The sequence below is a fragment of the Roseateles albus genome (genome assembly GCF_028595345.1).
GTDB classification, from domain to species: Bacteria; Pseudomonadota; Gammaproteobacteria; order Burkholderiales; family Burkholderiaceae_C; genus Paucibacter_A; species Paucibacter_A albus.
The window spans coordinates 171,199-284,346 of the sequence record NZ_JAQQXT010000006.1 but is presented as its reverse complement, the minus strand read 5'-3'; the positions used below and the strand labels follow the sequence as shown (position 1 = coordinate 284,346).

Genomic DNA, 113,148 nt, shown 5'->3' with positions numbered 1-113,148 from the left:
CTCGCTGCAGGAGTCGCTGGCCGAGCTGCACCAGAGCACCCAGGCCGCGATGGGCGAACCCAGCGTCGCCCAGTTGCTGGACCAGCTGGTGCAAAGCCTGCACATGATGCTGGAGACCCTGGCCGAGACCGCCGCACTTGCCAGACCCGAAGCCGAAGACCTGGCGCTTCTGCGCAGCCTCACCCACGACCGCTCGGAGCTGATGGATGGCATACGCCGCCGCTTGCAAGGCAGCGAGCTGGAAGCCGGCCTGCGCCAAGCGGTGTTCAGCGCCACCACGGTGTTTGAGCGCTGCGTCTGGTTGGCGAGGCGCTATGTGCTGCTGCTGGACAGCCCCACCTCCTCGCCATCCTTTTCTCCCTCGACCAAGACTTGAGGCCCCCCACTGTGATGCAAGCCCTCAGCCGCTGGCTGCCCCCGTCCAAGCCGGTGCGCCGGCCCTTTGATCTGATCTACGCGGCCGATGAATGCCCGCCGCGCGGCGCGCTCGGCCTGCTGGCCCTGCAGCATGCGGCCACGGTGCTGGCCCTGATCGCCCATGTGCTGGCCGCCGCCAAGATCGCGGGCCTAAGCCTGCCGCAAACCCACTCCATCGTTGCCATGACCCTGCTGGGCATGGCCATGGGCACCGCCCTGCAGGCCTGGGGCGGGCGCTGGGGCAGCGGCACGCTGCTGGTCTTCCAGCCCGACCCGATGATGATCACCGTGGCTGCTGCTGCCATCGCCAGCTACGGCTTGGGCTCCCTGGTGCAGGTGAGCCTGATCGCTGCCGGCGTCACGCTCTGCGTGGGCCCGCTGATGCGTCATCTACGCGCCCTGTTCCCACCCACCGTGGTGGGCACGGTGGTGTGCATGGGCGGCTTAGGCCTGGTCGAGCCGGCCATGCGCAATGCCTTGGGCATACATGAAACGGCCGGCGCAGCCACCGGCTTGCAAACCCTGCAGATCGACGGCATCAGCGCCCTCATCTCGGGCACCACCCTGGCCAGCATCGTGGTGCTCTCGGTCTGGGGCGGGCGGCGCTTCAAACTGCTGGGCGTCTTGGCCGGTTTGTTGATGGGCCTGCTGATCGCAGCCCTCAGCGACCGGCTGCTGGGCCTGGAGTGGCTGCACAGCGCGCCCTGGCTGGCCCTGCCGCAGCCGATTGCACCCAGCTTCAACCTCGGGCCCGAGATCATCTTCGCCATCGTGCTGATCGCCACGCTCAACCAGCTCGACAACATCGGCTGCCTGATCGTGATGGACAAGACCGACAACGCCGACTGGAAGCGCGCCGACATGCAGATGGTGGGCCGCGGCATCCGCGCCAATGGCGCGAGTGACTTGTTGAGCGGCCTGTTCGGCAGCTTCCCCACCGCACCCAGTTCAGCCAATATCGCTCTGGTGCACGCCACCGGCTCCAGCAGCCGCTACATCGGCCTGGCCTGCGCGGCACTGTTACTGCTGGTGGCGATGAGCCCGCTGCTGACCATGGGGCTCACACTCATCCCGCAAGCCGTGCTGGGCGCCATCTCGCTCTACGCGGCGGCGTACCTGATCGTCTCCGGCATCGAGATGATCGCCACCCGAGCACTCGACAGCCGCGGCATCTTCATGGTGGGCTTGTCGCTGTGCGCCGGCCTGGCCACCATGCTGATGCCGGGCCTGAGCAAAGGCTTGCCCGATGGCCTCGCCATGCTGGCCGGCGATGGTTTTGTGGTCACCGGCGTTTGCGTGATGGGCCTGAACCTGCTGTTCCGCCTGGGGACACGCTTGCGCGCCAGCTGCGAGTTGGACACCCGCCTGGGGCCTATCAGCCACCAGCTCACCGCTTTTGTCGAGCGCCAAGGCGGCGCCTGGGGCGCCCGCATGGACATCGTCCGCCGCGCCGCCCTGGCCGCACTGGAGGCCAGCGAATCCATTCAAGCCGCAGGCGGCGGCCGCCTGCTGGTGATACGCGGCAGCTTTGATGAGTTCAACTTCAACCTGGAGCTGATTCATGAGGGCGAGCCGCTGAGTGTCGGCGCTGCGGCAGGTGACGCCTCAGCAGATACAGGCAGCGCGACAACGGTGCCCTTGGACCTGGATGCGCTGATGAACAGCGATGAGGACGATGTGGACATCAAAAGCCAACTCGACGCCGCCATGGCCCGCGTGTCAGGCGTGCTGATGCGCCACTTGGCCGACAAACTCAGCAGTGCCAGCCTTGGCGAGGGGCAGGCGGTGTTGAGATTGCATTTTGATCATTGAAAGCGCAAGAGCACCTCGTTGGCACTGAGGTCTGCAGGGCAAATGCCTTGGCCAAGTGCCCAGGCTGCCGCTTGCTCAATCCGCCAAGGCAGCCACCAAACAATCGATCCAAACCCGCAGCTTGGGCGCCACAAAGCGGTTCGATGGATAGAGCAACCAAGCCATGCCGGCATAGTCGGTGACATGCTCCCAATCCGCCAGCACAGGCAGCAAGTCCCCGCTCGCCAAGGCCTCACGCGCGACAAACTCGGGCAGGCTGGCGATACCCAAGCCGTGCAGCGCGCCCTCCAGGCGCAGTTCGCTGTGATTGGCGACATAACGCCCTTTGACCTTGACCACGAGCGCCTCGCCGCCTCGCTTGGCAAAACGCCAATGCCGGTCACGCTCGTCCTCCCCCAGATACAGACAGCTATGCCCAGCCAGTTCGCGCGGATGCACGGGTGCGCCGTGCTGGCACAAGTAGGCCGGGCTGGCGCACAGCATATGGCGCAGGCGTAGCAAAGGCCGCCCAGCCAGACCCGGCGGCGGCGCGTCGCCGACACGGATCGCCAGGTCAATCGCCTCTTGGTACAGGTCCACCGTACGGTCGGTGACGATCAGCTGCACATCGACTTGCGGGTACTGCGCCAGGAAGGCCGGCATCAGAGGGTGAATCAAATGCCGCGCGATCGCCTTGGGGCAACTGACGCGCAAGAGTCCGCTTGGCGCTGACGCTTTGTCCGCCAGGCCGCTGTCGCTCAGCGCCATCACCTCGCGCGCCGCCGCCAGCATCTGCTGGCAATGCGCATAGGCGGCCGCTCCCGCTTCGGTCAGGCGCAGTTTGCGGGTTGTGCGCTCCAGCAAGCGCACCCGCAGCAAGGCCTCCAGACGCGCCACTTGGCGACTGGCCGCCGAGGGGCTGACGCCGGCTTGCCGCGCCGCCGCCGAGAAGCTCCCGGCTTCGACCACGCAGGCAAACATGGCCATATCGGGCAGCGCGTCAAAGGAGTAATTGATGCTCACAGCACATAAGTGTTATTCCGATCGAGAGGATTATCACCACACAGGCAAAACCGAATAATGCGATCTCGACTTGCATTCACCCTAGAAAACCATGCCCAGCCTGGCCCTACCCCATCCGAATACACATTTGCTGCGCCTGTCCGACCTGATGCTCTTGCTGGTGGCCATGGTCTGGGGCAGCAGCTATGGCGTGGCCAAGGGGGCACTGGCCTTCTATCCGGTGCTGGGCTTCTTGGCGCTGCGCTTCTCTGTCACCTTTGGCTTGCTGATGCCGGCGCTGCTGCGGGCCGATGCCAAGCAGCGCCGCGACGCGTTGGTCTGCGGCCTGCCCTTGGGCGGCTTGATGCTGGCGATCTTCCTGTGCGAGACCTTTGGCGTCGCGCTGACGCAGGCCAGCAATGCCGCCTTCTTGATCAGCCTGTGCGTGGTGTTCACGCCTTTTGTGGAATGGCTGCTGCTGGGGCGGCGGCCGACGCGGGCGATGTTCGGCTTTGCCGCCGTCTCGCTATTGGGAGCGGGCATGTTGAGTGGCGCTTCTGGCGAAGGTTTGCCGGGCCGGCTGGGCTTGGGCGATGGTCTCATGCTGGCTGCGGCGCTGCTGCGCGCCGTCACCGTCTGCATGACCAGCAAACTGAGCCGTGATCGGCACGCCCCGGCTCTGGCTTTGACGGCGGTGCAGTCCGGCGTGATCGGGCTGGGCAGCCTCGGCCTGGCCCTGCTGTCGCCGGATGGCCTACCTGCCTTGCCCAGTGACGCTGCGTTTTGGTCGGCCAGCATTTATCTGATCTTGGGCTGCACCGTGTTCGCCTTCTTTGCGCAGAACTGGGCGCTCAAGCACAGCCCACCCAGCCGAGTGAGCTTGTTGATGGGCAGCGAGCCGGCCTTCGGTGCGCTGTTCGCGGTGCTGTGGCTGGGCGAGTCGCTGAGTCCGCTGGCATGGGCCGGCGGCACGCTCATCGTGCTGGCGACGCTGTGGACGAGCATGCGGCGCGGCTGAGCTAAGCTAACTGCCATGCCCAGCCCCCTCAAACCCAGCAAAGCAAGGCCCGTCAAGCTGCGCGCTGGCCTGACGCTGGAGCAAGGCTTTGCCTTGATCGCGCGCAACTGCTTGCGCCAAGTTCGGGCCAATGAGGCCGGTCTGCGGCTCAGCGAGGAGCCCGAGTTCGTCCACCAGCTGCGCGTCGGCCTGCGGCGGCTGCGCTCGGCTTTGGCATTGTTCAAACCTTGGATCACACTGCCGCCCGCCTTGGCCGACGAGATAGCCTGGCTGGGCCTGACGCTGGGCGCGGCGCGCGATGCCGAGGTGCTGGCCGGCGCCACCCTGCCCGCCGTGCTGCTGGGCAGCGCCGGTCAGGAAGAGTTAGACGGGCTGCAAAAAGCAGCCGCAACTCTGGCGCAGCGGCGCCGCCGCAAGGCCATCCAAGCCGTGAGCTCCGAGCGCTATCTGAAGCTGATGGCGAACTTGGGAAGCTGGCTCAAGGCAAAGCGCTGGCGTGAAGATTCAGCCTGCCCTGACGGCCTCGCTGCGGCGCTCGACACGGCCGCCAAGCGTATGTTGAAGCAAGGCGACAAAAAGCTGCGTCAGCGGCTGCAGAGCTTGCAAGACCAAACCACGGCCGAGAACCGGCACCGCCTGCGCATTGCCGTCAAGAAATTGCGTTATGCCAACGAGTTCTTCAGCGCCATCGCTGGCGCCAAGGTTGACGCCCGCTTGAATCAGCTGAGCGCATTGCAGGATTTGCTGGGCCAGCTCAATGACGCCGAAGTGGGCCGGCAGCAATTGCTGGAAATGGGCCGGGCTCATCCTGGCCCGGCTGCCTTTGCGCGCGGCGTCTTGTGGGCTCAGTCGCAGCAGCAGATTGAAAGTCTCGCTCCGCTGCTGCAGGCACTGGGCCCCAAGCGGCCCGGCTCTTAGGCCTGCTTGCGGCGACGCGCTTGCACGCCCAGCAAACCCAGGCCCAGGGCCATCAAGCCGTAGGTCGAAGGCTCAGGCACGGGGGCCAAGGCGGATAACACGATCAGCTGCGACTTGACATCAGACGGGGTCCCTTTGCCTTGCAATTGCTCGGCCACCAAATAGATATTGCCCAGTTCATCGACAGTCACACCTTCAATGCCGTTGTTGGGCAAGACATTGCCGAGGTCAAAGCTGCTCAGGATCACCCCCTTGCGGTTCACTTCCAGCAGTTTGCGCGAATCCAAGCTCAGCACCAGCAAGTTGTCAGCGCCAGCGCCCCCGGCCAAGGCATCCACGGAGGACAGGGTCTGCACGTCCGACAGGGATTTCAAACCCAACAAGGCCGGGTCGAACAGTTCGATCAGGTCAGTAGCGTTTCCGCCGCCCGGCGCCGAAACGCCATGTTTCGGCAGTGGAGAAACCGGCTCGCCTGTTGCCGCCGCAAAGGTCAGCTTGGCCGACTTCACGGCCTGCGGGCCGTTCTGTTTGACGGTCACAAAGCTGCCGCCGTTGCGGCTGTCATAGCTGATGCCTTCCATGCCATCGTTGCCGACCACGCTATTGCTGAGGGAGACAAAGCTGTTCTTCAACGTAGCAGTGCCATCTTTGGCATAGCTGAAGCGGTAGGCGTCCTGCAAGCGCTCCTCCCCAAGGACCAGCACGCCATTGCCCAGATAAGTCAGGCCTTCGGCATCGTTGTTGACGCTGCCGGTGCCCTTCCAGTCGAAAGCCATGTAGCCGAGGGTCGAGCCGGTCAGCGAAATCTCGACCACGCCCTTACCTTCGTCGCCGACGTAGAACAAACTCTTGCGGTCGCGTGCGTAAGTGACGGCCGAAGCCTCCAAGCCCATGCCGCCGAGATTGTCGAGTCTGTCGAGGCCATAGGTGCCCTTGACGCTGTAATTGCTCAAATTGAGGGCGGTAGCGGCATTGGCGAAGGCGGGAGCCAGTGAGGCAGCTGCGAGGGCGAGAATCAGACGGTTGAGTTTCATGGTGTGCGAGCAGAAGTGGAGCAGAAGAGGACCAGGAAAAGCCCAGGAGCTGGGCGCTCTGCGCGTCAGATTGGCGCAAAAGCGGCGCTAGTGTGGCGGCCCAATGTGACAGTTCAACGAGGCTTGTCATCAAGCATCGGCCCGGCCTGCTTCAGACCCCCTGAAGCGGGGCACTGCAGCAGTCTCAGCGCAACTCTGACGGATACCCTGAGCTCCCGGCGTCTTGCTGCAGTGCACAATAGCGCCATTGCAATTCAGCCAGGGATAAGCGAATGCGCCGCGTTGTTTTCAATCAAAAAGGGGGTGTTGGCAAGTCCACCATCACCAGCAACCTCGCGGCCATTGCCGCATATCAGGGCCGGCGCACGCTGTTGGTCGATCTGGACCGGCAGGGCAATTCCAGCCGTTATCTGCTCGGTGAGGCTGCCGATGCAGAGCAGCCCGGCGCCGCCGAGTTCTTCGAGACGACGCTGAAATTCAGCGTTCGCAACCCCAAGACCAGCGACTTCATCATCGAAACACCCTGGGAGAACCTGCACCTGATGCCGGCCAGCCCCTTGCTGGACGAGCTGCACAGCAAGCTCGAGAGCCGCTACAAAATCTACAAGCTGCGCGAGGCCCTGGTGGAGCTGGGCGAGGACTACGACGAAATCTGGATCGACACCCCGCCCTCGCTGAACTTCTACACCCGCTCGGCGCTGATCGCGGCCGAGACCTGCCTGATCCCCTTCGACTGCGATGAATTCGCCCGCCGCGCGCTCTATGAGCTGCTCGACAACGTCAAGGAAATCCAGGCCGATCACAACGCCGAGCTGGAAGTCGAGGGCATCATCGTCAACCAGTTCCAGGCCCGCGCCGCACTGCCGCAGCGCACGGTGCAGGCCTTGATAGACGAAGGTCTGCCGGTGCTTCAGCCCTATCTGAGCGCCAGCGTGAAGGTCAAGGAATCACATGAACTGGCCCGGCCGATGATCCATCTGGACCCGCGCCACAAACTGACGCAAGAGTTCGTCGCGCTGTACGAATCTCTGCGCTAGCAAGGCAGGCAGGCACGTCACAGCCTGCTAGGATCAAACGACGCATTCGCAAGCCCGCGATGCGTCACAGGTGCCATGGTGCGGCGCCACATCCGAGAGCAGCTGAACTTGAAGATGCCCAGGGGCCACAAGCGCTTGTTGCTGATGCTGCTGAGCATGGCAGCGGCGCTGCCCTTGCTGGCTTGGGCCTATCTGCACTGGGCTATCCCGCAGGCCGAAGCCAAGGCCTTTGCCAATCTGGAGGCGATTGCCCAACTCAAGACCGAGCAAGTCGAGTCTTGGCTGAGTGAGCGGCTCAGCGACGGCCACGCTTTGATGAGTAATAGCAGCCTGATCGACGAGGTGCTGAGCTTGAAAAGCGCCAGCACCGACGCCAATCAAGAGCATGTAGAACAGCAGTTACGCGCCATTCAGCAAGCCTATGGCTACGCCGCCGTTGCGCTGTTCAGCAGCTCGGCTGAGGCACTGCTGAGCAGCGGCGAGCCCTTGCAAGACAGCCCGCCGGACGCCGCCTTGGTGCGCCAAGCCCTGCAGACCGGCGAGCTGCAGCTCGGCGAGCTTGGGCCCGACAAGCAAGGCCGCATGCGCATGGATCTGCTGGTGCCGCTGATCCATCACCCTGGCGGCGCACATATGGCCGCAGGCGCGGTGCTGCTGCGCATTGATCCGCAGCAGTTCTTGTTTCCCTATATGCAGCGCTGGCCGGTGGTCAGCGACAGCGGCCAAACCCTGCTGCTGCGCCGCGATGGCGAATCGGCGCTGTTCTTGAACAATCCCCAGCACATCTCGCCTGGGGCTGAACCCTTACGGCTGCCCTTAAGTCAAAGCGAGCGGCCTGCCGCGCAGGCGCTGAGTGCCAAGGGTCCGGGCACCACGAAAGGGCTGGACCACAGACAGATCGCCGTGCTGGGCGCCTACCGGCAAGTTCGCGGCAGCTCATGGACCTTGCTCGCCAAGATGAGTCGCGATGAGGTCTTGCAGCCGGTTCGCGAGGCCCTGTTCTGGGGCGGCTTGCTGGGTTTGCTGGCGATGAGCTCGCTGTTGGCGGCCGTTGTTCAGATGCAGCGCGCCCAGCAGCGCGAGCAAGACCTGGCGTTATTGCGCAAGCAGGGCGAAGCCGAGCAGCAGATTCAGCAGTTCTTTGAGCTGCCCTTTATCGGCATGGCCAGCTCAGAGCCCGCATCCAAGACCCTGGGCCACTTCAACGACTATCTGTGCGAGCTGCTGGGCTATTCGCGCTCAGAGCTGGAACGCATGAACTGGGCCGAGGTCACGCACCCGCAAGACCTGGCCGAGGAGCTGCCGCTGTATGAGCGCGTGTTGCGCGGCGAGGCCGAGGGCTACCGCCTACAAAAACGCTTCTTCCGCAAAGATGGCCAGACCGTACACGCCGATGTCAATGTGAAATGCCTGCGCGCCGAGGATGGCAGCGTCAGCCTCTTCCTGGCCACCGTGCAAGACATCAGCGCCAGCATCAGCGCGGCCGACAAGCTGCAACGCCAGGTCGATCTTTACGCGGCGCTGTACGAATCGAATCAGGCGATTCTGCACAGCCATGACGAGCAGCATCTGTTCGAACGCATCTGCCGCAGCGCGGTCACCTTGGGCCGCCTGCGAACCGCCTGGATCGGTTTTGTTGACCCGCTCACTTTGCAGATCAAACCGCAAGCGCGTTTTGGCGCTGCGGCCGACTATATGGAACAGGTGCCGGTCAGCGTGGACCCGCTGATTCCTGGCGGCCAAGGCACTTCCGGGCAGGCCATACGGGAAGACAAGCCCCAATGGGCGCAAGACTTCATCCACGACCCGCGCACCCAGCCCTGGCTGGAATTGGGCCTTGCCAATGGCTGGGGTTCGAGCGCGTCCTTGCCGCTGCACCGCGAAGGCATTGCCTGCGGCGTACTGGTGCTGACCGCCGCCGAGGCCGATGCCTTTGACGCCGAAACGCAAGAGCTGCTGCTGGCCATGGCGAGCGAGGTGGACTATGCCTTGGCCAATTTCGACCGCGAGCGCCAGCGCGCCTTTACCGAGGCCGAGCTGCGCCGCTCCCAACGGCGTTTCGCCACGGCATTTCAGTCCAGCCCGATTGCGGCGGCCATCACGACGCTGCATGAAGGCCGCTTCTTGCAAGTGAACCGCAACTTTGAGCGCGAACTGGGCTGGCCGGCCGAAGACATCTTGGGCCGCACTTCGACCGAGATGGGTTTTTGGTACCAGGAATCGCAGCGCCAGGAATGGATGCAGGTGATCCGTGAGCAAGGCCGCTTGATTGGCTATGAGACGCAGTGGCGCACCAGCAGCGGCGAGCTGCGCACCATCAGCCTGTCGGGCGAAGTGACCGAGTTGGACGAGCAGCCCTGCGTGCTGGCCTTCGTGATCGACGTGACCGAGCAAAAAGCCACCGAGCAGCGCCTGCGCATGCTGTCCTTGGCGATCGAGCAAAGCCCGGAAAGCATCGTCATCACCGATCTGGACACCCATATCGAATATGTGAACCAGGCTTTTGTGGAATCCTCCGGCTACAGCCGCGAGGAGCTGATGGGCCAAAAGCCGTCGGTGCTGAAATCGGGCCGCACGCCCGCCAGCATCTACGCCAGCCTGTGGGCGGCCTTGAATCGGGGCCAGGTTTGGAAGGGCGAGCTGGCCAATCGCCGCAAGGACGGCAGCGAATACGCCGAGTTCGCCATCATCACGCCGATCTACCAGGCCGACGGTAAGTTGACGCATTACGTGGCACTCAAGGAAGACATCACCGAGCGCAAACGCATCGGCGAGGAGCTCAACCAGCATCGCCACCATCTGGAAGAACTGGTGGTCGACCGCACCCATGAGCTGGCGCTGGCGCGCCAAACCGCCGAGGCCGCCAACCAGGCCAAGAGCAGCTTCTTGGCCCATATGAGCCACGAGATTCGCACGCCGATGAACGCCATCATCGGCCTGAGCTATTTGCTGCGCCGCGATGAGCCGCGGCCGGGCCAGTTGGCGCGCCTGAAGAAGATTGACCTTGCGGCCGCCCATCTGCTGGCCACCATCAACGACATCCTTGACGTCAGCAAGATCGAAGCCGGCCGCCTGAGCCTGGAAGAGCGCGACTTCCACATCGATGCGCTGCTCGATCAGGTCTATTCGATGATGGCCGAGCAAGCCCATGCCAAGGGCCTGCAGCTGAGCATGGAGCGAGGTGAGGGCATGCCCGACTGGCTGCGCGGCGACCAGACCCGGCTGCGCCAGGCGCTGCTGAACTACGTCAGCAACGCGCTCAAGTTCACCGAGCAAGGCCGCATCACCGTACGGGTGCAGTTGGCCAGCACCGAGCCGGCTGGGGCTGACGCGGCGCCGCTGTTGCTGCTGCGCTTCGAGGTAGAAGACAGCGGCATAGGCATCTCCGCGCAAGCGCTGAGCACCCTGTTCCATGCCTTTCAGCAGGCCGACAGCTCTATCACCCGCAAATACGGCGGCACCGGCCTCGGGCTGACCATCACCCAGCTGCTGGCTCAGCTGATGGGTGGCGAAGCCGGGGCGCAAAGTGAACCCGGCATGGGCAGCACCTTTTGGTTCACTGCAAGGCTTGCACCGGGTGAACCGCAAGCCGCATCGCCGGCCTTGGGTGCGGCCAACGAGCTGGAGCAGGCCTTGCGCGAGCAGCATGGCGGCGCCCGCGTCTTGCTGGTCGACGATGTAGAGATCAATCTGGAGCTGGGCCGCTTGCTGCTCGAGGGCTGCGGGCTGCAGGTGGATGTGGCGCGCAACGGCCGTGAGGCGCTCGAATGTGTCGCAGCTTCGAGCTACGACTTGGTGCTGATGGACATGCAAATGCCCGAGATGGACGGCCTGAGCGCCAGCCGGGCGATACGGCGCAGCCCCGCGCACGCAAAGCTGCCGATCTTGGCGATGACGGCCAATGTGTTTGAGGAAGACCGGCAAAGCTGCCTGGAAGCTGGCATGAATGACTTTGTGGCCAAACCGGTGGAGCCGCGCGAGCTGTATGCCGCACTGTTGAAGTGGCTGCCCGCTAGGACGCCGAGCACAGCGCCGGGCACAGCGCCGGTGACAGCGCCGGGTGCAACGCCAGGCGCAGCGCCGGCAGCGCTCCCTTTGCCTGCCCTGCCCAAGCCCAAGCCACCGAACCCGGCGCTGCAAGCCTTGGGCGAGCTCGCGGGCCTGGATCATCAACACGGCCTGCAGGTCTGGCGCGACGCCCAGATCTATGGCCGCCACCTGCAGCTGTTTGCGGCCGAGCATCGCGATCTGCTGGCGCGCCTGCAGGCCGAGCCCAGCGAAGCGGCCGCCTTGCTGCACAAGGTCAAGGGCGCGGCCGGCAATTTGGGCTTGATCCAGTTGGCGCGGCTTAGCGCTGATGCAGAGAACCGGCTGCACGCCGATGCCTCGGCCGTGCTCGACGGGGCCGCGCTGCAAGCGGCCCTGGCGCAAGCCACACAGTCGATCGAGCAATTCTGCGCCGCCTTGGACGCGCAAGCCCCGGCGCCTGCGGCCGCGCTGCTGGAGCCGGCCCAAAGCCGGGCGCTGCTGCAGACCGGCCTCAGGGATTTACTCCTCAGCTTAGATGCCGATAACCCGGAGTTGGTGGAGCCACTGCTGGCCCAGTTGGCAGGGCTGCTGCCGCCCGAGCAGTTGCAGCCGATATTGACGGCGGTCGAATCCTTTGACTTCAGGGCGGCAGAACTCGCCACCGAAGAACTCGCTGCCCGCTTGAACCTTGCCTAGAAAGCGCCCATGCCCATGCCGAACTCGCCGCTCTTGATCGTTGATGACGACCCGAGCAACCTCGCGGTGCTGCGCCAGATCCTGTCGCCGTATTACGCCTTGGTGTTCGCCCGCAGCGGGCCCGACGCCATGGCCGCGGTGCGTAAACACGCGCCGGCGCTGGTCTTGCTGGATGTGCAGATGCCCGGCATGGATGGCTATAGCGTGTGCCGCCAACTGAAGGCCGACGCGGCCACGCAGGCTATCCCGGTGATCTTCGTCACATCCCTGTCCGAGGTCGGTGACGAAGCGCGCGGCTTTGCCGCCGGCGCGGTGGACTACATCATCAAGCCGGTCTCGGCGCCCATCGTGCTGGCGCGGGTGAAGACGCATCTGTCCCTGGTGGGCGTGGCGCAGCTGGAGCAGGTCTATCACGACGCCATTTATATGCTGGCCGCCGCCGCCCACCTGAAAGACAAAGACACCGGCGCCCATATCTGGCGCATGGGCGCCTATGCCGGCGCGATCGCCAGCGCCTGCGGCTGGAGCCGCGCCGAGCGCCGCCTGCTGGAGTTGGCCGCGCCTATGCATGACACCGGCAAGATCGGCATCCCCGAAACGCTGCTGTGCAAGCCCGGTGCCCTTGACGCCGCCGAGTTCGCCTTGATGAAAACGCACTCGCAGATCGGCTTTGAAGTGCTGTCCATGAGCCAGGCGCCGGTGTTCAAGCTGGCGGCCGAGATCGCGCTATGCCACCACGAAAAATGGGACGGCAGCGGCTACCCCGGCGGCCTCAAAGGCGCGGCCATCCCGGAGTCGGCGCGCATCACCGCCATCGCCGATGTGTTCGACGCGCTGGGCATGCGCCGGCCCTACAAGCCGGCTTGGCCGATGGAGCGGGTGCTGGCCACCGTGGTGGAAGGCGCAGGCACGCATTTCGAGCCCCGGCTGGTCGAGGCCTTTATGTCCATCCTGCCGCAGATTCAGGCCATCAAGGAAGAATGGGACGAACGCGAGGCCACCGGCCCTATGACCATGCCGGCCGAGTTGTGAAACGGTCCGGTGGCCTCAAGCCTGCGCCGGCGCGACCCGGTTGCGCCCCAGATGCTTGGCTTCGAACAATTTGGCATCCGCCGCATTGATCAAATCCTCCAGGCGCGCGGCCTGAACTCGTTCGGCCACGCCGATGCTGGCCGTTAGCAAGGGCGCCACATTATTGAGTGCGGGTCGGCTGTTCTCGATCGACAGACGCAAGCGTTCGGCCAGCAGGCAGGCTTGCTGCAAGTCGGTCTCGGGCATCAAGAGCACAAACTCCTCCCCGCCCCAACGCGCCAAGATGTCGCCGGCTCGGCAACATTGTTCAAGCAAGCGAGCCACCTTGACCAAGGCCTTGTCGCCGGCAGCATGGCCCATTTCGTCATTGATCTGTTTGAAGTGATCGAGATCGAGCATGATCAAACTCAGTGGCCGGCTGTTGCGCAGCGATGTGCTCCAAGGGGCCGCCGCCTGCTCCAAAAAGGCGCGACGGTTGCGCAACTGGGTCAGCGGGTCCAAACGCGCCATTTGCTCGGCGCGCAAGGCCGCATCTTGCTGTTGCCGCACCCAGAAAGCCAAGGCCAGGGCCAAGAGGCTGGCCTCGAACATCAGCCCGACCTCCAGCGCATGAAAGGTCCAGGTCTTGAAGGGAATAACGCTCCAGGTCGACAAGGTTGTGACCAAGGTACCCACCATGCCGCACAAGGCCGCGATCAAAAAGTAGCGCCCGGCGCGCCGGCGCTGCCGCAAGGTGAGCCAGCCCAGCCCGACCATCGCGAAGGTAAAGATCGTCACAAAAAAGAACGCCAATAGCGTCGCCACAAGATGCCAGTCACCCAACACGGCGGCCAACATCCACAGCAGGCCAAGCCCGCAAAACCACTGCACCGCCCGCAAGGCGCGGGGCGCGTGTTCACGCAAGGCCAAAAAGCGCGCTGCAAAGAGCAGGCCGCTGCAGCCAAACAACACAATCAACACCACGATGATGTAGCGCTGCCAATAGACGGTGCCGGGCCAGAACCAGGCCTGGCCATGGCCGGTGTAGGCCATATTCATCGCAATCAGCGTGGCCAGATAGAGCGCGTAATAGAGGTAGCTGCGTTGGCGCAGGCCGGCGAACAGCAGCAAGTTGTAGACGCACAGCGCAAACAAAAAGCCGTACACCAGACCGTAGAAATAGCCGCTGTGCAGCCGGCGCTGAGCCAATTGCTCCGGTGTCACGAGTTCCAGCGGCAGCAGCATCGGGTCCACCGAGGCGACGCGCAAGAACAGCTCGCTGTCACCTGGCGGCAGCTGCAGCGCAAACACGAAGCCCAGCACCGGGGTCAGGCCTTGCGCGCCCGCTTGCTCGTCACCGGTGTGCACTTGTGTGAGCAGCTTGTCGCCTTGCAGCTGATAGAGCGCCACGCTGTCCAGCCAGGTGGTTCCGGCCAGCAAGCGCATCTCCACGGCCTGCGCGCCGGGATTGTGCAGCGCCAGCCGCAGCCAGACCGGCGGCGCGCCGATGCCGAAGTTCAGCACTTGTTGCTGGCCCGGCTTGAACTTGCCGGCCCGCTGCAAGGCCTGGGCCTGCGCCAGATCCAGCGGCTGTGCCAAAGCTTCACCCGGCGTCTCGATGAAAACCTCGGTCTGCAGGCCGAGCGAACCACCGGGCAAGCCTGTCAAACCTGTCGAACCCTTTACAAGCAAGGGCTCCGCGCCCACCCGCCCTGCCTGCAGCAGCAGCAGCAACAAGATCAGCAGCAGGATCGGCAGCTTCAGCAGCAGCTTCAGCCAAAGGCGCGAGCCCCCGCTCACGGCTTCGGCTCGCCAACGCGACGCCAATGGCCTGAAGATCACAGCGGTGCAATGGCTTGAGCTCACCCACTCAGTCTAAGCCGACACACACCCGCCGCATTGAAGAAAAGCCAGTGTGAGCAGGCGCAATTTGGCCCGGACTCAAGATTGCCAAGCCCGCGCCGATAGCTGAAGATGCGCCTATCGCCCTGCGCCCAACAGGGCTTTGCCCGCCGGCCCGCTCGTCTCGAAGAATCTTTCTCATGGAGTCCCGCATGAAACTGAATCTGGCCCAACGCATCCTGCTGTCCAACGTCATCTTGCTGACGGTTTTCTTGGCGGTCATTGCGGCCATCATGGTGATGATGGGGCGCATGGACAAAGTCAATGACGACATCAACGACAACAATATCCCGCAGCTGACCAGCCTCTCGGCGCTGAACGATTCGGTCAACGGGCGCGGCATCGCCATACGCAATTTGGCCCTGCTGCCCGCCGCCAAGCACGAGGCCGAGATTGCCACCTTATTGAAAATGCGCGAGCAGGGCAATGAGGCGATCAAACACATCCGCGAACAGTTCGTGCCCGGCGACGCCACGGCCGAAGAAATCGCCGAGGCCAAGGACATCATCGCCAAAAACCTGGCCTCGCGCGCGCTGGTGGACGAACTGCTGGCGCTGATCAAGGACGGCAAAAAGGATGAATACGTCGAGCTGCTGTACGGCCGTTACGACGGGCTGGAGGACGAAATTTTGGCCCGGCTCGACAAGCTCAGCACCCAGTTGGAAGAAGCCGCCCGCAAAGACGGTGAAAGCGCTGCGGCCGCCTACGACAACGCCCGCCTGACCGCGATCATTGGCTTGGGGCTCGCCGTCGCCTCGGCGGCCTTGCTGGGCTTCACGCTGCGCCGCTATGTCTTGCAGCGCCTGGGCGCCGACCCCACCGATCTGGCCGAGATCGCCCAGCGCATCGCCGCCGGCGACCTGCGCGCGCTCAAGCACAACGGCGTGACCTTCCAAGGCAGCGTGATCGAGGCCATGGCGACGATGCAGCAATCGCTCTCAAACCTGGTCAAAGCGGTGGGCGATAACGTCAATGCGGTGGTCAGCGCCAGCGAAGAAATCGCCCATGCCAGCCATGACCTGAGCAACCGCACCGAGCAGCAGGCGGCCAATCTGGAGCAAGTCGCCGCCACCGCGCAAGAACTTAACAGCAGCGTGCAGCGCACCTCGGCCTCGGCTCACGAGGCGCATCAACTGTCCAACGCCACCAGCCAAGCGGCCGATGCCGGCGGCGAGGCGGTGGGCCGGGTGGTCAGCACCATGGAGCAGATTCAGGCCTCCTCGCGCCAGATCGGCGAGATCAGCTCGGTCATCGACGGCATCGCTTTCCAGACCAATATCCTGGCCCTGAACGCCGCCGTCGAGGCAGCGCGGGCCGGCGAGCAAGGGCGCGGCTTTGCGGTGGTGGCCAGCGAGGTGCGCAGCCTGGCGCAGCGCAGCGCCGAGGCGTCCAAGCAGATCGGCGCCTTGATCGCCCGCTCGACCGAGACCGTCAATGACGGCGCCAGCCTGGTCGACAAGGCCCGCCACACCATGGAAGAGTTGCGCGGCTCGGTGCAAAAAGTGCAAACCATGATCAGCGAGATATCGAGCGCCACCCAAGACCAAGCGACCAGCTTGGGCGAGGTCTCGCAGGCGATTCGCCAGCTCGATGAGATGACGCAGCAAAACGCCGCCATGTTGGAAGAGACCACCGCCTCTTCGGACAATCTGCGCCGCATGGGCAGTGATCTGAAGCAGCACACCGATCGTTTCCAAGTCTAGTTCGGCCAAGCCAATGCCTCGAAAGGCGATCATGATGAAACAAGATTCGCGCGTAAACGTCAGCGTCTGCCTCAGGCCGGCCGCTTGGGGCTTGTTGGCGCTGGCCTGCGCCGGCCCTGCCTTGGCCGGGCGCCCCTTGTCCAGCGATGACGCCGCCACCGCCGACCCCGGCAGCTGCCAGCTGGAGGGCTGGGGCGAGAAGGTCGGCAGCAGCCGCGCGCTGGTGTTGGCGCCGGCCTGCGGCATCGTTGAAGGCCTGGAAATCGACGTCGACTACACCCATCCGCATCCGCGCGACGAGATCCGCGGCGAAAGCGGCTTCGCGGTCAAATGGGCGCCCAAAAGCTGGGGGCTGTTGACCTCGGCCGGGCAGATCAACTTCGGTCTCAAGGCAGGCGTCGGTTTCGAGCGCCCGAGTGACAGCGGCTGGCGGCGCAATGGCCAGGGCTTGCTGGGCCTGGCGACGCTGGTGGTCAACGAAGATTTTGCCCTGCATGCCAATCTGGGGCCGCATCAAGACCGCGCCAGCGGCCTGACCGGCACGGCGCTGAATCTGGCGCTGGTCTGGGTGCCCAGCCCCATGGGCCTCCTGTTCGCCGAGGTGCAAAGCAATGATCGCCGCAGCGTCTTTGGCGGCACGCAGCGCACCGTGGGCGGCCTTTGGTGGGTGACACCGGACAAGCTGGGCCTGAGCCTGACCGTCGGCCAGCAAGCCGGCAGCAGCCAGACGCAATGGACGCTGGGCTTTGGCTGGTATGGCCTGACGGCTTGGGAAGCGAGCCCTTGATTTCTGCTTCAGCCTCTACCTTAGCGTCTGCTTAAACGCCTGTTTTCGTGATTTTTTGCTCAAACCCGGGCCAACCCACCCCCTCGGGCAAGGGTGGCGCGTCAAGGCCGCTGGCCTTAAGCTGGCAACATAGTTTTCAGGCACCTGGGGTGCCGCTCCACCACAAAGGTTGAATCCCATGAAGCGCAATATCACCGCCATCGTCCTGTCCAGCCTGAGCCTGCTGGCCGGCGTCGCTCAAGCCGCCAGCCCCGCCGCCAACGAATCGGCCGCCGGCAAGGCGCTGCGCGCCGAATGCGCCAACAAATACAGCGCCAACTACACGCAGGCCGATCAAGCGCAAGCTTCGGGCGCCGCAGAGTACACCTTTGTGTATCACAAGGGTCAGTACAAGGGCGAGCATGTGGCCGGCCAAAGCCTAGACTGCACCGAGCAGCAATACGCCTCTTACCTGAACACGGTCGACCTGGACCGCGTGATGAACGCCTACCCGACCGCCGCCGGCCGCCCCAGCATCAAGGCGCCACGCCTGCCGCGCACGCCAAGCGCCGGGAAGTAAAGCTCAGAAAGGGCCGTTACAGCGGCCCTTACAGCGGCCCATCGACGCGCATCGAGTAGTCGACCGCCCGCACATCCTTGGTCAGGCGGCCGATCGAGATGCGGTCGACGCCGGTGGCGGCGATCCAGCGCAGCTGATCGAGTGCCACGCCGCCCGACACCTCCAGCAGCGCACGGCCCGCGCTCAAGGCGACCGCCTCGCGCATCATGGGCTCGCTGAATTCATCCAGCAGCACACTGAGCGCGCCGCCGTCCAGCGCTTCCTGCAACTCGGCCAGCGATTCCACTTCGACCTGGATGCTCACCCCCGCATTCAAAGCCTGGGCGGCCTTCAGCGCCGCGCTGACGCCGCCGGCGGCGGCAATGTGGTTTTCCTTGATCAGAATGCCGTCATACAGCGCCAGCCGCTGATTGGCGCCGCCACCCGTGCGCACCGCATATTTCTGTGCCAAGCGCAGGCCCGGCAGGGTTTTGCGGGTGTCCAGCACCAGGCAGCCGCGCGGGTTCGTGCTGGCGCCGGCAATGGCCTGGACATGCGCGCGGGTCAGCGTCGCGGTGCCCGACAAGAGCTGCAAAAAGTTCAGCGCCGGCCGCTCGGCCGAGAGCAGCAGCCGGCCGTCGGCCTCGATGCGGCAGACCACGGTGTCGGCGTTCATCAAGGCGCCTTCGTCGTACAGCCATTCAATCCGGCTGGAGGCATCAAGTGCCGCGAACACGCCCTCGAACCAATCGCGTCCGCACAGCACGGCCTGCTCGCGCACCCGTACATGGGCCTTGACGCGGCGCCCGGCCGGCACCAGCTGCGCGGTCCAGTCACACAGGCCGATGTCCTCCAACAGGGCATCGCGGATATTGCGCTGGCGCGCCTCGGAAAGGGTTTCGTTGTGGTCAAACATGGATAGGCAGGAATTTAGTCGCGCGCGCTGATGGTCAAGCGGATGTCGGGCAGGCCGGCAATCTGGCCGGTGATCACATCGCCGGGCAAGACCGGCCCGACGCCTTCGGGCGTGCCGGTGTAGATCAAGTCGCCGGGCTGCAGATGGTAGAGCTGAGACAGATTGGCAACGATTTCGGCCACGTTCCAGATCATGTCGGACAAGTCACCACGCTGTTTTTCTACGCCGTTGACGGACAGCGTTATGGCACCGGCGCCCATGGGCCCCGTCTCGCTGGCCCGCACCAGCTCGGTGATGATGGCTGACTGATCAAAGCCCTTGGCGGTGTCCCAGGGCCGACCATTCGCTTTTGCCTCGGCTTGCAGGTCGCGCCGCGTCATGTCCAGGCCGGCGGCATAGCCCCAGACCGCCGCGCGGGCCACCTCGGGCGTCACCTTGAACACCGGCGCGCCCAAGGCCACCACCAGCTCCATCTCGTAGTGGTAATTCTTGGTCGCGGGCGGGTAGGCCACCGCGCTGCCGGACGGCACCAGCGCGCAGGCCGGCTTGCTGAAGTAGAACGGCGGCTCGCGGTCCGGGTCCGAGCCCATCTCGCGGGCATGGGCGGCATAGTTGCGGCCCACGCAGAAGATGCGCGAGACGGCATAACGGGCGCTGCTGCCACGCACGGCCACGCTGGGCTGAACCGGCGGGGTGAAGATGTAGTCGCTCATATTCACTTGCTGAAAAAGAAGGTTCGCGCAGCATACGACTGTTCGCGCTGCTTGGTCGGCACGCCGAAATGGTTTAGGGTAGCGCCCATGTCAAGAATTCTGCGCTTTTGCCAAGACTCGGTTTGCCAAAGTTTGATGCCACTGCTGGTCGCCGCCGCCTTCGGCTTGGGCGGCTGCGCCAGCCGCTCGCCACTCACCCCCGCCTACAGCGACAAAGACGGCCCCGAGGCCATCATCCCGCCCAATCTGCAGCAAGTGCCCAATGCCTTGCCTCAGCTCGAACCCATACGCAAAGGCGGGCCCAACAAGCCTTATGAGGTGTTGGGCCAGCGCTATGAGCCGATCACCGAGGACAAGCCCTTGAGCGAGCGCGGTCTGGCCTCCTGGTACGGCAAGAAGTTCCATGGCCGCTCGACCAGCAGCGGCGAAATTTACAATATGTACGCGATGACGGCGGCGCACCCGACCATGCCGATTCCGAGTTACGCCCGCGTGCGCAACCCTTCCAATGGGCGCGAAGTGCTGGTGCGCATCAATGATCGCGGGCCGTTTCATTCAACCCGCATCATCGACCTGAGCTACACCGCCGCGTTGAAGCTGGACATCTTGCGCGGTGTCACGCCGGTCGAGGTGGAGCGCATCACTTTTGAGGACATTCGCACCGGCGCCTGGCGGCGCGGCAGCGGCGATGAGATCGCCCCACTGGGCGACGCGCCGGTGTTCGCGGCGGCCCAGCCGGTCGGCGCGCCGCAGCCCGACAGCATCAAGACCCTGGCGCCCACGGTCCCGGTGGTCACGTCGCCGCGGCATGCCGCGCCGGGCTTTTGGGTGCAGATGGGTGCTTACGCCAAGCTCGATGGCGCCGAACAGTTCCGCCAAAAGCTGCTTGTGGAGCTGGACTGGATGGCGCCGCTGCTGGCGGTGTTCAAAGACGGCGGCTTGCACCGCCTGCAAGCCGGCCCGTTCAGCTCGCGCGACGATGCGCGCCAAGCGGCCGAGCGCGTCAAGCATGCGCTGAATATGAACGCCCTGGTCGTGGAACGACGCTGACACAGAATCACTGTTGTGAAGACTGCGCTTGTGTCTGCCTCGGCGCTGGGCGATCATGGGGGTCAGATCTTGCGCGCTCTATGCGCGCGCCCGCATGCCCACACCCATGCCCCCATTTGACGCCAACACGCTCTCGCTCGTAACTGCCGTAGTCAACGGCTTCATGGCCCTTGTTTGGCTGGTGATGGTGCGCTCGTTCCGGATCGCGCCGGCGGCCAGCCGGCTCTTGAGCGCCGCCTATTTCTTGTTCATACCCAGCCTGCTGTGCCTGCAATGCCAGAGCTGGTGGCCCAGCGCTTTCGGGATCTGGCCGCAGTCTTTTTGCAGTCTGGCCGGCTTTGCCCTGATGAGTTTGGGCGTGCGTCGTTTGATGCGCTTGCGCCAGCATTGGGGCGATGTGGCCGTCATCACCGGCGCTGCGGCCTTGTTGATGCTGAGCGGCGCAGGGGCCGGGCCCAACTTGCCAGCGCTGGTCTTGGCCACGGCGCTGCTCTCGCTTCTGTGCGCACGCGATATCTGGAGCGGCGGGCGGGCGCTGCAAGCGGCTTGGCTGACCGCCCTGCTGGCGCTGCCTTTCAGCTTGACCGGACTGCTCTTGCTGGCGCGCACCGCCAGCCTTTGGTGGTTGGCGGGGGCCGAGGGCTTCTTCATGCAAGGCAATGCCGACCGCGCCACGCTGGCCTGGCTCTACCTGCTGATGACGCTGATGATTGCCTTAGGCTTGGTAAGCATCGTCGTGATGCGCTTGATTGCGCGCATTCATTACATGACGCTGCGCGACCCCTTGACCGATGCGCTGAACCGGCGCGCCTTCGGCGCCGAGCTGCAGACCTTGCAGGCGCAGGTAGAGCGTGGCCATCAGCACAGCTTGGTGATGCTGGATGTTGACCACTTCAAACGCATCAATGACCGGCTGGGGCATGCGGCCGGCGACGCGGCGCTGCTGCATCTGGTGGCGGTGCTGCAGGTCAATATGCGCGAGCTGGACCGCCTGGGCCGGCTCGGCGGCGAAGAGTTCTGCCTGCTGCTACCGCATACGTCCCAGCAAGATGCCAGCCGCGTGGCGCAGCGGATCTGCGAAGCCTTGCGCCAGCAAGGCTTGCTGTGGCAAGGCGCTTCGGTGCCCTTGACGGCGAGTTTTGGCGTGGTCGCCTGCCAGCCCGGCGACCCTCAGGGCGACAGCACCTTGGCGATGGCCGACTGGCTGGTTTACCGCGCCAAGTCCGCCGGGCGTGACCGCATCTGCGTGGCCGACCCCGACATGATGCTGGGCCGCATGGTGACACCAGCATGAGCGCAGGCCTGGGCACCGATCCCCTGACGCTGCTGGCGGCAACCATGCTGCTGTACTTCGTCGCCTGCGTGGCCTGGCTCTTGTTGGCCATGGCGGCGCGGGTGGCGCCGCGCGTGTCACTCGGCTTGGCGCTGGCCAATGGCTTGTTGACGGCTGCGCTGGCTTGTCTATCGTTGCGGGGCCAGACCTCGGTGTGGCTGGCGTTCTGGGGCGCGGATGTGTTGGCGCTTGCCACCCTGGCGAGCTTGCGCCTGGTGATGCCGGCCTTGAGCGATGGGCGTGATCAGGCTTCGAACCCTGCGCTGGCATGGCCCAGCGCCCTGGGCCTCTTGTTGCCTGCGGCTCTGGCGCTGGCCTGGCTGCCTTACGAGGGCGATATGCGCTGGCAGACCCGCATCGTCTTCGGCAGCGGCCTGGCCCTGACCTTGCTGGCCGCGGTTGATGCCTGGCGGCAGTTGCGGGCTCGCCTGTCACTGCGTTTGGCCAGTCAGCTGGCGGCGCCCTTGTTTGTGATTGCGCTGCTCTTGCTGCTGCCGCTGGTGAATTCGCTGATCCGCCCGACGGTGGCTTTTGATCTGCTGCGGAACAGCGAATTTCAGCTCGCTTGGGGCTGGGCCATGCTGGGCCTGGGCCTGTTGATCAACGCCACCATGGCGCTGCTGGTGTTGGCGCGCGTGGTGCTGGACATCCAGCGCCTGACCCGCTTGGACCCGCTGACCGCCGTATTGAACCGGCGCGCGCTCAGCGAGGCCATTGATGACGAGCACCTGCGCTTGCAGCGCGGCAAGCCCTATGCACTGGTGATGATTGACATGGACCACTTCAAGCAGCTCAACGATAACCTGGGCCACGCCGCGGGCGACGCGGCGCTGCTGCGCGCGGTGCAGGTGCTCAGCCCTTGCGTGCGCGATGTGGACCGGCTCGGTCGCCTCGGCGGCGAGGAATTCTGTGTGCTGCTACCGCTGACCGATCTGGCCGGCGCTGCGCTGGTGGCCGAGCGCATGCGTCACAACATGGAGGCCAGCAGTTTTGAGTGGCAAGGCAAAACCTGGCCCCTGACCGCCAGCTTCGGCGTGGCCGAGGCGCTGCCCGAAGATGTCAGCGCCGACGCGGTGCTGCGGCGCGCCGACAAGGGTATGTATCGCGCCAAGGCGCAGGGGCGCAATTTGGTTCAGGAAGCTTAGGTCAATTGTTTTTAGGCCAGCGCCACCCGGTTGCGGCCCAGGTGTTTGGCCCGATACATCGCGCTTTCGGCCCGACTCAAGAGCAGATCGGTCGCATAGGGCGGTGCGTTGGCCAGGCCTATGCTGAGCGTCACGTCCAGCCCCTCGGCCAGCCGCGCCCAAGGGTGCTGTTCGACCGTTTGGCGCAGGCGCTCGCAGACCTCAAAGGCGCGGTCGGCGCTGGTGTCGGGCAAGACCATCAAGATTTGCTCGGCGTCCAGCCGCAGGAGCAGGTCACTGCCGCGCGTGTTGTCACGCAGCATCTGCGCCAAAACCTGCAGGATGTTTTGAGCCACGCCCTCGCCATGGTGGGCGGTGATGGAGCCGAGTCGGTCGATGTCCACCAAGGCCAGGGTGAGTGCCGCGCCGCGCTGCTCGGCCGCGTGCATCAGGCCCGGCAAGCGCAGCTCCATGCAGCGCCGCGTACCCAGACCGGTCAAGGGGCAGCGCAAACCGGCTTCCTCGTCGAGCGCTGCGCTGTCGGCGCCCGGTCCCTCGCCGGCCAAGGCCCGCTCAGCCTCGATGCGGCTGACCACAAAGCGTGCTTGAGCCGTCAGCTGCGCGACCGTGCGATTGCGCTCGCCAGCCTGATAGAGCTCCAGATGTGCGAGCGCCCGGGCGCTATCGCCCAGCGCCTTGTGCGCCCGGTATGCGGCATGCTGCAGCCGCTGCCAAACGGCCTGCTGGGTCAGCCCCGTCGCCTCAGCCAATAAAACATCCAGGGCCAGCGCGGCTTCGGCCGCGTGCCCGCGCAATAAATCAAGCTCGGCCAAGGAGCAGCGCGCGCGCCGGTCCAAGGCGGTGAAGTGGTGCTCCCTGATCACGGCAAGGGCCGCTTGCAAGACGCGCTGTGCTTCGTCCAGCTCGCCTTGATGCAGCAGCACTTCGCCCGCATTGCTCTCGCTCAGCGCCAGCAAAAACGCATCGCCCAGCACCAGCGCATGAGGGCGCACCAGCGCGGCATGGTGGCGCGCCCGCTGCAGCGCATCGGCAGCCTGGCGCTGATGGTCAGCGTGACTGCTGTGGCGCAGCAGATGGAACATGCCGAGCGCCACGGTGGCCAGATTGTTGTGCGAGATCATCAATTCAAAATCGCTGGCCGCGCTGCCCAGCAGGGACGAAGCTTCATGCATCAGCCGCTCGGCCTGCCAAGGGTCGCCCATGCGCTCAAGACAGGCGCCGACGGCGTTCAGCGCGATCGCGATCAAGGCTTTGTTGTCCAGTTGCCGGGCGCGCGCCAAGCTCTCATTGACATAGCCCAGCGCCGCCTCGAACTCGCCCAAATCGGCCGCAGCGAAGGCCATCCAGCGCAACAGTTCACACAAGGCGGTGCCACTGCCCTGTTCACGAAAACCCGGCAGCAGCGCCTGGCCGGCGCTCAACATTGCCACCATTTCACCGCGCCTGAACAGGAAGAAGGCCCGCAGCATGCCGGCCTCCAAATGCTCTGCGCTATAGCCGCGCTGCCCAGCCGCCATCCAGGCCTGCGTGGCCAGCTTCAAACCCAACTCCAGATTGAGCTGCTTTTGCGCGCGCGCGCTCGCCAGCCACTCAACGATTTGCTCGCCACTGACCTCCTCGGGACGGAGCTCCTGCATACCTGTCTTCCTTCGCACTTGACCAGGGCGCAAGCGTAGCCGATCCGGGCGCAAGTGCTGAGCCCGCGAATGAGGGTGGCTGATTCAGCTCAAAAACTGTTGGACTCTTGCCTTCCCCTAGCTTTAAGGCCGGGCTCTGCATCGCAGCTGCGGTTCAGGCGAAAGATCCGCCCGATCAAGGCCGTCTGACAGTCATCCATCGCATCCAGCTTGGGACTTGGACTGGCCCTGCCTAAGATCGCGCCCTCCATGAGCTCCCGCTCGGCAGCCCTGTCTGCATGTCTTCAAAAGGAATATTCAATGTCACTCGTTCGCTGTGAATCTCTTGGCCTTTTTCGAGCAACTGCGCTCGCCATCGCCTTGGCTGCGGCCGTGCCGGCGTTCGCCCAGGTCCCGGTGACGGCCGAGGCCGATCACGCTCGCCTGCTGGCCAGCAGCGACAAGCAGGCCGCCGCCAACAAGCGCTTGGTTTACGACTTCTGGCGCGAGGTCTTCGAAGGCGGGCATATGGAGCTGGCCGACAAATACCTGGCCGAAGGCTACATCCAGCACAACCCAAAAGTGCCCACCGGCCGCGCCGGCTTTGTCACCCTGTTCTCCAAATTCGTCAAACCCAGCACTATCGAGGCGCGCGTCAAAGCGCCACTGGTGAGCATCGTGGCCGAAGGCGACAAGGTGGTGATGGCCTTTGTGCAGGAACTGCCCGACCCCAAAGAGCCGGGCAAGAAGTACACCAGCACCTGGTTCGATATGTTCCGCATCGAAAATGGCTTGATCGCCGAGCATTGGGACGCGGCGACCAAGTAGGCCGTGAAGTAAAGGCTTAGCTGCTCGTCGGCATCACAAACTCGGCGCCCTTGGCCACGCTGGCGGGCCAGCGCTGCATGATGCTTTTTTGCTTGGTGTAAAAGCGCACGCCTTCTTCGCCATAGGCATGCATATCGCCAAACAAGCTCTTCTTCCAGCCACCAAAACCATGCCAGGCCATGGGCACCGGGATAGGCACATTGATGCCGACCATGCCGACCTGCACGCGCCGTGCGAACTCGCGCGCGACATTGCCGTCGCTGGTGTAGCAGGCCACACCGTTGCCGTACTCATGGTCATTGACCAATTGCACAGCGGCGGCAAAGTCGGCCACGCGCACGCAGGCCAAGACCGGGCCGAAGATCTCTTCCTTGTAGATGCGCATGCTCGGCGTCACATGGTCGAACAGCGAGCCGCCGGTGAAGAAGCCGTTCTCGTAACCCGTCACTTTGTGGCCACGGCCATCGACCAAGAGACTGGCACCCTCTTCCACACCGAGGCCGATATAGCCCTCGATGCGGTCGCGCGCCTCGCGCGTGACGATGGGGCCCATCTCGGCGTCGAGTTCCATGCCGTTCTTGATCTTCAAGGCGCGGGCGCGCTCGGCCAGCTTAGGGATGATCTTGTCCGCCACATCGCCAACCAGCACCGCCACCGAGATCGCCATGCAGCGCTCGCCGGCCGAGCCATAAGCCGCGCCGATCAGCGCGTCGACGGTCTGCTCGATGTCGGCATCCGGCATCACGACCATATGGTTTTTGGCCCCGCCCAGCGCCTGCACGCGCTTGCCATTCGCAGCGCCGGTCGCATAGATGTATTGCGCAATCGGCGTCGAGCCGACAAAGCTCAAAGCCTTCACATCGGGGTGGTTCAAGAGCCCATCAACCGCGACCTTGTCACCCTGCAGCACATTGAAGATGCCGTCCGGCAGACCCGCTTGCTTGAACAATTCGGCGATCAACAAGCTGGGCGAAGGGTCGCGCTCGCTCGGCTTAAGGATGAAGGCATTGCCGGTGATGATGGCCAGCGGCGCCATCCACATCGGCACCATGAAGGGGAAATTGAACGGCGTGATGCCGGCCACGACGCCCAGCGGCTGGCGCAGCGTCCAGTTGTCCATGCCCGTCGAGACCTGCTCGGTGAAGTCACCTTTGAGCAGCTGCGGCGCGCCGCAGGCGAACTCGATGATGTCGATGCCACGCGCCACTTCGCCCAAGGCGTCGGTGAAGACCTTGCCATGCTCAGCGGTCAGCATCGCGGCGAACTGCTCCTTGTGCGCATTGACCAGCTCCAGAAATTTGAACATCACGCGAGCCCGGCGCAGCGGCGGCGCATCGGCCCAGGCTGGGAAGGCAGCCTGCGCAGCCGCCACCACCGCATTGACGTCGTCCTGGCTGGCCAGCTGCACCTGACGCGCCACCGCGCCGGTGGTGGGGTTGTAGACCGCCTGGCTGCGGCCTGAAGTAGCGGCCATCAAGCGGCCGTTGATGAAATGGCTCAGGTCTTGGGTGCTGGTGTAAGGCGTGGTCATTTGCTGCTCCTTGGGATGAAGCAGTCTAGGCAGCATGGGCGAGCTTGCCAATCCGGTTTCGGCGATTTGATTGTTCGATAATCTGAACAATGGAAAAAGCCAAGCCAAATCCCAGCGAGCTGCGCCACGACGTCTTGTGGGGCCAGTTGCACGCCTTGACCGTGATCGCACAGCTCGGCAGCTTCACCAAGGCGGCGCAGCGCCTGGGCCTGTCCAAAGCGGCGGTCAGCCAACGCATCAGCGAGTTGGAGCGCGCAATGGGGCAGAGCCTGGTGTCGCGCACCACCCGCTCGGTGCGCCTGTCGCAAGCCGGCCAGGACCTGGTCGATGCCACCGAGGCCAGTTTTGCCCAAATCACCCGAGCCTTAAGTGCGTCGCGCGACGCCGTCGGCCAAGCACGCGGGCTCTTGCGCGTCACCGCGCCGGTGGCGCTGGGCCGTCAGCATGTGGCGCCTTGCTTGAGCGCCTTCTTCAAGCTTTACCCGCAAATTCGCATTGAGCTGGATTTATCCGACCGGCTGGTGCCGCTGGCGCAAGAGGGTTTTGATCTGGCCATCCGACATTGCAGCGCGCCGCCGGACAGCCATGTCGCCGTCAAGCTCTGCGCCTCGCGGGCCATCTTGGTGGCCAGCCCGGACTATCTGCAGGCGCGAGGCGAGCCCGGCCATCCGGACGACTTGGCCGAGCATGCCTGCCTGCCCTATCTGCGCCCCGGCCCGGCGGTCTGGTTGTTTGAACAAGCCAGCGGCAAAGAGCCGCAGCGCCTGCGCATCCCCGTGCAAGGCCCGCTGCGCGCAAGCAATAGCGAGATCCTGCGCGACGCGGCACTTGATGATCTGGGTCTGGCCCTGCTGCCCGACTTCAGCGCCGCACCGGCGCTGCGCAGCGGCGCTCTGCTCGAAGTGCTGCCGCAATGGCGGCCGGTCGGCTTCTTTGGCGACAGCGTCTATGCCGTCTACCCCTGGAACAATCAAGTCCCCCGGCCGCTCAAGCTCTTGCTCGAGCATTTGCGCGAAGCCTTCGCCAAAGGTTTCTTGCCTAAGGCCTAAAAAAAACGCCCACCGAGCAAAGCCGGGTGGGCGCTAAAGCCCTCAAGCAAGAGGGCGTCGTTGGGACGGTTGCAAGGCATTGGTTACGTGACTCGCTTGGGTTCAATGTAAGGCTTCACGGCCAAGTCCACCATCCCCAAAGAGTGGGATAGCGCTTGAGCCAAGGCTTGATCGGCCTGATCAGCAGCATTGGCCAATTCGGCCGAATCAGCCGAACCAACCGATTCGGCGGGACAATAGCCCCATGAGCAAGCCCACGCCCCCACGTCCACCGGCATCGCGTCCGGCCCATTCACGCAGCGGTAGCAGTAGCGCTGCACCCCGCAACGGCGCTACCAGGCCGTCCTACGCGCCGGCCCGGCCCGGCAACCGGCCTAGCGCTGCTTCCGCCAACAAACCCGCCGCTCAGCCCAGCGCCCCGGCCGCAGTACGCCCCTTGAGCGAAGCCGAGCTGGACCGCCTGCAAGCGCTACTCGACCTTGTCCCCGCGCCGCTGGAGCCGCTGGATGTCGGCATGCTGGATGGTTACTTGGTCGGTGTGCTGCTGCAGCCCAAGGCTGTGCCCGCGTTTCAATGGTCGCGCCATGTGCTGGACAGCGACGAGGGCCGCAGCCCGCCGGCCGGCTTTGACAGCCATGCGCTGATGAGCTTGGTCAAGCGCCGCTACCAGGAGTTGAATCAGGCCATCACGCAACGCCAATGGTTTGACCCTTGGGTGTTTGAGTTGGAGGACGACGAAGCAGAAGAAGAAGAAAGCGCGGCGCAGTTCGAAGCCGAGCACGAAGACGGACACGATGACGATGAGCTTGACGGCGATGTGGACGGCAACCCCTCGGACGCCTTGTTCCCATGGGTGGCCGGCTTTTCGCTCGCCTGCGAGCATTTCCCTGAGCTGATGCGCGAAGACGCCGCCGATCTTTTGGAGCCGCTGGCCGCGATCTTCCGCCACATAGACCCTGAAGACCTGGAAGACGCCGATGACTTGTTGGAAGAAATCGAGTCTCTTGAGCCGGCCAAAGACCTGGAAGAAGCGGTCGAAAGCCTGGTCAGCGCCTGCTTGATGCTGGCCGACGTGTCGCGCCCGCAGGCCAAGCCGATGGCGAGCCAGAAGCCACCGGCCAGACGCGGCCCGCCGCCGCGAGGACGTTACTGAGCCCTTGAACCGGGAGCACCACGTAAACCGATTGCTCCCGCTATCGGACAGCCCAGCACTTGATGATGAGTGCTGAGTTTATAGCTCAGGCTCAAACTCGACGGCGCGTTCCCACGCAAGCAAAGAAGCCTAAACCGGCCAGCAGCAAAGCAAAGGTCTGCGGCTCCGGCACGGCCGAGATATTGCCGCCGAAGTTGGCGCTATGGATTTCGCCGCGCTGGTCCAATTGCTTGACCAACACCGTTCCTTCGATATTTTGGTTGTTGGTCAGCTTGGCCAGTGGGGCCAAGACCACGCCGCCGAACTGATTGCTGATGGTCAGATCGGTGGCTTTGTAGAAATTCCAGATCGCCTTGGTGCCGGCGCTAATGGCGCTGCCGCCGAGGAAATTGCTGGCAAAGGACAAGGTGGTTTCGTCCACATTGAAGATCACCGTGCTGGCGCCATTCCAGTTGAATTCGAACTCGCCTTTTGAAAACACCTGAGTGTCGATGGCGCTCAAATTGAACACCGCCAGGCCCTTGCTATTGGCCACGGCGCTGAAGGTGGCCATGTTGCCATTGAAGCTCACCGAGCTGCCGGTGCTGGCCAATTGGCTCAGCGACGTGGACAAGCCGCCGATCACGTTGCCAAACTGCGTGCTGCTCGCAGCGGCCACGGTGCTTGGCGCTGGACTCAGCAGGCCGCCGTTGTAATTGTTGCCAGACGCCGCGCCAACAATATAGGCAAGGCCATTGAAGTTGTTGCCGCTCGCGCCGGCCAGCACGGCCGTGGTGCCGCCATTGACCGTGCTGAATTTGAGGCTGCCTTCGACCACCAAGCCGTTGCTATTGACCTTGATGTTCTCGGCCGAACCCTTGACGGTCAGGCCGGCGTAGCTGGAGGGCTTGATACCGTTCGGATGGCCAGCAAATTCGCCGCCGACTACGCTGCCGCCGATGAAGCTGCGGCCGTCGACATGAGATGCCGAGGCCACATTGCCCAGAGTGACCAAATTGAACTGAGTCAACACTTCTTGTGCCGTCAACGCTGGGGCGGCACCGGCGTAAGCGGCGACAAGACTCAAGAGGGCGAATGCAGGTTTTTTCATGAGGGAAGTTGGATTGGTTGGCTTCCCTTGCATTCTGCCGAATTTCGGAACGATGTTTCGATTTTCGCCCCCCCTGGGTCAGGGGGCCAAACAACGAGAATCGTGAGCATCACACGCCAAAGCCGGCCGCAGCGCGCGGCGCGGCGCGGCGCGGCTACGCGTTTTGGAATATCCGCGCTGCGTGCAAGCCCAGGCCCGTCGCCACCGACGCAAAGCGGTCACCGCGCGCCAAAGCTGCGGCCGGGTAATCGGCGGCGATGCGCTCGGCCAATAAGCGCAGGCCGGTGGAGCCGCCGGTGAAGTAAAGCGCATCGATCTGGTCAGGAGCCAAGCCCGCCTGCGCGACGGCCTCACGGCCGGCTTGGGCGATGCGCTCGATATCGGGGCCGATGGCGGCCACCGCAGCGGCTTCCGACAACTCGATCTGCAAGCCGTTCTCGACCACGCCCAGGTCAATGACCGTGTCACCGCCATTGGCAACGGCGATCTTGGCCGCTTCGGCGCGGCCGGCGAGTTCATGGCCCAGATGATCCTCGACCACCGTCATCAGGCGCTGGTGATGCTGGACGTTGCCATAGAAGCTGCGCATATTGCGCAGCTCGGCGACGCGGCCTGGGCTGTAGACGGTGTTGATCAGATGCCAGGTGGCGAGGTCGAAATAGACGCCGCTGGGCACCTCGCGTGCCGGCGCGCCGGGGCGCTCGGGGCCATAGGAGCGGTAGCCGAATTCGCGCAGCACGCTGGCGAGCTCGACATGGCGGTCAAAGTCGGTGCCGGCGATGTGCACGCCGTGATTGGCGAGGATGTCATCGCGGCGATCGACGCGCTTCATGCGCTCGGGGCCGACGCGCACGACGGAAAAGTCCGAGGTGCCGCCGCCGATGTCGGCGACCAGCACGATTTGCTCGCGCTCGCTGTGCTGCTCAAAGTCGAACGCCGCCGCGATCGGCTCGAACTGGAAATGCACGTCATCGAAGCCGACTGCATGGGCGGCTGCTTCCAGCGAGGCCTGCGCCTGCGCGTCGCGCTTGGGTTCACCGTCGACAAAAAACACCGGCCGGCCCAAGACCAGCTTGTTCAACGGTGCCGGTGCGCCGGCGGCCAGGGCCGAATTGCGCAAACGCTTCAGGTAACCGGACAAGATGTCCGAGTATTTGACGCCGCGCCCGCCGCCGACATCGGTGGTCTGGTCAATCAGGCCGCTGCCGAGGATGCTCTTCATCGAGCGCATCAGGCGGCCATCGGCTCCTTCGACATAAGCCGCCACGGCGGCACGGCCAAAGGCGCGCGGCGGGCCGTCGGCATCATGCTTGCCGTCGACGTAATAGAACACCGCCGTCGGCATCGTCGTCTGACCGGCTTCCAGTTCCACCAAGCGCATGGCGCCGCTGCCGTCCAGACGAGGGATGGCGATGGCGGAGTTGGAGGTGCCAAAGTCAATCGCGCAGAAACTTGACTTGGAGGGGCTGGAAAGCGATGCAGGCATGGGCAGGGACAACGGAAGGGGCGCGAATTGTACGGCCCACGCCCGATTTCGCTTGCCTGCGTCCCTGTCGGCTTACCGGGCTATCTGGCTATCCGTCTATCGGACTACCGAACCGTAGAAGCCGAAGTCCAGCGGCGGGCGGCGCCCGGCCATCAACTCGGCCATCGCATGGCCGGAGCCGGCGCCATGGGTCCAGCCCAAGGTGCCATGGCCGGCGTTTATCCACAGATTGCTGGCCTTCTTGCTGCGACCGATGTAGGGGATATTGGTGGGCGTGCTCGGGCGCAGGCCGGTCCAGTAATTGGTCTCGCTCAGATCGGCGACGCCGGGGAACAGCTCTTCATAGCGCTTGACCAAGGCTTCGCAGCGGGTGCGCGATGTCGGACGGGCCAGGTCGGAGTCAAAGCCGCAAAGCTCGGCGGTGCCGGCGATACGGATGCTGTCGCCCAGGCGCGAAATGGCGATTTTGCGGGTGTCATCCAGCAGGCTGACGACGCTGGCTTGCTCGGGCTTCTTGAGCTTCATGGTGGCCGAGTAGCCCTTGGCTGGATAGATATTCAGGAACTCACCGAGTGGGCGCACCAGCGCCGGCGTGTAGGAACCCATCGCGGCGACAAAAGCGTCGGCCTTCAGCTCGGTCTTCTTGCCGCTGCGGACGCTGGCGATTTGCACCGCGTCGATCTGCGCGCCGCTGCGCGACAGCGCCAGGATGTCGTGCTCATACAAGAAGGTCGCGCCACGCTCGGCGCATAAGCGGGCCAGCTTTTGCGTGAACACGCAGGCGTCGCCCGACTCATCGCTGGGCGTGAAGGTGCCACCGTGGATGTTGTTGCCGAAGGTGGCCAGCGCCGGCTCAATCTTCAGGACCTCCGCGCGGTTCAGTACGCGGCGGTCAACGCCGTGGCGGCGCATGATCTCGGCGCCAGCAGCGCCGTTTTCAAAATCGGCCTGCGAGGAGAAGAAATGCAGGATGCCACGCTCCAGCCGCTCGTATTCGATGCCGGTCTGCGCCACCAAGGTCTTCAGCGACTCATGGCTGTAGCGGCCCAGTTGCACCAGTTGTTCGACATTGCGCTCGAAAGCGGCCGTCGTGCATTGGGTCAAGAAGCTCAGGCCCCAGATCCATTGCTTGGGGTCCAGGCTGGGGCGGAACAGCAGCGGTGAGTCATCACGCAGCAGCCATTTGGCGACCTTGAACGGCGCACCGGCATTCGCCCAGGGCTCGCAGAAGCTGACCGAGATCTGCGCGCCATTGGCGAAACTGGTTTCCAGTGCCGCATCGGCTTGGCGGTCCACCACCGTGACCTCGTGGCCCTGCTCAAGCAGATACCAGGCGGTGCTGATGCCGATGATGCCGGCTCCCAAAACGACGACTTTCATAGACACTCCAGCGAACCCGAGGCGGGCCGGTATAAGTTCAAGTCCAAAACGGATATCGGCCAAGACGCGCCCGCGCTGCAGGCCATTCGCGTATTGATTGTTTCGCTCATTCACCGATCGAGGGCGGATTGTCGGCAGGCTCCGGTAAAACCAGAAGAGAAATTACTATTTCTCTGGATACATTAGCAATACTTATGAAAGACCTTGACTCCGCCGCCCTTGATTGCCTGGCCGCCTTGGCCGACGAGCGCAGTTTCGAGCGAGCCGCCCAGCGCCTCAGCATCACCCAAAGTGCGGTCTCGCAACGGCTACGCAGCTTGGAGTCGCAAGTGGGGCAATTATTGGTGGTGCGCTCGCGGCCGCTGCGCCTGACCGAGCCCGGCAAGGTCTTGCTGCGCTTCGCACGCCAGTTGCAGGCCTTGCGCACCGACGTGGCACGCGAGTTGGGCGGACAAGTGGCGCCGAACGAGCGCATCGCCATCGCCGTCAATGCAGACAGTCTGGCGACCTGGGTCTTGCCGGCGCTGGACTCGGTCGTGCAGGCGGGCTTGAAACAAGGCTTCGGCCTGGAGTTGGTGGTAGACGACCAAGACTTCACCCATGACTGGTTGCGCCAAGGTGAGGTTTTGGGCTGCATCAGCACGGTGCGCCAGGCGCTGCGTGGCTGCTTGGTCCAGCCCTTGGGCGTGATGCGCTATGTGGCGGTGGCCAGCCCGGCCTTTATGCGCACGCATTTGCCGGATGGACTCACGGCCAGCAATTTCGCCAACACGCCCTTCTTGGTCGTCAATCGCAAGGACGATTGCCAGGTGCAGTGGGTGGCCAAGGCCTTTGGGCTCAGGGCACCGCGGCTGCAGGAGCGCTATGTGCCGTCCAGTGACGCCTATGTGCGGGCGGTGTGCATGGGCTGGGGGGTTGGCGTGGCGCCGGAGTTGCAAGCCAGGGCCTTGATCGCCAGCGGTGACTTGATGGCGCTACGACCCGATCTGAGCGTTGAAGTCACGCTCTATTGGCACCAGTGGAAATTACTCTCTGACCTGGTGGCGGCCCCGACTCGGGTGGCCTTGCTTGACCAAATCGGCCAAGCCCTTGCGCTGGGCGCGAAAACGGCTTTGGTCTAGCCTTGCAAGAAAAAGCGTTTGCGTGATGCGTCGCGCCAGTCAGCGCAATGCCACGCCGCCAAGCAAAGCCGCCGACGCTGCGTAAGCGACCGGCAGCGGCACTCGCCCGACAGCGCCGTTTGCGAGTCCTTGAGAGCCGTCGACCGAAGCAAACCGATGGGACAAAGCGCTAGGTTGCGACTTCACCGACCCCGCCAGCCAAATTGCGCTGCACACCAACAAGCCAACAATGCTGGCGGTGAGCCATTTCCAAACCAATGCATTCATGCGTGAAAACTCCGTGACGAATTAGGCGTCGAGGGAGGCGCAGCATAACCAAGTAGAAACCAGAACACCAGCCTACCAAAGTAGGATATGAGGTTATTCCCTTAATTCACCCCCCAGTCTGCGGGGGCGGGCAATTTCCTAGATTGCAGGCCGTATGTTTTTAACAACTGCGGTCTGAAGACCCTCCAAATCGGGGATTCAGCAGGCCCTTGAATCACGCACACTCATTGCCAAGGCGACGGTTTCGCCTGACACAGCCCAAGAGCGAGGTTTGATATGCGATTCGCACCAGCATTGCGCTTCTTCCGCCGCAGCCCCGCGCCCTCGATGGAGCAGGACCCCGCCGATCTGGGTACCGCTTTTGGCATGGAAGCCAGCCTCGAAGACGGCGACGACTACCGCGCAAGCGTCACCGAGGTCGAGTTGGAGTCGGAGCGCGCGCGCGCCGCGCTGGAGTCGCCGCTGGCCTGGCTGTCCAAGCGCCACGGCGCTTGAGCACAGGCCAAGCCTGTTCGCCTGCTTAGCGAATCAGCAGCACCGGCGTGCTGCAGTTGGCCATGACCTTGGTCGCGACCGAGCCCATCACCAGATTGGCGATCGTGCCATGACCATGTGAGCCCAAAATGAGCAAATCAAATTTGCCCTTGTCGGCGCTCGCCGCGATCAAATCAGCGGCCGAACCGACCTTGTTGATGTAATCGGCCTTAATTCCTTGCTTGCTGAAAAAGCTGCGTACGGTCTTCAAGACCTTTTCGCCTTCATCAGCGTAATAGCTCTTCAGCAAATCTTTATCGAGCACCGCAGCCGCGCGCGGGGGCACGGCCGGCACGGCGTGCAGCACCGTGTACTGATGGGCGTCACCCAACCACTCATCATGTGCGGCCAAATAGGCCAGCATGCGTTTGGTGTATGTGCTGCCGTCAACGGCGACCAGGATCTTCATATGCGCTCCTTTGCTGAGATTGCTCTGTGCAACACAGTTTGACATAGGGCCGTAGCGCCAAATTGATACTGGTCAAGGCGGGGCCGCAAACACATCAATCAAGAGCTGCGGATCAAAACGCGCCGGCTCTCCTTTGCGCAGATGGCCGCGGGCATTGCAAATGACCCGGGTACGGCCTTCGGCATGGGCCACTTCGTAATCGTTCTGACAGTGCAGATGGCCGTGCAACCACAGGCGCGCCTGGGTGAACAAGGCCTCATCATCATTGCAAAAGCTGGCGGTACCCGGCTGCTTGCCATAGCGCGGATCAGCGCTGCGCAAGCTGGGCGCAAAGTGAGTGATCACCACCGTAGCATCCCAGTCGGTCGAGGCATCGCCGAGGGCCAATTCTTGCGTCAGCCAGTCGCGGCAAACCAGGGCTTGCGCTCTCACCGCCTCCGCATCAAAAGGCGTGCCATCGCGGGATGCTGCCATCACACGCTGAAAGTAGCTGGCCGCACGCATGGACCGGGCACGCTCTTTCTCGCCAAACACATCAAAGTCGCTCCAGCGCGTGCTGCCGACAAAGCGTACACGCCGCCCTTGGGCATCTGCCCGCACGCAGCGGGCGTCGTCAAGCATGGTGAAACCAAGCTGATCAGATAGCGCGAGCAGCCCGGCCCGGGCTGCGTCGAAATCACGCCCGTCGTATTCATGATTGCCGGGCACGAACAGCACCGGCACCGGCCAGTCCCGAAACAGCTGCAAGCCGCGCCAAGTGCTGTCGACGTCACCGGCCAGCACCAGCAGTTCGGCACCTCGGGCAGGTTCAGGCACAAAGGCTTCGGTCTCCAGGTGGAGATCCGACAGGAGTTGGATACGCAAAGTGCTATTCAGTCAGTGGCGAACAACATTCGCCTTGGAACGCCGCCCGGCCGCAACGCGCTAATTGGCGCCGTGGCACTGCTTGTACTTGCGGCCCGAGCCGCAATGGCAAGGGTCATTGCGGCCGAGCTTGGGGCCTTCGCGGCGCAGGGTTTCGACGTGATAGCGCTGCGCTTGAGTCAGATCGCAAAGATCGGCCACAGTGACGACCAATTCTTCGACGGCCTCGTCAATGTCCTTCAGAGGATGCTCACGATCCAGCGTGGCCACTACTTCACGCTCTTCGTCGGTTTCTGCCGGCAAATGGCGGTATAGGCGCGCCAGCGAAGCCATCACCGCATCGTCGGTCATATCCATCAACTCGGGGAAGCACAGCGCAGCGTGTTGGAAACCCGCGACCCAAGGCATCAAGGTGCGCGAGATCAGGCTCATGCCTTCATAGGTTTCACGCGCCTGCTTCGCCTCGGCGTCTTCGCCCTCGGGGATGGCTTCGGGCTCGGTGGGTTCCTCAAGGTCCAGAACCACCGGGTCAAACCAACCGTCCTCCACCATCTGCCGATTCAGCGCGTTATGCCGGCGCTCCACCAATTCACGCACACGCGCCAGCCACACCGGGTCGACATCTTCAGGCAAGAGGCCGCCGTCATAGTCGAAGATATTGGGCAACCATTCGTCCACCTCAATCAAGCGCGGCTGCACCAACACGCAGCACAGATAGCCATCCAACATGGAGGCATCCAAGGCTTGCAGCGGCGCGGGCGTGGTGGCGAGAAGTTCGTCGAGTTCAAAGAACTCGGAATCGGTCAGGTCAATGCTCATCCCGCAATTGTCGCCTCAGTTGGCGCTGCAACGCTAGTCTTGGCGCGCTTGTGCTCGGCGTGCAGCTTCAATCAGACGTTCACGCATCCATTGCTGGGCGCTGCGGCTTTCGCTGCGCAGATGCCAAAGCATGTCCACATGCACCTTGGCCAGTGGCACCGGCAGCGGGCGCTCGATCAGCTGCGCCTGGTAACCGGTCGCCTCCACAAACGAGGCCGGCAAGACCGTCAACAGGTCCGAGCGGGTGACCACCCGCCCGGCGGTAAAGAATTGATTGACCGTCAGCACAATGCGCCGACTGCGGTTCATGGCGTTCAGCGCTTCATCGACAAAGCCATGCGGCCGGCCGGAAAAGCTGACGAGCAAATGATGGGCTGCACAAAAAGCATCTAAGTCCAGGGCTTGGTGCTCCAAAGGGTGGCCGCGCCGCATCACGCAGACATATTCACTGTCGTACAGCCGGTACTGTCGGATGACCGACTGGCCGCCTTGCGCCCGCAACGCCGCCACCGCACCGGGGAAATAGCCCACCGCGAAGTCGGCTTCGCCTTGGTCGAGCAAGCCGCGTGGGTCGCGCGTGCTCAGCGGCAGCACGTGCACATTGGCCACTGCTCGGGCTTCCTCGAGCTGCGCGATCAGTGGCGGCAACAACAAGGCGGCGGTCGCGTCGGCCATCGCAATCCGAAAGGTATAGGCCTCGGTCTCGGGTTGGAATTCCCCTGGCGAGAACAGCGCCTGCAGGCGCTGCAGAATCAGCTGGACCTCGGGCCACATGCCCTCTGCCCGCGAAGTCGGCTTCATGCCAAAGGCTTGGCGCACAAACAAATCTTCGCCCATTGCCTCGCGCAAACGCTTCAAGGCATGGCTGACGGCCGGTTGCGTCATCGACAAGCGAGCCGCCGCACGGGTCAGGCTGCGCTCAGCCATCACCGCGTCAAACACCTTCAGCAGGTTCAGATCAAGATTGCGAAAGTTCACCATTCGCCCCGAGATATACAGATTCTTTATATCTTCGATTCAAACAATTCATTTGTCGACACCTAGGGTTTACCCGATAATGCCGCATCGGCTCAAAAAGCCCCCAAACACACATACAAGCAGGAATTCGCCATGAGCGTCGCAAGCCAAACTTTCGGTATCCCCCTAGCTCGCAACATCCGCCACGGCGGCTCGTTCACATCCATCGGCGCGCGCCTGTGGATGAATGTGATCACTTCGGTCAAAGCTCGCTTAGCCGTGGCCGCTGAAGCGCGCGCCGAACGCGAACTGCTGGCCTTGGCCCAGCAGTACGAAGTCAGCATGCCTTCGTTTGCCGCCGAGTTGCGCGCCGCCAACTGCCGCCGCTGAAACATCGAGACATAAAAAAGCCCGCTTTTTCAAGCGGGCTTTTTACTGGTCGGTACTTGCTGTTGATCTCAAGCCACTCAATCAGTTGGGGCCCGACCTTGCCGGCTACGGCAAGGTCCGGCCCACAAGGCCTTACTCCTTGCTCAAACGAGCTTCGATCTTCAGCTTGGTCGCTGGCAGTTCCGACGGCAAGTGATAGGCCAACTGCTGAAACAGCTCCTCGTGCAGCTTCATCTCCACACCCCAGGCCGCCTTGTCGATATGGGTGGTGATATTGAACTGCTCTTGCGTGAAATCCAGGCCGCTCCAGTTGATATCCTGATAGCGCGGGGTGAGGCCAAAGGCGTGCTCCTCGCCTGCTCCGGTGCCTTCGACCCGGTCCAGCATCCACTTCAAGACGCGCATATTCTCGCCATAGCCGGGCCAGACGAACTTGCCATCAGCGCCCTTGCGGAACCAGTTGACGCAGTAAATCTTCGGCAGCTTGGCGCCGCTGGCTGACAGCTTGGCGCCCATATCCAGCCAATGCTGGAAATAGTCGCTCATGTTGTAGCCCATGAAAGGCAGCATGGCGAAGGGGTCGCGACGCACCACACCTTGTTGGCCGGCCGCCGCAGCGGTTGTTTCCGAGCCCATGGTGGCGGCCATATAGACGCCTTCCACCCAGTCGCGTGCCTCCGTCACCAGCGGCACGGTCGTTGAGCGACGGCCGCCGAAGATGAAAGCATCAATCGGCACACCGGCTGGGTTGTCCCAATCGGCGTCCAGCGCCGGGTTGTTGATCGCCGAGACGGTAAAGCGCGCATTCGGGTGCGCTGCTTTGGCCCCAGTTTCCTTGGCAATGGCAGGCGTCCAGTCCTTGCCCTGCCAGTCGATCAGGTGCTCAGGCGGTGTGTCGGTCATGCCTTCCCACCAGACATCACCGTCATCGGTCAGCGCAACGTTGGTGAAGATCACGTCCTTGTTCAAACTGGCCATGCAGTTGAAGTTGGTCAGCGTGTTGGTGCCGGGCGCGACACCAAAATAACCGGCTTCCGGGTTGATCGCATAGAGGCGCCCATCCGCTGCGGGCTTAATCCAGGCGATGTCGTCGCCAATGGTGGTGACCTTCCAGCCTTCGAAAGCCGCCGGCGGAATCAGCATCGAAAAGTTGGTCTTGCCGCAGGCGCTCGGGAAAGCCGCCGCGAAATGGTACTTCTTGCCCTCGGGCGAAGTGACGCCCAAGATCAACATATGCTCGGCCAACCAGCCTTGGTCACGGCCCATGGTCGAGGCGATACGCAAGGCGAAACACTTTTTGCCCAGCAAGGCGTTGCCGCCGTAGCCGGAGCCATAAGACCAAATTTCGCGCGTCTCGGGGAAGTGCACGATGTACTTGGTCTGGTTACAAGGCCACTTCACGTCGGCCTGGCCGGCTTCCAGCGGAGCGGCCACGGTATGCACGCAAGGCACAAAAGTACCGTCGGCACCCAGCACATCGAGCACCGGGCGGCCCATGCGCGTCATCGTGCGCATATTGACGGCTACATAGGGACTGTCGGACAACTCAACACCAATATGCGCAATCGGCGAACCCAGCGGCCCCATGCTGAAAGGCACGACATAGAGCGTGCGGCCACGCATACAACCCTTGAACAGTGCCTTGTCGCCGGTTTGCAAAAGGCTGCGCATTTCGGCAGGAGCCATCCAGTTATTGGTCGGGCCGGCATCTTCCTTTTTGGCCGAGCAGATATAGGTGCGGTCTTCGACGCGCGCCACATCGCTGGGGTCGCTGCAGGCCAGGTAGCTGTTGGCACGCTTGGCCGGATTAAGTTTCTTGAATGTACCTGCGCTCACCAATTGGGTGCATAAGCGGTCGTATTCGGCTTGGCTGCCGTCACACCAGTACACATCGCGGGCCTGCGTCAGCGCGGCAATCTCGGCCACCCAGCCAATCAGGCGCTGGTGGTTCACATAAGCTGGCACATTCAAGCGCAGCCCTTCCATCACGGGTTGGTTCATCGTCGTTCCTTCAATATAAAAGCAGAATTTGGTCAAGCTCGTAGGCGATCACTAACTTACTTTGTGAACACCACCCTCGGACTTGACCGAATGCCGCTGCGATATCAGCGCCGACTCGGCCGCAAGGCTTCTGAAAACACCCATCAGCCGCCTCCATGGGCAATTGTCACCTCAATGTAACCATGCCGTAACTTACGGAGAACCCGTGGTTATGCATTTGCAGAATGAAGTCATGCCGGGTCGGGCTCGCGCGGCAAAGGGGCGCGACTTTTGTCACACTCCACGCCATGAAACTGATCAGCATCAATATCGCCTCGGCCCAAACCCTGCAGACCTTGGACGGTCAAACCGTGCAAAGCGGGATTCGAAAGCGCGCGTACAGCGGACCGCTTGAAGTGGGGCCACTGGGCCTCAAAGGGGACGAGCAGGCAGACCTGAGCGTGCACGGCGGCCTCTCCAAAGCCGTCTACGCCTACCCGAGCGAGCACTACGCGTTCTGGCAAACCGTGCGGGCGCAGGCCAAGGTGGCGGATTGGGACGAGGCGCTGGCGCCCGGCGCCATGGGCGAGAACTTGACACTGACCGGGCTGCTAGAGAAAGACGTATGGATCGGCGATCGCCTTCGCTTCGCCGGCTGCGAGCTGCTGGTCAGCGAGCCGCGTTACCCCTGCTTCAAGTTCAACGCGGTGATGGGCTTCAACAAGGCGGTCAAGCTGATGAGCGAAAGCGCTTGGTGTGGCTTTTACTTGGCGGTGCAGCAAGCCGGGTCTATCGAGGCCGGCGAGCCCTTTGAGCTGCTTGCCGGCCCGCGGGAGGTGACGATCACCGAGCTGTTCCGCGCCAAGATGCGGCGCGGCTGAGAGGGGCCTTCACAGCCATCAAAGGGTCGGGTAGTCGGTGTAACCCGCCGCCCCGCCGCCGTACAGCGTCGTGCGCTCCAGCGGCTGCAGCTCGGCATTCAGGCGCAGGCGGCGCACCAAATCGGGGTTGGAGATGAAATCGCGCCCAAACGCGACCATATCAGCGCGGCCCTCGGCCACCGCCTTCAAGGCCATCTCGCGGCTGTAGCCGTTGTTGACTATCCAGGGGCCGCCAAAGCGCTCGCGCATGGCCGCATAGTCAAACGGCGTGGCATCGCGTGGACCGCCGGTCTGGCCCTCCACCACATGCAAAAACGCCAGCCCCAAGGGCGCGAGCCGCTCGGCCACATGGTTGTAGAGTGCTTGCACCTGGGAGTCGCAGCCGGCGGGCGTGCTGGCCAAATTGACCGGGCTCAGGCGTAGGCCGCTGCGGCCCGCCCCAATCGCGCCGGCCACCGCCGTCATCACCTCGACCACGAAGCGGGCGCGGTTTGCTATCGAGCCGCCATAGGCGTCCACCCGATCATTGATGCTGTCGTGCAAAAACTGGTCGATCAAATAGCTGTTGGCGCCGTGCACCTCGACCGCATCAAAGCCCGCATCCATCGCGCAACGCGCCGCGTGGGCGAACTGCTGCACCACGCCGCCCACCTCGGCCGTGCTCAGTGCGCGCGGTGTGGACAAGGGCTTGAGGCCGGTGGGCGTGCGCGAATTGCCGCTCGCGGCACGTGCCGTTGACGACACCGGCGCGGCGCCACCGGGCTGAAAGTCGCAGTGCGAGATGCGCCCGACATGCCAGAGCTGGGCAGCGATCTTGCCGCCTGCCGCGTGTACCGCGTCGGTGATGCGGCGCCAGCCCGCCACTTGCTCCGGCGTATGAATGCCCGGCGTGTCGAAATAGCCCTGCCCTTGCTCGCAAATTTGCGTGCCTTCGCTGATGATCAGCCCGGCGCTGGCGCGCTGACGGTAATACTCGACCATCAAGTCATTGGGCACCAAACCCGGCGCGCGGCTGCGCGTCAGCGGCGCCATGACGATACGGTTGGCGAGCGACAAATCGCCGATTTGGATGGGGTCGAAAAGGCTTGGCATTGAATTGGCTAGGTTTGCAAAAGCGTAGAGCCTAGCCGGATTTCATTTCGGACCCCGAATTCGGCTGCCTAGTCGCCGACGCGGCCCGACGTGACTCAAAACCTTTGAATTTGGCCGTTCGGCGGTCGCGACGGACCCGCGCAGCCTAAAATTCAGCCATGCTCGCCTACAGACACGCCTTCCATGCCGGCAACCATGCCGATGTTCTCAAACACCTGATCTTGACGCAGGTGCTTCGCTATATGGGCGAGAAAGACAAACCTTACACCCTGGTCGACACCCATGCCGGCGCCGGCGGGTATTCGATTGAAGGCCAGTACGCGCAGAAAAAAGGCGAGTACGTGCACGGCGTTTCACGCCTTTGGGATGCCAAAGACCTGCCCGAACCGCTCGCCAACTATATGGACTTGGTGCGAGCCTTCAACACCGACGGGCAGTTGCGCCAATACCCAGGCTCGCCCGGGATTGCCAACTTGATCATGCGCGAAGAAGACCGGCTGCGTGTGCATGAGTTACACCCGACCGATTTCCGTATTCTCGAAACCTATCTCTCCACCCGCCCCAACACCCAGGTCAGCGACAAAGACGGTTTCGCCGCGCTGCGCGCAGAGCTGCCGCCACCGTCGCGGCGCGGGGTGGTCCTGATGGACCCGTCCTATGAGTTGAAGACCGACTACGCCAAGGTCTTGACGGCCGTGCGCGAGGGGCTTGAGCGCTTCGCCGATGGCGTGTTCCTGATCTGGTATCCGCAACTGCAATTGCTGGAATCGGCCCAGCTGGCCCAGCGCCTCAAGGCTGCGGCGGACGCCAGCGCCAAAAAGGGTTGGCTGCACGTGCGCCTGACGGTGCAACAGCAGTCCGATATCCGAGGCTTTGGCATGTTAGGCAGCGGCATGTTCGTGATCAACCCACCCTTCACGCTGCACGACGATCTGCAGGCCTGCATGCCCTACCTGGTTGACAAGCTCGGCCAGTATGACGGTGCTAACTTCTTGCTGGAGCAGCGCAGCCCCTGAGATGGCAAGGCCGCCAAACGCGGGCTTTTACTGCTGGGCTTGTCATTAATTCAAGGTAGGCTTGCGGCCTCTTACGCTCTAAACGGCTGCCGCCCGCAAGACCACGATGAATCTCAGCCCCGCCGCCCTGGCACGCGCCATTCCCTTTGCCGCCTTTATGGCTCTGTTGGCCCTGCGGGGCTTCTTGCCGGAAAGCAAGCACATTGACCCGCGCTATGTTTACGGCGTCAGCGTCTTGGTGGTCGGCGGCTTGCTGGCCTGGTTCTGGCTCGACTATGGCGAGTTGGCCCGCCAAAACCTACCCAGCCGGCGTGAGCTGATCTGGAGCGTGTTGGTCGGCATCGTGGTCTTCGTGCTCTGGATCAATCTTGACGCGCCATGGATGCAACTCGGCGAGCCCACCGCCAGCTTCTTGCCCTTGGATGAGCAGGGCCGCTTGATGTGGCCCTTGATCGCGTTGCGCTGGTGCGGTGCGGCCTTGATCGTGCCGGTGATGGAGGAGCTGTTCTGGCGCAGCTTTTTGATGCGCTGGATTGAGAGCCCGAAGTTCGAAACCGTGGACCCCCACCGCGTGGGCATCAAGGCCATCGTGCTTTCGACCTTTGTCTTCATGCTGGCCCACACCTTGTGGCTGGGCGCCGTCGTCGCGGGTCTGGCTTACGCGTGGCTTTATGTTCGCACCGGCAAGCTGTGGACGGCCGTGATCGCGCACGCCGTGACCAATGGCGTACTGGGCATCTGGGTCGTCAAGACCGGCCAATGGCAATTCTGGTAAAGCAAGCTAATCAATGAATTCCCATGACCACAGCAGCCAGTTTTCGCTGCTCAAACAGCGCCGCTTTGCGCCCTATTTCTGGGTGCAGTTTCTCAACGCGGGCAATGACAATTTATTCAAGTTCCCGCTCATCATCCTGATTACTTACCAGCTCCAGCTGGACTGGCTGCCGGCTTCACAGGCCGGTCTGGTGATCAATGCCTTGTTCATCCTGCCCTATGTGCTGTTCTCGGCCACCAGCGGGCAGCTGGCCGACAAGCTCGAAAAGCACCAGCTGATGCGCTTCGTCAAGTCGCTCGAGATCGCCATCATGGCCTTGGCGGCCTGGGGCTATCTGACGACGCAAGTGCCGCTGCTGCTGCTATGCGTGCTCTTGATGGGCTTGCACTCGACGCTGTTCGGGCCGGTCAAGTACGCCTACCTGCCCCAGCAGCTGAACGAGCGCGAGTTGATTGGCGGCAATGGCATGGTCGAGATGGGCACTTTTGTCGCCATTTTGCTCGGCCAGGTACTGGGCGGCTTGCTGATCGCCGTACCCGAAGTCGGCGCCCGCAATGTCGCTATCGCCTGCTTGCTCGCCGCCCTGCTCGGCCGCTTGCTGGCCCAGTTCATCCCACCCTGCCCGGCCACTGACCCGACACTCAAGATCAACTGGAACCCCTTCACCGAGACCTGGCGCAACTTGAAGCTCTCGCGCCAAGACCCGGTGGTGTTTCGCTCACTCTTGGGTATCTCCTGGATGTGGTTCTTTGGTGCTGTCTATCTGAGCAACTTCCCGGCCTTCGCCAAGGAGGTGCTGCATGGCGACGCGCAGGTCGCCACCGCACTGCTGGTGATGTTCTCGCTCGGCATTGGTGTTGGCTCGCTGCTGTGCGAGCGCTTGTCGCGCCACAGCGTCGAGATCGGCCTGGTGCCGGTCGGCGCCATAGGCATGACGCTGTTCTCCATCGACCTTTACTTCGCCTCGCGCGGCCTGTCCACCAAGCCGGTACTGATGAGTTTGAGCGAGTTTTTCTCGCACCCCGAGCATTGGCGCGTGTTGGCCGATCTGGGTCTGCTGGCGCTGTTTACCGGGCTCTACAGCGTACCCATGTATGCCTTGATCCAGCTGCGCTCGCAGCCCAGCCACCGTGCTCGCATCATCGCAGCCAACAACATCCTCAATGCGCTGTTCATGATCGTCAGCTCGCTGTTGGCCGGCGTGCTGATGGGCAGCTTTGGCTTCAGCATCCCCGAGCTGTTTTTGTCGGTGGGCCTGGCCAATTTGGTCTTCAGCTTGTATGTATTCGTCCGGGCGCCGGAGTATTTGCAACGCTTCGCGGCGCTGCTCAGCGGGAAGCGCTGAGCAGCTTTACCCATGCTGGGGTGGACCCGACTCGGGTCCACGGCATCAGACAGCAGGTATCAGGCCTGTTGACGGCGGCGCGCCTGCAAACCGACGAAACCAAGACCCGCCAGCAACAAAGCCAAGGTAGTCGGCTCCGGCACAGGCATCGCTTCTGCGGTCATGGCACCGAGATAGAACTGGTCGGCCTTGGCGCCGCCATAGGCAAAGGTGAAGACCTGCCCAATCATGGGTTGAGCGAAGGTGATGGCGCCCGTGTTCAGAGGCAAAGCGGTCGATTGATCATTCAACAAAAAGGTCGAACCTGTAGTCCAGGAGGTGAAGTTGTGACCCTCAGAGCGCAGCTGGATGCTGGTCAACTTGACGACTTGGTTGAAGGTGATGGTGAGCTTTTCGCCGGCGGTGATGTTGTCATCATCATTGGCACCCTTGAGGTGGTAGACGCCCAGGCCAGCACCCTTGCTGGCGGTCCAGCCGGGTTCGCTGTCCTGCACGACCGAAGCGCTGAAGCCGTTATACGTTGCGGTCGCGATCGCCACCAGGCCGCCATTGGTGTACTTCAGGCTGCCGCCGAACTCACCCTTGTCGACCTTTGAACTACAGATGTCGCTACCGGTGCAGGGTATGCCGTTGACCGGTTCAGGCAAGCTGGTCGGCATGGGCAAGAAATCACTTGCGGCGCCCCGACCCAATTTGTAGAAATCGAACTGTGCTGCGCTGGCTGGAGGCGCGACAGCGGCCAACAAAGTCGCGGCAAAAATGAGCTTGGTTTTCATGGACTGTAAGGCTCTAGGCCTGGGTTGAAGAGGAATGACTCAGCCTATGTGCAGACCGGCTTTAGACCTAGGCACAGGCACCCTGTGTTCGAGGGGGTGAGCAACACCCAGCAGTGGGGCATTCGATCAAAGCGTGAACAATTCACGCCAATCGTGGCGGAGGGAAACGCTCATCTAAGGTTTTCATCCGGCACCCGGACTCTGTGCCGCGCTTCAAGGCCGCTATCACCGGGCTGCGCTGAAAAGGCCTCAGGCCCGCATAAAGCGGCGCAGCCGCCGCTTGAACAGGCGCGCCCGGCGCCATATTTCACTGGCGCGCAGCCAGTCCAACAAGCCGCTCTTCCAGATCGTCCAGCTTGCATAGCAACGCGCGAACCAAGCCATGCGCAGCAAGGCCGGACGGGTCAGCTGGAACAAGCGGGCGACGATGGCGGTGCCGGCCAGCTTGGCCAGGATCACCAAGCTCAAGCCCAGGCCGAATCGGCCGCTGCCGATCAAAAGCAGCGCCAGCAGCTTGACCGGCAAGAGCAGCAGCGCGGGCAGCAGCAACACAGCCAAGGCGGCAGCCGGCGGCAAGCGCGTAATCAGGTGTTCGAGCTGACGCAAGACCGGCAGCCGACCCAAGCGGGCCATCAAGCGCGCCAAGGGCTGATAGCCCCATTCCTCAAACAGAATCAGCAGCGCCAGCAGCAGGCGCAAAGGCAGGAGCAAGGCGCGCTTGAGGGTTTTCAGCATGATGTGCCCATCATGCGGGCAAGGCGGCGCGCGCGCCCCGTGCCAAATTACACCCCGCGCGCTCTATCCTCGGCGAACTTGACGCGGAAGGCCTCAAAGCCGCCCGTGCCGGGTGCATCCAGCGCATCGCGCGCTTCTTGCATCAGATTGAGGTAGTAATGCAGGTTGTGGATGCTGGTCAGCATAGGCCCCAGCATCTCGCCGCAGCGGTCCAGATGGTGCAGATAGGCGCGCGAGAAATTGGCGCAGCAGTAGCAGCTGCAGGTCTCATCCACCGGCCGCTCGTCGGTCTTGTAGCGGGCATTGCGCAGGCGCAGGTCGCCAAAGCGGGTGAACAAATGACCGTTGCGGGCATTGCGGGTCGGCATCACGCAGTCGAACATATCGATGCCCTGCGTCACGCCCTCGATCAAATCCTCCGGCGTGCCCACACCCATCAGGTAACGCGGTTTGTCGGCGGGCAGTTGGTGGCCGATATGGGCCAGCACGCGCCGCATGTCTTCCTTGGGCTCGCCCACACTCAGGCCACCGATGGCGTAACCGGGCAAATCCAGGGCAGCCAAGCCGGCCAGCGAATGGTCACGCAGGCCCTCATACATGCCGCCCTGCACGATGCCGAACAAGGCGTTCGGGTTTTGCAAACGGTTGATTTCATCGGCGCAACGCTTGGCCCAGCGCAAGCTCATCTCCATCGACACGCGCGCTTCTTTTTCGGTCGTGATGTGGCCCTTGCTCTCATACGGCGTGCATTCGTCGAACTGCATCACGATATCGGAGTTCAGCACCGTTTGGATCTGCATGCTGATCTCGGGCGTCAGGAAGAGCTTGTCGCCGTTCACCGGCGAGGCGAACTTGACGCCCTCTTCCGAAATCTTGCGCATCTCGCCCAGACTCCAGACCTGGAAACCGCCGCTGTCGGTCAGGATGGGCTTGTTCCAGCTCTCGAAGCGATGCAAGCCGCCGAACTGTTTGATGATGTCCATGCCGGGGCGCAGCCACAGATGGAAGGTGTTGCCGAGGATGATCTGCGCACCCATCTCCTCAAGTGAGCGCGGCATCACGCCCTTGACGGTGCCGTAAGTGCCCACCGGCATGAAGATCGGTGTTTGCACGACGCCATGGTTGAGCGTCATCTGGCCCCGACGTGCGCGGCCCTCGGTTTTGAGTAAGTCGAACTTCAGCATAGTGGCGCGATTGTCGCAGCAGCGGACTCCCTTTACACTGGGCCGCTCAGGGACCCGGTTTAGAGATCCGCTCAGCGGACAGCACCGCCAACGCAGATATGAGCTCGGCATGCGCGGTCCTCTTTTCGCGGCTTTATCCACCACCTTGCTGGCCTCGGCCCTGAGCCTCTACCCCAGCACCGCTTCTGGCCAAGGCGTATGCGGCCAATACACGCTGGCCTTTTATGAGCTGGGCGCGCTCTACTATCGCAATGCCGCCGGCGAACATGTCGGTATCGACAAAGACGTGGTCGATGAGCTGAGCCGCCGCAGCGGCTGCAAATTCAGCACGGTAGTGGAATCACGCGTTCGCATCTGGGATCAATTGGCCAAGCACAAGCTGGATCTCAGCGTCTCAGGCATCGCTACACCTGAGCGGCAGCAGTTCGCCGAATTTCTGCCCTACTTCCAGACCCGCAACTTCGCACTGCTGCGCCGCGACTTGGCCGCCACCATCATGACGCCGGATGCCTTTTTGGCCGATCCGCTGCGCCGGGTTGCCGTGGTCAAGAGCTTTAAGCATGGCCCCGTGTTTGATGCTTGGTTGGCTCAGCTACGCGGGCAACGCCGTGTCGAGGAGTTGCCGGATTTCGACTCGGTGCTGCGCGTGTTCAAAGCCGGGCGGGTTGACGCCATGCTGGCGCTGCCCACCAGCTTGGCGCGCGTGCCCGGCGCCGACCCGATGCTGGACCAAATCAGCATCATGGATTGGGCACCCAACGACTCCATCGCCCACGCGCTGATTGTGTCGCGCGAGCGGGTGAGCCCCGCCGACCTTGCCTTGCTTCGTGCGGGCCTGCAAAGCATGCAAAAAGACGGCGCGCTTGAGGCCATCTTCAGACGTCATGTTGACAGCTCGCTCGCCCATGTGATGCGCCTCGAAAGCCCCTGATGGCAGGATTTGATATGTCCCGATTGCTCTTGCTGAGCCTGCTCATTCTTGGTCTCTACGAGCCTGGTCGAGTGCAGGCGGCACCTTGCGGCCCCTACAGCCTGGCCTTTTACGAGCATGGGGTGCTCTACTACCGCGAAGCCCAGGGTGACTATGCCGGCATCGATCTCGACGTTGTCAATGAGTTGGCCAAACGCAGCGGCTGCGTGTTCAACACCGTGTTGGAGTCGCGCGTGCGCATCTGGGACCAGTTGGCCAAGAACAATTTGGACCTCAGCGTGTCCGGCATCCCCAGCCCTGAGCGCGAACAGTTCGCCGAGTTCATGCTCTATATGCAGAGCCATAACTTCGCGCTCATACGACGTGAACTGGCAAGCGCTCTGAGTACGCCGGAGGCTTTCTTGGCCGACGCGAAACGCATGGTGGTGGTTGTCAAAAGCTTTAAGCATGGTGCCGCTTTTGATGCCTGGCTGGACAAAATGCGGGCCCAGCAGCGCGTCACCGAGGTGCCAGACTTTGAATCCGCGGTGCGCGTCTTTAAGCTCGGCCGTGCCGATGCGATGCTGGCTTTGCCGACCAGTTGGCCGCGGATATTACGCCGCGAGGGTCTGCAAGATCAGATCAGCGTGCTCGACTGGGCACCGCAAGACCGCATCACAGCCGGCTTGATCGTGTCGCGCCAACGGGTCAGCGAAGCCGACCGGCAGCGTCTGCGTAGCGCTCTGCATTCGATGCGAAAAGACGGCACGCTGGAGGCCATCTTCAAACGCCATGTCGACGCCAGCCTGGCCAAGGCCACGCTGATCGAGAGCCCTGCGGACGCGCCGAAATAGCCGCTCCAGCCCGGCAGCGGCGAAAATGCTTGCATGCCCAACGCCATTGCCCAGCCCGTCCACAGCGAACTGATCATCAAGAAGAGCCGCTTTATCGGCTGCGTGGAAGCGATGAGTGACCGCGCCGGCGCCAGCGCTCGGGTCGCCCAGTTGAAGGCCGAGCACCCCGGCGCCGTGCATGTCTGTTGGGCCTTCTCGGGCGGCGGGCAGTCGGCGGCGGTGGACGATGGTGAGCCCAGCGGCACGGCCGGGCGGCCGATGCTGGAGGTGCTGCGCCACCAAGATCTCGAAGGCGTGCTGGCCACCGTGGTGCGCTATTGGGGCGGCGCCAAGCTCGGCGCCGGCGGCTTGGTACGGGCCTACACCGACGCCGTCGCGCAAGCGCTGCTGAAGGCCGAAAAAGTGCCCCTGGTCAAGCTGCAAACGCTGCGCTGCACGGTGCCCTATGCTTTTGAGGGCTTGTTGCGGCGCGAAATCGAAGCAGCGCAAGCACAGCTGACCGAGGTCTTGCATGGCAGCCAGGTCGAGCTGAGCTTCGCCTTGCCGGTGCCGGCGGCGGCCGACTTCGTGGCCCGGCTCAATGAAGCCGGCCAGGGCCGCATCGGCTGGCTTAAAACACAAACACAAGCCGATCCCGACTGAATCCAATCCGTGACGCCTGCGCTTGCTCGCTCAAAGCTTGCCCCGCCAATGGAAAGCTCTGGCCTCGGCCCTACAAAGCTCCAGCCGCAGGGGCCTCATTCAGGGGGGTGCTCGCCAATAAGCGAGCAGTAAGTCACATCTGGCGCGCAAGGCCCCGCAGGCGCGGGGTATCGGCCCAAGCCTGAGCCCCCTAGAGTCGCGCCAAATCACATTTCCCGCTGCGGTGGGCTCAAAAAAATCATGAAAAACCTACGCCTCCCACTGATCGCCTGCGCCGCACTAGCACTGACGGGCGCCGCATCGGCCGAAGAGCTGAGTCTCAAATTCACCGGTGTGAATGGCAAGAGCATCGGCCTATCGGGTCCCGACATCGCCCGCACCGTGAAAGCCGGCCTGATGGAGTTCAAGACCGACAAGAACACCAGCTTTTACGCTTATTGCGTGGAACTGAACCAATACGCCAGCTCCGATTCGCGCAAGTACGAAGTCACCACTTTCAGCAACGCCACCCAGGCCAAGAATTTGCAAGGCCTGTATTCGGCCACCAGCCTCTACACGGATGACAAGGCCATCGACACGGCCCGCGAATATGCGGCGTTCCAGTTGGCAGTCTGGGAAATCACCCACGAAACCAGCGGCAAGCCGCTGGCGACCACGGCCTACAACGCATCCAAAGACAGTTACGGCCAAACCAAGTGGACCCCCAACGCGAACCGCGGCGATTTCTATCTGCGTCAATATGCTGGCGTCAATTACAGCAGCGCAGGCAGCGACACCGCCTCATTCGCGGCCCTGGCTGACTCTTACCTGAGCGCTGCCGTCAGCTACACAGGCAAGAGCCTGTTCGAGATCAAGAAGCTCCACAACGGCAGCTACCAAGACTATGTGACGGCAACCAGCGTGCCCACTCCTGTGCCCGAACCCGCGAGCTACGCGCTGATGGCTGCAGGCTTGCTGGGCATGGGCCTGGTCGCCAAGCGTCGCCGCTCACAGCGCAGCGCTTAAGAGCACTGGCTGAGTTGCACGAAGCCCTCGAGGCTCGCTGCGTCAAATCAGCGAGCCCTGCGTCGGCCCCGGATCGCGGCGCAGGCGGGCCAGCAGCTCATCGGTGACCTGCGTCACCGCCGGGTCGAACAAATCGGCCGGCGGCCGGCGCAGCAAAGCTTGCGCCTCGGTCAGCGGCGCGCGCAGCCAAGCGTCCCAATGCTCGGCCGCAATGGGAATGGCTGAGCGTTTGTCTTGCGCATCGGCGGGCAGCTGCGGGTCGGGTTTGTGCAGGCGACTCAGCAAAGGGTGGCCGTCGCAATTCATCGTCAGCATTGAATAATTGGGCAACAGCTCACCGGTGTTCGGGTTGACCCATTCCGACCAAATCCCCGCCAGCGCCCAGGGCGCCCCATCGGCGCGCCGCAACTGCCACCAGATATTGCGCCCGGTTTCCCAGTTAGGCTCCTGATAACTTTGCGCCGGGATCAGGCAACGCCGCCCGAGCGCCCAAGCGTCTCGGTAGGTCGGCCGCTCGGCCACCGACTCGATGCGGGCATTGTTGGTCAAAATCGCCCGCGAGGCCGGCCGGGGCTGCAAAGCATGCGGCGCGATCATGCCCCATTGGCCGGCAACAGCTTGCCGCTCACCGGCTGCGTTAGCGCGAATCATCACGCCTTGCCCAAACGGCCCGACAGCCACGCCAGTCCCCTCGGGCAGCGCCGCTCCCGCAGCAACGATCAGCCTGAAGTGGCGCTCGATTTCCTGCTTGGACGAGACATGGTAGAGATTGCACATGCGGCGCACTTTAGCCGCTTGCGCGTTTGCATTGGCCATTACCATCATGGCTCTGGCTCGTTCAAAGACAGCCGCAAAGTGGACGCACACATGAGCAATTTCGCATTCCTGAGCAACAACACCTTCATGAAGGTGGCAGCCCGCGCGGCGCAGCCTTTTGCCATCGCCGGCGTCGCCTGGGACGGCTGCGTCACCAACCGGCCCGGCGCACGCTTCGGGCCGCGCGCCATCCGCCAGGCCAGCCATATGCTGTGCGACGGCACCCATCCGCTGTTTGACACCACGCCCGAAGGCGCCCTGACCGATCTGGGCGACCTGCTCTTGCCCAATACCAGCTTGGACGCGATGCGGGCGGCGATGCTGCCGCTGATCGCGCCGATGATCGCCAGCCATCACATGGCGTGGTTGGGCGGCGACCACTCGATCACGCTGCCGCTGCTGCGCGCCTACAAAGCGCATTACGGCCGGCCGCTGGCGGTTGTCCATTTCGATGCCCATTGCGACACCTGGACCGACCATTTCGGCGAGCCCAGCGGCCATGGCACCTGGGTCTATGAAGCAATCCAGGAGGGCTTGGTGATACCCGAGTGCTTTGTGCAGTTCGGCATCCGCTCGGCCGGCCAGCGCGAGGCGCGCGACTATGTGGCCGACCAGGGCGGCTTGATTTACACCGCCCGCGCGCTGCGGGGACTGGAAAGCCCTGCCGCTTTAGGCAGCATCTTGCAAGCCGTGCGCGAGCGGATGGCGGCGCATGGCCATCCGCCGCTCTACCTGAGCCTGGACATCGACTGCCTGGATCCGGCCTTCGCGCCGGGCACCGGCACGCCCGAGCCCGGCGGCATGACGACCAACCAGGTTTTCAGCATCCTGGAAGACCTGGTGCCGCAGCTGAACTTCGTCGGGATGGACTGCGTCGAGGTGGCTCCACCCTATGACCACGCCGAGCTGAGCAGTTACGCTGCGGCGCAGATGGTCTGGACTTATCTCTGCGCTCGCCTGGCTGCGGCAGGCTCGGTCTGATCTATCCGCCAAGTGGGCAATTGACGCCCATTTTTACCGCCGCGCGGATGCAGCCCTCATGCAAAATGGCGCGCTCAGGCCTTGGCCGGCTCATCACCATGACAAAGGACTCGCTCCATGAAAGTCGCACAGATCACCTTGCGTGAACAGGACGATATCGATGGGGCCTTGGCCGCTTGGTCTGCTTCGCTACCGGCGCCAAGTCTGGTGTTGGCCTTCAGCGCCATTCCTTTATTGAAACGCTTGAGCCCGGCTATCGCCGCGCAATTCCCCACGGCGCTGCGCATGGGTTGCTCAACAGCCGGTGAAATTTCCAGCGCCGGCGTGGGCGACGACAGCTGCGTGCTGACTGCGCTGCGTTTCGAAAACGCCGGCAGCCACGCGCTGCAGGCTTCGACCAAGCTGGCCGATATGGCCGACTCCGAAGCCGCCGGCCGCCGCTTGGCCGAGCAACTCCCGCAGGCCGGCCTGCGCGCCGTCTTGTTGCTGGGTCAAGGTGTCGCCGTCAACGGCAGCGCCTTGATCGCCGGCATGACAGCGGTGCTGGGTCATGGCGTCACCATCACCGGCGGCCTGGCCGGCGATGCAGCCGCGTTCAAGGAAACCTGGGTGCTGAATCAAAGCGGCGTTCACACCGACCAGCTGGTGTGCGTTGGTCTCTATGGCGAGGCCCTGGTCTTCGCCCATGGCTCCTTCGGCGGCTGGGCGCCGTTCGGGCCGGCGCGCCGCGTCACCCGCTGCGCCGGCAATGTCTTGTTCGAATTGGACGGCGAGCCCGCGCTGGACGTCTACAAACGCTACCTCGGCGACTACGCACGCGACCTGCCGGCTTCGGGCTTGCTGTTCCCCTTCGCGATGCTGGGCAGCGACCACAACGAGATCGGTTTGATTCGCACCATCTTGGCCGTGGACGAGTCGGTCGGCAGCCTGACCTTGGCCGGCGATATCGACCCCGACGGTTACCTCAAGCTGATGCATGCCAGCACCGACGCCCTGGTGGGCGGCGCCGAAAGCGCAGCCCAAGCCGCTGCGGCCGCGGCCGCCATGGCCGCACAGGGCGAAGGCCAGGGCCTGGGGATCTTGGTCAGCTGCGTGGGCCGCAAGCTGGTGATGGGCGGTCGGGTCGAGGAAGAAATCGAGGCGGTGGCCGATGTGTTCGGGCGCTCGGTCGTCTTGACCGGCTTTTATTCCAACGGCGAAATCAGCCCCTTCACCGGCAACCTCGAATGCAAGCTGCACAATCAAACCATGACGATCACCTACCTCGGTGAGCGCCTCTGAGCCCCATGCCAAGCTCGCGCTAGGCCCTAGTTTCAGACCCAACGCCCAAGCCCGCAAATTCAGCCACGATGCACAAGCTGCTTTCACGCCAGATCAAGCGCCTGCTGGGCAGCGACGAGGCCCAGTTGCCCGCCTTGCTGACGGAGCTGGCCGAACTGGCGCAACAGCCCAGCTTGTCACCGGCAGCGGCCAAACTGCTCCTCGGCCTGGGCGGCATGTTCGAGCGGGTTGACGGCGCTTATGAACAAAGTGATCGGGACCTCGACCTGCGCACGCGCAGCCTGGAGCTCAGCTCGGTCGAGTTGAGCGGCGCCTTCGACCGCATTCGCAAGGAACTGGCCAGCCGCACACGCGCGATCGAGTCGCTGCGTGCCACCGCGCAAGGGCTTTTGCAGTCCACCGGCAACACGCCGGCGGCGCTGCAGGATGACAACGATCTGGAGGCCTTGTCCCAGCTGATGGCCGAGCTGGTGCGCCAGCGCGAGGACAGCCAAGAAAACTTGCAACATGCGCTGGACGAGCTGGCAGACCAGAAGTTTGCGCTCGACCAGCATGGCATCGTCAGCATCACCAATCTGGCCGGTGATATTACTTATGTCAACGACAAGTTCTGCCAGATCAGCGGCTACCGTCGGGAAAAACTGTTAGGCCAGAACCATCGCATGATCAATTCGGGCCTGCACCCGGAGGCCTTCTTCGCCAATTTGTGGTCCACCATTTCGGCCGGCCGCGTTTGGCATGGCGATGTCTGCAATCGCGCGCAGGCTGGGCACCTCTATTGGGTGCAGGCAACCATCGTGCCGCTCAAGGGCAAGTCCGGCAAACCCGAGCAATACATCGCCATCCGCACCGAGATCACCGAGCGCAAGAATATGGAGGCCGCCGTCAAAGCGGGCGAGGCCCGGCTGCGCCACATCACGAATACGGTGCCCGGCGTGTTGTTTCGCTGCCAAGTCAATCTGCAAAGCCGGCACATCAAGTTCAGCTACGTCAGCGACCGCCTGAAGGAGATTCGCGGCCTGGAGCCCGAGGCCTTGTTGGCCGATGGCCGTTTGGCGGTGGCGCAAATTGCACCGGAATTTCGCGAGCGCTGCGTGCAGGGCGTGTTGAACGCGGCCCGCGTGCATGGCCCCTGGCGCGATGACTACAAAATCATCCTGCCCGACGGCAGCCAACGCTGGCTGCGCTCCGAAATCCGCCCCGAGCCCGATCTGGCCGATGACGGCGCCGTCATCTACAGCGGCATCTGGCAAGACGTGACGCAGCTCAAAGAAGCCGGTGCGCGGCTCAGAGACATCACCGAGAGCATCCCGGTGGCGGTGTTCCAGGCCTACACCTCGCCCACCGGCTGGCGCTCGATGCCGTTTTGCAGCCCGGCGATCACGCGCATCTGCGGCGTGGCGCCGGACGATCTCGTCCAGGACGCGCAAAGCTTGGTCGAGCAGGTGGATGCCGATGACGCCGCCGTCCTGGCGGCCACCTTTGTTGAATCGGCGCAGAGCCTATGCGCCGTGACGATGGACTTCCGCATGCGCCACAAGGTCAGCGGCGCGCTGGTTTGGGTGCATGGCGAGGTGCAGCCCAAACGTGCCGCCGATGGCGGCATCGTCTGGAACGGATACCTGACCGATATCAGCGAGGCCAAGCAGGTCTCCGAAGAGCTGCGCCGCGCCAAAGAGGGCGCCGAGGCGGCCAACCGCGCCAAGAGCGACTTCCTGGCCAATATGAGCCATGAGATTCGCACACCGATGAACGGCATCATCGGCATGACCGAGCTGGCCCTGGATGACGCCGTCGACACCGAACAACGCGACCATTTGCTGGTGGTCAAAGACTCCGCCGAGGCCTTGCTGCGGGTCATTAACGACATTCTTGACTTCTCCAAGATCGAGGCGGGCAAGCTGCAGATCGAGTCGATCGCCTTTGATCTGGAGGCCACCATCCGCGACACCCTCAAGCCGCTGGCCCTGCGCGCCAATGACAAGGGCCTGGAGCTTTTGTGCAGCCTGGCCCCGGACTTGCCACGGCAGCCCTTGCTCGGCGACCCCGGCCGGCTGCGGCAAATTTTGATCAATCTGATCGGGAACGCGATCAAGTTCACCGAGCATGGCGAGGTGGCTTTGGAGCTCAGCCTGGCCGCTGGCACCGAGGAGTCGCCCAGCGTCTTGTTCACCATTCGCGACACCGGCGTCGGCATACCGGCGGAAAACCTGAACTCCATCTTCGACGCTTTTGCCCAGGAAGACAGCTCGATCACCCGCCGCTTTGGCGGTACCGGCCTGGGCCTGACGATTTCCTCCCGCCTGGTCGAGGCGATGGGCGGCACGCTCTGGGTCGACAGCGAACTGGGCCGGGGCAGCAACTTTCACTTTGCCCTGCCCTATGCACTGGCTGGGCAGCAACTCGCCGAGGCGCCGGCGAGCACTCGGCCCGAGCCTGCGGCAGGCTCGCCGGGCCCGCAGGCCGACGATGGGCTCGATGTGCTCCTGGTCGAAGACCACCCGGTCAACCAGCAGCTGGCCACCACCTTGCTGCAGCGCAGTGGCCACCATGTCAGCTTGGCCGAGAACGGCCAGCAAGCGCTGGATATGCTGGCGCAGCGCCGCTTCGATCTGGTCTTGATGGACATGATGATGCCGGTATTGGACGGCCTGGAGGCCACGCGCCGCTTTCGGGCCAGCGAGCCCACAGACCGGGCACGCACGCCCATCCTGGCGATGACGGCGCGCGCCACCGCGGCCGATCGCGAGCTTTGCATCGCGGCCGGTATGGACGATTACCTGTCCAAACCCTTTGACGTCAAAGCCTTTCAATTGATGGTGCAACGCTATTTGCCAGCGGCCAGCACCAAACCGGCCCTGCCGGCCCAGACCATGCCGGCCCCGATCGAGGCCACGCCGAGCTTCGACTACGCGCAGGCGCTCAAGGAGGCCGATCAAGACGTGATCTCCATCATCAGCTCTATTTTTGTGCGCCGCTGGCCGCTCGAGGTCGAAAAGCTGGATGCCGCGCTGGCGGCGCAAGATATCAACGCCCTGCTGCATGGCGGGCATGCCTTGAAGGGCACTTTGGGCATGTTCAATGCCCGCCCTGCCGCCAATATGGCGCGACAAGTCGAAGAGAAGGCCGAAAAAAGCAGTATGGTCGGCATGCCCGAGTTGGTAGCCGCGCTCAAACTCGAAGTAACGCGGCTGCTGCAAGCCTTGGCCCAACATCCTCAAGCCGGGAACTGATATGCACGATGATCAAGTGAAACGGCAGGTCTTGATCGTTGACGACAACGAGATCAATCTGACCCTGTTTGAAGCGCTGGTAAGCAAGCTCGGCGAGATCGAAGCCAAGTGCTTTGCCTCGGCCACTGAAGGCCTGGCCTGGGCGCAGCAATTTCAACCCGACCTGATCATCGTCGACTACATGATGCCGGAGCTCGACGGCGTGCAATTCATCGAGCGCCTGCGCGCCACCCCCGGCAAAGACAGCGTGCCCATCTTGATGATCACCGCCAATGATCAAAAGCCGGTGCGCTACCGCGCCCTCAACGCCGGTGCCTCGGACTTCTTGATCAAACCGATCGACAAGGTCGAATTCTTGGCGCGCAGCAGCAATCTGTTGGCCCTGAGCGAGATTCGCCGCAAGCTGGACGACCGCGCCGCCTGGCTGGCCGACGAGGTGCGCCAGGCTACCGCCAAGATCGTCGAGCGCGAACGCGAGACGGTGATCCGCTTGGCCAAGGCGGCCGAGTACCGCGATCCCGAAACCGGCGCGCATATCCTGCGCATGGCCCATTACTCACGTTTGATCGCCAAGGGCCTGGGCCTGAGCGAGGCCGAGCAAGATCTGCTGCTGCAGGCCGCTCCGTTGCATGACATCGGCAAGGTCGGCATCAGCGACGCCATCCTGCTCAAACCCGGCCGCCTGACACCGGCCGAATTCGAGTTCATGAAACAGCACGCCGCTTATGGCGCCGAAATCCTGAAGGACAGCAACTCCAGCATCTTGCAAGCCGGCGCCGCGATTGCGCTGGGTCATCACGAAAAATTTGACGGCAGCGGCTATCCGGCCGGCTTGGGCGGCGAGGCCATCCCGATTTTCTGCCGCATCGTCGCGGTGGCCGATGTGTTCGACGCCTTGACCTCGGCGCGCCCCTACAAGGCGGCCTGGTCACTCGACGATGCCGTCGCCCATATCCGGGCTCAGTCGGGCAGCCATTTCGACCCGGCCTGCGTGAAGGTTTTCTTTGATTTGTGGCCCGAGGTCTTGGAGATCCGCGAGCGCTTCAGGGACGACGACTGGAGCAGCTTGTTGGCGCCTTTGTAAGCGCATCGGCTCAAAGGGGTTTCAGGCCTTTTATAAAGGCCAAGACCTGCGCCGCCATCGTCGCAGTCGCTTTGGGCGCTTCAATATCGCCGGCCAGCACATGCTGACCCGCGCTTTCGCTGTAATCCACCTCGATCAAGCATTTGCTCGCGCTGCCTACGCGCTTGAAGGCCGCCCGCGCATCCGCCACATTGATGACGCTGTCACGCGGCGACAGCAGCATCAGCAAGGGCGCCGTGACCGCCTCCAGCTTGCTGGCCCTCACCTGCCTCACCAAGGCCATCATCGGGTCCAAGGCCGAGGTCGGGTACTCATGCGTCCAATAGCGCGCTTTGGTCGCATTGCCGGGCTTGTAGCGCATCACGCCACCATGCACCCAATGGATCAGGGCGCGGCCCCAGGACCAATTGATCAGCGCAGCAAAGCGGTCTTTGGGGCCAAAGTTGGGCGACACCAGAACCCAGGCCGCCACATCACGCCCCTGCGGCTGCAAGGCGGCCCAGGCCGCCAGCGTGGCGCCGGTTGAAGTGCCCATGACCAGCACGCGCTCGCCCAACTGATGACCCAGCGCCAGCGCCTCCAGCGCATCGGCCTGCCATTGCGCCACCGACATGCCGGCCATGGCCGCACCCGGCCGGCCATGGCCACTCAGCCGGGTATAGAAAACATGGCCGCCCAGGCCCTGCGCCACCAGCTCGGGCAACGGCGCCATCTCCTGGCGCGTGGCCGTAAAACCGTGCAGATAGACCACCGCCCAGGGCGCCCGCACGCGGCCGACTGCACCCCAGACGATTTGTTTCTCGGCCCCCGGCGTGACGTCATGCAGGCGCGCCTCGGCAGCGGCCAGATGGGCGTCGAGCTGATCGAGCTGCGAGGGCAGCTCGTCACTCACTCGTGCAGGGTCTGATTTCAGGCCAAAACGGCTGCCATCGCGGCGGCCGTAGCCTCGACGTTCTTGCTGTTCAAGCCGGCCACGCACATGCGGCCCGAACGGACCAAATACACGGCGAACTCTTCCTTCAGGCGATCCACCTGAGCGGCCGTCAGGCCGGTGTAGCTGAACATGCCGCGCTGAGTCAGGAAGTAGTCGAAATTGCGGCCCGGCAACTTGGCGCTGAGCACCTCGTACAAGGCATTGCGCATTTCGTGAATGCGCTGACGCATCTCGGTGACTTCACCTTCCCACTGCGAACGCAGGGCCGGGTCGCTCAGCACGCGTGCGACCAGCTGGCCACCATGCATGGGCGGGTTGGAGTAGTTGCGGCGGATCAGGAACTTCAGCTGACCCAGCACATTGACCGCCTGAGCGGCGTCCGGGCAAACCACGCTCAGCGCACCGCAACGCTCGCCATACAAGCTCATGCTCTTGGAGAAGCTGTTGGCGACGAAGAAGCTCAGGCCGGCGTCGGCCATGGCGCGGATCGCGAACGCGTCCTCATCGATGCCGTCACCATAACCTTGGTAAGCCAGGTCCAGGAAGGGCAGCAGGTCGCGCTCTTTCAAGACCGGGATCAGCTCATCCCACTGCAGCGGGCTCAGGTCCACGCCGGTCGGGTTGTGGCAGCAAGCGTGCATCAAGACCACGCTCTTGGCCGGCAGTGCCTTGATGGCGGCCAACATATCGGCAAAACGCACGCCGCCGGTGGCCGCGTCGTAATAAGGGTAGGTCTTGACCTCAATGCCGGAGCCTTCAAACACCGCACGGTGGTTGTCCCAGGTCGGGTCGGACACATAGATCGCGCTGTCGGGGAAATAGCGCTTGATGAAATCGGCGCCTACCTTGAGGCCGCCGCTGGAGCCGACGCTCTGTATCGTCACCGTGCGCTCCAGCACAGGGTTGCCTTCGCCAAACAAGAGCTTTTGCACGGCGCTACGGAAATTGGCCGCGCCTTCCATAGGCAGATAAGGCCGCGCACCGGCCTCGGCCACCACTTGCAACTCCGCCTTGCGGACCGAATCCAGCATCGGGATCTTGCCGTTGTCGTCGAAGTAAATACCGATCGACAGATTGATCTTGCCCGCGCGGGTGTCTTTCTGGAAAGCCTCGTTGAGGCTCAGGATAGGGTCGCCGGCGTAGGCGTCAACGTGGTGAAACATGGTCAGGGCTCCAAGCAAAGTGGGTCGAAACTGGAAACATTATCGCGGGGCTTGCGTTTACCGATCTTGCCGCTCCAGCAGCATCGCGTCGCCATAGCTGAAAAAGCGATATTTGGCGGCGATGGCCTGGCGGTAAAGCGCCATGATGGGCTCGTAGCCCGCAAAGGCGCTGACCAACATCATCAGCGTGCTTTTGGGCAGATGGAAGTTGGTGACGAGCCGGTCGACGACGCGAAACTGAAAGCCGGGCGTGATGAAAATATCGGTCTCGCGTGCGCCGGCCTGAAGCTCACCGCCCACAGCCGCCGACTCCAGCGCCCGCAGCGTGGTCGTGCCCACGGCCACGACCCGACCGCCGCGCGCCTTGCACGCAGTGATCGCAGCCACCGTTTCTGGCGTCACCTCAAACCACTCGCTATGCATCTTGTGGTCATCGAGCTTTTCCACCCGCACCGGCTGAAAGGTGCCGGCGCCGACATGCAGCGTGACATGCGCGGTGGCCACGCCGCGCTCAGTCAAGCGGGCCAGCAAGGCCTCATCAAAATGCAAGGCAGCGGTCGGGGCCGCCACGGCACCCGGCTCCTTGGCGAACACCGTTTGGTAACGCCGCACATCATCGGCCTCATCGGCATGCTCGATATAAGGCGGCAGCGGCACATGGCCATGCTGCTCCAGCAGCGCAAACGGGTCGCTGGGAAAGCGCAGATGGAACATCCCGTTGTCAGGGCCACAGCGGCCCAGCACCTCGGCGTCAAATGCATCATTGAAGCGCACAAAGCTGCCGGGCTTGGGGCTCTTGCTGGCGCGCACATGCGCCCAAACCTCCAAAGTGCCAGGGAGGACTCGCTCGATCAAGGCTTCCACCGAGCCGCCAGACATCTTGGCGCCATACAGACGCGCCTTGATCACCTTGGTGTTGTTGAAGACCAGCAAATCGCCGGCCATCAACAGTTCAGGTAACTCGTAAAAAACGCGGTCCACCGGCGGCTGGCTGCGGCCGTCCAAAAGGCGGGAGCCGCTGCGCTCGGGCGCAGGATGCTGGGCAATCAGCTCGGGCGGCAATTCGAAATCAAAGTCGCTGACGCTGTGAACGAAAACAGGTGTGGATTGCATGTGATGTTGAGGGCCGGACGGACCCGTGCCAAACAGAAAACTGGATTTGCATTTTCCCATGCTCGCGTTTGACGCAAGTCAAGTACTCGGGAACGCCTCGGTGCGACTATTTGTCCAAGGAGCTAAGCATTCAATGACTCATTCCCAAGACCTCACCCCCGGCCAGCGCGCGCTGATCGAAGCAGGTTTGCTGCAGCGCCAGCGCTCTTTGGAGCAAGAGCTGCAAACCCAGCTCGGTGCACAGGGCCGCGTCGAGCATGCGCGCGAGCAGTTGCTGCAAGACGGCGATGGCGAACAAGCCCATGCCGCCGACCGAGAAGTGGACTTGGCACGCAGCGACGCCAATCTTGAGGCCCTGCGTCAAGTCAACGAAGCCTTGCAACGCCTGCGCAGCCCCGAGTTCGGCCGCTGCGGCGACTGCGGCGAGGCGATCGCCTTCGACCGCTTGAAGGCCAACCCCCAGGCCTTGCGCTGCATCAACTGCCAAACCGCCGACGAACGCAGTCATGGCGGCGCCGCTGTCCACAACAAACTCTGACTCTTTTCTCTTTCTCAACCCTTCAAAGGTAAGCAAATGACAATGTTTCACGCCGTCGTATGGCTCGATCACCAAAGCGCCAAAGTCCTGCAATTTGACGAAGCCCATGTGCAGGCCGAAAAGGTCAAGGCGCACAGCCACCACACCAAACAACATGGCAGCGCCGTGCGCAGCGAGCATGAATATTTCGGCGAAGTTTGCGACGCGCTGAACGGCATTGAAGAAGTGCTGGTCGTGGGCTCCTCCACCGCCCAAGCCGACTTCAAGCATTACGCCGACAAGCACCGCCCGCAAACCGCCAAGCACATCGTCGGCTACGAGACCGTCGACCACCCCACCGAGAACCAGCTCATCGCCATGGCCAGAAAGTACTTCCTGAAGTACGACCGCATGGCCGGGACACCGTCGCCGATGTGAGTTAGATCACTAACGGAGCTAAGGCGTAGCGGCTTGGCAGTTTGCCGGCCGCACTTTTTTGAAGCGGCAGTCAAGCTCGATCAAAAAGTCGCGCGAACTGCCGTAATCGACGGCGTAGCGATCGATGATGGCCTCGGCTTGGCCATTCTGGTAGATCTCCTTGATGCCACGCTCAAACTGGTCGCGCAAGGCCTCGCTGCGAAATGCGAACCAGTATTTATTGCTCGCATTGAACAAGTCGTGAAAGGCAAAGTCGTTCAACACCGCCTGCTTGTCGCGACGGGCCTTGTCATGCAGGAGCCAAAAGCGAAAGATGTCCGGTTGCGACACGATCACATCGGCGCGGTCCAGGCTCAGCATCGCCGTCGGCAGATGGCCCGCAACTTCGATGTAGTCCTTGTTGGCGGCCGCCATCGCGGCAAACTCAGGCCCCAGAAAACGCTTGGCATTCTGGAATGTCACGACGCGCAGCTTGGTCATGGCTTCAATGCCATCTAGGCGAGGGAATTTGGCCTTCAAGGTGATGGCTTGATTTCCAAACGTCGTGACCGGCCAATGTGAGAGCACGCCGGGCTGGCCGCTATTGGGCTTAGCGCTGGTGTAGATGTCGATCCGGCCCAATTCAAACTCGCGCACCAAGCGCAGCGGCGGCATGTATTGAAAGCTACTGGCCACGGACTCGGCCGCGAAGGCGGCGCGCAGCAAGTCCACCAGCAGACCGGAGTCCTGCACAGGCAAGGTGAAGGGTTGAATGGAACTGGTCACGCCGATGCGTACGGACGAGCCGCCGGCACTGCAGTTCAGAGCAGACAGACAAAGCGCAAATCCGATCAAGTACCTTTGCAACGGGTGCCCCTATCGATGAATATGGCTTACCGCCATGGTAGCCAGTTTTCGGGCAGCAAGAAGTCCATCACCCAAGCCAAGGCAGAATGCCGCCCATGCCCGAGGCCGATAGAAAAGAATCCAGCAGCGCCACCAACAAGCCCAAGTCCGCGCCGCAAAAGGCGATGGAGAAGCTCGGCCTGCTGCGCGACATCGACCTGGCCCTGCATCTCCCGATGCGCTATGAAGATGAGACCCGCATCACCCCGATTGCCGAGGCGCAAGGGCATGAAGGCGAGCCGGTGCAGTGCGAGGGTGAGGTGCTGGAGTGCCGGATCGAGACCCGCGGCCGGCGCGTCTTGTTGGTCAAGCTGGCAGACGACAGCGGTGCGGAGCTGCTTTTGCGTTTCATCCATTTCTACCCATCGCATCAGAAGACCATGGCCGTGGGCGCTCGCATCCGCGTGCGTGGCGAGTTACGCCACGGCTTCTTTGGACGCGAGATGGTGCACCCAAGCTTCAAGGCGGTCGTAGAAGGTGCCGCATTGGCCACGGCGCTGACGCCGGTCTACCCGGCCAGCAACGGCCTGCCGCAAGCCTATCTGCGCCGCGCGGTCGCCTCGGGCCTGAGTCGTGCCGATCTGAACGAGCTGCTGCCTGCGGGCGTGGTGCCGCCCACCCTGCCCGCGCTGCGCGACGCTTTGAACTTCTTGCACCACCCGCCGCCGCAAGCGCGGCTGATGACGCTGGAAGACCACAGCCACCCGGCCTGGCAGCGCCTCAAGTTCGAAGAGTTGCTGGCCCAGCAGATCAGCCAGATGCAGGCGCAGCGCGAGCGGGCGCTATTGAAGGCACCGGCCCTCAAAGCCAAACGCGCCGGCATGCACGAGCAGTTGCTGGCGGTGCTGCCCTTCGGCCTGACCGGCGCGCAGCAGCGGGTCAGCGAAGAGATCGCGCAAGACCTGGCCCTGGGGCAACCGATGCACCGGCTCTTGCAGGGCGACGTTGGGTCCGGCAAGACGGTGGTGGCCGCGCTGGCAGCGGCCGGCGCCATCGACGCGGGCTGGCAATGCGCGCTGATGGCGCCGACCGAAATCCTGGCCGAGCAGCATTTCAAGAAGCTGGTCGGCTGGCTGGAGCCGTTGGGGCTCAAAGTCGCTTGGCTGACCGGCAGCATCAAGGGCAAGGCGAGGCAGAAGATGCTGGATGCGGCAGCAGATGGCTCTGCACAACTGGTGATAGGCACCCACGCGGTGATCGAGGAAAAGGTGAAGTTCGCCAAGCTGGGCCTGGCCATCATCGACGAGCAACATCGCTTCGGCGTCGCGCAGCGCCTGGCGTTGCGCAAGAAGCTCGCTTCAATGGACTTGGAGCCGCATCTCTTGATGATGAGCGCCACGCCGATTCCGCGCACGCTGGCGATGACCTATTTCGCCGACCTGGCGGTATCCACCATCGACGAGCTGCCGCCGGGGCGCACACCGATCGTCACCAAGGTGTTCGCCGACAGCAAGCGCTTCAATGTGATCGAGAAGATCCGCGATGAAGTCGCCAACAAGGCCGCGCAGGTCTATTGGGTCTGTCCGCTGATTGAGGAATCAGAGACCTTGGACCTGAACAATGCGACCGAGACGCACGCCGAGCTTTCCGCTGCATTAGACGGTTACGTGGTCGGCCTGCTGCATGGCCGCATGACGCCCGCCGACAAGGCGGCGGTGATGGCCGAGTTCACGGCTGGGCGCATCAGCGTGCTGGTGGCAACGACGGTGATCGAAGTCGGCGTCGATGTGCCCAACGCCAGCCTGATGGTGATCGAACATGCCGAACGCTTTGGCCTCAGCCAGCTGCACCAGCTGCGCGGCAGAGTCGGGCGCGGCGCGGTCGCGAGTGTTTGCGTGCTGCTCTATACCGGGCCGCTGTCCGACACCGGCAAGTCGCGCCTGAAGGCAATGGCCGAAACCAATGACGGCTTCGAGATCGCAAGGCGCGACCTCGATATCCGCGGCCCCGGCGAGTTCATGGGTGCGCGCCAAAGTGGCGCCGAGCTCTTGCGCTTTGCCGACCTGCAGGAAGACTCGGTGCTGCTGCAAGCTGCGCGCCGCTTGGCACCGCAGTTATTGGACAAGCACCCGCAGGCGGCCAGGCGGCAAGTTGAGCGGTGGTTAGGATCAAAAGCCGAGTTTTTAAAGGCCTGAGCCGGACAGCCGGCAAGGCCTGCGGCTTGACGCTGCCTGCGAAGGCGTGCAGCGTCCTCGCAGCACGCGGGCTGCCAGCCTGACTAAGCCAGCAGCCGCGCGATCAAGGCGCCCTGGTAGCGTGCCTCCAGCGGTATAGCCACCGTCACGCCATTGCCGGCGGCTTCTTTGACAGACTCGCCCAACTTTCCGCGCATTTCGGTCAGCTCAAGTATCTCGTTACCGCTGGGATGAATGATCTCCAGGCGGTCGCCGACCTCGAAGCGGTTCTTGACCTCGATATCGGCCCAACCCTGCGCGTCAATGCTGCGCACCTCACCCACATACTGACTGCGCCGCGCCTTGGAGTGCCCGTCCAGATAGTTCTGCGTGTCCTGGCTGCGGTGGCGCTGGTAGAAGCCGCTGGTGTAGCCACGGTTGGACAGGCCATCCAGCTCGGCCAACAGCGTTGGATCGAAGCTGCGGCCGGCCACCGCGTCATCGATCGCACGCCGATAGACCTGCGCCGCACGCGAGACGTAATAGCGGCTCTTGGTGCGGCCTTCGATCTTGAGCGAATCGACGCCGATCTCGACCAGGCGCTGCACATGCTCGACCGCGCGCAGATCCTTGGAGTTCATGATGTAGGTGCCGTGCTCGTCCTCCTGGATCGGCATCAACTCGCCGGGACGCTGCGATTCTTCGATCAGATAGGTCTGGTCGGCCAGCGGGTGGCGCTCGCCCCCACCGGCGGCGGCAAAATCTTGGTCGGCTTGCTGCACCGCTTTGTGGAAGTCGAACTTGATCGCTTGCGCCTGACCAGCCTCGTCTTCAAACGCGTCGCCTAGCTTGTAATCCCAGCGGCAGGCGTTGGTGCAGGTGCCCTGGTTGGCATCGCGGTGGTTGAAATAGCCCGACAGCAGGCAGCGGCCCGAGTAGGCGATGCACAGCGCGCCGTGCACAAACACCTCGAGCTCCATGTCCGGGCATTCCTGGCGGATCTGCGCCACCTCGTCCAGGCTCAACTCACGCGAGAGAATCACCCGCTTCAGGCCCTGCTTTTGCCAGAACTTGACGCCGGCGAAGTTGACCGTATTGGCCTGCACGGACAAGTGGATGGGTAAATCCGGCCAGCGCTCGCGCACCATCATGATCAGGCCGGGGTCGGCCATGATCAGAGCGTCGGGTTTCATCTCGACGACCGGCGCCATATCGGCCAGATAGCGCTTGAGTTTGTCGTTATGAGGCAGGATGTTGCTGGCGACCAGGAACTTCTTGCCGCGTGCATGGGCCTCGGCGATGCCGGTTCTCAGATTCTCCAGCTTGAAGTCGTTGTTGCGGGCACGCAGCGAGTAACGCGGTTGGCCCGCGTAGACGGCGTCGGCGCCGAAGTCAAAGGCCGCACGCATGCGGTCGAGGTCACCGGCCGGCAGCAGCAGCTCCGGGGATTTGATAGATTGCGCCATAGTCAGACAAAGCCCGGGCTGCCCCAAAAAGCCAAGGAATAGCCGGGCGACAAAATGAAATTTCGAACCGCGCAGTCTATGCAAGCTGAGGTCAATCTGGCTTGCGACAGGTCAAGCTTGCTGAAGTGCTCGCGGGCCTATTTGCCTAGTTGCAGCCTACAAAAGACGGCGCGCCGAGCACATAGCCATCGCTGAGCGTGCGCAAGAAGCACTCTAGATCAGCCAACTCCTGCGCACTCAAGCGCCGAGCTTGCGCACCAAAAGGTGCGACTTGATTGACATTGCCCAGCAGCGACTGCGGCAAGTCGTCATAGAGCACGGTCTGCCCATCGGCACTGCTGTACCAGCGTGCCGGCTCACGATCGCGCGTGTTGTAGAAGTCCAGCACCTGGGCCAGGCTGCTCATTACGCCGTTGTGAAAGAACACTTTGCGCTCGGCGACATTGCGTAGCCCCGGGGTGCGAAAGAAGCCACACAGCTCGGTGCGCCCGGCCAGGTCCGTGCGACTCGGGCCACACAAACCGAGATCCCGAAAGTTCGGATCCTGATTCACCGACAGCTTGGTATTGCGCGGCACTGCAAGCGCGGCATAGCCAAAGTTGGTGAACAGCGGTGGCTGACCGCTGCTGCTGAGGTCGGGCGAATGGCAGCTTGCGCAATTGGCTCCTTGCTTGTCGGAGAAGACCATCAGGCCGCGTCCCTCGGGCAGGCTGAACCGAACCTTGCCGGCCAGGACAAAGTCCGACTTGCTGTCATAGGGATGAAACCGAGTGTCCTCGACTTGCAGCGCTTGCAAAGCCTCGCTGGCCTGGGTGACCAAGGTGCTGTCGTCCGCCGCCGGTGTTGCAAAGGCCGTCAGGAATTGACTGGCGTAGGCGGCGCCGCGCAGCCTGCGCGCCAAGTCGGCCACCGAGCCGTTGTCCATCTCACGCGGATTGAACCAGGGCAGGAATGCCTGGGCGGCAAGGCTGTCGGCGCGCCCATCGGCCATCAGCCCACCGCGTAGATCTTCGACTTTGCTTGCCGGTGTGCCATTGAAGCCGCCCAGCCGCTCCAGATAGCGCAGCGAGGGCGCGGCGCGCAGGCCGGCTTGATTCGACTGGCTACCGCCTATTTGAACCGCCAGGGCATTCGGCGGTCCATGCGCGAAAGCAGGGTTATGGCAGCTGGCACAGGACAGGCGGCCCGATCCGCTGAGGCTTTGATCTAGAAAAATCTTCTCACCTAACTGCGCTTTCGCACTCATCGCGGCCGGTCCGGGCGGAGGTGCAGTTGCTGGAGATGCCGTGGCCGACTCCGTCGCACCGCCCGAACCCCCACCACAAGCGGATAGCACGATAGCAAGCATAATTCCGACATAAAGCGGTATATCAGCAATGGTGCGATGGAGCTGGATGCGCATGAGCGCGGATTGTGCAGCAAGCCTCGGAGTGCTGTCTAGAGCTCAATACAGGCATTGGGCGTGAGGCCCAGATCTTCATGACTGACCACCAGCAAAAGCCTCTCAGCGCCCGAATTGGCCGCTTCGCCAAGCACGCCGCGCAAATGCGCCAGCGAGACCGCATCGAGCGCATTCAAAGGTTCATCCAAGAGAAGCAGCGGCGTGTGCAAGGCCAGCGCCGCCGCCAAGGCGGCCTTGTGCTGCGTGCCGGTGGAGAGCGTGCGCAGCGGCTGATTGAGAAAGGGCTGCAGACCAAAGCCCTCGATGTGCGCTTGCCAACTGGCCCTGTCTGCATCTGGGTAGAGCCCGCTCAGGAAGGCGAAGCGCTCTGCAGGGCTGAGATGCTCGAATGGCGGCGGCTCGGCGCCGACGAAGCTGACCATGCGGCGGTACTGCAGCGGTTGGCGCAGCAGGTCCACACCGGCAAGACGGGCGCTGCCGTATTGCGGCTGCAGCATGCCGGCCAAAAGCTTGAGCCGGGTTGACTTGCCGCTGCCGTTGGGCCCGCGCAGCCAGACCAGACCGGGCTCAAAGGTCTGGCTCCATAAGTCGACCACGCGCCTTGCGCTATTGCTATAGGCATAGCTGAGCGCTTCGGTGCGCAAAAAGGCAGGGATGTTCGGCATGATTGTTCGCGATCGTGATCAAGAGCTCAGCAGCGCTTCGCTGGCCAGCGCAACCCAAAGCGCCCAAGCCAAAAGCCAGCGCCCGGCGCGCGCCTCGGCGCTATCGCCCTGTTTGGCCATCATCGGCAAGGCCGGCGCCAGCAGCCCATAGACCATGAACGAAGGTGCGGCCAAGGGTGCGAGCCGCCACGGGCCCAGCAAGAGCATCGCCGCCATGAAGCCCCAAGCCAATATGCTCGGCGCCAAGGCCAGCAGTAAAAGTCGGCGCGGCCAAAAGCCGGCGGCAAGCGGCAAGGCCTGCGATGCAGCAATCAGCGGCGCATAGCAGCGCGTGGCTTGGGCATGCAGGCGCGCACTCAGCCCCATGACCAGCAAGGTGTGGGCCGCCAGCACCCACGAAGCCTGCGCCGGCCAGATCAGCGCAGCCATGAGATTTGCGCCGAGCAGCAAACAGGATAGGGCCCATAAATGCAAAACCGGCCGGGCGGGGCCGCGCCACAGGGCCAAGCCCAGTAGCAGCCAGTGCACGCCAAACAGGCGATACAAACCAGAAGCAAGGCGGCGGCCAGAGCCGCTTGTGCCCTGCGGCCTTGCTGCCGACTGCGCCACACCCTGCGGCAGGCGCCTGCCCTGCATCAGCAACGCCGCCGCGCCTGCGGCCAGCGCCAGCGACAGGCCGAAATAGACCATCGCTCTTGGCCACAAACCCTTCATCCAAGCGGGGTCGGCATGCTGCCAGGCGGCCATTGAGATCAAGTTGAGCAGGGCCACCGGCAGCAAGGCCAGGCCGATCACGGCCAGATCGGCGCGCAGCAACTCGATCCGCCGCAACGGCAGCGCGCGCTCGGCGTCCAGCCAATGGGCAGGGAGCAGTTGCTCGCGCAAACCCCAGCACAGCAACAGGCCCGGCAGCGCGTGCAGCACAACGGCCCCCAGCGCCAGCGGCCAAGGCTGTTCGCTGGCCCAGAACAGCGGCAGCGCGGGCCAGCCTATCAGCGTCGCAAAGAATTGCCCCAAGACGGCCGCCACCACCGCAATGAAGGCGGCCCAGCGGCGCAACAAGGCCTTCAACTCGGCCGCACTCCAGCGCAGCCGCATTTGCAGCAGACTGCAAGAGACTGCCCCCGCGGCTATTTCAGACGTTGCACCCAATAGATCAAGACCTCTTGCCTTGGCCGCAGATCGGCATCGCTGTAGACATAGACGGGCACTGCATTGATCGCCTCCACGGTGGCCATGCCGGAAATCACCCGGCCGAAGACCGCATAACCCGGTTTTGCGGCGGACTGATAGTCCAGCTCCCGATTGTCCTTCACGTTGATGAAGAACTGATTGGTGGCGCTGTTGGGATCGCTGCGGCGAGCCATCGCGATGGTGCCGGGCAGGTTGTACTCGCGCGATTCCAGCGGTATGGGCGCATAGGCGGGCGGGCGCTCGACCATGCCGCTGGTGTAGCCGCCGCCCTGGATGACGAAGTCGCGGTCCACCTGATGGAACAAGGTGTTCTTGTAGGCGCCGTCGGCCACATAGCGCAGGAAGTTATTGACCGTGTTGGGGACGGTGTCCGAATAAAGCTCGAAGACGATCTCGCCGCTGCTGGTCAACATGCAGACGGTCGGCAAGCTGCTGAGCGCGGACTTGATCAAGCCCTCGTTGCTGCAGCTATAGGTATTCGGATAAGGGTAAGGGTTGGGTGTGGGAACGGGCAGCGGCGGCGGCCGGTAACCATCGTCGGGGCTGCCACCACCACAGGCCGTTAGGAATATCACCGCAGCGGCCGCCGCCGCGCGCAAGAAAAATGAGTGCATTGAAACAGCTCCGGGACCCAAGGAGTATTCAACGGCCAAGGGCTCGGTCGTGCCGACATAGGGAACAGCGCTGAGGCTATCGCTTACCAACTGTTACAAGCCTATGCATGGCCTCGGCCTGGACTTGGCTCCCCAATCGCTCGCCACACAAGATGCACTAGACTCCGCTCGCAATTTGCAATCCTTGTCACTTTTCGAAGACCAGCATGTTCAAAAAGATCCTTTCCGTCTCCACCATCGTTGTGGCCATTACAGCCAGCTTGGGCCTGAGCGCTTGTGGCGGCGGAGGCTCAGATTCGAGCACGCCGGCCGTTGACACCTCCGGATCGGCCGCCATCACCGCATTGCAAACCACCGATAGCGTGGTGGGGACGGGCGCCATCGCCGCTGCCGGCACGACCGCGACCGTGCATTACACAGGCTGGCTATATGACGTCAAAGCCGCCAACAAGCACGGCAGCCAATTCGACAGTTCGGTCGGCAAGACGCCGTTCTCATTCAAGGTCGGCAATGGTGACGTCATCAAAGGCTGGGACCAGGGCGTAGCCGGCATGAAAGTGGGCGGCAAGCGCACCCTCACCATCCCAGCCAGCCTAGGCTATGGCACGACCGGCGCGGGCGGTGGAGCCATTCCCCCAAACGCCGCCCTGGTGTTCGACGTCGAGTTGCTCAGCGTCAAGTAAGCCGAGAAAGCCTGGGTTCAGGCTTCGAGGTTGTCGATCAACCTCGTCGCCCCCAGCTTGGCCGCCGCCAGCGCCACCAAAGGCTGGCCCTCAAGCGGCGCGCCCAGATCATGCTGACGGCGCAATGACACATAGTCGGGCTGCCAACCGTTCGAGCGCAGATGTTGCATGGCCTCGGACTCCAGCTTGGCCACATCGCGTTCACCCGATTGCCAGCGCGCAATCAGCGCCCGCAGGGTTTGGCTCAGACGCAGCGCCTCAGTGCGCTCGGCCTCGCTCAAATAAGCATTGCGCGATGACAGCGCCAGGCCTTCGGCGCTACGTTGGGTTTCGCCGGCAATGATTTGAATCGGCAAAGCCATCTGTGCCACCATGCGGCGCAAGACCATCAGCTGTTGATAGTCCTTCTTGCCGAACAAGGCGATCGAGGGCTGAACGATATTGAACAGCTTGGCCACCACCGTGCACACGCCGATGAAGAAGCCGGGGCGGAAATGGCCCTCCAAGATGTCCGACAACTCGGACGGCGGGTGGATTTTGTAGCCCTGCGTCTCCGGATACAACTCGCCCTCGGCAGGCGCAAAGACGATGTCGCAGCCGGCGCCGGCCAGCAGCGCTGCGTCGCGCTCCAAGGTGCGAGGGTAGCGGTCAAAGTCCTCGTGCGGCGCGAACTGCAGGCGGTTGACGAAGATGCTGGCCACGACCAGGCCGCACGCTCCGACGGCCGCCCGACCCTGGCGCACCAGCGCCAGATGGCCGTCGTGCAAGCTGCCCATCGTTGGTACGAAAGCGCGGCTGCTATTGCTGGCCAAGGCCAGCCGTAACTCGGAAATGGTGTGGATGATTTGCATAGGGGCCAACTCGCTCACTGACTTTCAATAGCCGTGCAACTCGTCCTGCGGGAAGGCCTGCGCCTTGACCTCGCTGACATAGCGCCGCACCGCCTCTTGCACCGATCCGGCGCCGCCCTGCATGAAGTTCTTGACGAAGCGAGGCCGACGGCCCGGCGTGACGTCGAGCATGTCATGCAGCACCAAGACCTGACCTGAGCAGCCGACACCGGCACCAATGCCTATCACCGGGATGCCCAGCGTCTGCGTCAGCTCTGTGGCCAAGGCTGAGGGGACCATTTCCAAGACCAGCATTTGTGCGCCGGCCGCGACCAATTCTTGGGCTTGCTGCTTCATCAGCGCGGCAGCCGCTTCTTCACGGCCCTGTACCTTGTAGCCCCCCAACATGGTGACGGTCTGTGGCGTCAGGCCCAGATGAGCGCAGACGGGAATGCCGCGCTCGACCAAGAAACGCACCACCGGCGCGGTCCAACCGCCGCCTTCGAGCTTGACCATGTGTGCGCCGGCCTTGAACAGGGCCGCCGCACTCTTCCAAGCTTCTTGTGGCGAAGCTTGATAGCTGTCGAAAGGCAGGTCGCCAATGATCCAGGCGCTCTTGCGGCCGCGGGCCACACAACGGGTGTGATAAACCATCTCGTCCAGGCTCACAGGCACGGTACTGGTCTGGCCCTGCAAGACATTGCCGAGCGAATCACCGACCAGCATCACATCGACACCGGCATCGTCCAGCAAGCTGGCAAAAGCAGCGTCATAGCAGGTCAGCATGGCGATCTTGTCGCCGCTGGCATGCATGTCCAGCAGGCGCTGCAGGCTCATCGGTTTGCGTTCGGTCATGTGGGCACCTCGGTCATCAAGTCTTGTTCAAGAGGCGTGTCCGCTAGGACTTGACGCACACCGCCCCCAAGTTTGGCCGCAGTGTAGCCGGGCCTCCAAGGGTTTGCTCTAGGGGGCTGAATCCAAAGCCAAGCACAATGCAAACCCTGGAGGAAGCCCCGCATGACCTTGACCGAGTTGCGCTACATCGTTGCCGTTGCCCGCGAACGCCACTTCGGCCGCGCCGCCGAGGCCTGCCATGTGTCACAGCCTACGCTCAGCGTGGCGATCAAGAAGCTCGAGGAAGAGCTGGATGTGCGCATCTTCGAGCGCGGGGCCAATGAGATCAGCGTCACGCCGCTGGGCGACGAGATCGTGCGCCAGGCGCAGTCGGTGATCGAGCAAGCCAGCGCTATCAAGGAGATTGCCAAGCGCGGCAAAGACCCCTTGGCAGGCACCTTGCGGCTGGGGCTGATCTACACCATCGCGCCCTACTTGCTGCCGGCGCTGGTCAAGGGCGTGATCGAGCGCTACCCGCAGATGCCGCTGATGTTGCAGGAGAATTTCACCTCCAAACTGCTGGAGATGCTGCGCACCGGCGAGCTGGACTGCGCGGTGCTGGCCGAGCCCTTCCCCGATGCGGGCCTGGCGATCGCGCCGCTGTATGACGAAGACTTCATGATCGCCGTGCCGGCCGGCCACCGCTTGGCCGAGCGCAGCGAAGTCAGCGCAGAGGAGTTGAAGCAAGAAACCATGTTGCTGCTGGGCGCCGGCCACTGCTTTCGCGACCATGTGCTAGAGGTCTGCCCCGAGTTCGCGCGCTTCTCCAGCGATGCTGAAGGCATACGCAAGAGCTTCGAGGGCAGCTCGCTGGAGACCATCAAACATATGGTCGCCTCGGGCATGGGCGTGACCGTGGTGCCGAGCTTGAGCGTGCCCAAGGAAGCGCAGCCGCATCTGCGCTACATCCGCTTTGCCGCGCCGGTGCCGACGCGCCGCGTCGTGCTGGCCTGGCGCAAGACCTTCACCCGCTACGAGGCGATTGCCGCGCTGCGCAATGCGGTCTATGGCTGCGAGCTGGCCGGTGTGAAACGGCTCTCATGAACGAGCACGACGAGACCCCTGCGCTGTATGCGCTGAACGGCACAGTCGAAGCGCTGGCCGCAGCCCTCCCGACGCTGCCCGCGCTTGAGCAAACTCGCCAGCTGGCGAATCTGGCCTGGCACCAGCGGGAACGCAATTCGGCTTGGGCGCTGACCCTGGCGGACCAAGCCGAGCTGGGTTTGCAGCATTTGCCGGCCCATCAAGCCCTGCGCAGCGCTTGGCGCTTGCAGCTGACGCGTGTTGACGTGCGCCGCCTGCGCAATGAAGCCGCCCAAGGCGAAGCGCTGGCCAGCGCTGTCTTGAATGCCGCCGAGGCAGCGGGTGACTGGATCAGTGCCGCCGACAGCTGCTGGGTGCTGTCGCAACTGGCCACTGCGGCCGGCAACACCCCCGGCTGCTGCACCTGGCTGGCACGCGGCGTGGGCTACGCCGCCCGAGCCGGGGACAGCAGCCGAGAGCAGATTCTGCAATGCAGCCAAGCCCGTTTCGCCGGCTTTATCGACTCCGATGCGGCGGAGCAGCAGTGGGGCGACGCATTCAGCCAAGACAGCGCGGCACAGCCGGTGCCGGTGGCCGCCGCCATGCAGCTCTACACAGCCTTGCGCGCCATGCGGGCCAGCAAGCCCAGCGAATCCGTCCAGGCTTTCTCATCCGTGATCGAGCCGCTGCTACAAGCCGGCTACATCCGTGAGGCCATCATTGCTCAGGTCAATCTGGGCAGCATCTTCAACGATCTGAACGACCCACAGGCCGCACTGGTTTGGATGGAGCGCGGGCTTGATCTGGCCCAAACCCATGGCTGGCCCAGCAGCATCGCGAGTTGCCAAATGCAGCTCGGTGAGACCCTGCGCCTGCTGGGCCGCCTTGATCTGGCCGAGCAGCAGTTGACGGCCGCCAAAGACTGTTTGGCCGCCTGGCCTGAATCACGCAATTTTGCGGTGGTCTTGAACTATCTCGGCAAGCTGGCCCTCGCGAAGCAGCAGCCCGAGGAAGCACGGCGGCTCTTCACCGAGATGCAAGTGCTGGGCACCCATGTTGATCTGCGCCTGACCGCACAGCGCGGCCTCGCACATGCGCTGCTGGATTTGGGCGACTTGGCACAGGCCGAGCAATGCGCGCAAGACGCGCTGAACAATGCCGTCGCCCGGGGTGCGGGTGAGTCCGAGGTGGAACTCCTGCTGCTGCTGGCGCGCATTGCCCAATCTCGACCCGGCGCGCCCGAAGGCGCGGGCTTGCCGCAGCTTGAGCTGGCCCGGGAACGCGCCAAAACCATCGTCGGCTACAAGAACACGAGTGAGCTGCTGAACGCCTTGGCCAAAGCCTATGCCGCCGCCGGACGCTATAGCGAGGCCTTCGAGACCAGCCAGCTCGCGGCCAACTCGCGCGCCCAGTCGCTGAGCCGCGAATCTGCCAATCGGCTCGAATCGATTCAGCTGCGCAATTTGAGCGAGAGCGCCCGCGCCCAGGCCGCGCATTTGCAGCAACTCGCCGAGGCCGAGCGGCAAAAAGCAGCGCTGATGCAAAGCAATAACGCGACGCTGGAAAAGCTCGGCGTGATCGGCCAGCAGCTGACGCAACATCTCGACATGGCCTCGGTATTTGCGGCCTTGAGCCAGCACATTCCGGCGCTGCTGGACGCGCGTGCCTTTGAGATCTATTTGCTCGACGAAGAAGGCCAGGGCCTGCAATCGGTGTTTGGCCTGGAGGACGGTAAGCCTATCCCGACCAGCCATATTGCACTCGATGCGCCCAGCTCCAACGCCGCCCGTTGCGCGCGCGAACGCGCCGAGCTGTCTATGCAATTGGCTGCCGACGGCAGCGATCCCAGCCAAGTGCCCGGCACCATGCGCACGCTCAGCGCCTTGTTTGCGCCGCTTTTGATCGGCGAACGCCTGCTGGGCGTGGTGACGGTGCAGTCGCCGCAGGCCGAGGCTTACGGCGAACATGAGCGCATGGTGTTCCGGACCCTGAATGCTTACGCCGCCATCGCACTCGATAACGCGCGCGCCTACCGGCATTTGCAGCTGGCGCAAAGCCAGCTGCTGGCGCGCGAGAAGCTGGCCGCGCTGGGCGCGCTGGTGGCCGGCATCGCGCATGAGCTCAACACACCACTGGGCAACAGCCTCTTGATGGCCAGCACGCTGGAGCAAAGAACCGTCGAAGTGGAACGTGCCGCCACCAGCAAAGCGCTGAGGCGCAGTGAACTGGAGAGTTACTTCAGCGAAGCCAAGGCGATGACGAGGCTGATCACCTTGGGCCTGGAGAATGCCGCCAGATTGATAGGCAGCTTCAAGCAAGTGGCGGTGGACCGCACGGCCGAACAGCGCCGGCCCTTCGACTTGGCTTTGTTATGCGAGCAGGTTGCCGCGACGCTGCAGGCCAGCATACGCAAGCGCGGCCACAGTCTGACGCTGGACATCCCGCCCGACATCCTGCTCGACAGCTTCCCCGGCCCCTTCGGCCAGATCTTGAGCAATTTGATCGAGAACTCGATGGTGCACGGCTTCGGTGAGCGCCGCGACGGCGAGATGCGCTTGAGCGCGCGGCTGTTGAAGTCGGAGCAGGTCGAGCTGCGTTTCCAAGACAACGGTCTCGGCATCAGTGCCGCCCATGCCGCGCGCATTTTCGAGCCCTTTTTCACCACCAAGTTCGGCCAAGGCGGCAGCGGTCTGGGGCTCTCGGTCAGCCACAACATCGCCAGCAATCTGCTCGGCGGCAGTCTGACGCTGGACAGCTCGGCCGCTGCGGGCAGCTGCTTTGTGCTGAGTTTGCCCTTGCGGGCGCCCAGGCTGGCCGAAGAACAGGCGCAAGAAGCGGGTGGGCAAAGTTAGCCTTGTTTTTGACAATGCCGACACTTCAACAGCCTTGGACTTCCGCCATGTCAGCCCGCCAATTCCAAATCGAAGGCCTGCCCGCCGCCAACTTCTCAGCCTTGTTCGACTTGCCCGATACAGAGCTGCAAAGCCGCCACATCCAACGCCGCATCGTTGCCGAGCTGCATGACGCACCTTGCCGTGTCAGCCTGATGGATGCCGAACCGGGCGAAGAAGTGCTGCTGCTGCCCTTTGCCCATCACACTCTGGCCACCCCTTACCGCAGCAGCGGGCCGATCTTCGTGCGCCGAAACGCCAGCGAGGCCATGCTGCAGCCCGGCGAAGTGCCCGACTCGCTGCGCCGGCGCTTGCTGGCATTGCGCGCTTACGACGCGGCCGGCTGGATGCTGGCCTGCGATGTCAGCGAAGGCCAGCAGGTGGAGGCCTTGATCGAACGCCTGCTCCAACTGCCGGGCAGCGCCTTCGTCAATATCCACTATGCGCGCGCGGGCTGCTATGCCGCCCGAGCCCGCTGGGCCTGAACTCAGCGCCCCCATCATGGACGAAACAAACAGCGGCTATCGCCGCATTCGCAGCGCCATTGAGCGCTTGGCCGGGGCCGATGAAGCGCCCCCCTTGCAGACTTTGGCCGACGAGGCCGGCCTCAGCCCTTTCCATTTCCAACGCAGCTTCGTCAGCTTGGCGGGCGTCACGCCCAAGGAATTCAGCCAGGCGCTGGCGCTTGAGCGTGCCAAGCAAAGCTTGAGCCAAGCGGCCTCGGTGATGGAGGCAGCCTGGGGTGCGGGCTTGTCCGGGCCATCGCGGCTGCACGATTTATTCATAGGCGCTGAGGGCATGACGCCGGGGGAGTTCAAGCAAGGCGGCGCCGGCCTGCGCCTGCGCTGGGCCATGGCCGAGACCTTGCTGGGAACAATCTGGCTGGCGGCCAGCGAGCGCGGCGTGACGTCGCTGGTATTCAGTCACGGCGCCACGGCCACGCAGCTGATCGCCTCGGCATCCGCCAAGCTGCCGCAAGCACAATGGAAGGAAGACGCCGCCGGACTGGCGCCCGTCATCACCGAACTGCAGCGCCGCATGCAAGGCCTGGGCCCGAGCCGGCCCCTTGGCTTGGCCTTGTCGGGCACAGCGCTGCGTTTGAAAGTTTGGCAAGCCTTGATGACCGTGCCCGAGGGTCAGGTCTTGTCCTATGGGCAATTGGCCCAGTTGGTTGGTGCGCCCAAGGCGGTGCGCGCGGTGGCAAGCTGCGTGGCGGCCAATCCGATTGCCTATCTGATCCCCTGCCACCGGGTGATACGCGCGAATGCGGACTTTGGCGAGTACCGCTGGGGGCCGCAGACCAAGCGGGCGCTGCTGGGGCTGGAGCTGGCAAGAGCTGGCTAGCTGCGGGCGGCGTCGGGCGCATCAAGTTCGCGCATCGAGACCGTCATCTTAGGGCGTTACGTTGGTGATATGCTGAACCCGCCCCGATACCCATAAGTGCAAACCAGCCAGATTGGACTCAGCTATGCAGCACAAAACGCGCCCCTTTACCCTCAAGGCCGGTTTGCTGGCCTGCTTGGCTGCCGGCGCAGGCAGCTTCTCAGGCTGCGCCAATATGGATCAGCAGCAGCAAAGCACGGCGCAGGGAGCGGCGATAGGCGCCGTGGCCGGCGCCATCATCGGCTCAGCCACCGGCGGCAAGGCCGGCACCGGGGCGGCAATTGGTGCAGTGGCAGGTGCGGTCGGCGGCAACCTCTGGTCCAAACATATGGAAGACAAGCGCCGCGCGATGGAACAGGCCACGGTAGGCACCGGAGTGCAGGTCACGCGCACACAGGACAACCAACTCAAGCTGCAAGTGCCCAGCGACATCTCCTTCGCCACCGGTAGCGCCGCACTCGAGCCCAAACTGCGCCCGGTACTCGAAGCATTTGCGAACGGACTGGAGCGCGATCGCAACAACACCAAAATCCGCATCGTGGGCCATACCGACAACACCGGCAACGACGCCATCAATGACCCGCTGTCCTTGCGCCGCGCCGAAAGCGTGCGCAGTTTCCTGGAGGACCGCGGCATCAAGGGTGAGCGCATCGAGGTGGCCGGGCGCGGCGCGCGTGAGCCGCTGGTGTCCAACGATTCGGCCGAAGACCGAGCACGCAACCGCCGGGTTGAGATCTTCTTGCGCGAGGTCCAGCCCAGCAACGGCTACTGAGGCTCGGCTGCAAACGATTCATTGGAGAGGCAGATGATTCGACATTTCCTGACACGGCCCTTGAGCGGGCTGATTTGCGTGGCGATGGTGGCGACGCCGCTGCCCGCGAGGGCCGAGCAAACCATACGCTGTGAGTCGCGTGGCTACAACTACCGCTATTGCCGGGTTGACACCGATGACCGGGTCGAGCTGACGCGGCAGTTATCCAGCATCAGCTGCCGCGAAAACCGTTCATGGGGCTATGACCGTTATGGCGTGTGGGTGGATCACGGCTGCGCGGCCGAGTTCCGCGTCGGCAAGGATGATCGCCGCCACAGCCGCGACAAGGCGATTGGCATTGGCGTGGCAGTGGTGGGCTTGGCAGCCCTCGCGGCCATGGCTTCCAGCCGCAATCAGCAAGCCACGCAAGAAGGCAGCGAGGTACAGAACTGGTCGGTCGGCAGCTTCAGCGGCTATGACGAGGTCGAGCGCACCAATGTGCAGCTGACCATCCTGCCTGGCGGGTCGGTGAAAGGCCGCGCCGGCAACAACGAGTTCACCGGCCAGCTCAGCGGCGACCAACTGCAAGCCGGCCGCCAGCGCTTCAAGATCAGCCGGCAGGGCCAGGGCTTTCTCGCCGTTGACGTCAACAACCCCCAGCACCGCGTCCAGTTCAATCTGGCCGGCGGCGGCTACTGAAACGAGGCCAGCATGCTGAACAACTTTCTACGCAAAGCTGCCTTGCTATGCATCGGTCTGAGTCTGGCCGTACAGGCCCACGCTCAAGCGCAAAGTCAGCCCGCCGCGTCGGCACCCGAAGCGTCCGCCTTCTTTGACCCCACCGGCCTCGCTCCACGCCCTGCGATGGAGGAACTGGCGCCGCCCGTGATGCGCCCGCCCGCAGTCGACACCCTCGCCACCTTGCGCCTGCGCGGCGTCTTGCGTGTTGGCGTGGTGCCGGTGGTGCCCATGGTGATGCGCAATGCCAAGGGTGAATTCAGCGGCTATAGCGTCGACATCGCCCGGCGCTTGGCCGATGACATGGGTGTGGCGGTCGAGTTTGTGCCCACCACTTGGGCCGACATCATCCCGGACTTGATCGGTCAGCGTTTTGATCTGATTGCGAGCGGCTTGTGGGTCACGACGCCGCGTGCGCTGGTGGTTAATTTCACCCAGCCGACGGCGACCGAGAGCGTGCATATCGTCGCCAGCAAGCGCCACGCGAACAAACTGAACAGCGTCCTCGACGTCAATCAGCCCAGCGTGACGGTCGCCGTCGGCGCGGGCACACCCGAGGTCGCGCTGGCCAAGCGTTTGTTTCCGCGCGCCAAGCTCTTGCAGGTCGAGGGCGAGCCCTTCGGCCTGGTGCTCAAGGGCCAAGCCCAGGTGGCGCTGCTGGCTACCTTGACGCCAGCAGCGATAGCGCGCGCCGTGCCCGAGCTTTACTTGCCTTTCCAGCTGCCGGTCGGCAGCACGATGGCCGCCCTGGCGGTACGTAAGGGCGACCCGGATTTCCTGAGCTTTCTGAACACCTGGATCGCCATCCAGCGCCAAGCCGGCTGGCTCGATGAGCGCCTGCTGCACTGGAGCCTCGCGCCCGAACCAACACCCTGAAGACCTAATCCATTTCAAAAGAGAAATTGCAATGAACACGAAACCATTTGCATTGGCCATCTTGGCCCTGTCCATTCAGTCCAGCGCCTTCGCCATCAGTGCCAAGTACGCGCAGCAGCTAGATCGCTCTGGCTGCACGCAGATCTCTGAAGGCCAAGGCTGCGACATCACCAAGACCAAGGCCGAGAACGCCAAAGCCGGCTTCGTCAACGAAGCTGCCGCGCCTGCACCTCAAGCCAAGCCCACGGCCGCCAACCCTTACGCCGGCCAATGGGTCGCCAAGTCGGACAGCGGCGCCACCGTGGCCACCATACGCATCGACGCCAAAGAACATGTCTGGGTCAATGGCAAAAAGGTCAAAGCCAAACGCAGTGACGGTGGGCTGATGTTCAAAACCGGCACCATCACCTTCCGGATTCAGGGCGATCGCCGCTTGCAAGGCGAGGACGTCTGGAACGACTCGGATGCCGGCACCAAGGGTCAGATCGTCAGCGAGTAGATTGAGATCAAATCAAGCCCCGCGATGGCTAATCAGGAGACTCCCGTGAGTTTAGAAACGCGAACCCGTGGCCTGCTTCAGGCACTTCTTTTGACCGCTGCCGCCTGCGTCGGCTTTGGCGCGCCTCAAGCGGCCCAGGCCTACGAAGACGGCTGGCGCACCTGCGCCGAGGAGAACGAGACCTGCCGCGTCTCCGGCCGGGCGATGGTGCGCTACGGCGCCGATGGCCGCTGGACGAACCGCACGGTCTCAAACAATGTGGACTGCAATAACGACACTTTTGGCGACCCCGCTCCAGGCGTGCCCAAGCGCTGTCAGGTCCGCACCAGCGGCAACGACGGCAATGGCAACTACCCTGGCTCGGCCATGGGTTGGAGTTTTTGCGCCGCCGAAGGTGAGTACTGCCAGTTCAAGGGCTCGGCCGAGGTGCGCTTCGGGCAGGGCAATAGGTTTGTCAGCCGCACCGCTTACGGCGGCGTTCGCTGCGATGTTTCGGATTTCGGTGACCCGGTGCGCGGCGTGACCAAGTTCTGCGAAATTCGCCGCTCCGGTAACCAAGGCCATGACAACAGCAACCAAGGCTCCTGGGCGGGCTGGGGCTCGGGTTCATCCAGCAAGGGTTGGCGTTACTGCGCGGCGGAGAACGACACCTGCCGCATCAAGGGCAACGGCCAGGTGCGCTTCGGTGATGGCCACAACTGGAAGATGCGCTCGGCGAGAGGCGATGTAGCCTGCAATGTGCGGAATTTTGGTGACCCGGCCTACGGCGTCTTGAAGCATTGCGAGGTGCAGGTCGGCAACTACGGCGGCGACGGCGACAGCGACTCGGGCAGCTGGACCCGCTGCGCGGCGGAAAATGAAAACTGTGACTTCAGAGGCTTCGCGCAAGTGCGCTATGGCGCGTCGGGTCGCTACGTCTACCGCGACGGAACCAACGGCATACCTTGCCGCAACAACTATTTCGGCGCCGACCCCTACCCCGGCCGCGTGAAGGCCTGCGAAATCAAGCGCTGAAGGCTCAAGCCACCAAGCCCGACTTCTGCTCGCATAGCGAGGGATTTCGGGCTTTTCTTCGCGCTGCTCGGCGCCGCCAATCCGCTATGCTGATCCGGTGGAGAGGAATGCGCCGATGGATCTGTTTTTAAGCGACGAAGAATACGCCAAGCTCGACGCGGCGGTTGTGAGCGCAGGCGCTCGGGCCGGCATCGCGGAGCGCGTTGCTTTGGCCTGGCATTTGCGTGAGCGCGACAGCGGCCGGGCACGCCGCTTGGCCGAGCAGGCCTTGGCTGAATTGTCTGAATCGAACGACCAGCGAAGTGCCCGGCTGCGCCTGCGCCTGCAGCTGCTGCTGGCCGAATGTCACTGGCTGTTTGCCGAGCTGGACTTGGCCGAAGCACAGGCCCGCACCATCATTCCGGCCGCACGGACGCTGTCCGATGTTTTGATCCTGGCCGACGCCCACCTGCTGCTGGCCCATATCGCCGGCGATCGGGGCGACCTCCCGGGGCGCTGCGCCGAGCTGGATGCGACGGCCGCCATGGCGGTAGGCAGCGGCGACGACTTCCGCATGGAGTTCGCCCAGCTCTGCATCGCGCACGCCGCGCTACGGCAAAACATCGCCTCCGCCTCTGCGCAATGGGGCGCACATGTGCGCGATCTGCTGGCCAAGCCGGTGCACCCGGCCCTGCATGTGATGTGCAATGAGTTCCTGACCTTCGAAGCGCTGCAAACGTCTGACTTTGCGACCGTGTTTCGCGTCTGCAGTCACACCGTCAGCGCGCTCAAGCGGGCCGGCATGGTGCGCCAGATTGCGCTGTCGATGACGATGCTGGGCGTTGCTTTCGCCAACCTCAACGATGACACCCAGGCGCTGGAATGGATGCAACGCAGCCTGGAACTGGCACGCCCGACCGGCTGGCCCTTGGTGCTGGGCAATGCGCTGCTGCAGGTCAGCAGCGTGCAGCGCTCGCTGGGCCAGTTTGAAGCGGCGCAAGCAGCCCTGGACGAAGCCCTGCCCTTGCTCGCGCCGCTGCAGAGCTCGCGCACCTATGCGCTGGGCCTGGTTTATCTGGCCGAGCTGCAGCGCGACCTGAAGCAGCCCGCTGCAGCGCTGGAGGCTGCGCGGCAGTTCGATGCGCCCGCGGCCGCACCGCGCCCACTGGATTTGCGCCTGCATATGATGGCGGTGGAGGCGCTGTCCTTGTCCGAGCTGGGCCGGCCGCAAGAGGCATTGGCAGCCGCCCATGCGGCGCTGCAGCTGGTCCGGGAGGCCGACCTGCCCTTGCATCTGTCGGATGCGCTGCAAACCTTGGCCACGCTGTATAGCCAGCATGACTTGCCGGCGCCGCCGGACATGCAAGCGGCCAGCCCCAGCCTGCACTATTTACTGCTGTCTTTGGCGGCTTTTTCGCCCGAGCAACAGTCCAGCGTGCCGCCCAGCGTGTTTGACGCGATCGCGGCCGAATACGCCAAGCTCGGCGACCACGCCCAGGCCTATGCCTATGCTCAAAAAGCGCGCGCCGCCAGCGAAGCCGTGCACAAACAAGACGTCAGCAAACGCCTGATCTTGCTGGAAACAAAGTTCCACACCGAGCGCGGTGAGTTGCTCAGTCAGACCAGCGCCACGCTGGAGCGGCTGAGCCAGATCGGCCAAGAAATCACCGGCCACCTGCAAGAGCAGGCGGTCTACGACACGCTGGACCACAATGTGCACGGGCTCTTGCGGGCCAATCATTTCAGCGTCTATTTGCTCGACGCGGCGGGCGAAAACCTGCTCTTGGCCTATGGTGCGGAGGATGGGAGGCGGCTGGCGAGCTTCAGCGCGCCGATGTCTCACCCGACGGCCAATATCGTTCGCTGCGCTGCGCAGCGCCGAGAGGTCTTTATCGAAGTCGATCCCTCAAGCGGCAAGAACAATCCGATTCCGGGCACGCTGCAGACGCTCAGCGCGATGTTCATGCCCTTGATTTCGGGTGAGCAGTTGCTCGGCGTGATGTCTATCCAATCGACGCAAGCCCATGCCTACGCCGACCGCGAGCGCTTGATTTTTCGCAGCCTGGCGGCCTATGGCGCGATCGCGATCGATAACGCGCAAAACTATCGGCGCCTGGAGGCCACGCTGGTCAGCCTGCATCAGGCGCAGGCCGAGGTGCTGGACAAAAACCAGGAGCTGGAACGCGCTTACCAGTCGCTCAAGGACATCAGCCTCACCGACCCGCTGACCGGCCTGCGCAACCGGCGCTTCCTGGAACAAAACCTGGCAGGCGAAATCAGCCAATGCCTGCGCCACTACGAAGACTGGCGGCGCCACCCCGAACAGCCCGCGCCGCAGGATGCCGACCTGATCTTTTTGCTGGTCGACATCGACCACTTCAAGCGCGTCAATGACGACTGGGGCCATCCGGCAGGCGACGCGGTGCTGGTGCAGATGCGCGCACGCCTGCAACAGGCCTGCCGCGACTCGGACTACCTGGTGCGCTGGGGCGGCGAGGAGTTTTTGGTGGTGGCAAGGGCGACCAACGCCAGTGCAGCCCCGGACTTCGCCGAACGCATACGCGCGGCGGTGGCGCAGCAGCCCTTCGACATTGAGGCCGCCGCGCGCTTGGCACTGACATGCTCGGTCGGCTTTGCGACCCTGCCCTTTGTCCCCTCGCAGCCCGAACGACTGGATTGGCAGCAAGTGGTCGGCCTGGCGGATCAGGCGCTTTATATGGCCAAGCGCAGCGGCCGCAACACCTGGGTGGGTTTAAGCGCCACGGCGCAAACCCCGACCCTGGGCGATATCAGCGAACTTTTGCTGTCGCCGCAGGCCAGTGCTAATGCCGGATGGCTGCGGATCGAATCGATGCGGCCCATGGCCTGAGCCGCCACGAAAACAGCCGCCAGGATTGGCGGCTTGTTTTTTGGCCTGTGGACCGGCCAATGATGGGGCTCGCTTTACTTGAGCTTCAAGGGCGCCGTACCGCTGATGCTGTACTGGCCGATCGAGCCGTAATTGCTGTAACCCGTGGTCTTGGGGTCGCCCTTGCCGGCACCTTTGACAAAGAGGTAGTAGGTGCCCGCCGTGGCCAGCTTGGCGGAGATGTTGGCGTCCAACTTGTCCAGGGTGTTCGCCGTGGCCACGGTCTTGCCGCTGGCGTCCCTCAACTCCAATGCCACGTCCAGGTTGCCGCTCCAGTTGGAGGGTGCTACGGTCAAGCTAATGGCACCGGCACCGGCGACAAAGCTGAACACGTCCACATCCGTGGGCGTTTCGATCACGCCGGTGCGGCTGAGGTTGGCCAGGCCGTTGGCTTGGCTCAGCAGCATGGCGCTGGCCGTGGCCGTGGTGTTGCCGTGATCATCGACGCGCGCCGGCAGGCCTTGTTTCTTCATCACCGCATAGGCGTCTTCGGTATTGGTCGCGCCGGCATACTCGCCCTTGGCCCATTGCGTGAGGTTTTTGTAATAGCTCACGCCCATGATCGGCGCCCAGCCAGTGTCACCGCTGCCAGTGCCGCCGTAATAGGTTTGGGCGCTGGTGCTTTGGTGATGCAGGCCCAGGGTGTGGCCCAACTCATGCGACAGGCATTCGGCGATCGGCTTTTCGGCATTGGCCAGATTGTTCTGGAAGCAAAACGCCGGTGCCGGGCTGGCCCTGAAGGCCGCGAAAGAATTCAGATAGGCATAGCCACCCGAAGCGCTGGTTTCACTGGTGATGAGAATGGTCACGCCGGTCTTGCCCACAACGCTGCTGGGCGCTTCGGTGGTGATGTCGACATCGAAGCTTGCGTAGTCTTCCGCGACCCGCAACCAGATCTTCTGGATCATCGCCTGCTCGACCGCGCTGAAGCTGCGCGGCAGCTTGTCCAGATCGAAGGCGGGCTTGGCGCCCTCGCCCTTGAAGTTCAGATAGATGATGCGCGAAGCGCTGCTGCGCGAATGCAGCGCGAAGGTCTGGTCAAGCGGGAACGGCGCGCCGCCTGTCGAAGGCACGCCGATGGTGGCCTTGTCTCCCGCCTCGGTGACGCCCATATTCGCGTCGCTGACATGATGGGTGTGAGCGTCCTTGAGGCTGGCATCGGCCTTGCCCGCGCCGGCGTCAATGAACAAGAGGCGGCCCCTGGTGTCAACGAACACGGTGTTGTCGCTGCGCAGCAGCGTGGTCAATTCTTCGGGGCTCTTGCCGTACCAGGCTGCAACGGCTGGCAAATCGCCACCGAGCCCATCAATCGCCTGCTGCCCATTGCTCAGCGCCGCCAGCTTGATGCGTCCAAAGGGCGCGTTCTCGGTCGAGCCTTCGCTGTTGGCGGGGATGAAATCGGCCGGCAGCTCGAAACCCTTGATCGCCTGCGGCGCCGGCGCGGCCAGCGCAGCGGTTTGAACGGCTGGGGCCGGCACTGCAGGAGCGGCGTCTGCCTTGGCACTTGCGAGTGGCAGCGCGATGGCGGGGCTCGATGGCGCTGCGGCCTGAGCCAGCTGTACGGCCTCTCTTTGCGGCTCAGCCACCACGCTCAAGGTGACACCACCGACCAAGGCGATCACCGCGGTGCCGGTCAAGGTACGCGCCCACAGAGGCGCTTTGCGCAGCTGCACCTGCAGAGATTTGAAGGCGTTTGGCTGGCGAGTAGGCTGCTGGGACATGAGGTGAGCACTCCGGCTTTGAGGGTAGAACTCAAGGCGCAGCTTGGAGCGGCGAGGTCAGTCAAAGCGAGGAGATCAGCAGTATTGCTGCCAGCACGGTGGAGTGGTGCTCAAGCCCCTCGCTGGGAGTGCAGGCTTGGTGCCCGCTTTGGCTTGGCAACCCCGCTGTCTTGGCTGATGAATAGCTGTAGACCGGAAGCTTTGCGACCCCGGCTTTCGCTCGGGTGTGCCCTGAATGCCTTCAGTTTAGGGGGCGCATTGACACCTGGATAGCGCTATTTGCGGGCAAGCTCGACAGCGGCGGGGCTGATGTGATGAATTGCTCAAAAGCCCTGGCCCTCGCGCCACGCCGGCAGGCGTTTTTGCTGGCCTATAGTGCTGCCTATTGCCCAAGACCTTGTACCAACCACCGAGAGGAGCCTCCTATGGCCAAGAAATCTGCCGCCAAGTCTGATGCCATCAATATCGGCATCAGTGCCAAGGACCGGGAAGCCATTGCCCTGGGCCTGTCCAAGCTGCTGGCCGACACCTACACCCTCTACCTGACCACGCACAACTTCCATTGGAACGTGACCGGGCCTATGTTCAACACCCTGCATCAGATGTTCATGCTGCAGTACACCGAGTTGTGGAACGCGGTCGACCCGATCGCCGAGCGCATCCGCTCCCTCGGCCATGTGGCGCCCGGCTCTTACGCGCAGTTCGCCGCCTTGAGCTCGCTGCCCGACGCACCGACCAAGCCACCGAAGGCGCTGGAGATGGTGCGCATCTTGGTAGAGGGCCATGAAGGCGTGGCGCGCACCGCTCGCGCCTTGTTCGCCGTTGTTGGCGAAGCTTCGGACGAGCCGACCGCCGACCTGCTGACGCAGCGACTCACCATTCACGAACAAACAGCCTGGATGCTCAGGAGTCTGTTGGAAGACTGAGCATCCAAGCACTGCCTGCGCAGCAGGTGGTGCAGACGCGCAGCGCCAGTCGTGTGTCGGCGCAGCCAACAAACAGCCTGGATGCTCAGGAGTCTGCTGGAGGACTGAATAGCAGCTAGCCCGGATGTTTCACGAGGGACGCGGGAATTGCGGGAGTCCAGGCCGCAGCCAATGGCGCTGAGACGGCCGCAGCCGATGCCCCGTGGCATCGGCGAGGAGTTGAAGCGTCAGGGGCAAGGTCTGGGCCGCGCAAGCCCGCGTAGGCCCTGTAGCCAAAATGGACAGAACGTCGAAGCGAGAGAACGTCGTGCTCATCGGTGCTGTGGATCAGCCGGGGCCGACCTTGTGAAACATCCGGGCTAGCCCTGCTGCGCCAGCAAGACCTCATGCAGGCGCAGCAAGACCGGCCGCGCTGTGGTCATCAGCGCACAGCTGGCCTCGCAGACCTGCGCCGGCTCGGCGGCATCGGCGGGCGGCTGCTGGCGCCAGGCGCCCAGGCGCGCTTCGGCCTCGCCCGCCTCACCCGCCATACCGGTCGCACCGAGCGTGGCCGCCGTGCCCTTGAGCGTATGCAACAGCCGCGTGGCCGATTCAAAGTCACCCTGCTCGACTTGGCTGCGCAGCTGCTCCGGCAAGGCGGCCAAATCACGCACAAAACTGCCGAGCAAGCGGATATAGCTGGCCCGCTTGCCACCAAGCCGGCGCAGCGCCAGCTCCAGGTCCACGCCGGCCTCCGAGGCCGCTGACTGCGCCGGGTCGATCTCGGCAGCTGCGGCCTCCACGAGCACAGCAGGGCTCGCTGGCATGGCCTCGGCCAGCCCCTGCTCCAAGCCGCCCAGTCTGCGCAGCACGCGCACCAGTTCATCCAAGTTGAAGGGCTTGCCAATATGGTCGTTCATGCCGGCGGCCAAACAGGCCTCGCGGTCGGAGCTCATCGCATTGGCGGTCATCGCAACAATGGGCAAACGGCTTAAACCCAACTCCTGGCGAATGAAGCGCGCGGCGCTGAGGCCATCCATCACCGGCATTTGCAGGTCCATCAAGACCACATCGAAGGCCTCCGGCGTCGCCACCAGCAGCTCGACCGCCTCGCGGCCGTGGTTGGCAATCTCCACCACAGCGCCTTCGTCCGTGAGCAGCTCGGACGCAACCTGCTGATTATTGGGGTTATCTTCCACCAACAGCAGGCGCAGCTTGGCGAGCCGCTGCTCGCCCGGCGCGGTGCCGGCACGGCGCTTGGGCTGAGCCTGGCTGCGCGCCTCGCGGGCGGCCAGCGCAGCGTCAAACAGCATGGACGCAGTCAGCGGCTTGAGCACAAAGCCGTCCACGCTGTCTTGCTCGGTTTGGACTTGCTGCGCATAGAGGTCACGGCCCTGCGCCGTCACCATCAGCAGCACAAGCGCATCGCCCTTGAGCCCGAGATGGGCGATGCGCTGACAGGTCTGCCAGCCGTCCAGCCCCGGCATCTGCCCATCCACAAAAACCAGCTGATAGGGCATGCCCGCCCGCGCTGCGGCCTGCATCAAGCTCAGGGCTTGGTCGCCGCTGGCCGCCTGCTCGACCTGCCAGCCCAAGGCTTGGCCCATGCTGGCCAGCAGCACGCGCGCATGCGTGTTGTCTTCAACAATCAGGGTGCGCCACGCCGCCCCCTGCGCCGAGGCGTCGCCCTGCTGCTGATCAGGCGCCAGCGGCAGGCTGATGGTGAAAGCGAACCGGCTGCCGCGCCCGAGTTCGCTCTCCAGCGTCAGCTCGCCCCCCATCAGCGCGACAAAGCGCTGGCTGATCGCCACACCCAGGCCCGTGCCGCCAAAGCGCCGCGTGGTGGATGACTCGGCCTGCGTAAAGCCGCTGAAAATACGCGTCTGGTTCTCGGCCGCAATGCCGATGCCGCTGTCGCGGACGCTGAATTGCAACGTTACTTCCGCCCCGCTGCGCTGCAGCAGCTGCACTCGCAACAGCACCTCGCCGCTGGGCGTGAACTTGATCGCATTGCCGCCCAGATTGATCAAGACCTGCTGCAAGCGCATCGCGTCACCGATCAGGCGCTGCGGCAGGGCGGGGTCAATATCGAACAAAACTTCGACCGGCTTGGCGCCCACATTGGCCGCCAAGATCACCGCCAAGTCGCGCAGCAGCTGGTCGAGGCCGAAGGGCTGCGGGTCCAGCTCCATCTTGCCGGCCTCGATCTTGGAGAAGTCCAGAATCTCATTCAGCAGCCCCAAGAGCTGGCGCGCCGCGCCGTCACTCTTGGCCGCATAGTCGGCCTGGCGCGGCGTCATTTCGGTCTTGCGCAAGAGCGTCAACATGCCCAGGATGGCATTCATCGGCGTGCGGATTTCATGGCTCATATTGGCCAGGAACTGGCTCTTGGCGGTCGAGGCTGCCTCCGCCGCAGCTCTTGCATCTTGCAGCGCCAGCAAGGCCTGCTTGCGCTCGGTGACGTCTTCGAAAATAAAGAAGCGGCCGAAGTAGCGGCCGTCGTCGCCGCGAATCTGGGTCGAGAAGCGGCGTATCGTGCGGCCGTCCTTGAAGGCGATTTCGTCCTCGAACTGCGCTTGATTGCCCTCATCCTGCAAGCTCAGATACTTGCTGGTGAATCCCGCTTCATCCACCACCAAGGCGCGCCGGGTTGGCATGGTGTCGATGTTTTTGAGCTCGCCGCGGCGTATCGGCTCGGCCAGATGCGCCATGCCCCAAAGCTCGCAAAAGCGCTGGTTGAAGTACAGGATTTTGTCGCTGCGGTTGTCCACCACAAAAAAGGCCAGCGGCGAGCTGTTCGACATCATCTCCAGCAGCGACTCATTCCAGCGCAGCGCCTCCTCGGCCTTCTTATTGGCCGTGATGTCGGTGCGGATGGCGATGTATTTTTCGATCTGCTCGTCCGCCCCCAGCACCGGCGCGATGAAGGTGTCGACCCAGTAGAGCGAGCCGTCTTTGGCGCGATTGCAGACCTCGCCGCGCCAGGCAAAACCGACGCTGATGGTCTGCCAGATCTCGGACCAAGTCTGCGCCGGCTGCAGGCCCGAGTTCACGATTTGGTGAGTTTGGCCGAGCAACTCTTGCTGTGTGTAGCCGCTGATCTGACAAAAGGCCTCGTTGGCCATGGTGATGCGGCCGGCTCTGTCGGCCACCGAGACAATAGCGGCCAGATTCAGCGTGCTCAACAAGGCCTGGTTGTCGCGCTGCGCTGCCTCGAGTTCGACCGTCTTGGCCGCCGCCTTGGCCTCGGCCAGCTCGCGCCCATGGCCGAGTTGACGCAGCATCGCGGCCAATAAGCCGGTCGCCAAGGCACCCGCAGCAAACAAAAGCCAGGGCGTGCTGCGGTCCAGGCCCGCATCAAACTGCGGCGTGCTGTTCATGCGCAGCGTCATCTCGCGGTTGACAAGCTTGAGGCTGCGTTGATGGCTGAAGCGCCGCCCGACGGAATCGACCTGACCCGGCCCCAAGGCCGCGACATGTCCGTCGCCATCAAAGATCGGCGCGCCCAGGGGCGTGCCTGGGCGAGCGTCGTAAAGCTCAAAATCGATGCGGCCCGACTTCACATCCGGCATATCGCCCAAGAGTTCGTTCAGCACGATGGGTGCGGACAGCAGGCCCAACAAGGCAGCGGTGCGCTGCTCGGCATTGTCGAGCGGCACGCCGCGCCGGTAGACCGGCACAAACAAAAGCACGCCGGCGGTCTGCTTTTGATCCTGCACCAAGACGATGGCGCCGGTGATGGTAGGCAGGCCGGTGCCTGCGGCCAACTCGGCGCCGGCGCGGCGCAAGGCTTCGGAGCCGATATCCAGACCCAAGGCCCCGCTATTGTTGGCCGCCGGCTCGATCCGCTTGATCACGAACAGGTCGGGGTGGTGCTTGTCCGCCATCTGGCGAATCGCGAAGTCGGCGACGCCATCGGCCCGCTCGGCAGCCACAAAGCGCTCCAGCTCGGAGCGAAACACATGCTCGACATAGCCAAAGCCGCGCACGCCGGGAAATTCGGTCGCCAGGTCGCGCGAGGACACATGGGCGCGAAACTCGGCCCGTGTGAGTTGCTGACGCAGGGCTTGGCTGGACGCATAGGCAGCGCGCAAGCCCTTCAAACCGTAGACAGGTTGAGCAAAGCGACGCTCAAGCTCGCTGACCGTACGCTCCACATTGCGCAAGAACTCGGCCTCGGCATCGGCCCGAATCGCTCGCTGCTGCCACAAGCCGCCCGCCGCCGACAAGCCCAGGCCGAGCAGCAAAACGAGCCACGTCTGCCCTTTGCCACCGGAACGCGCCAAAAATCGCTGCCACAACGCCATGCGGGTTTCCGTTCTCGGCGATGCCGGTCGGTCAAAAGGTCATGCCTGCCAGATGCTAGCCCAAGTCGAGCGCGGCGAGCGGCTTGAAACACTTGGTTTTCGCCCAGCAAATGCCTCGGACCCCACTGAATCAGATGAGTATCTTCTCCATAAATACCCCCGTTTCGTCGGCCTCATGAGCACCATACGGGCCGCAGCGCTGGTAGCCCAAGGCGGCGTACAAGGCCAAGGCCTCGGGCTGGCGGATGCCGGTCTGTAAGCGCGCGAGACCGATGCCGCGTTCGACCAAGTCCCGCTCCAGGTGCTGCATCAGCAGCTTGGACAGGCCTAGTCCGCGCAGCTCCGGGCGCACAAAAATTCGCTTGATTTCACCGTAAGCTTGGCCGCCCTCACCGGCCGCCATGCGCTTGACCGCGCCGCAGCCAGCCAGCTCGGTGCCGACCCACGCGCCAAGAAACAGCACGTTCGATGGCTTGAGGCCGGCCGCGCTTTCGAGGTGATTGCTATCCAGCGCCGGATATAGCTCGGCCATCAGCCGATCGGAGGCGTCCAGCAAGGCCTGAGCGGCGGCGCTGTCCGGGTCCAGCGCCTTGATCTCGGTCCGCTGCGGCGCATAACCGGGGTGACGGTAGACATGCCAGGCGCTAGCGCGAAACTCGCGCCGTTGCTCCAAGCTGGCTCCGACCGCCAGCGCCAAGTTGATCGAGGCGCTGTTCTCGGCCTTGATGAAGCTGATCAGCGGCATGTCCGGGGCCTCGCGCAGCGCCATCGCCTGCACCGCACGCACCGCCTCGCTGGCGAAACCCTGGCCCCAATACGCGCGGCTCAAGGCCCATTTGATCTCGGGCTCGGGCCAATCGTTGGGATACCAAAGCCCGGCCGCGCCAAGCACTGCGCCGCTAAGCTTGTGCTCCAGCGCATAAGGTCCATAGCCGCGCAAGGCCCAATGCCCGGCCATGCTGGCCATCGCCCGCCAGCTCTCGCCCTCGCTCAAGGAGCGGCCAAAGGTGAAGCGGGTGCATTCGGGGTCGCTGTAATGGGCATGCAGCGCGGGCCAGTCGCTGTGCACAAAGGGGCGCAGGATCAGGCGCTCGGTTTCGAGTTGGGTGGGGATGTTCAAGGCTTGTCCGCCTTTAAATGCTGACCCAGAAACTTCTCGACCCGACGGGCAAAGTCCACATGCGTCTCGACCTTGCGCCAGCTGTGACTCTCGTTTTCATAAGTCACCCATTCGGGTGGCCGGCCGGCCTCCGTCAAGGCTGCACGCAAGCGCGTGCCGTGCACCAACGGCACGCGTTTGTCGCTCTCGCCGAAGGCCAGCAGCAACGGCGCTTGAATACGCTTGGCCTGCACCAGTGGCGAGTTGGCGTTCAGCATGGCGGCGTCCTTTTCGACATCGCCGACCAGCTCCGGCAACATATAGCGGCGGCCGCTCCCGCCCACATCATCATCCAACCACCAAGCGCCGTTGATGAACAAGCTGGGGTCGGTCACCGCGACCCAGGCCACACCGCAGCGGTACAGCTCCGGATGCTTGATCAAGCCCATCAGCGTGCTGTAGCCACCATAGCTGGCGCCGGCGATGCAAGCCTTGTCACTGGCCAGGCCTTGCTTTTGCGCCCACAGCAAGGCGTCGGCCACATCGTCCTGCATGGTCTGGCCCCATTGCTTCCAGCCGGCCTTGTAATGGGCCTCGCCATAGCCTTCGCTGCCACGAAACTCCGGGCTGATGACCAGATAGCCGCGCGAGGCCAGAAACTGCTCCATCGCCTGCCATTGCCAGTGACCGATGCGCACCCAGGGCCCACCGTGCACCAAGACCACGGTCGGCAGCGGCTGACCCGCTTGGCTGCCCGCTGGCTGGGTCAGCCAGACCGGCAGGTCGCGGCCGTCGCGCGCCTTGATGCGCTGCAGATCGACCGTGGCCATGCGCTTGGGCTCGATGCCCTCCAGCACAGTGCTGACCGGTTGCCAACGCTTTTTCGCGGCCTCATAGAGATACAAGCGGCCCGGATCGCGGTCGGAGAAGCTGCGCACCAGGACGACCATATCGTCGGCACCGCAGCGCCGGCAGTTGAGGCGGTTGACGCGGCCGGGCAACATTTCGTCGGCCAAGGCCTGCATGCGCTTCATGCCCTCATCGAACCAGATGGTCTGCTCGCCGTCGGTGTCAACCCTCACACCCAAAGCGCGGCCACCGGCACGGTCCAGCACCATCCCGCCGCGCATGTCGAAACCCGGTGTAGTGACAAGCGCGGGCCTGAGAGGCACTCCCTTTTCAAAGTCAAAGCGACTCAACACCGCATAGCCCTCGGGGCCCTCGATGAACTTCACATACAGGTTGCCGGCATCATCGACGGCCGAAGGTGTGAACGGTGGCTTGAGCATGCTGCCCTCGGCCAGTTGGCGCCAGTTCTCCTCCCCCGGGCCGCGCCAGTGCAAGGCCACCTTGTCCTTGACGCGCGTGCCGGCCACCCTGGCCTGCCCCTTGCTGTCAAACAGCCAATGCACCGTGCCCGTCGGCGCGCTGTTCAGCTCGAAGCCGCGGGTGCGGCCGGTGCGAACGTTCAGCCACAGCGGGGTGAGCGTGCGGACTTCGTTGTCACCGAAATCCATCTTTCCGACCACCACCTCCTCGGGCCGCACACCTTCTTGCTCAAGCGGCACCGCCAACAAGCGGTGATTCCATTCCAGCGCAATATCGCGGCTATCGCCGCTGCTCACAAAAGGCTTGCCTTGGCGCCGCACCAATTGGCGCAAGTTGCCGCCATCGGGGTCGGCGGCATACAAGCCCGGTGCATAACGCCGGTCTTCACCGCTGCCGGCTTCCAAATCGGCGACGCTGAAGACCAGGCGCTTGTCGCCGACCCAGTCGAATTGCACGATATCGGCATCCGAGAAGCCGCCCGCGCGAGTCACTTTGGTGCCCTCGCCCAGGTCCACCACCACCAAACCCGCCCGAGTGCCGCCTTTCGAGGTGGTCAAGGCGAGTTGCTTGCCCGAGGGCGAGAGCTTGGCTTCCAGCACGCTGGGGCGCTGGAAGAAGCGCTCCAGCGGCACCGGCTCAAGCGGCGCCTCTGTTGCCGCCGCAAGCGCGGTCATCGTTGTCATCGCAGCCATCAGGCCAGCGCCGAGAACCAAGCGCCCCCAACCTCGCATCGCCGCTATCTGTTTCTTTTGCATCCTTGCTCCCCCTGTTTTGTCTTTGAAGCTCGTGCGCAGAATATCAAAGCAAGCGCAAAGCGGCGGGCAGCGCGGCCGCTGCGATAATCGGCGACCTCCTTTTTTCTCGACCCAAGCGTGCGGCTGCCCCAGCTGAGCGCGCCGAGCGCCGCCACCATGTCAGCCGATCTGCCCAGCCAAATTCAAACCGAAGTCAAGCGCCGCCGCACTTTTGCGATCATTTCCCACCCGGATGCCGGCAAGACCACGCTGACCGAAAAGCTCTTGCTGTTCTCGGGCGCGATCCAGATCGCCGGCTCGGTCAAGGCGCGCAAGGCCTCGCGCCACGCGACCTCAGACTGGATGGAAATCGAGAAGCAGCGCGGCATTTCTGTCGCATCCTCGGTGATGCAGATGGAGTACCGCGACTGCGTGATCAACTTGCTCGACACCCCCGGCCACCAGGACTTCTCGGAAGACACCTACCGCGTGCTGACCGCCGTGGACGCGGCGCTGATGGTGATCGACGCGGCCAACGGCGTCGAGCCGCAGACCCGCCGCCTGCTGCAGGTCTGCCGGGCCCGCAACACGCCCATCCTGACCTTCGTCAACAAGATGGACCGCGAGGTGCAAGACCCGCTGGCCTTGATGGACGAGATCGAGCGCGAGCTCGGCATGACGGTGGTGCCCTTCACCTGGCCGGTCGGCATGGGTAAACACTTTCACGGCGTGATGGACCTGCGCCAACAGCAGATGCGCGTGTTCTCGCCCGGCGAGGGCAAGGCCGGCGGCGACGACGAGATCCTGCAAGGCCTGAACAACCCGGCCTACGCCGACCGCTTCGGCATGCAGTACGAGCAGGCCGAGGGCGAGATCGAGTTGGTGCAAGACGCGGCGGCCGAGTTCAATCTGGATGACTTCCTGAGCGGCAAGCTAACGCCGATGTTCTTCGGCTCGGCGGTCAACAACTTCGGCGTGCAGGAGATTCTTGACGCGCTGGTCGAGTTGGCGCCGGCTCCCGCCGAGCGCGCGGCGATGCAGCGCGTGGTGCAGCCGGACGAGCCCAAGTTCACCGGCGTGGTGTTCAAGATCCAGGCCAATATGGACCCCTCGCACCGCGACCGGATTGCGTTTTTGCGCGTCGTCAGCGGGCATTTCGAGCGCGGCATGCGGCTCAAGGTCGTGCGCTCGGGCAAGGAGTTACGCCCCAATACCGTGGTGAGCTTCTTGTCGCAACGCCGTGAGCTGCTGGATGAAGCCTATGCGGGCGACATCATCGGTATCCCCAACCATGGCGTGCTGCAGCTCGGTGACACCATCACCGAAGGCGAGGCCTTGCAGTTCACCGGCCTGCCCTTCTTTGCGCCGGAAATGTTCCGCTCGGTCGAAGTGGCCGACCCCTTGCGCACCAAGCAGCTCAAGGCCGGCCTGACCCAGCTCGGCGAAGAAGGCGCGATCCAGGTCTTCCGCCCGATTGCCGGCTCGGTGCTCTTGCTAGGCGCGGTCGGTCAGCTGCAGTTTGAAGTGGTGGCGCACCGGCTGGAGCATGAATACGGCTGCAAGGCCCGCATCATGCCGAGCCGCTTCCAAGTGGCGCGCTGGGTCACTTGCGACGATGCGAATGAGTTGAAGCGCTTCATCGACGCGAATGATCACCGCATGGCCTATGACGCGGTTGACGCGCCGACCGTGCTGGTCGAATACGCGCCAGAGCTACGCGCGATCGAGGCCAACTGGCCGAAGATCAAGTTCCACGCGCTGCGCGAGCATGCGGGCCTGGTGTTCCAGAAAAGGCTGGACGGCTGAAGCCACCGACTTTGATTTCATGCGATATTGAGCTCGGCGAACAGGCACTTTGCTTGTTCGCCATCCGAAAAGGAGCTCGTCATGCAAACCCTGAACGACATGCTGGCGCAGAAGTTCTTGACGCCGGAGCAGCACTTTGAGATTCTGAGCTGGACCACGCGCGCCAAAACCCCCGAGAAGATTCTTGAGATGCCGCCGCATCTATGGCGCTCGCTGGAGCTGGCCAGCGTGCTGATGGGCTTTGAAGTCGGGCCCGCTAGCGCTTAATGTGTTGGGGCTGGCAGCCGACAGCAAGCGCGGCTCGCGAGTCTCAATCGCGAACAAGGGCGGCCACTGAAAAGTAGCCGCCCGTTCGTTAGCTCGGAACGACTATTTTTCCTTGCGAGCGGCGCCACGGCGGGCAACACCACCGACCACGCCCAGACCGGCCAGCAGCAAGGCTATGGAGGCGGGCTCCGGCACAGCGGCGACGGTAACGTTGTCGATACCCCAAGCGTCATTGGAGATATTGCTGATGGTCACGCTATTGAAGGAGCTGGTGTCGGTGAACCCCAAGTAGGTCGCGCCGCCGTTGACGTTGATCGGAACAAACACCGTCTGCGAGCTGCCGTCATTAAAACCAATCGTCAGCGAGGATGTAAATTCCCTCTGAACGCCAGTAATGTAGGCACCAAAAAAGTTAGCGCCGCCGGCGAAACTGAACTTTGCAGAACCGTTAGGAAAACCCAACCAGTTGGCACCGCCTGAGGTGACGTTGAACCCATACAAGTTGCCCAGCGTGGTGTTGCTGACGCCGCTGAGTCCCGCGCCGTAGTTGGCGCCGGTCAACGCTACAGTCACGCCGGGTGCGGCAGTGAAGTTGGCGTTATAGCCGACCGGCTGACTCTCGAACGTAATCAGTTGCGACAGGCCGAACGACGAAGCTGCCGCGGTAAACGTGGCCTCTGCCGCTGTCGAGCTGGCCCATGGACCTGCGACTGGCGCACCGTCGTCACTGCCGGTATAGATGTTGATGGTCGAAGCGTGGGCACTACCCAGTGCGGCAAAGGCGGCGACGGCGATTACAGTTTTCATAGAGCGCATGAAGTTTCCCCTGAGGTTTGAGGCTGCCGAGTAAGCGAACTTGCCACCCGTTTTGACAATGTAATGAGGGCACTCATGCATAAATTGAGTCCACTCAACGAGCGTCCAAACCATGGGGTTTTTCAATCAAAGGCTGTCTAAGGTAGGGGACAAACACACACAGCTCCTTCCAAACACAGTTGGGGGGAACTTTTCTAGGCCAACGTCTGGACCACCGCACCAAGCTCAAGCGACTGAGTCAAATCAGCGTGCGCGGGTGGCCCGCCCCGAGGCAACACAAAGCCCGCGCCATCACCCGCACAGATTGCTCGGCCGCAAGGCCTCAGAACCCGCGCAACTCCATGCGCACCATCTGAAAGTGCACGTCCTTGGCATTCGCCTGCTTGAGGCTCACCAAGAGAAAGCTCTTGCCGGCACCGGTTTTGTAGACCCGCTCGCCGGGGTCACCGCTGACCTCGGCGCAGCCTTGTTCGGCACCCTTTTTTCGTTCCGCCTTGGCGGCCAGCGCCGCCGGGCTGCCGTAACTGCAATCCAGTACGGGGCCGTGTTTGCTGAGTGCCTCGCGGTAAAAGGCCGAGATGCTGTCAATGCTGTCGCCGCTCGAAAACTTGGAGACCAGCAGTTTGAAACCAAAAGGTCCTAAGGATAGGCCAACGGTAACGCCGGGTTTGTCATCTTTGTCATCCTGTTGCGCAACGGCGCCGGGGTAGGCCGGCAGGCCTATGTCTTGCAGCCGGGCTTGTTCCTTGACATTGATGCCAGCCACAAAGCTCTTGCCGGTGTCGGCTGCTGGGTCCGCAGCATAGGCCCAGGCGGGCGACAGCAGTGCCAGACCAAGGCCCAATGTGGCCAAGGTGCGGGGGACAGAAAAGGGGCGCTTGATTGGGCGTGGCTTCATGGCAGGATCGCTTATAAACAAGTGATGGCTGCCAATGTAGACGCGACTGCGGGCGCGGTGCGGCACCGTTCGACCAACTGCCAAAAGCAAGGCATAGGCCGTCGCACAAGCGGATCAGGCCGAGACGGGCAAGAACGCAAGAGCGCCCCATGCCAGCTACGATCAGCCCCTCACCGAGCCCAGCCCATGCCAGAAACCACCTTTGAAATCCCCGCCCTGCAAAGCCAAGACGACGCCGATGCCGTCATGTTCGAGCTGCAGGACCTGCCTTGCGTGAACCAAGCCGATGTGGACTTGGGCAAACATCAGGCTTGGGTCAGCCACAGCTCGATGATCGCCGCCGAAGATATCGCTGCGGCGCTGGAGGCTGCCGGTTATCCAAGCAGCGTCTTGCCTCCTGCAGCTTAGAACTTATCCGTAAATAGTCGGGGTCGGCTGCCGGCCGCTTTGAACGCATGGCTGCGTTGCAGATCCTCGCGATACCTACGGGTATCGCTCCGGTCTGCGCCTTGCTCTGCGCTCAGATCGTCTCGCCATCCTCTGACCCGCCTATTTACGGACAAGTTCTTAAGCGGCGACCTGGCCGTTGCGCTCCCTTAACGCCGTATCCGCTCAGGGTCGCGCAAATACTGTTCGCGCAAGGACTCCAGCTCGCCCGAGCTCTGCAACTCTTCAAAACCCTTGCGGAATTGCGCCAAGAGCTGCGCATCGACCTTGGGGTTGAAGGCAAAGTAGCAGCCATAGCCTGGCTTCAAGGTGTGAAAAGCATGCAGCTCCGCCACGTCATAGCCGTTGCGTTGCACTTGGTAGAGACTGGGCAGAAACAAGCCCGCCATCATGTCCAGCCGCGCCGCGTAGAGCATGCGCACCGAGATTTCACTGCGCGGCGTTGCATAGATAAATTGCTCCGCAACGCCGGCATCGCGTAGCAAGGCGGCCGAGGGTGAGCCCCGGCTAACACCAATTTGCAGCGGCGGAGCCATCGCTGAGGGATCAAATTTCAGCTCGCTGCGGCGGCGCAACTTCATCAAGACAATGTCGCAAGCGTCGAGTGGCCCGACCCACAAGTACTGCGCCTCCCGTTCAGGCGTGCGCACCGTTATATAGAGCACCGAGTTGGGTTCGGCCTGCGCCTCGCGCAAGGAGCGGGCCCAGGGCATATTCCGGCGTTTGACGGCGAACCCGGCACGCTGGGCAATGCGCTCCAGGACTTCGTTGGCCATGCCCCGATGCACGCCATTTTCCTCATATGCATACGGCGGCAGGTCCTCGCTGAAGGCATGCAGCTCAAGCGCTTGCGCCGCGCCGTTGGCCAAGCAAATGCCCAGCCCCAAAGCCAGAATTCGTGCTGCCCGACCAGAATAGAACTTGACCATGTCGGCCTCGCGATCAATAGGTCTGCCGCCATCGCCCTTCGGCAGGTTCAGGGCTTGCTGCTGTAGTTCAGCGGCAACCAGTCATAGCCCTTCTTGGCATTTGGCCGCAGTTGGCCCAGACCGGGGAAGGAGACATGGGCAACGCCCAAGTAGTAGCCTTTTTCAGCGGCTTCGGCAAACACCTTCTGGCGCTGAGGCGCGGCCGCCTTGGCATCACTGTCAAACGCAATCGTGACCGCAGGGTTGGGGAACTGCACCGCTGCCACATGGATCAGGTCGCCCAGGACGAGCAGCTTCTGGCCCTGGCTTTCGACCGCATAGACGCTGTGGCCGGGCGTGTGTCCGGGCGTGGCGATGCTGCTGATACCGGGCACCAACTGGGTCGAGCCACTGAAGGTCAGGAGCTTGCCGGCGTCTTGATAGGGCTTGAGGGTCGCCATGGCGGCCTTGAAGCCGGACTGATCCTCGGCTGCCGCCTTGGCCAGCTTCTCGCTGCTCAACCAATGGTCGGCCTCGGCCTTGTCCATGCGCAGCACGGCGTTGGGAAACGCCGGCTTGCCCTCGGGCGACACCAAGCCGCCCATATGGTCGCCGTGCAGATGGGTGATGTAGACCTCATCGATCTGCTCCGGGCTGTAGCCGGCGGCCTTCAGATTGCCCATCAAGCGGCCCAAGGTCGGGCCGAACAAGCCCGCCGCGCCGGTGTCGATCAAGACCAGCTTCGAACCCGTGTTGACCAAAAACGCATTGACCGAGGTCTCCAGCGGCAGCTTCAAATAGGCTCGCTCCAACGCCGCCTTGACCTCGCCCGGCGCGGCTTGCGTCAGCAGCTTGTCCATGGGCAGCGCCACCGTGCCGTCGCTGATAGCGGTGATCTCGAAGTCGCCGAGCAGCATCCGGTAATAGCCGGGTGCCTGGGTTTTGACTTGCGGGGCGGCGGCTTGTGCGGCCAGCGGCAACGCCGAGCTCAGTGCGACGCAAAAGGTGCTGAGGGCAAAACTGAAGGCGGCAATTCGGTTCATGGATCTTCCTTTGGCTGCTCAAAATCGGCTTTGCAGCATAGCAAGCACACCGACTTTTTGCTGGCGAGGGCCGACAATCCCGCTTGAGAACACGCCCGCCCAACTATAGACGCCATGCACAAACCCAGCTGCGCCGGACAAGACGTATCACCCAGATCCAGCTTGGCCCCGGCCCTATCAAGCCGGCCGGCCACCTTGGCCGATCTGCCCTTCTTGCTGCGATTACGGCAGCAGACTTTTCATGCCTATCTGGCCGAGGCCGGTATACCGATAGACGCAGAAAGCGACCTGGCGCGTGTGATGTTCAAGTTCGAGATCGCCGAGATCTTGCTGCACCGGGGCGAAGCCGCCGGGCTGCTGAAGATGAGCCGCAGCGAAGACACATGGCTGATCCATCAACTGCAGATCGCGCCAGAGCTGCAAGGCCAGGGTTTGGGCGCGGCGCTGCTGCTAGCTTTGCAGAACGAGGCGGCAGCGGCCGGCGTCGGGCTTGAATTGGGCGTCTTAAAGCGCAACCCGGCGCAGGCGCTGTACCGACGGCTGGGCTTTGTGGACTACGGCGAAAATGAGCTGGAATACTTGCTGCGTTGGCGCGGTGCCGGCCCCACGCCCATCCCGCCCGCCCAATCGTGACCGACCTTGATGATTGCTTTTACCCCCATGTCCGAGCCGCAAACGCCCCCCTCTTCGCCTGTGCTTGAATTCGCCAATACCCGCTGGCGCGTGCGGCGACCCAAACCCTTTGTGCTGGTGATCGAGGGCGAGGTGGGTGCCGAGGGCAAGGTCAGTGACTATCTGCACGAGCAGCTCTTGCTGCCCGAGTGGCGCGAGGCTTTTTATCAGCTGGTGGACGCTACCGGCCTGGTCGTCTGCCTGAATTTGCACACCCAACACCCGACTTACCGCGATGTGCGCGGCCGCTCCAGCAAGGGCCGGCTGAGCCAGGGCGAGTATTACCACCACGACGGCTGCTCGGGCCCGACCAAGCCGCGCTTTGTCGAGATCCGCTGCCCCGTGCAGCCTCAAACACGTGGCGTGGCGACCGCCGTGGCGCCGCATCACGCGGTGGTGGCGGCGATGGTGCAGGTCCTGCCGGCCGACTTGGCTGCCGCACCGGCACTTGCTAAGCTATTGGGAGGGCAAGACCTGAGTCCCGCCGCCATCCAGCAGATGAGCGACGCCGCGCTCGACCAGTTGCAAGGCCTGATCACACGCACGGTGCGCAAGAAGCTGAACGCCGAGGGCGCGCGCGCCTATTTCCGCCAGGTGGATCTGGCGGCCGACGCCTACTTTGAACCCTGGGCCTTGGGCGAGAGCCGCATCATCGCTAACGCCAACGCCGGTGTGACGATGCAGCACCGCCGCGCCTACCAAACGCCCCATACCGGCGGCGTCGCCAATGGCCATTTGGTCAAGCGCTGGCCCAACGAAGAGTTATTGCTGCCTGGTCAGGTGCTGGATCCCGCCTTTATTGCCGCGCTGTGCAGCGAAGAGGAAGGCGAGGACGATGCGAAGGCGGAGGCGAATGGGGGCCAAGCCTGCTACTTGCGCCCCCATTGAGCCCAGCCGAGCCGAAGCTTAGTCAGGGATAGTCAACACGCCGGCGGCAAAGCCGATCGCATCCGACGCGGCCGGCGTCGGTGCCCAGACCGGCACATTGGCCAAGGTCACGTTAACGCCGGCCGCACGCGGCGTGGTGTGCACCACCTGGCTGGCCGGCAAGGCCGTGCCGTTCTTCAGATGTGCCCACATCTGATCCATCGCGCGACCGAAGTAGACATGCAGTGGCAGCAGTCGGCTGTCGTAGCCCAGCAGCGCACCAAAGGCGATGAAGGTGTCGAAATGCTGCGCATTGGTAACCTCGTAGTAGCGGGTCTTGGACGTCGCCGCTTCGAGCACCTGGTTCTTGCCGTAATAGGCACGCGCTGCATGATTCACCGGGATCAGCGTGTCACTGCGGCCGGCCACGATGATGGTCGGCAGGCTGCGCAGCTTGGCCGTGAGTTGCACCTCGTTCATGCCGGCGATGACACGGTCGGACCAGCTCTTTTGCGTGCCGAACAAGCCCGCGCCGCTGACCGCATCCTTGCCGGTCACCAGTGAGCGCATGCACAAAGCGCCGTCAAGCGCGAAGTCGGCCGTTCCGCTGGTGGCCGAAGTGGCCAAGAAGTCCAGCTTGGCGCCGCCGACCGAATCGTTGAAGACGACGTTGACGCCGCCGGTTGGCGGCACGCCATTGCCGCTGGAGAACAGCCCTGCTTGCGTGATGGCGCTTTGAGCCACGACATCGCCGGTGGCGTTGGTGTTGGCATAGCTGAAGCCGCAGACATTGTCGCTGGGCTTGAACTTGCCATAGCTGTTGACATAGGTGACCACGATGGAATTGGTGGCGAAACGGTAGTGCGACTGCTGCAGGAAGTTGTTCTCGGCCTGCCAGCCATAAGCGTTCATCTTGGCCAAGGCTTCGTCGGCCTGATCGGCCAGGGTGGCGCCGCTGAGCAAGCCCCGCGCCTTCAGCGCCGTGCAACGGTTTTGTGCGCTGGCGGTATAGGCTGCCGGCCAGAAGGCCGCGCTCACGGACAGGCCTGCCTGGGCCGACACCGCCGCGCAAGGCTGATAAATGTTTGCAAAGGAGAAGTAGTCGATCAAAGGCTTGCTATGCGTCGCCACCGCGGCGGCTGCGCCTTGTTTGATCGTCAGGCCGGTGTTGGCGCCGGGTTGGGCATTCGGCTCGGTCACGGCCACGCCGTCGATCAAGCTTTCCGTATCTTGTTCGGCCGCCGCCAGCGCGGCACCGCCACCGTTGGACACCGAGGACGCGATCACGATGGTCTTGGCCGGTGTGATGACAACCTCTTTTTTACCCGGTTGGGCGGGGATGTCGGTGCCGTACTTCTCGTTCAAGACATAGAAAGCCAGCTTCACGGCGCGCAACGTGTCGCGGCCCCAATCCTTCTCGGGGTTCTGCTGCGAATGCGCGTGCTTGTAGGCCACCCGGTTCGGGAAGGCGGCGTTGTAGCCAATTCGCTCGGCCTCGCTCAGACCCGCATTGAAATGCGCCTTTTTACCCGCCACCGTGGCCGTGGCGATCGTGCCGTCGACTTGGATCACGTTGTCGCTGGACAGGTCATGCAGACCGTTGCCCGAGCCCTTGTCGGCATAGGCCACCGCACAACCATGCTTGAGACCCCATTCGCCGGCAGTGCCGATGGCACCGTAAACGCCGCGCGAGCCGGACGAGGTGGCGGTGACGATGCAGGGGTTCTTGACGTCAAAGCTGTTCGGCACTTGCACCATCAGCACGACGTTTTGGCGGCCCGTGCCGTCATCGGCGACGGCGATGTACTCGGTGCCGGCGACCTTGCCTTCGCCCAGCGTGTCGGCGCCATTGATGTCAATATTGGGGCCGTACAAGCGCGTGAAGCCACCGACGAGTGTGTAGTCAATCAAGGCGCGGTAATTGTTGTAAATTGCGTTGCGTCGCAACTCGGCCACGGTGGGCGTGGCCGGCACGGCAAAGGCGGGCGCCGCGCCGAGCAAGCCGGTCTTACCCAGGCCGGCGGTCAAGAGGTCGTCGCTGCTGCCGTCATAACTGGCTTGCGCCACGGTGCCGGCCACAAAGGCCGGCAGCACATTGACGACCGGCGCGGGCGGCGGTGGTGGCTCAGGGGCCGGGTCGTCGTTGCTGCTGCAGGCGCTCAGCGCCAGCAAGAGGGGCGTCAGGCCCAGCAGCGCTTTCGGGCGCAAGGGATTCTTACTTGTAAAACGGCGTGAGGTCTTCATGGCTTTGTCTCCTTTGGAATATCGTTGGCTTCGACTTCGAGGGGGCGAATGCCGGGCAGGCGCACGCCCTTGCGCCGCTTTTCATACTGCCGCGCGAATAATCGGTTAGCCTACGCAGCCATGGAAGCAGCAACAAGCCCCAAAACTACGCCAGGGTTTTCCCCAGCAGAAGCCTTTGCGAGCTTGAGCCCGCTAGGGCTGGCTTTGACACATGAGCGCGTGCTGACCTGGGTGAACCCAAGTTTTGCGGCGATGTTTGGCTTTGAGCAGCAAGATTTGATAGGCCAGAGCTTCGCTGTCTTGTTCCCCAGCGATGTGGAGTTCAGACGCATTGGCCAACGCATACAGACCGCGATGCTGGGCTGCGGCAGTTATCAAGACGAGCGCCTGATGCGCCGCCGCGATGGCCGCTTGCAGTGGTGCCGCGTGCATGGCCATGCCCGCGATATGGCTGCGCCCTTTGTCGAAGCGGCCTGGACTTTTGAGCGTGTGTTCACTCAGCAATGCGACTCCGAAGCGCTGACGCCGCGCGAGCGCGAGGTCTTGACCGCCATGGCGGCCGGGCAAACCGCCAAGGAGTCGGCCAAGCTGCTGGGCCTGTCGCCCCGCACCGTCGAAAAGCTGCGCGCCGGCCTGAGACAGCGTTATGACGTTCACAACGCCGCCGCCTTGGTGGGCCGGGTGATGGGTGCAAGCAATTCAGGCGCAGCGCAAAGCCAATCCAGTTAAACACTTGAGATAAAGCTGAAACACGTACCTTGCGCAAAGCCCGTCCAGCTAGGCGCGCCGCCGCAGACAGTACGCCAGTACGGCAAGGCGAAGCAACGCCGCTGGGCGGGCTTTTCGCAAGGCACGTCAGTAGTTACCCTAGCGCAAAGCTACGTAGAGGAAGTTCCGGTGCCAGGTCTTGCCTTTACGCCCTATATTGGGCCCTCAACTTCAATCGCGCCCTGATCGGGTGCGCCGATGCACAGTGAGCGAACTCATTCTCGAGACCCGCGGACTCAGCAAGGACTTCAAGGGCTTCACCGCCGTTGACGGGGTCAACCTGCGGGTGCAGCGCGGTGCGATCCATGCTTTGATCGGCCCCAACGGCGCCGGCAAGACCACTTGCTTCAATCTGTTGACCAAGTTTTTGGAGCCGACGCGCGGCAGCATTCATTTCAACGGCGTCGACATCACCGGCGAGAAGCCAGCCGAGATTGCACGCCGAGGCGTGATCCGCAGCTTCCAGATTTCGGCCGTGTTCCCGCATTTGACCGTGCTGGAAAACGTGCGCATCGGTTTGCAGCGCTTCACCGGCACCAGTTTTCACTTCTGGAAGGGCCTGACCGGGCTGAAGCAACTCGATGCCCGTGTGCTTGCACTGTTAGAGCTGGTTGACTTGCGGGACATGGCGACGCTGAAGGCCGGTGATCTGCCCTATGGCCGCAAGCGCGCGCTGGAGATCGCCACCACGATGGCGATGGAACCCACCTTGATGCTGCTGGATGAGCCAACGCAAGGCATGGGCCACGAGGATGTGGACCGCGTCACCGCGCTGATCAAGCGCGTCGCCGAGGGCCGCACCGTCTTGATGGTTGAACACAATATGAAGGTCGTGTCAAAAATAGCCGACCGCATCACCGTGCTCGCGCGCGGTGCCGTACTGGCCGAGGGGGATTACGCCGAAGTCTCCAGACACCCGGCCGTGCTCGAAGCCTATATGGGCAGCGAAGCGGCCGAACTCCAGGGAGCACATTGATGAGTGTTCCTGCTTTGGAGATCAGTGATCTCCACGCCTGGTACGGCGAATCCCATATCCTCCACGGCATCAATCTGTCTGTGCAAAAGGGTCAGGTCTTGACCCTGCTGGGGCGCAACGGTGCTGGCCGTACCACCACCTTGCGCGCCATCATGGGCTTGACCGGTTCGCGCAAGGGCTCCATCAAGGTGCATGGCAGCGAGACCATCGCCATGGCCACACACCGCATCGCCCATCTGGGCCTGGGCTATTGCCCGGAAGAGCGCGGCATTTTTGCCTCGCTGACGACCGAGGAGAATCTGCATCTGCCGCCGCGTTTGAGCGGGGGCCGTGCCACGCCGATGAGCGATGCGCAGATCTACCAGATGTTCCCTAACTTGGCCGAGCGCCGGCACAGCCCCGGCACGCGGCTGTCGGGCGGCGAGCAGCAAATGCTGGCGGTGGCGCGCATCCTGCGCACAGGCGCCGACATCTTGCTGCTGGACGAAATCTCCGAGGGCCTGGCTCCCGTGATCGTGCAGACCCTGGCGCGCATGATCACCACGCTCAAAGGCCAAGGCTTCACCATCGTGATGGTGGAGCAGAACTTCCGCTTTGCCGCGCCGCTGGCCGACCATTTTGTGGTGGTCGAGCATGGCGAGGTGGTGGAATCCTTCGCGGCTGCCGAGTTACCGGCCAAGCAGGCCAAGCTCGACGAGCTGCTCAGTGTTTGATTGATTGACAGACTTGCTGACTGATTTGTTCTTTGTTCGACCCAAAACCACCGTTCCAGGAGACAAGACCATGACCCCAATGTTCAAGCGCACCGCCCTCGCCTCCATCGCCGCCTTTGGCTTAGCCGGCGCGGCCCAGGCGCAGATCTCCGGCGACACCGTCAAGATCGGCTTCATCACCGATATGTCCAGCGTCTACGCCGACATCGACGGCGCCGGCGGCGTCGAGGCGATCAAGATGGCGATCGCCGATATGAAGGGCATGGCTGCCGGCAAAAAGATCGAGCTGATTTTTGCCGACCACCAGAACAAGGCCGACGTCGCCGCCAGCAAGGCGCGCGAATGGATTGACACCCAAGGTCTGGACATGCTGATCGGCGGCACCAACTCCGGTGCCAACCTGGCCATGGCCAAGATTGCGGCGGAAAAGAAGCGCCCTTTCATGGTGATTGGCGCCGGCTCGGCCCGCCTGACCAATGAAGACTGCACGCCCTACACCATCCACTATGCCTACGACACGGTGGCGCTGGCCAATGGCACCGGCGCTGCGGTGACCAAGGGTGGCGGCAAGAGCTGGTACTTCCTGACCGCCGACTATGCCTTCGGCGCCTCTCTGCAGAACGACACCGCAGCGGTTGTGGCCAAGACTGGCGGTCAAGTGTTGGGCAGCGTCAAGCACCCGCTCAATGCCAGCGATTTCTCGTCCTTCTTGCTGCAAGCGCAGGGCAGCAAGGCGCAAGTGCTGGGTCTGGCGAATGCGGGCGGCGACACCATCAACGCGATCAAAGCCGCCAATGAGTTTGGCGTCACCAAGACCATGAAGTTGGCCGGCTTGCTGATGTTCATCAATGACATCCATTCTTTGGGCCTGAAGACAACCGAAGGCATGTATCTGACCGACAGCTGGTACTGGAATCAAAGCCCCGAGGCGCGCGAATGGAGCCGCCGCTTCTTCGAGAAGATGAAGCGCATGCCATCCTCGCTGCAGGCCGCTGACTACTCGGCCGCGATGCACTATCTGAAAGCTGTCGACGCCATCAAGACCGACGATGCCGACAAGGTGATGGTCAAGATGAAGTCCACGCCTATCAACGACTTCTACGTCAAGGGCAATATCCGCAAGGAAGACGGGCGCGGCATCCATGACATGTTCCTGCTGCAGGTGAAGTCACCGAAAGAGTCCAACGAGCCTTGGGATTACTTCAAGGTCACCACCCGCATCCCGGGCGAAGAAGCCTTCACCAAGCTGGCCGATTCAAAGTGCCCACTTGTCAAGAAGTGATCGCGGAACAGTTACTTACGGTTTGAGCAGGCCCTGAACATGACGGACTTTTTCGGCATTCCCTTGCCCGCCCTGCTGGGCCAGCTCCTGCTGGGCCTGGTGAATGGCTCGTTTTACGCGATGCTGTCGCTGGGCTTGGCCGTCATTTTCGGCATGCTCAACATCATCAACTTCGCCCATGGGGCGCTGTACATGATGGGCGCCTTCTTGGCCTGGATGGGGCTGGAGTATCTGGGCCTGAACTATTGGATGATGCTCTTGCTGGCGCCGCTGGTCGTTGGAGTTTTGGGCATCTTGATCGAGCGGCTGATGCTGCAGTGGCTTTACAAGCTAGACCATATCTATGGCCTGCTGCTGACCTTCGGCATCACGCTGGTGATGGAGGGCATATTCCGCAGCTTCTACGGTGTCTCGGGCCAGCAATACCAGGTACCCGATGCGCTGCAAGGCGCCACCAATCTGGGCTTCATGATTTTGCCCAACTACCGCGCCTGGGTGGTGGTGGCCTCCATCACCGTCTGTCTGGCGGTCTGGGCTTTGATCGAGAAGACTACGCTGGGCGCCACCTTGCGCGCCGGCACCGAGAACCCCAAGCTGGTGCAAGCTTTTGGCATCAATGTGCCGCGCATGATCACGCTGACCTATGCCGGCGGCGTCGCTTTGGCAGCCTTTGCCGGCGTGCTGGCCGCGCCGATTTTGCAGGTCAGCGCGCTGATGGGCAGCAACTTGATCATCGTCGTGTTCGCGGTGGTGGTGATCGGCGGCATGGGTTCCATTCTCGGCTCAATCTTGACCGGGCTGGGCCTGGGCGTGATCGAGGGACTGACCAAGGTGTTCTACCCCGAGGCCTCAAGCACGGTGGTGTTTGTGGTGATGGCCATCGTGTTGCTGGTGCGGCCGGCCGGTCTGTTTGGCAAGGAAAAATAAACATGACCGCGCTCGTTTCGACTTCAAAAGCTTCACTCAACCCCATTTACGGCTATGCGCTGCTGTTCGGCGCCATCGCCCTGCTGCCTGCCCTGGGCGTGTATCCGATCTTCGTGATGAAGGTCTTGTGCTTCGCGTTGTTTGCCTGCGCCTTCAACTTGCTGGTCGGCTTCACGGGCCTGCTCAGCTTCGGCCATGCCGCCTTCTTGGGCACCGCAGCCTACGGCGCCGGCCATGCACTGAAGGTCTGGGGCTTCTCAGCTCCGGCCGGTTTGATTTTTGGAGCCCTGGCGGCCGGCGGCGTCGGGCTGGTCATCGGCCTGCTGGCCATTAAGCGCGCAGGCATCTACTTCTCGATGATCACGCTGGCGTTGAGCCAAATGCTGTACTTTTTCTTTCTGCAAGCCTCGTTCACCGGCGGCGAAGACGGCCTGCAGTCGGTGCCGCGCGGCAGCTTCTTAGGCCTTGATCTCAACAACGATCTAACGCTTTACTACGTCGTGCTCGGCGTCTTCATCGCGGGCTTTTGGTTGATTTACCGCACCGTGCATTCGCCTTTCGGTCAGGTGCTGACCTCGATCCGCGAGAACGAGCCACGCGCCATTTCTCTAGGCTACGACGTCGACCGTTTCAAGCTCTTGGCCTTTGTGCTGTCGGCCACATTGGCCGGCCTGGCCGGCGCCACCAAGACCTTGGTGCTGGGCTTTGCGACACTGACCGACGCGGTCTGGACCACCTCGGGCCTGGTGATTCTGATGACCCTGGTCGGCGGCATGGGCACGCTGGTCGGCCCCATGGTGGGCGCGCTGATCATCATTGCGCTGGAAAACAAGATCGGCGACCTCGGCAAAGCCTTGGCCGATCTCACCGGCGTCAACTGGTTCAACGGCTTGGGTGAATCGGTCAGCCTGGTGACCGGGCTGATCTTTATCGTTTGCGTGCTGGCCTTCCGGCGCGGCGTGGTGGGCGAGGCGATCGCCCTGTGGGATAAGGCCCGGGCTAAGCCTTAGCCACTGGGTCAGGCGCGGTACAAAGCCGTGATCGCCTCAACCAACTGGGCGGGGCCGAAGGGCTTTGCGATGAAGAGGTCGGCGCCGCAGGTTTTGGCATCGGCCTTGATCTGATCGACCGGCTTGGCGCTGATCAACACCACCTTGGGGGCGTTGGCGCCACCCACTGCCTTGATGCGCCGGCAGGCCTCGACGCCGTCGAACTGGCCCGGCATCATGATGTCCATCAACACCAGGTTGGGCGCCAAGGTGTCAATCATCGCCACCGCGCTGGGACCGTCATGCGTTTCGTGCAGCTCGAAAGCATCCGCCAGATCCAAGGTCGCATGCAGCAGGGCGCGAATCTCTTCGTTGTCATCGACGATCAGGATTTTCAGTTTCATGCGTTCGAACTCCGGTCTTGCGAAAATTCGGCAAATAGCGGCAACAGCCCTATGAGACGGCTGTCCGAGGGTACTCCAAAACTGCCCTGCTCGCCTAGCTAAAGCGCCGCCCCAAGCCGTCGAAGTAAGCCCCTAGCAACGCTGCCCTGCCCAGGCCAACAAGGGGTGGCTAAACTGCGGCCATGCCCTCGACTCGTTTTGCCTCCGGCCTCGCCCCCTATTTCAACTTAATCCGCTGGGACCGGCCCGCCGGCTGGCTGCTGCTGCTGTGGCCCACGCTGAGCGCGCTATGGATCGCCGCCGACGGCTTTCCCGGCTGGCATCTCACCATCGTATTCACGCTGGGCACTGTTCTGATGCGTTCGGCCGGCTGCTGCGTCAATGACGTCGCCGACCGCGACTTCGACAAGCATGTCAAACGCACCGCCAACCGGCCCGTCACCAGCGGCGCGGTCAGCGTCAAAGCGGCCTTGTTGCTGGGGGCAGGTCTTGCCCTGACTGCCTTTGCACTGGTGCTGACGACCAATGCGCCGACGATTCTGCTGTCCTTCGGCGCGCTCTTGGTCGCTGTTCTCTACCCCTATGCGAAACGGGTGTTTGCCATGCCGCAGGCGGTGCTGGGGGTGGCCTTCAGCTTCGGCATTCCGATGGCGTTCTCGGCGGCTTTGGGCGGCACGAGCTGGAGTTTGGCTGCCATCACCGCTGCCGTGCCGCTATCGGCCTGGGCCTTGTTACTCGCCAACTTGTTCTGGGTCTTGGCCTATGACACCGAGTACGCGATGGTGGACCGCGATGACGATGTACGCCTGGGCATCAAGACTTCGGCGCTGACCTTGGGCCGCTTCGATGTGGCGGCGGTGATGGGCTTTTACGGCGTCTACTTACTGGCTTGGGCCACACTGGGTTTGCGCTTGGGGCTTGGCCGCGT

At 63.2% G+C, this 113,148-nt stretch carries 98 protein-coding genes, 1 pseudogene and 1 riboswitch (2 of these 100 cut by a window edge); of the genes and pseudogenes, 58 read left to right on the top strand and 41 right to left on the bottom strand.

Features of this window, described 5'->3' with window-relative positions; all coding sequences use genetic code 11:
• A protein-coding gene (locus PRZ03_RS12050; protein ID WP_273600502.1) for a Na/Pi symporter crosses the window boundary here: on the top strand, positions 1 to 376 show its 3' end. 1,253 nt of this gene lie to the left of the window's left edge; the window shows 376 of its 1,629 coding nt (coding positions 1,254-1,629); the start codon falls outside the window, past its left edge; the stop codon is at positions 374 to 376.
• A 14-nt stretch (positions 377 to 390) separates the two neighbouring features.
• Positions 391 to 2,229, top strand: coding sequence for a uracil-xanthine permease family protein (locus PRZ03_RS12045; RefSeq protein ID WP_273600554.1), 1,839 nt, complete (start codon positions 391 to 393; stop codon positions 2,227 to 2,229).
• Between the two features lie 75 nt (positions 2,230 to 2,304).
• On the opposite strand, the gene PRZ03_RS12040 is transcribed toward PRZ03_RS12045, so the two are convergent.
• Positions 2,305 to 3,231: a LysR family transcriptional regulator gene (locus tag PRZ03_RS12040; protein WP_273600501.1), complete on the bottom strand. Its 927-nt coding sequence runs from the start codon at positions 3,229 to 3,231 to the stop codon at positions 2,305 to 2,307.
• Positions 3,232 to 3,322: 91 nt separating this feature from the next.
• On the opposite strand from PRZ03_RS12040, the gene PRZ03_RS12035 reads away from it, so the two are divergent.
• On the top strand, positions 3,323 to 4,228 hold the full coding sequence (locus PRZ03_RS12035) for a DMT family transporter (protein ID WP_273600499.1): 906 nt from the start codon (positions 3,323 to 3,325) through the stop codon (positions 4,226 to 4,228).
• Between the two features lie 15 nt (positions 4,229 to 4,243).
• Complete coding sequence (locus PRZ03_RS12030) at positions 4,244 to 5,146, top strand: CHAD domain-containing protein (RefSeq protein WP_273600498.1); 903 nt, start codon at positions 4,244 to 4,246, stop codon at positions 5,144 to 5,146.
• Here the strand turns inward: PRZ03_RS12030 and PRZ03_RS12025 are convergent.
• Complete coding sequence (locus tag PRZ03_RS12025; RefSeq protein WP_273600496.1) at positions 5,143 to 6,180, bottom strand: SdiA-regulated domain-containing protein; 1,038 nt, start codon at positions 6,178 to 6,180, stop codon at positions 5,143 to 5,145. The two genes, PRZ03_RS12030 and PRZ03_RS12025, sit on opposite strands and share 4 nt — an antisense overlap.
• Positions 6,181 to 6,452: 272 nt before the next feature.
• On the opposite strand from PRZ03_RS12025, the gene PRZ03_RS12020 reads away from it, so the two are divergent.
• From PRZ03_RS12020 to PRZ03_RS12010, 3 genes are all read left to right on the top strand, one after another.
• Positions 6,453 to 7,217 carry a ParA family protein gene (locus PRZ03_RS12020; RefSeq protein ID WP_273600495.1) on the top strand — a complete coding sequence of 255 codons (765 nt, stop codon included), beginning with the start codon at positions 6,453 to 6,455 and terminating at the stop codon, positions 7,215 to 7,217.
• 114 nt (positions 7,218 to 7,331) lie between these two features.
• Positions 7,332 to 11,942: a PAS domain S-box protein gene (locus PRZ03_RS12015; RefSeq protein WP_273600552.1), complete on the top strand. Its 4,611-nt coding sequence runs from the start codon at positions 7,332 to 7,334 to the stop codon at positions 11,940 to 11,942.
• Between the two features lie 9 nt (positions 11,943 to 11,951).
• Positions 11,952 to 12,974 carry an HD domain-containing phosphohydrolase gene (locus PRZ03_RS12010; RefSeq protein ID WP_273600494.1) on the top strand — a complete coding sequence of 341 codons (1,023 nt, stop codon included), beginning with the start codon at positions 11,952 to 11,954 and terminating at the stop codon, positions 12,972 to 12,974.
• A 15-nt stretch (positions 12,975 to 12,989) separates the two neighbouring features.
• On the opposite strand, the gene PRZ03_RS12005 is transcribed toward PRZ03_RS12010, so the two are convergent.
• Positions 12,990 to 14,753, bottom strand: a complete 1,764-nt coding sequence (locus PRZ03_RS12005; protein ID WP_273600493.1) for a sensor domain-containing diguanylate cyclase — start codon at positions 14,751 to 14,753, stop codon at positions 12,990 to 12,992.
• 254 nt (positions 14,754 to 15,007) lie between these two features.
• Between PRZ03_RS12005 and PRZ03_RS12000 the strand changes: the two genes are divergently transcribed.
• The 3 genes from PRZ03_RS12000 to PRZ03_RS11990 all read left to right on the top strand — a co-directional run bounded on the left by PRZ03_RS12000 (position 15,008) and on the right by PRZ03_RS11990 (position 17,904).
• Positions 15,008 to 16,558: a methyl-accepting chemotaxis protein gene (locus tag PRZ03_RS12000; RefSeq protein WP_273600491.1), complete on the top strand. Its 1,551-nt coding sequence runs from the start codon at positions 15,008 to 15,010 to the stop codon at positions 16,556 to 16,558.
• A 31-nt stretch (positions 16,559 to 16,589) separates the two neighbouring features.
• A complete protein-coding gene (locus PRZ03_RS11995; RefSeq protein WP_273600490.1) occupies positions 16,590 to 17,345 on the top strand; it encodes a hypothetical protein in 756 nt (251 codons plus the stop codon).
• A gap of 178 nt (positions 17,346 to 17,523) precedes the next feature.
• Entirely contained in the window at positions 17,524 to 17,904 is a 381-nt protein-coding gene (locus PRZ03_RS11990; protein ID WP_273600489.1) for a hypothetical protein, read from the top strand.
• Between the two features lie 28 nt (positions 17,905 to 17,932).
• Here the strand turns inward: PRZ03_RS11990 and nadC are convergent, their stop codons facing one another.
• Positions 17,933 to 18,799: a carboxylating nicotinate-nucleotide diphosphorylase gene (gene nadC, locus PRZ03_RS11985; protein ID WP_273600488.1), complete on the bottom strand. Its 867-nt coding sequence runs from the start codon at positions 18,797 to 18,799 to the stop codon at positions 17,933 to 17,935.
• Positions 18,800 to 18,813: 14 nt separating this feature from the next.
• Entirely contained in the window at positions 18,814 to 19,512 is a 699-nt protein-coding gene (locus PRZ03_RS11980; RefSeq protein ID WP_263532621.1) for a fumarylacetoacetate hydrolase family protein, read from the bottom strand.
• Positions 19,513 to 19,647: 135 nt separating this feature from the next.
• On the opposite strand from PRZ03_RS11980, the gene PRZ03_RS11975 reads away from it, so the two are divergent.
• From PRZ03_RS11975 to PRZ03_RS11965, 3 genes are all read left to right on the top strand, one after another.
• Positions 19,648 to 20,562, top strand: coding sequence for a septal ring lytic transglycosylase RlpA family protein (locus tag PRZ03_RS11975; protein ID WP_273600487.1), 915 nt, complete (start codon positions 19,648 to 19,650; stop codon positions 20,560 to 20,562).
• Between the two features lie 106 nt (positions 20,563 to 20,668).
• Positions 20,669 to 21,856, top strand: a complete 1,188-nt coding sequence (locus tag PRZ03_RS11970) for a GGDEF domain-containing protein (RefSeq protein WP_273600486.1) — start codon at positions 20,669 to 20,671, stop codon at positions 21,854 to 21,856.
• Positions 21,853 to 23,040, top strand: coding sequence for a GGDEF domain-containing protein (locus tag PRZ03_RS11965; RefSeq protein ID WP_273600485.1), 1,188 nt, complete (start codon positions 21,853 to 21,855; stop codon positions 23,038 to 23,040). The genes PRZ03_RS11970 and PRZ03_RS11965 overlap by 4 nt, the downstream gene beginning before the upstream one ends.
• Positions 23,041 to 23,051: 11 nt before the next feature.
• On the opposite strand, the gene PRZ03_RS11960 is transcribed toward PRZ03_RS11965, so the two are convergent.
• Entirely contained in the window at positions 23,052 to 24,677 is a 1,626-nt protein-coding gene (locus PRZ03_RS11960) for a GGDEF domain-containing protein (protein ID WP_273600484.1), read from the bottom strand.
• Positions 24,678 to 24,977: 300 nt separating this feature from the next.
• Here PRZ03_RS11960 and PRZ03_RS11955 point away from each other — a divergent pair, with 300 nt between their 5' ends.
• Positions 24,978 to 25,484, top strand: a complete 507-nt coding sequence (locus PRZ03_RS11955; RefSeq protein WP_273600483.1) for a nuclear transport factor 2 family protein — start codon at positions 24,978 to 24,980, stop codon at positions 25,482 to 25,484.
• Positions 25,485 to 25,500: 16 nt separating this feature from the next.
• Here PRZ03_RS11955 and PRZ03_RS11950 read toward each other — a convergent pair whose 3' ends face one another.
• On the bottom strand, positions 25,501 to 27,015 hold the full coding sequence (locus tag PRZ03_RS11950; protein WP_273600482.1) for a CoA-acylating methylmalonate-semialdehyde dehydrogenase: 1,515 nt from the start codon (positions 27,013 to 27,015) through the stop codon (positions 25,501 to 25,503).
• A gap of 89 nt (positions 27,016 to 27,104) precedes the next feature.
• Here PRZ03_RS11950 and PRZ03_RS11945 point away from each other — a divergent pair, with 89 nt between their 5' ends.
• Both PRZ03_RS11945 and PRZ03_RS11940 read left to right on the top strand, forming a co-directional pair.
• A complete protein-coding gene (locus tag PRZ03_RS11945) occupies positions 27,105 to 28,064 on the top strand; it encodes a LysR family transcriptional regulator (RefSeq protein WP_273600481.1) in 960 nt (319 codons plus the stop codon).
• A 244-nt stretch (positions 28,065 to 28,308) separates the two neighbouring features.
• Positions 28,309 to 29,217, top strand: a complete 909-nt coding sequence (locus PRZ03_RS11940) for a YecA/YgfB family protein (RefSeq protein ID WP_273600480.1) — start codon at positions 28,309 to 28,311, stop codon at positions 29,215 to 29,217.
• Between the two features lie 91 nt (positions 29,218 to 29,308).
• Here the strand turns inward: PRZ03_RS11940 and PRZ03_RS11935 are convergent, their stop codons facing one another.
• The 3 genes from PRZ03_RS11935 to PRZ03_RS11925 all read right to left on the bottom strand — a co-directional run bounded on the left by PRZ03_RS11935 (position 29,309) and on the right by PRZ03_RS11925 (position 33,173).
• Positions 29,309 to 30,307 (bottom strand): choice-of-anchor A family protein, encoded by a 999-nt coding sequence (locus PRZ03_RS11935; RefSeq protein ID WP_273600479.1) that lies wholly within the window; start codon positions 30,305 to 30,307, stop codon positions 29,309 to 29,311.
• A 154-nt stretch (positions 30,308 to 30,461) separates the two neighbouring features.
• Positions 30,462 to 31,793 carry an Hsp70 family protein gene (locus PRZ03_RS11930; RefSeq protein WP_263532631.1) on the bottom strand — a complete coding sequence of 444 codons (1,332 nt, stop codon included), beginning with the start codon at positions 31,791 to 31,793 and terminating at the stop codon, positions 30,462 to 30,464.
• Positions 31,794 to 31,889: 96 nt separating this feature from the next.
• The gene (locus tag PRZ03_RS11925; RefSeq protein ID WP_273600478.1) at positions 31,890 to 33,173 is read right to left on the bottom strand and encodes a D-amino acid dehydrogenase; all 1,284 of its coding nucleotides are present in this window, start codon (positions 33,171 to 33,173) and stop codon (positions 31,890 to 31,892) included.
• Between the two features lie 194 nt (positions 33,174 to 33,367).
• On the opposite strand from PRZ03_RS11925, the gene PRZ03_RS11920 reads away from it, so the two are divergent.
• Together PRZ03_RS11920 and PRZ03_RS11915 are read left to right on the top strand one after the other, a co-directional pair.
• Entirely contained in the window at positions 33,368 to 34,294 is a 927-nt protein-coding gene (locus tag PRZ03_RS11920; protein ID WP_273600477.1) for a LysR family transcriptional regulator ArgP, read from the top strand.
• Between the two features lie 543 nt (positions 34,295 to 34,837).
• Complete coding sequence (locus PRZ03_RS11915) at positions 34,838 to 35,056, top strand: hypothetical protein (RefSeq protein ID WP_263532635.1); 219 nt, start codon at positions 34,838 to 34,840, stop codon at positions 35,054 to 35,056.
• 25 nt (positions 35,057 to 35,081) lie between these two features.
• On the opposite strand, the gene PRZ03_RS11910 is transcribed toward PRZ03_RS11915, so the two are convergent.
• From PRZ03_RS11910 to PRZ03_RS11895, 4 genes are all read right to left on the bottom strand, one after another.
• Positions 35,082 to 35,504, bottom strand: coding sequence for a universal stress protein (locus tag PRZ03_RS11910; RefSeq protein WP_263532636.1), 423 nt, complete (start codon positions 35,502 to 35,504; stop codon positions 35,082 to 35,084).
• A gap of 72 nt (positions 35,505 to 35,576) precedes the next feature.
• A complete protein-coding gene (locus tag PRZ03_RS11905; protein ID WP_273600476.1) occupies positions 35,577 to 36,368 on the bottom strand; it encodes a metallophosphoesterase in 792 nt (263 codons plus the stop codon).
• Positions 36,369 to 36,428: 60 nt separating this feature from the next.
• Complete coding sequence (locus PRZ03_RS11900) at positions 36,429 to 37,187, bottom strand: UPF0149 family protein (RefSeq protein ID WP_263532638.1); 759 nt, start codon at positions 37,185 to 37,187, stop codon at positions 36,429 to 36,431.
• Positions 37,188 to 37,220: 33 nt separating this feature from the next.
• Entirely contained in the window at positions 37,221 to 38,168 is a 948-nt protein-coding gene (locus PRZ03_RS11895) for a LysR family transcriptional regulator (RefSeq protein ID WP_276595247.1), read from the bottom strand.
• Between the two features lie 129 nt (positions 38,169 to 38,297).
• Between PRZ03_RS11895 and PRZ03_RS11890 the strand changes: the two genes are divergently transcribed.
• Positions 38,298 to 38,534 (top strand): hypothetical protein, encoded by a 237-nt coding sequence (locus PRZ03_RS11890; protein WP_263532640.1) that lies wholly within the window; start codon positions 38,298 to 38,300, stop codon positions 38,532 to 38,534.
• 132 nt (positions 38,535 to 38,666) lie between these two features.
• Here PRZ03_RS11890 and PRZ03_RS11885 read toward each other — a convergent pair whose 3' ends face one another.
• Positions 38,667 to 40,535, bottom strand: coding sequence for a phosphoenolpyruvate carboxykinase (GTP) (locus PRZ03_RS11885; protein WP_273600475.1), 1,869 nt, complete (start codon positions 40,533 to 40,535; stop codon positions 38,667 to 38,669).
• A 287-nt stretch (positions 40,536 to 40,822) separates the two neighbouring features.
• Between PRZ03_RS11885 and PRZ03_RS11880 the strand changes: the two genes are divergently transcribed.
• Complete coding sequence (locus PRZ03_RS11880; RefSeq protein ID WP_273600474.1) at positions 40,823 to 41,395, top strand: MOSC domain-containing protein; 573 nt, start codon at positions 40,823 to 40,825, stop codon at positions 41,393 to 41,395.
• Positions 41,396 to 41,413: 18 nt separating this feature from the next.
• On the opposite strand, the gene PRZ03_RS11875 is transcribed toward PRZ03_RS11880, so the two are convergent.
• Positions 41,414 to 42,487 carry an alkene reductase gene (locus tag PRZ03_RS11875; RefSeq protein WP_273600473.1) on the bottom strand — a complete coding sequence of 358 codons (1,074 nt, stop codon included), beginning with the start codon at positions 42,485 to 42,487 and terminating at the stop codon, positions 41,414 to 41,416.
• 158 nt (positions 42,488 to 42,645) lie between these two features.
• Between PRZ03_RS11875 and PRZ03_RS11870 the strand changes: the two genes are divergently transcribed.
• The 3 genes and pseudogenes from PRZ03_RS11870 to PRZ03_RS11860 all read left to right on the top strand — a co-directional run.
• A complete protein-coding gene (locus PRZ03_RS11870) occupies positions 42,646 to 43,503 on the top strand; it encodes a 23S rRNA (adenine(2030)-N(6))-methyltransferase RlmJ (protein ID WP_263532644.1) in 858 nt (285 codons plus the stop codon).
• Between the two features lie 106 nt (positions 43,504 to 43,609).
• Positions 43,610 to 44,278 (top strand): CAAX prenyl protease-related protein, encoded by a 669-nt coding sequence (locus PRZ03_RS11865; RefSeq protein ID WP_263532645.1) that lies wholly within the window; start codon positions 43,610 to 43,612, stop codon positions 44,276 to 44,278.
• A gap of 13 nt (positions 44,279 to 44,291) precedes the next feature.
• Positions 44,292 to 45,602 (top strand): annotated as a pseudogene (locus PRZ03_RS11860) (MFS transporter); the annotation flags it as partial.
• Positions 45,603 to 45,682: 80 nt separating this feature from the next.
• Here PRZ03_RS11860 and PRZ03_RS11855 read toward each other — a convergent pair.
• The 3 genes from PRZ03_RS11855 to tgt all read right to left on the bottom strand — a co-directional run bounded on the left by PRZ03_RS11855 (position 45,683) and on the right by tgt (position 48,318).
• Positions 45,683 to 46,399, bottom strand: coding sequence for a PEP-CTERM sorting domain-containing protein (locus PRZ03_RS11855; RefSeq protein ID WP_273600472.1), 717 nt, complete (start codon positions 46,397 to 46,399; stop codon positions 45,683 to 45,685).
• 249 nt (positions 46,400 to 46,648) lie between these two features.
• A complete protein-coding gene (locus PRZ03_RS11850; RefSeq protein WP_273600471.1) occupies positions 46,649 to 47,134 on the bottom strand; it encodes a hypothetical protein in 486 nt (161 codons plus the stop codon).
• A 47-nt stretch (positions 47,135 to 47,181) separates the two neighbouring features.
• On the bottom strand, positions 47,182 to 48,318 hold the full coding sequence (gene tgt, locus PRZ03_RS11845; RefSeq protein ID WP_263532648.1) for a tRNA guanosine(34) transglycosylase Tgt: 1,137 nt from the start codon (positions 48,316 to 48,318) through the stop codon (positions 47,182 to 47,184).
• 109 nt (positions 48,319 to 48,427) lie between these two features.
• On the opposite strand from tgt, the gene PRZ03_RS11840 reads away from it, so the two are divergent.
• From PRZ03_RS11840 to PRZ03_RS11825, 4 genes are all read left to right on the top strand, one after another.
• Positions 48,428 to 49,249: a substrate-binding periplasmic protein gene (locus PRZ03_RS11840; RefSeq protein ID WP_273600470.1), complete on the top strand. Its 822-nt coding sequence runs from the start codon at positions 48,428 to 48,430 to the stop codon at positions 49,247 to 49,249.
• Positions 49,250 to 49,263: 14 nt separating this feature from the next.
• A complete protein-coding gene (locus tag PRZ03_RS11835; RefSeq protein WP_273600469.1) occupies positions 49,264 to 50,082 on the top strand; it encodes a substrate-binding periplasmic protein in 819 nt (272 codons plus the stop codon).
• A gap of 33 nt (positions 50,083 to 50,115) precedes the next feature.
• Positions 50,116 to 50,724, top strand: coding sequence for an IMPACT family protein (locus tag PRZ03_RS11830; protein ID WP_273600468.1), 609 nt, complete (start codon positions 50,116 to 50,118; stop codon positions 50,722 to 50,724).
• 240 nt (positions 50,725 to 50,964) lie between these two features.
• The gene (locus PRZ03_RS11825; protein ID WP_273600467.1) at positions 50,965 to 51,729 is read left to right on the top strand and encodes a PEP-CTERM sorting domain-containing protein; all 765 of its coding nucleotides are present in this window, start codon (positions 50,965 to 50,967) and stop codon (positions 51,727 to 51,729) included.
• 42 nt (positions 51,730 to 51,771) lie between these two features.
• Here PRZ03_RS11825 and PRZ03_RS11820 read toward each other — a convergent pair whose 3' ends face one another.
• On the bottom strand, positions 51,772 to 52,554 hold the full coding sequence (locus tag PRZ03_RS11820; protein WP_273600466.1) for an SOS response-associated peptidase: 783 nt from the start codon (positions 52,552 to 52,554) through the stop codon (positions 51,772 to 51,774).
• Between the two features lie 42 nt (positions 52,555 to 52,596).
• Between PRZ03_RS11820 and speB the strand changes: the two genes are divergently transcribed.
• The 4 genes from speB (at position 52,597) to PRZ03_RS11800 (ending at position 59,124) form a co-directional block, all read left to right on the top strand.
• Positions 52,597 to 53,526 carry an agmatinase gene (speB, locus tag PRZ03_RS11815; RefSeq protein WP_263532654.1) on the top strand — a complete coding sequence of 310 codons (930 nt, stop codon included), beginning with the start codon at positions 52,597 to 52,599 and terminating at the stop codon, positions 53,524 to 53,526.
• Between the two features lie 117 nt (positions 53,527 to 53,643).
• The gene (locus PRZ03_RS11810) at positions 53,644 to 54,807 is read left to right on the top strand and encodes an FIST signal transduction protein (RefSeq protein WP_263532655.1); all 1,164 of its coding nucleotides are present in this window, start codon (positions 53,644 to 53,646) and stop codon (positions 54,805 to 54,807) included.
• A 68-nt stretch (positions 54,808 to 54,875) separates the two neighbouring features.
• Entirely contained in the window at positions 54,876 to 58,040 is a 3,165-nt protein-coding gene (locus PRZ03_RS11805; RefSeq protein WP_273600465.1) for a PAS domain-containing protein, read from the top strand.
• 1 nt (position 58,041) lies between these two features.
• Positions 58,042 to 59,124, top strand: a complete 1,083-nt coding sequence (locus PRZ03_RS11800) for an HD domain-containing phosphohydrolase (protein ID WP_273600464.1) — start codon at positions 58,042 to 58,044, stop codon at positions 59,122 to 59,124.
• A 10-nt stretch (positions 59,125 to 59,134) separates the two neighbouring features.
• Here the strand turns inward: PRZ03_RS11800 and PRZ03_RS11795 are convergent, their stop codons facing one another.
• Genes PRZ03_RS11795 through queA form a run of 3 tightly spaced genes read right to left on the bottom strand, consistent with a single transcriptional unit; the run spans position 59,135 to position 62,334 of the window.
• Positions 59,135 to 60,016, bottom strand: coding sequence for an alpha/beta hydrolase (locus tag PRZ03_RS11795; protein WP_273600463.1), 882 nt, complete (start codon positions 60,014 to 60,016; stop codon positions 59,135 to 59,137).
• 17 nt (positions 60,017 to 60,033) lie between these two features.
• The gene (locus PRZ03_RS11790; RefSeq protein WP_273600462.1) at positions 60,034 to 61,221 is read right to left on the bottom strand and encodes an amino acid aminotransferase; all 1,188 of its coding nucleotides are present in this window, start codon (positions 61,219 to 61,221) and stop codon (positions 60,034 to 60,036) included.
• A 57-nt stretch (positions 61,222 to 61,278) separates the two neighbouring features.
• Positions 61,279 to 62,334: a tRNA preQ1(34) S-adenosylmethionine ribosyltransferase-isomerase QueA gene (gene queA, locus PRZ03_RS11785; protein WP_273600461.1), complete on the bottom strand. Its 1,056-nt coding sequence runs from the start codon at positions 62,332 to 62,334 to the stop codon at positions 61,279 to 61,281.
• Between the two features lie 133 nt (positions 62,335 to 62,467).
• Here queA and PRZ03_RS11780 point away from each other — a divergent pair, with 133 nt between their 5' ends.
• Complete coding sequence (locus PRZ03_RS11780; protein WP_273600460.1) at positions 62,468 to 62,872, top strand: TraR/DksA family transcriptional regulator; 405 nt, start codon at positions 62,468 to 62,470, stop codon at positions 62,870 to 62,872.
• Positions 62,873 to 62,908: 36 nt separating this feature from the next.
• A complete protein-coding gene (locus PRZ03_RS11775; protein ID WP_263532662.1) occupies positions 62,909 to 63,289 on the top strand; it encodes a hypothetical protein in 381 nt (126 codons plus the stop codon).
• Between the two features lie 18 nt (positions 63,290 to 63,307).
• Here the strand turns inward: PRZ03_RS11775 and PRZ03_RS11770 are convergent, their stop codons facing one another.
• Entirely contained in the window at positions 63,308 to 64,054 is a 747-nt protein-coding gene (locus PRZ03_RS11770; RefSeq protein ID WP_273600459.1) for a transporter substrate-binding domain-containing protein, read from the bottom strand.
• A gap of 176 nt (positions 64,055 to 64,230) precedes the next feature.
• Between PRZ03_RS11770 and recG the strand changes: the two genes are divergently transcribed.
• Positions 64,231 to 66,309, top strand: a complete 2,079-nt coding sequence (gene recG, locus PRZ03_RS11765; RefSeq protein WP_273600458.1) for an ATP-dependent DNA helicase RecG — start codon at positions 64,231 to 64,233, stop codon at positions 66,307 to 66,309.
• 83 nt (positions 66,310 to 66,392) lie between these two features.
• Here the strand turns inward: recG and trhP are convergent, their stop codons facing one another.
• The 5 genes from trhP to PRZ03_RS11740 form a co-directional block, all read right to left on the bottom strand.
• Positions 66,393 to 67,754 carry a prephenate-dependent tRNA uridine(34) hydroxylase TrhP gene (trhP, locus tag PRZ03_RS11760; RefSeq protein ID WP_276595245.1) on the bottom strand — a complete coding sequence of 454 codons (1,362 nt, stop codon included), beginning with the start codon at positions 67,752 to 67,754 and terminating at the stop codon, positions 66,393 to 66,395.
• Positions 67,755 to 67,899: 145 nt separating this feature from the next.
• Positions 67,900 to 69,000: a cytochrome-c peroxidase gene (locus tag PRZ03_RS11755; RefSeq protein ID WP_273600457.1), complete on the bottom strand. Its 1,101-nt coding sequence runs from the start codon at positions 68,998 to 69,000 to the stop codon at positions 67,900 to 67,902.
• A 191-nt stretch (positions 69,001 to 69,191) separates the two neighbouring features.
• The gene (locus PRZ03_RS11750; RefSeq protein ID WP_273600456.1) at positions 69,192 to 69,821 is read right to left on the bottom strand and encodes an ABC transporter ATP-binding protein; all 630 of its coding nucleotides are present in this window, start codon (positions 69,819 to 69,821) and stop codon (positions 69,192 to 69,194) included.
• An 18-nt stretch (positions 69,822 to 69,839) separates the two neighbouring features.
• Positions 69,840 to 70,919: a hypothetical protein gene (locus PRZ03_RS11745; protein WP_273600455.1), complete on the bottom strand. Its 1,080-nt coding sequence runs from the start codon at positions 70,917 to 70,919 to the stop codon at positions 69,840 to 69,842.
• Positions 70,920 to 70,951: 32 nt separating this feature from the next.
• On the bottom strand, positions 70,952 to 71,629 hold the full coding sequence (locus PRZ03_RS11740; protein ID WP_273600454.1) for a peptidylprolyl isomerase: 678 nt from the start codon (positions 71,627 to 71,629) through the stop codon (positions 70,952 to 70,954).
• A gap of 206 nt (positions 71,630 to 71,835) precedes the next feature.
• On the opposite strand from PRZ03_RS11740, the gene PRZ03_RS11735 reads away from it, so the two are divergent.
• Positions 71,836 to 72,312: an FKBP-type peptidyl-prolyl cis-trans isomerase gene (locus tag PRZ03_RS11735; protein WP_273600453.1), complete on the top strand. Its 477-nt coding sequence runs from the start codon at positions 71,836 to 71,838 to the stop codon at positions 72,310 to 72,312.
• A 17-nt stretch (positions 72,313 to 72,329) separates the two neighbouring features.
• Here the strand turns inward: PRZ03_RS11735 and panC are convergent, their stop codons facing one another.
• Entirely contained in the window at positions 72,330 to 73,163 is an 834-nt protein-coding gene (gene panC, locus PRZ03_RS11730) for a pantoate--beta-alanine ligase (RefSeq protein WP_273600452.1), read from the bottom strand.
• A gap of 24 nt (positions 73,164 to 73,187) precedes the next feature.
• Entirely contained in the window at positions 73,188 to 73,997 is an 810-nt protein-coding gene (gene panB / locus PRZ03_RS11725; protein ID WP_273600451.1) for a 3-methyl-2-oxobutanoate hydroxymethyltransferase, read from the bottom strand.
• 162 nt (positions 73,998 to 74,159) lie between these two features.
• On the opposite strand from panB, the gene PRZ03_RS11720 reads away from it, so the two are divergent.
• The 10 genes from PRZ03_RS11720 (at position 74,160) to PRZ03_RS11675 (ending at position 86,059) form a co-directional block, all read left to right on the top strand.
• The gene (locus tag PRZ03_RS11720; protein ID WP_263532671.1) at positions 74,160 to 75,080 is read left to right on the top strand and encodes a hydrogen peroxide-inducible genes activator; all 921 of its coding nucleotides are present in this window, start codon (positions 74,160 to 74,162) and stop codon (positions 75,078 to 75,080) included.
• Positions 75,077 to 77,911: an ATP-binding protein gene (locus tag PRZ03_RS11715; RefSeq protein ID WP_273600450.1), complete on the top strand. Its 2,835-nt coding sequence runs from the start codon at positions 75,077 to 75,079 to the stop codon at positions 77,909 to 77,911. The genes PRZ03_RS11720 and PRZ03_RS11715 overlap by 4 nt, the downstream gene beginning before the upstream one ends.
• 47 nt (positions 77,912 to 77,958) lie before the next feature.
• Positions 77,959 to 78,435 carry a DUF1203 domain-containing protein gene (locus PRZ03_RS11710; RefSeq protein WP_273600449.1) on the top strand — a complete coding sequence of 159 codons (477 nt, stop codon included), beginning with the start codon at positions 77,959 to 77,961 and terminating at the stop codon, positions 78,433 to 78,435.
• A 16-nt stretch (positions 78,436 to 78,451) separates the two neighbouring features.
• On the top strand, positions 78,452 to 79,294 hold the full coding sequence (locus PRZ03_RS11705) for a bifunctional transcriptional activator/DNA repair enzyme AdaA (RefSeq protein WP_273600448.1): 843 nt from the start codon (positions 78,452 to 78,454) through the stop codon (positions 79,292 to 79,294).
• A gap of 124 nt (positions 79,295 to 79,418) precedes the next feature.
• Positions 79,419 to 80,105: an OmpA family protein gene (locus tag PRZ03_RS11700; protein WP_409993954.1), complete on the top strand. Its 687-nt coding sequence runs from the start codon at positions 79,419 to 79,421 to the stop codon at positions 80,103 to 80,105.
• Between the two features lie 33 nt (positions 80,106 to 80,138).
• On the top strand, positions 80,139 to 80,783 hold the full coding sequence (locus tag PRZ03_RS11695; protein ID WP_263532675.1) for a DUF3011 domain-containing protein: 645 nt from the start codon (positions 80,139 to 80,141) through the stop codon (positions 80,781 to 80,783).
• A 12-nt stretch (positions 80,784 to 80,795) separates the two neighbouring features.
• Positions 80,796 to 81,698, top strand: a complete 903-nt coding sequence (locus PRZ03_RS11690; RefSeq protein ID WP_273600447.1) for a transporter substrate-binding domain-containing protein — start codon at positions 80,796 to 80,798, stop codon at positions 81,696 to 81,698.
• 31 nt (positions 81,699 to 81,729) lie between these two features.
• A complete protein-coding gene (locus PRZ03_RS11685; protein ID WP_273600446.1) occupies positions 81,730 to 82,197 on the top strand; it encodes a hypothetical protein in 468 nt (155 codons plus the stop codon).
• A 45-nt stretch (positions 82,198 to 82,242) separates the two neighbouring features.
• Entirely contained in the window at positions 82,243 to 83,211 is a 969-nt protein-coding gene (locus tag PRZ03_RS11680; RefSeq protein ID WP_273600445.1) for a hypothetical protein, read from the top strand.
• 115 nt (positions 83,212 to 83,326) lie between these two features.
• Complete coding sequence (locus tag PRZ03_RS11675) at positions 83,327 to 86,059, top strand: sensor domain-containing diguanylate cyclase (RefSeq protein WP_273600444.1); 2,733 nt, start codon at positions 83,327 to 83,329, stop codon at positions 86,057 to 86,059.
• A gap of 74 nt (positions 86,060 to 86,133) precedes the next feature.
• Here PRZ03_RS11675 and PRZ03_RS11670 read toward each other — a convergent pair whose 3' ends face one another.
• A complete protein-coding gene (locus PRZ03_RS11670; protein ID WP_273600443.1) occupies positions 86,134 to 87,819 on the bottom strand; it encodes a pre-peptidase C-terminal domain-containing protein in 1,686 nt (561 codons plus the stop codon).
• A gap of 152 nt (positions 87,820 to 87,971) precedes the next feature.
• Positions 87,972 to 88,060: riboswitch (cyclic di-GMP riboswitch) on the bottom strand.
• Between the two features lie 184 nt (positions 88,061 to 88,244).
• Between PRZ03_RS11670 and PRZ03_RS11665 the strand changes: the two genes are divergently transcribed.
• The gene (locus PRZ03_RS11665) at positions 88,245 to 88,745 is read left to right on the top strand and encodes a Dps family protein (protein ID WP_263532681.1); all 501 of its coding nucleotides are present in this window, start codon (positions 88,245 to 88,247) and stop codon (positions 88,743 to 88,745) included.
• 359 nt (positions 88,746 to 89,104) lie between these two features.
• On the opposite strand, the gene PRZ03_RS11660 is transcribed toward PRZ03_RS11665, so the two are convergent.
• The 3 genes from PRZ03_RS11660 to PRZ03_RS11650 all read right to left on the bottom strand — a co-directional run bounded on the left by PRZ03_RS11660 (position 89,105) and on the right by PRZ03_RS11650 (position 96,214).
• Positions 89,105 to 93,031 carry a CHASE domain-containing protein gene (locus PRZ03_RS11660; RefSeq protein WP_273600442.1) on the bottom strand — a complete coding sequence of 1,309 codons (3,927 nt, stop codon included), beginning with the start codon at positions 93,029 to 93,031 and terminating at the stop codon, positions 89,105 to 89,107.
• A 130-nt stretch (positions 93,032 to 93,161) separates the two neighbouring features.
• Positions 93,162 to 94,151: a GNAT family N-acetyltransferase gene (locus PRZ03_RS11655; protein WP_273600441.1), complete on the bottom strand. Its 990-nt coding sequence runs from the start codon at positions 94,149 to 94,151 to the stop codon at positions 93,162 to 93,164.
• A complete protein-coding gene (locus PRZ03_RS11650; protein WP_273600440.1) occupies positions 94,148 to 96,214 on the bottom strand; it encodes a S9 family peptidase in 2,067 nt (688 codons plus the stop codon). Before PRZ03_RS11650 ends, PRZ03_RS11655 begins: the two co-directional genes overlap by 4 nt.
• A 156-nt stretch (positions 96,215 to 96,370) precedes the next feature.
• Here PRZ03_RS11650 and PRZ03_RS11645 point away from each other — a divergent pair, with 156 nt between their 5' ends.
• The gene (locus tag PRZ03_RS11645) at positions 96,371 to 97,999 is read left to right on the top strand and encodes a peptide chain release factor 3 (protein ID WP_273600548.1); all 1,629 of its coding nucleotides are present in this window, start codon (positions 96,371 to 96,373) and stop codon (positions 97,997 to 97,999) included.
• Positions 98,000 to 98,080: 81 nt separating this feature from the next.
• Positions 98,081 to 98,266, top strand: coding sequence for a hypothetical protein (locus PRZ03_RS11640; protein ID WP_273600439.1), 186 nt, complete (start codon positions 98,081 to 98,083; stop codon positions 98,264 to 98,266).
• Between the two features lie 102 nt (positions 98,267 to 98,368).
• Here the strand turns inward: PRZ03_RS11640 and PRZ03_RS11635 are convergent, their stop codons facing one another.
• Entirely contained in the window at positions 98,369 to 99,082 is a 714-nt protein-coding gene (locus tag PRZ03_RS11635; RefSeq protein ID WP_273600438.1) for a PEP-CTERM sorting domain-containing protein, read from the bottom strand.
• A gap of 322 nt (positions 99,083 to 99,404) precedes the next feature.
• Entirely contained in the window at positions 99,405 to 99,980 is a 576-nt protein-coding gene (locus tag PRZ03_RS11630; protein WP_273600437.1) for a hypothetical protein, read from the bottom strand.
• Between the two features lie 186 nt (positions 99,981 to 100,166).
• Between PRZ03_RS11630 and PRZ03_RS11625 the strand changes: the two genes are divergently transcribed.
• A complete protein-coding gene (locus PRZ03_RS11625; RefSeq protein WP_263532688.1) occupies positions 100,167 to 100,388 on the top strand; it encodes a heavy-metal-associated domain-containing protein in 222 nt (73 codons plus the stop codon).
• A 188-nt stretch (positions 100,389 to 100,576) separates the two neighbouring features.
• Here PRZ03_RS11625 and PRZ03_RS11620 read toward each other — a convergent pair whose 3' ends face one another.
• Together PRZ03_RS11620 and PRZ03_RS11615 are read right to left on the bottom strand one after the other, a co-directional pair.
• On the bottom strand, positions 100,577 to 101,356 hold the full coding sequence (locus tag PRZ03_RS11620; protein ID WP_273600436.1) for a substrate-binding periplasmic protein: 780 nt from the start codon (positions 101,354 to 101,356) through the stop codon (positions 100,577 to 100,579).
• 47 nt (positions 101,357 to 101,403) lie between these two features.
• Positions 101,404 to 102,378, bottom strand: a complete 975-nt coding sequence (locus PRZ03_RS11615; RefSeq protein WP_273600435.1) for an MBL fold metallo-hydrolase — start codon at positions 102,376 to 102,378, stop codon at positions 101,404 to 101,406.
• A gap of 114 nt (positions 102,379 to 102,492) precedes the next feature.
• Here PRZ03_RS11615 and PRZ03_RS11610 point away from each other — a divergent pair, with 114 nt between their 5' ends.
• Positions 102,493 to 103,011, top strand: coding sequence for a GNAT family N-acetyltransferase (locus PRZ03_RS11610; protein ID WP_273600434.1), 519 nt, complete (start codon positions 102,493 to 102,495; stop codon positions 103,009 to 103,011).
• Positions 103,012 to 103,038: 27 nt separating this feature from the next.
• The gene (locus tag PRZ03_RS11605) at positions 103,039 to 103,938 is read left to right on the top strand and encodes a hypothetical protein (protein WP_273600433.1); all 900 of its coding nucleotides are present in this window, start codon (positions 103,039 to 103,041) and stop codon (positions 103,936 to 103,938) included.
• Between the two features lie 18 nt (positions 103,939 to 103,956).
• Here PRZ03_RS11605 and PRZ03_RS11600 read toward each other — a convergent pair whose 3' ends face one another.
• On the bottom strand, positions 103,957 to 106,161 hold the full coding sequence (locus PRZ03_RS11600; protein WP_273600432.1) for a 3-hydroxybutyrate oligomer hydrolase family protein: 2,205 nt from the start codon (positions 106,159 to 106,161) through the stop codon (positions 103,957 to 103,959).
• A 120-nt stretch (positions 106,162 to 106,281) separates the two neighbouring features.
• On the opposite strand from PRZ03_RS11600, the gene PRZ03_RS11595 reads away from it, so the two are divergent.
• The 6 genes from PRZ03_RS11595 to PRZ03_RS11570 all read left to right on the top strand — a co-directional run bounded on the left by PRZ03_RS11595 (position 106,282) and on the right by PRZ03_RS11570 (position 111,837).
• Entirely contained in the window at positions 106,282 to 106,890 is a 609-nt protein-coding gene (locus PRZ03_RS11595) for a helix-turn-helix transcriptional regulator (protein ID WP_263532694.1), read from the top strand.
• 244 nt (positions 106,891 to 107,134) lie between these two features.
• Complete coding sequence (locus PRZ03_RS11590; protein WP_273600431.1) at positions 107,135 to 107,905, top strand: ABC transporter ATP-binding protein; 771 nt, start codon at positions 107,135 to 107,137, stop codon at positions 107,903 to 107,905.
• Positions 107,905 to 108,618, top strand: a complete 714-nt coding sequence (locus PRZ03_RS11585) for an ABC transporter ATP-binding protein (protein WP_263532696.1) — start codon at positions 107,905 to 107,907, stop codon at positions 108,616 to 108,618. Before PRZ03_RS11590 ends, PRZ03_RS11585 begins: the two co-directional genes overlap by 1 nt.
• Positions 108,619 to 108,697: 79 nt before the next feature.
• Positions 108,698 to 109,900: an ABC transporter substrate-binding protein gene (locus PRZ03_RS11580; protein WP_409993957.1), complete on the top strand. Its 1,203-nt coding sequence runs from the start codon at positions 108,698 to 108,700 to the stop codon at positions 109,898 to 109,900.
• Positions 109,901 to 109,939: 39 nt separating this feature from the next.
• Positions 109,940 to 110,827, top strand: coding sequence for a branched-chain amino acid ABC transporter permease (locus PRZ03_RS11575; protein WP_273600429.1), 888 nt, complete (start codon positions 109,940 to 109,942; stop codon positions 110,825 to 110,827).
• A gap of 2 nt (positions 110,828 to 110,829) precedes the next feature.
• Positions 110,830 to 111,837 carry a branched-chain amino acid ABC transporter permease gene (locus PRZ03_RS11570; RefSeq protein ID WP_263532699.1) on the top strand — a complete coding sequence of 336 codons (1,008 nt, stop codon included), beginning with the start codon at positions 110,830 to 110,832 and terminating at the stop codon, positions 111,835 to 111,837.
• 8 nt (positions 111,838 to 111,845) lie between these two features.
• On the opposite strand, the gene PRZ03_RS11565 is transcribed toward PRZ03_RS11570, so the two are convergent.
• On the bottom strand, positions 111,846 to 112,220 hold the full coding sequence (locus PRZ03_RS11565; RefSeq protein WP_273600428.1) for a response regulator transcription factor: 375 nt from the start codon (positions 112,218 to 112,220) through the stop codon (positions 111,846 to 111,848).
• A gap of 182 nt (positions 112,221 to 112,402) precedes the next feature.
• On the opposite strand from PRZ03_RS11565, the gene ubiA reads away from it, so the two are divergent.
• Positions 112,403 to 113,148, top strand: partial view of a 4-hydroxybenzoate octaprenyltransferase gene (gene ubiA / locus PRZ03_RS11560; RefSeq protein ID WP_273600427.1) — the 5' portion only. 160 nt of this gene lie beyond the right edge of the window; only the first 746 of its 906 coding nucleotides appear in the window; it begins with the start codon at positions 112,403 to 112,405; the stop codon falls past the right edge of the window.

Excerpts from the sequence above, each read along its gene's own strand:
- PRZ03_RS12045 (WP_273600554.1), top strand. The coding sequence starts at position 391 with ATGCAAGCCCTCAGCCGCTGGCTGCCCCCGTCCAAGCCGGTGCGCCGG.
- PRZ03_RS12035 (WP_273600499.1), top strand. The coding sequence starts at position 3,323 with ATGCCCAGCCTGGCCCTACCCCATCCGAATACACATTTGCTGCGCCTG.
- PRZ03_RS12030 (WP_273600498.1), top strand. The coding sequence starts at position 4,244 with ATGCCCAGCCCCCTCAAACCCAGCAAAGCAAGGCCCGTCAAGCTGCGC.
- PRZ03_RS12025 (WP_273600496.1), bottom strand. The coding sequence starts at position 6,180 with ATGAAACTCAACCGTCTGATTCTCGCCCTCGCAGCTGCCTCACTGGCT.
- PRZ03_RS12020 (WP_273600495.1), top strand. The coding sequence starts at position 6,453 with ATGCGCCGCGTTGTTTTCAATCAAAAAGGGGGTGTTGGCAAGTCCACC.
- PRZ03_RS12015 (WP_273600552.1), top strand. The coding sequence starts at position 7,332 with ATGCCCAGGGGCCACAAGCGCTTGTTGCTGATGCTGCTGAGCATGGCA.
- PRZ03_RS12010 (WP_273600494.1), top strand. The coding sequence starts at position 11,952 with ATGCCCATGCCGAACTCGCCGCTCTTGATCGTTGATGACGACCCGAGC.
- PRZ03_RS12000 (WP_273600491.1), top strand. The coding sequence starts at position 15,008 with ATGAAACTGAATCTGGCCCAACGCATCCTGCTGTCCAACGTCATCTTG.
- PRZ03_RS11995 (WP_273600490.1), top strand. The coding sequence starts at position 16,590 with ATGATGAAACAAGATTCGCGCGTAAACGTCAGCGTCTGCCTCAGGCCG.
- PRZ03_RS11990 (WP_273600489.1), top strand. The coding sequence starts at position 17,524 with ATGAAGCGCAATATCACCGCCATCGTCCTGTCCAGCCTGAGCCTGCTG.
- nadC (WP_273600488.1), bottom strand. The coding sequence starts at position 18,799 with ATGTTTGACCACAACGAAACCCTTTCCGAGGCGCGCCAGCGCAATATC.
- PRZ03_RS11980 (WP_263532621.1), bottom strand. The coding sequence starts at position 19,512 with ATGAGCGACTACATCTTCACCCCGCCGGTTCAGCCCAGCGTGGCCGTG.
- PRZ03_RS11975 (WP_273600487.1), top strand. The coding sequence starts at position 19,648 with ATGCCACTGCTGGTCGCCGCCGCCTTCGGCTTGGGCGGCTGCGCCAGC.
- PRZ03_RS11970 (WP_273600486.1), top strand. The coding sequence starts at position 20,669 with ATGCCCCCATTTGACGCCAACACGCTCTCGCTCGTAACTGCCGTAGTC.
- PRZ03_RS11965 (WP_273600485.1), top strand. The coding sequence starts at position 21,853 with ATGAGCGCAGGCCTGGGCACCGATCCCCTGACGCTGCTGGCGGCAACC.
- PRZ03_RS11960 (WP_273600484.1), bottom strand. The coding sequence starts at position 24,677 with ATGCAGGAGCTCCGTCCCGAGGAGGTCAGTGGCGAGCAAATCGTTGAG.
- PRZ03_RS11955 (WP_273600483.1), top strand. The coding sequence starts at position 24,978 with ATGTCACTCGTTCGCTGTGAATCTCTTGGCCTTTTTCGAGCAACTGCG.
- PRZ03_RS11950 (WP_273600482.1), bottom strand. The coding sequence starts at position 27,015 with ATGACCACGCCTTACACCAGCACCCAAGACCTGAGCCATTTCATCAAC.
- PRZ03_RS11945 (WP_273600481.1), top strand. The coding sequence starts at position 27,105 with ATGGAAAAAGCCAAGCCAAATCCCAGCGAGCTGCGCCACGACGTCTTG.
- PRZ03_RS11940 (WP_273600480.1), top strand. The coding sequence starts at position 28,309 with ATGAGCAAGCCCACGCCCCCACGTCCACCGGCATCGCGTCCGGCCCAT.
- PRZ03_RS11935 (WP_273600479.1), bottom strand. The coding sequence starts at position 30,307 with ATGAAAAAACCTGCATTCGCCCTCTTGAGTCTTGTCGCCGCTTACGCC.
- PRZ03_RS11930 (WP_263532631.1), bottom strand. The coding sequence starts at position 31,793 with ATGCCTGCATCGCTTTCCAGCCCCTCCAAGTCAAGTTTCTGCGCGATT.
- PRZ03_RS11925 (WP_273600478.1), bottom strand. The coding sequence starts at position 33,173 with ATGAAAGTCGTCGTTTTGGGAGCCGGCATCATCGGCATCAGCACCGCC.
- PRZ03_RS11920 (WP_273600477.1), top strand. The coding sequence starts at position 33,368 with ATGAAAGACCTTGACTCCGCCGCCCTTGATTGCCTGGCCGCCTTGGCC.
- PRZ03_RS11915 (WP_263532635.1), top strand. The coding sequence starts at position 34,838 with ATGCGATTCGCACCAGCATTGCGCTTCTTCCGCCGCAGCCCCGCGCCC.
- PRZ03_RS11910 (WP_263532636.1), bottom strand. The coding sequence starts at position 35,504 with ATGAAGATCCTGGTCGCCGTTGACGGCAGCACATACACCAAACGCATG.
- PRZ03_RS11900 (WP_263532638.1), bottom strand. The coding sequence starts at position 37,187 with ATGAGCATTGACCTGACCGATTCCGAGTTCTTTGAACTCGACGAACTT.
- PRZ03_RS11895 (WP_276595247.1), bottom strand. The coding sequence starts at position 38,168 with ATGGTGAACTTTCGCAATCTTGATCTGAACCTGCTGAAGGTGTTTGAC.
- PRZ03_RS11890 (WP_263532640.1), top strand. The coding sequence starts at position 38,298 with ATGAGCGTCGCAAGCCAAACTTTCGGTATCCCCCTAGCTCGCAACATC.
- PRZ03_RS11885 (WP_273600475.1), bottom strand. The coding sequence starts at position 40,535 with ATGAACCAACCCGTGATGGAAGGGCTGCGCTTGAATGTGCCAGCTTAT.
- PRZ03_RS11880 (WP_273600474.1), top strand. The coding sequence starts at position 40,823 with ATGAAACTGATCAGCATCAATATCGCCTCGGCCCAAACCCTGCAGACC.
- PRZ03_RS11875 (WP_273600473.1), bottom strand. The coding sequence starts at position 42,487 with ATGCCAAGCCTTTTCGACCCCATCCAAATCGGCGATTTGTCGCTCGCC.
- PRZ03_RS11870 (WP_263532644.1), top strand. The coding sequence starts at position 42,646 with ATGCTCGCCTACAGACACGCCTTCCATGCCGGCAACCATGCCGATGTT.
- PRZ03_RS11865 (WP_263532645.1), top strand. The coding sequence starts at position 43,610 with ATGAATCTCAGCCCCGCCGCCCTGGCACGCGCCATTCCCTTTGCCGCC.
- PRZ03_RS11855 (WP_273600472.1), bottom strand. The coding sequence starts at position 46,399 with ATGAAAACCAAGCTCATTTTTGCCGCGACTTTGTTGGCCGCTGTCGCG.
- PRZ03_RS11850 (WP_273600471.1), bottom strand. The coding sequence starts at position 47,134 with ATGCTGAAAACCCTCAAGCGCGCCTTGCTCCTGCCTTTGCGCCTGCTG.
- tgt (WP_263532648.1), bottom strand. The coding sequence starts at position 48,318 with ATGCTGAAGTTCGACTTACTCAAAACCGAGGGCCGCGCACGTCGGGGC.
- PRZ03_RS11840 (WP_273600470.1), top strand. The coding sequence starts at position 48,428 with ATGCGCGGTCCTCTTTTCGCGGCTTTATCCACCACCTTGCTGGCCTCG.
- PRZ03_RS11835 (WP_273600469.1), top strand. The coding sequence starts at position 49,264 with ATGTCCCGATTGCTCTTGCTGAGCCTGCTCATTCTTGGTCTCTACGAG.
- PRZ03_RS11830 (WP_273600468.1), top strand. The coding sequence starts at position 50,116 with ATGCCCAACGCCATTGCCCAGCCCGTCCACAGCGAACTGATCATCAAG.
- PRZ03_RS11825 (WP_273600467.1), top strand. The coding sequence starts at position 50,965 with ATGAAAAACCTACGCCTCCCACTGATCGCCTGCGCCGCACTAGCACTG.
- PRZ03_RS11820 (WP_273600466.1), bottom strand. The coding sequence starts at position 52,554 with ATGATGGTAATGGCCAATGCAAACGCGCAAGCGGCTAAAGTGCGCCGC.
- speB (WP_263532654.1), top strand. The coding sequence starts at position 52,597 with ATGAGCAATTTCGCATTCCTGAGCAACAACACCTTCATGAAGGTGGCA.
- PRZ03_RS11810 (WP_263532655.1), top strand. The coding sequence starts at position 53,644 with ATGAAAGTCGCACAGATCACCTTGCGTGAACAGGACGATATCGATGGG.
- PRZ03_RS11805 (WP_273600465.1), top strand. The coding sequence starts at position 54,876 with ATGCACAAGCTGCTTTCACGCCAGATCAAGCGCCTGCTGGGCAGCGAC.
- PRZ03_RS11800 (WP_273600464.1), top strand. The coding sequence starts at position 58,042 with ATGCACGATGATCAAGTGAAACGGCAGGTCTTGATCGTTGACGACAAC.
- PRZ03_RS11790 (WP_273600462.1), bottom strand. The coding sequence starts at position 61,221 with ATGTTTCACCACGTTGACGCCTACGCCGGCGACCCTATCCTGAGCCTC.
- queA (WP_273600461.1), bottom strand. The coding sequence starts at position 62,334 with ATGCAATCCACACCTGTTTTCGTTCACAGCGTCAGCGACTTTGATTTC.
- PRZ03_RS11780 (WP_273600460.1), top strand. The coding sequence starts at position 62,468 with ATGACTCATTCCCAAGACCTCACCCCCGGCCAGCGCGCGCTGATCGAA.
- PRZ03_RS11775 (WP_263532662.1), top strand. The coding sequence starts at position 62,909 with ATGACAATGTTTCACGCCGTCGTATGGCTCGATCACCAAAGCGCCAAA.
- recG (WP_273600458.1), top strand. The coding sequence starts at position 64,231 with ATGCCCGAGGCCGATAGAAAAGAATCCAGCAGCGCCACCAACAAGCCC.
- trhP (WP_276595245.1), bottom strand. The coding sequence starts at position 67,754 with ATGGCGCAATCTATCAAATCCCCGGAGCTGCTGCTGCCGGCCGGTGAC.
- PRZ03_RS11755 (WP_273600457.1), bottom strand. The coding sequence starts at position 69,000 with ATGAGTGCGAAAGCGCAGTTAGGTGAGAAGATTTTTCTAGATCAAAGC.
- PRZ03_RS11750 (WP_273600456.1), bottom strand. The coding sequence starts at position 69,821 with ATGCCGAACATCCCTGCCTTTTTGCGCACCGAAGCGCTCAGCTATGCC.
- PRZ03_RS11745 (WP_273600455.1), bottom strand. The coding sequence starts at position 70,919 with ATGCGGCTGCGCTGGAGTGCGGCCGAGTTGAAGGCCTTGTTGCGCCGC.
- PRZ03_RS11740 (WP_273600454.1), bottom strand. The coding sequence starts at position 71,629 with ATGCACTCATTTTTCTTGCGCGCGGCGGCGGCCGCTGCGGTGATATTC.
- PRZ03_RS11735 (WP_273600453.1), top strand. The coding sequence starts at position 71,836 with ATGTTCAAAAAGATCCTTTCCGTCTCCACCATCGTTGTGGCCATTACA.
- panC (WP_273600452.1), bottom strand. The coding sequence starts at position 73,163 with ATGCAAATCATCCACACCATTTCCGAGTTACGGCTGGCCTTGGCCAGC.
- panB (WP_273600451.1), bottom strand. The coding sequence starts at position 73,997 with ATGACCGAACGCAAACCGATGAGCCTGCAGCGCCTGCTGGACATGCAT.
- PRZ03_RS11720 (WP_263532671.1), top strand. The coding sequence starts at position 74,160 with ATGACCTTGACCGAGTTGCGCTACATCGTTGCCGTTGCCCGCGAACGC.
- PRZ03_RS11715 (WP_273600450.1), top strand. The coding sequence starts at position 75,077 with ATGAACGAGCACGACGAGACCCCTGCGCTGTATGCGCTGAACGGCACA.
- PRZ03_RS11710 (WP_273600449.1), top strand. The coding sequence starts at position 77,959 with ATGTCAGCCCGCCAATTCCAAATCGAAGGCCTGCCCGCCGCCAACTTC.
- PRZ03_RS11705 (WP_273600448.1), top strand. The coding sequence starts at position 78,452 with ATGGACGAAACAAACAGCGGCTATCGCCGCATTCGCAGCGCCATTGAG.
- PRZ03_RS11700 (WP_409993954.1), top strand. The coding sequence starts at position 79,419 with ATGCAGCACAAAACGCGCCCCTTTACCCTCAAGGCCGGTTTGCTGGCC.
- PRZ03_RS11695 (WP_263532675.1), top strand. The coding sequence starts at position 80,139 with ATGATTCGACATTTCCTGACACGGCCCTTGAGCGGGCTGATTTGCGTG.
- PRZ03_RS11690 (WP_273600447.1), top strand. The coding sequence starts at position 80,796 with ATGCTGAACAACTTTCTACGCAAAGCTGCCTTGCTATGCATCGGTCTG.
- PRZ03_RS11685 (WP_273600446.1), top strand. The coding sequence starts at position 81,730 with ATGAACACGAAACCATTTGCATTGGCCATCTTGGCCCTGTCCATTCAG.
- PRZ03_RS11675 (WP_273600444.1), top strand. The coding sequence starts at position 83,327 with ATGGATCTGTTTTTAAGCGACGAAGAATACGCCAAGCTCGACGCGGCG.
- PRZ03_RS11670 (WP_273600443.1), bottom strand. The coding sequence starts at position 87,819 with ATGTCCCAGCAGCCTACTCGCCAGCCAAACGCCTTCAAATCTCTGCAG.
- PRZ03_RS11665 (WP_263532681.1), top strand. The coding sequence starts at position 88,245 with ATGGCCAAGAAATCTGCCGCCAAGTCTGATGCCATCAATATCGGCATC.
- PRZ03_RS11660 (WP_273600442.1), bottom strand. The coding sequence starts at position 93,031 with ATGGCGTTGTGGCAGCGATTTTTGGCGCGTTCCGGTGGCAAAGGGCAG.
- PRZ03_RS11650 (WP_273600440.1), bottom strand. The coding sequence starts at position 96,214 with ATGCAAAAGAAACAGATAGCGGCGATGCGAGGTTGGGGGCGCTTGGTT.
- PRZ03_RS11645 (WP_273600548.1), top strand. The coding sequence starts at position 96,371 with ATGTCAGCCGATCTGCCCAGCCAAATTCAAACCGAAGTCAAGCGCCGC.
- PRZ03_RS11640 (WP_273600439.1), top strand. The coding sequence starts at position 98,081 with ATGCAAACCCTGAACGACATGCTGGCGCAGAAGTTCTTGACGCCGGAG.
- PRZ03_RS11635 (WP_273600438.1), bottom strand. The coding sequence starts at position 99,082 with ATGCGCTCTATGAAAACTGTAATCGCCGTCGCCGCCTTTGCCGCACTG.
- PRZ03_RS11630 (WP_273600437.1), bottom strand. The coding sequence starts at position 99,980 with ATGAAGCCACGCCCAATCAAGCGCCCCTTTTCTGTCCCCCGCACCTTG.
- PRZ03_RS11625 (WP_263532688.1), top strand. The coding sequence starts at position 100,167 with ATGCCAGAAACCACCTTTGAAATCCCCGCCCTGCAAAGCCAAGACGAC.
- PRZ03_RS11620 (WP_273600436.1), bottom strand. The coding sequence starts at position 101,356 with ATGGTCAAGTTCTATTCTGGTCGGGCAGCACGAATTCTGGCTTTGGGG.
- PRZ03_RS11615 (WP_273600435.1), bottom strand. The coding sequence starts at position 102,378 with ATGAACCGAATTGCCGCCTTCAGTTTTGCCCTCAGCACCTTTTGCGTC.
- PRZ03_RS11610 (WP_273600434.1), top strand. The coding sequence starts at position 102,493 with ATGCACAAACCCAGCTGCGCCGGACAAGACGTATCACCCAGATCCAGC.
- PRZ03_RS11605 (WP_273600433.1), top strand. The coding sequence starts at position 103,039 with ATGTCCGAGCCGCAAACGCCCCCCTCTTCGCCTGTGCTTGAATTCGCC.
- PRZ03_RS11600 (WP_273600432.1), bottom strand. The coding sequence starts at position 106,161 with ATGAAGACCTCACGCCGTTTTACAAGTAAGAATCCCTTGCGCCCGAAA.
- PRZ03_RS11595 (WP_263532694.1), top strand. The coding sequence starts at position 106,282 with ATGGAAGCAGCAACAAGCCCCAAAACTACGCCAGGGTTTTCCCCAGCA.
- PRZ03_RS11585 (WP_263532696.1), top strand. The coding sequence starts at position 107,905 with ATGAGTGTTCCTGCTTTGGAGATCAGTGATCTCCACGCCTGGTACGGC.
- PRZ03_RS11580 (WP_409993957.1), top strand. The coding sequence starts at position 108,698 with ATGTTCAAGCGCACCGCCCTCGCCTCCATCGCCGCCTTTGGCTTAGCC.
- PRZ03_RS11575 (WP_273600429.1), top strand. The coding sequence starts at position 109,940 with ATGACGGACTTTTTCGGCATTCCCTTGCCCGCCCTGCTGGGCCAGCTC.
- PRZ03_RS11570 (WP_263532699.1), top strand. The coding sequence starts at position 110,830 with ATGACCGCGCTCGTTTCGACTTCAAAAGCTTCACTCAACCCCATTTAC.
- PRZ03_RS11565 (WP_273600428.1), bottom strand. The coding sequence starts at position 112,220 with ATGAAACTGAAAATCCTGATCGTCGATGACAACGAAGAGATTCGCGCC.